The 107,005-nt window shown below is 28.5% G+C and carries 90 protein-coding genes, 1 pseudogene, 1 CRISPR repeat array and 1 riboswitch; of the genes and pseudogenes, 79 read left to right on the top strand and 12 right to left on the bottom strand.

Going from position 1 to position 107,005, the window contains the following annotated elements; translation table 11 throughout:
- The 6 genes from KGF42_RS04780 to KGF42_RS04755 all read left to right on the top strand — a co-directional run.
- A partial coding sequence (locus tag KGF42_RS04780) for an IS3 family transposase (RefSeq protein WP_227825883.1) occupies nt 1–534 on the top strand: 534 nt, incomplete at its 5' end.
- Nucleotides 535–1,083: 549 nt separating this feature from the next.
- The gene (locus KGF42_RS04775) at nt 1,084–1,419 is read left to right on the top strand and encodes a winged helix-turn-helix transcriptional regulator (protein WP_054274924.1); all 336 of its coding nucleotides are present in this window, start codon (nt 1,084–1,086) and stop codon (nt 1,417–1,419) included.
- 136 nt (nt 1,420–1,555) lie between these two features.
- Nucleotides 1,556–2,833 (top strand): cytochrome c biogenesis protein/redoxin, encoded by a 1,278-nt coding sequence (locus KGF42_RS04770; RefSeq protein WP_227825882.1) that lies wholly within the window; start codon nt 1,556–1,558, stop codon nt 2,831–2,833.
- A gap of 124 nt (nt 2,834–2,957) precedes the next feature.
- The gene (locus tag KGF42_RS04765) at nt 2,958–4,346 is read left to right on the top strand and encodes a dihydrolipoyl dehydrogenase family protein (RefSeq protein ID WP_054274922.1); all 1,389 of its coding nucleotides are present in this window, start codon (nt 2,958–2,960) and stop codon (nt 4,344–4,346) included.
- Nucleotides 4,347–4,791: 445 nt separating this feature from the next.
- Complete coding sequence (locus tag KGF42_RS04760) at nt 4,792–5,091, top strand: DUF434 domain-containing protein (protein WP_107595718.1); 300 nt, start codon at nt 4,792–4,794, stop codon at nt 5,089–5,091.
- 115 nt (nt 5,092–5,206) lie between these two features.
- Nucleotides 5,207–6,076 carry a L,D-transpeptidase family protein gene (locus KGF42_RS04755; RefSeq protein WP_200907954.1) on the top strand — a complete coding sequence of 290 codons (870 nt, stop codon included), beginning with the start codon at nt 5,207–5,209 and terminating at the stop codon, nt 6,074–6,076.
- Between the two features lie 161 nt (nt 6,077–6,237).
- Here the strand turns inward: KGF42_RS04755 and KGF42_RS04750 are convergent, their stop codons facing one another.
- Complete coding sequence (locus tag KGF42_RS04750; protein ID WP_054274921.1) at nt 6,238–7,383, bottom strand: iron-containing alcohol dehydrogenase; 1,146 nt, start codon at nt 7,381–7,383, stop codon at nt 6,238–6,240.
- A gap of 332 nt (nt 7,384–7,715) precedes the next feature.
- Nucleotides 7,716–8,492 carry an IclR family transcriptional regulator gene (locus KGF42_RS04745; RefSeq protein ID WP_054274920.1) on the bottom strand — a complete coding sequence of 259 codons (777 nt, stop codon included), beginning with the start codon at nt 8,490–8,492 and terminating at the stop codon, nt 7,716–7,718.
- 593 nt (nt 8,493–9,085) lie between these two features.
- Here KGF42_RS04745 and KGF42_RS04740 point away from each other — a divergent pair.
- The 8 genes from KGF42_RS04740 (at nt 9,086) to KGF42_RS04705 (ending at nt 17,598) form a co-directional block, all read left to right on the top strand.
- Nucleotides 9,086–10,060, top strand: coding sequence for a 2-keto-3-deoxygluconate permease (locus KGF42_RS04740; RefSeq protein WP_227825881.1), 975 nt, complete (start codon nt 9,086–9,088; stop codon nt 10,058–10,060).
- Between the two features lie 97 nt (nt 10,061–10,157).
- The gene (locus KGF42_RS04735) at nt 10,158–10,463 is read left to right on the top strand and encodes a UxaA family hydrolase (RefSeq protein ID WP_227825880.1); all 306 of its coding nucleotides are present in this window, start codon (nt 10,158–10,160) and stop codon (nt 10,461–10,463) included.
- Nucleotides 10,464–10,604: 141 nt separating this feature from the next.
- Nucleotides 10,605–11,765 (top strand): UxaA family hydrolase, encoded by a 1,161-nt coding sequence (locus tag KGF42_RS04730; RefSeq protein ID WP_227825879.1) that lies wholly within the window; start codon nt 10,605–10,607, stop codon nt 11,763–11,765.
- A 50-nt stretch (nt 11,766–11,815) separates the two neighbouring features.
- Complete coding sequence (locus tag KGF42_RS04725) at nt 11,816–12,718, top strand: fumarylacetoacetate hydrolase family protein (RefSeq protein WP_227825878.1); 903 nt, start codon at nt 11,816–11,818, stop codon at nt 12,716–12,718.
- Between the two features lie 81 nt (nt 12,719–12,799).
- The gene (locus KGF42_RS04720; RefSeq protein WP_227825877.1) at nt 12,800–13,693 is read left to right on the top strand and encodes a dihydrodipicolinate synthase family protein; all 894 of its coding nucleotides are present in this window, start codon (nt 12,800–12,802) and stop codon (nt 13,691–13,693) included.
- A 138-nt stretch (nt 13,694–13,831) separates the two neighbouring features.
- Nucleotides 13,832–14,014, top strand: a riboswitch (cobalamin riboswitch).
- A gap of 156 nt (nt 14,015–14,170) precedes the next feature.
- On the top strand, nt 14,171–15,301 hold the full coding sequence (locus KGF42_RS04715) for an ABC transporter substrate-binding protein (RefSeq protein WP_227825876.1): 1,131 nt from the start codon (nt 14,171–14,173) through the stop codon (nt 15,299–15,301).
- A gap of 72 nt (nt 15,302–15,373) precedes the next feature.
- Entirely contained in the window at nt 15,374–16,399 is a 1,026-nt protein-coding gene (locus KGF42_RS04710; RefSeq protein WP_227825875.1) for an iron ABC transporter permease, read from the top strand.
- Nucleotides 16,400–16,401: 2 nt separating this feature from the next.
- Nucleotides 16,402–17,598 (top strand): ABC transporter ATP-binding protein, encoded by a 1,197-nt coding sequence (locus tag KGF42_RS04705; protein ID WP_227822981.1) that lies wholly within the window; start codon nt 16,402–16,404, stop codon nt 17,596–17,598.
- A 202-nt stretch (nt 17,599–17,800) separates the two neighbouring features.
- Here KGF42_RS04705 and KGF42_RS04700 read toward each other — a convergent pair whose 3' ends face one another.
- Nucleotides 17,801–18,526 carry a pentapeptide repeat-containing protein gene (locus KGF42_RS04700; RefSeq protein ID WP_227825874.1) on the bottom strand — a complete coding sequence of 242 codons (726 nt, stop codon included), beginning with the start codon at nt 18,524–18,526 and terminating at the stop codon, nt 17,801–17,803.
- 478 nt (nt 18,527–19,004) lie between these two features.
- On the opposite strand from KGF42_RS04700, the gene nrdE reads away from it, so the two are divergent.
- The 21 genes from nrdE to KGF42_RS04595 all read left to right on the top strand — a co-directional run bounded on the left by nrdE (nt 19,005) and on the right by KGF42_RS04595 (nt 44,263).
- Nucleotides 19,005–21,104, top strand: coding sequence for a class 1b ribonucleoside-diphosphate reductase subunit alpha (gene nrdE, locus KGF42_RS04695; protein ID WP_227825873.1), 2,100 nt, complete (start codon nt 19,005–19,007; stop codon nt 21,102–21,104).
- A gap of 12 nt (nt 21,105–21,116) precedes the next feature.
- Nucleotides 21,117–22,088 (top strand): class 1b ribonucleoside-diphosphate reductase subunit beta, encoded by a 972-nt coding sequence (nrdF, locus tag KGF42_RS04690; RefSeq protein WP_054274906.1) that lies wholly within the window; start codon nt 21,117–21,119, stop codon nt 22,086–22,088.
- 79 nt (nt 22,089–22,167) lie between these two features.
- Complete coding sequence (locus KGF42_RS04685) at nt 22,168–22,794, top strand: GyrI-like domain-containing protein (RefSeq protein ID WP_227823252.1); 627 nt, start codon at nt 22,168–22,170, stop codon at nt 22,792–22,794.
- Between the two features lie 381 nt (nt 22,795–23,175).
- Nucleotides 23,176–23,805 (top strand): hypothetical protein, encoded by a 630-nt coding sequence (locus KGF42_RS04680; RefSeq protein WP_227823251.1) that lies wholly within the window; start codon nt 23,176–23,178, stop codon nt 23,803–23,805.
- The gene (locus KGF42_RS04675; RefSeq protein ID WP_227825872.1) at nt 23,806–24,708 is read left to right on the top strand and encodes an ABC transporter substrate-binding protein; all 903 of its coding nucleotides are present in this window, start codon (nt 23,806–23,808) and stop codon (nt 24,706–24,708) included.
- A 295-nt stretch (nt 24,709–25,003) separates the two neighbouring features.
- Nucleotides 25,004–25,696, top strand: a complete 693-nt coding sequence (locus KGF42_RS04670) for a response regulator transcription factor (RefSeq protein ID WP_054274900.1) — start codon at nt 25,004–25,006, stop codon at nt 25,694–25,696.
- Between the two features lie 9 nt (nt 25,697–25,705).
- On the top strand, nt 25,706–26,710 hold the full coding sequence (locus tag KGF42_RS04665; RefSeq protein ID WP_227825871.1) for a HAMP domain-containing histidine kinase: 1,005 nt from the start codon (nt 25,706–25,708) through the stop codon (nt 26,708–26,710).
- Between the two features lie 236 nt (nt 26,711–26,946).
- Complete coding sequence (locus KGF42_RS04660) at nt 26,947–27,798, top strand: undecaprenyl-diphosphate phosphatase (RefSeq protein WP_227825870.1); 852 nt, start codon at nt 26,947–26,949, stop codon at nt 27,796–27,798.
- A 109-nt stretch (nt 27,799–27,907) separates the two neighbouring features.
- Entirely contained in the window at nt 27,908–28,654 is a 747-nt protein-coding gene (locus KGF42_RS04655) for an ABC transporter ATP-binding protein (RefSeq protein WP_054274897.1), read from the top strand.
- Complete coding sequence (locus KGF42_RS04650) at nt 28,654–30,570, top strand: ABC transporter permease (RefSeq protein ID WP_227825869.1); 1,917 nt, start codon at nt 28,654–28,656, stop codon at nt 30,568–30,570. The genes KGF42_RS04655 and KGF42_RS04650 overlap by 1 nt, the downstream gene beginning before the upstream one ends.
- Before the next feature lie 264 nt (nt 30,571–30,834).
- Nucleotides 30,835–31,752, top strand: coding sequence for a transcriptional regulator (locus KGF42_RS04645; RefSeq protein WP_227825868.1), 918 nt, complete (start codon nt 30,835–30,837; stop codon nt 31,750–31,752).
- Nucleotides 31,753–31,829: 77 nt separating this feature from the next.
- A complete protein-coding gene (gene cas6, locus KGF42_RS04640; RefSeq protein WP_107595687.1) occupies nt 31,830–32,567 on the top strand; it encodes a CRISPR-associated endoribonuclease Cas6 in 738 nt (245 codons plus the stop codon).
- A gap of 5 nt (nt 32,568–32,572) precedes the next feature.
- Nucleotides 32,573–34,450 (top strand): type I-B CRISPR-associated protein Cas8b1/Cst1, encoded by a 1,878-nt coding sequence (gene cas8a1 / locus KGF42_RS04635; RefSeq protein ID WP_227825867.1) that lies wholly within the window; start codon nt 32,573–32,575, stop codon nt 34,448–34,450.
- Nucleotide 34,451: 1 nt separating this feature from the next.
- Entirely contained in the window at nt 34,452–35,366 is a 915-nt protein-coding gene (cas7i, locus tag KGF42_RS04630) for a type I-B CRISPR-associated protein Cas7/Cst2/DevR (RefSeq protein WP_107595685.1), read from the top strand.
- 1 nt (nt 35,367) lies between these two features.
- A complete protein-coding gene (gene cas5b / locus KGF42_RS04625) occupies nt 35,368–36,087 on the top strand; it encodes a type I-B CRISPR-associated protein Cas5b (protein ID WP_227825866.1) in 720 nt (239 codons plus the stop codon).
- Nucleotides 36,084–38,405 (top strand): CRISPR-associated helicase Cas3', encoded by a 2,322-nt coding sequence (gene cas3 / locus KGF42_RS04620; protein ID WP_227825865.1) that lies wholly within the window; start codon nt 36,084–36,086, stop codon nt 38,403–38,405. Before cas5b ends, cas3 begins: the two co-directional genes overlap by 4 nt.
- Before the next feature lie 47 nt (nt 38,406–38,452).
- Nucleotides 38,453–38,971 (top strand): CRISPR-associated protein Cas4, encoded by a 519-nt coding sequence (gene cas4, locus KGF42_RS04615; protein ID WP_413926990.1) that lies wholly within the window; start codon nt 38,453–38,455, stop codon nt 38,969–38,971.
- 2 nt (nt 38,972–38,973) lie between these two features.
- Entirely contained in the window at nt 38,974–39,954 is a 981-nt protein-coding gene (gene cas1b / locus KGF42_RS04610) for a type I-B CRISPR-associated endonuclease Cas1b (RefSeq protein ID WP_227823415.1), read from the top strand.
- A 3-nt stretch (nt 39,955–39,957) separates the two neighbouring features.
- The gene (gene cas2 / locus KGF42_RS04605; protein ID WP_107595680.1) at nt 39,958–40,224 is read left to right on the top strand and encodes a CRISPR-associated endonuclease Cas2; all 267 of its coding nucleotides are present in this window, start codon (nt 39,958–39,960) and stop codon (nt 40,222–40,224) included.
- Between the two features lie 183 nt (nt 40,225–40,407).
- A CRISPR array of direct repeats spans nt 40,408–42,474; the repeat unit is 29 nt; unit sequence GTTTTATATTAACTAAGTGGTATGTAAAG.
- 127 nt (nt 42,475–42,601) lie between these two features.
- Nucleotides 42,602–43,036, top strand: a complete 435-nt coding sequence (locus tag KGF42_RS04600) for an N-acetyltransferase (RefSeq protein WP_227825864.1) — start codon at nt 42,602–42,604, stop codon at nt 43,034–43,036.
- Nucleotides 43,037–43,345: 309 nt separating this feature from the next.
- Complete coding sequence (locus KGF42_RS04595; RefSeq protein WP_227825863.1) at nt 43,346–44,263, top strand: putative RNA methyltransferase; 918 nt, start codon at nt 43,346–43,348, stop codon at nt 44,261–44,263.
- A gap of 185 nt (nt 44,264–44,448) precedes the next feature.
- Here the strand turns inward: KGF42_RS04595 and KGF42_RS04590 are convergent, their stop codons facing one another.
- Nucleotides 44,449–45,228 (bottom strand): hypothetical protein, encoded by a 780-nt coding sequence (locus KGF42_RS04590; RefSeq protein ID WP_227821767.1) that lies wholly within the window; start codon nt 45,226–45,228, stop codon nt 44,449–44,451.
- Between the two features lie 294 nt (nt 45,229–45,522).
- Here KGF42_RS04590 and KGF42_RS04585 point away from each other — a divergent pair, with 294 nt between their 5' ends.
- From KGF42_RS04585 to KGF42_RS04565, 5 genes are all read left to right on the top strand, one after another.
- Nucleotides 45,523–46,068: a biotin transporter BioY gene (locus KGF42_RS04585; RefSeq protein ID WP_107595676.1), complete on the top strand. Its 546-nt coding sequence runs from the start codon at nt 45,523–45,525 to the stop codon at nt 46,066–46,068.
- 19 nt (nt 46,069–46,087) lie between these two features.
- Entirely contained in the window at nt 46,088–47,224 is a 1,137-nt protein-coding gene (locus tag KGF42_RS04580; protein WP_227821768.1) for an acetyl-CoA C-acyltransferase, read from the top strand.
- 3 nt (nt 47,225–47,227) lie between these two features.
- The gene (locus tag KGF42_RS04575) at nt 47,228–48,619 is read left to right on the top strand and encodes an AMP-binding protein (RefSeq protein ID WP_227825862.1); all 1,392 of its coding nucleotides are present in this window, start codon (nt 47,228–47,230) and stop codon (nt 48,617–48,619) included.
- Between the two features lie 75 nt (nt 48,620–48,694).
- Nucleotides 48,695–49,570, top strand: coding sequence for a dipicolinate synthase subunit DpsA (dpsA, locus tag KGF42_RS04570; RefSeq protein WP_054274881.1), 876 nt, complete (start codon nt 48,695–48,697; stop codon nt 49,568–49,570).
- Nucleotides 49,571–49,572: 2 nt separating this feature from the next.
- Complete coding sequence (locus KGF42_RS04565) at nt 49,573–50,163, top strand: dipicolinate synthase subunit B (RefSeq protein WP_227821771.1); 591 nt, start codon at nt 49,573–49,575, stop codon at nt 50,161–50,163.
- Nucleotides 50,164–50,178: 15 nt separating this feature from the next.
- Here the strand turns inward: KGF42_RS04565 and KGF42_RS04560 are convergent, their stop codons facing one another.
- Nucleotides 50,179–50,400: a hypothetical protein gene (locus KGF42_RS04560; protein ID WP_227825861.1), complete on the bottom strand. Its 222-nt coding sequence runs from the start codon at nt 50,398–50,400 to the stop codon at nt 50,179–50,181.
- Between the two features lie 553 nt (nt 50,401–50,953).
- Here KGF42_RS04560 and adhE point away from each other — a divergent pair.
- The 16 genes from adhE (at nt 50,954) to KGF42_RS04480 (ending at nt 71,724) form a co-directional block, all read left to right on the top strand.
- Complete coding sequence (adhE, locus tag KGF42_RS04555) at nt 50,954–53,557, top strand: bifunctional acetaldehyde-CoA/alcohol dehydrogenase (RefSeq protein ID WP_107595717.1); 2,604 nt, start codon at nt 50,954–50,956, stop codon at nt 53,555–53,557.
- 199 nt (nt 53,558–53,756) lie between these two features.
- The gene (locus tag KGF42_RS04550) at nt 53,757–55,982 is read left to right on the top strand and encodes an EAL domain-containing protein (RefSeq protein WP_227825860.1); all 2,226 of its coding nucleotides are present in this window, start codon (nt 53,757–53,759) and stop codon (nt 55,980–55,982) included.
- Nucleotides 55,983–56,618: 636 nt separating this feature from the next.
- Complete coding sequence (locus tag KGF42_RS04545; RefSeq protein ID WP_227825859.1) at nt 56,619–58,028, top strand: L,D-transpeptidase family protein; 1,410 nt, start codon at nt 56,619–56,621, stop codon at nt 58,026–58,028.
- A gap of 85 nt (nt 58,029–58,113) precedes the next feature.
- A complete protein-coding gene (locus KGF42_RS04540; RefSeq protein ID WP_227821775.1) occupies nt 58,114–58,380 on the top strand; it encodes a hypothetical protein in 267 nt (88 codons plus the stop codon).
- Between the two features lie 618 nt (nt 58,381–58,998).
- The gene (locus tag KGF42_RS04535) at nt 58,999–59,310 is read left to right on the top strand and encodes a hypothetical protein (protein ID WP_054274874.1); all 312 of its coding nucleotides are present in this window, start codon (nt 58,999–59,001) and stop codon (nt 59,308–59,310) included.
- Between the two features lies 1 nt (nt 59,311).
- Nucleotides 59,312–61,237: a V-type ATP synthase subunit I gene (locus tag KGF42_RS04530; RefSeq protein WP_227825858.1), complete on the top strand. Its 1,926-nt coding sequence runs from the start codon at nt 59,312–59,314 to the stop codon at nt 61,235–61,237.
- Between the two features lie 2 nt (nt 61,238–61,239).
- Nucleotides 61,240–61,731, top strand: coding sequence for a V-type ATP synthase subunit K (locus tag KGF42_RS04525; RefSeq protein ID WP_003422657.1), 492 nt, complete (start codon nt 61,240–61,242; stop codon nt 61,729–61,731).
- A gap of 51 nt (nt 61,732–61,782) precedes the next feature.
- Complete coding sequence (locus KGF42_RS04520; RefSeq protein ID WP_227821778.1) at nt 61,783–62,346, top strand: V-type ATP synthase subunit E; 564 nt, start codon at nt 61,783–61,785, stop codon at nt 62,344–62,346.
- A 14-nt stretch (nt 62,347–62,360) separates the two neighbouring features.
- Nucleotides 62,361–63,338: a V-type ATP synthase subunit C gene (locus KGF42_RS04515; protein ID WP_227821779.1), complete on the top strand. Its 978-nt coding sequence runs from the start codon at nt 62,361–62,363 to the stop codon at nt 63,336–63,338.
- A complete protein-coding gene (locus KGF42_RS04510) occupies nt 63,331–63,648 on the top strand; it encodes a V-type ATP synthase subunit F (RefSeq protein WP_009893746.1) in 318 nt (105 codons plus the stop codon). Before KGF42_RS04515 ends, KGF42_RS04510 begins: the two co-directional genes overlap by 8 nt.
- A gap of 116 nt (nt 63,649–63,764) precedes the next feature.
- Nucleotides 63,765–65,543 (top strand): V-type ATP synthase subunit A, encoded by a 1,779-nt coding sequence (locus tag KGF42_RS04505; protein WP_107595666.1) that lies wholly within the window; start codon nt 63,765–63,767, stop codon nt 65,541–65,543.
- Nucleotides 65,540–66,913 (top strand): V-type ATP synthase subunit B, encoded by a 1,374-nt coding sequence (locus KGF42_RS04500; protein WP_107595665.1) that lies wholly within the window; start codon nt 65,540–65,542, stop codon nt 66,911–66,913. The genes KGF42_RS04505 and KGF42_RS04500 overlap by 4 nt, the downstream gene beginning before the upstream one ends.
- A 5-nt stretch (nt 66,914–66,918) precedes the next feature.
- Complete coding sequence (locus KGF42_RS04495) at nt 66,919–67,587, top strand: V-type ATP synthase subunit D (RefSeq protein ID WP_009906174.1); 669 nt, start codon at nt 66,919–66,921, stop codon at nt 67,585–67,587.
- Nucleotides 67,588–67,866: 279 nt separating this feature from the next.
- Complete coding sequence (locus KGF42_RS04490) at nt 67,867–68,916, top strand: putative 2-aminoethylphosphonate ABC transporter substrate-binding protein (RefSeq protein WP_227825857.1); 1,050 nt, start codon at nt 67,867–67,869, stop codon at nt 68,914–68,916.
- A gap of 95 nt (nt 68,917–69,011) precedes the next feature.
- Nucleotides 69,012–70,001, top strand: a complete 990-nt coding sequence (locus KGF42_RS04485) for an ATP-binding cassette domain-containing protein (RefSeq protein ID WP_227821782.1) — start codon at nt 69,012–69,014, stop codon at nt 69,999–70,001.
- A gap of 4 nt (nt 70,002–70,005) precedes the next feature.
- Nucleotides 70,006–71,724, top strand: a complete 1,719-nt coding sequence (locus tag KGF42_RS04480) for a putative 2-aminoethylphosphonate ABC transporter permease subunit (RefSeq protein WP_227825856.1) — start codon at nt 70,006–70,008, stop codon at nt 71,722–71,724.
- An 89-nt stretch (nt 71,725–71,813) separates the two neighbouring features.
- Here the strand turns inward: KGF42_RS04480 and KGF42_RS04475 are convergent, their stop codons facing one another.
- A complete protein-coding gene (locus tag KGF42_RS04475) occupies nt 71,814–72,053 on the bottom strand; it encodes a GGDEF domain-containing protein (RefSeq protein WP_311315302.1) in 240 nt (79 codons plus the stop codon).
- Between the two features lie 547 nt (nt 72,054–72,600).
- Between KGF42_RS04475 and KGF42_RS04470 the strand changes: the two are divergent.
- The 7 genes and pseudogenes from KGF42_RS04470 (at nt 72,601) to KGF42_RS04440 (ending at nt 79,079) form a co-directional block, all read left to right on the top strand.
- A pseudogene (locus KGF42_RS04470) lies at nt 72,601–73,962 on the top strand (MATE family efflux transporter).
- Between the two features lie 94 nt (nt 73,963–74,056).
- Nucleotides 74,057–74,761, top strand: a complete 705-nt coding sequence (locus KGF42_RS04465) for a GntR family transcriptional regulator (protein WP_227821784.1) — start codon at nt 74,057–74,059, stop codon at nt 74,759–74,761.
- A gap of 199 nt (nt 74,762–74,960) precedes the next feature.
- Nucleotides 74,961–75,272 (top strand): PTS sugar transporter subunit IIB, encoded by a 312-nt coding sequence (locus KGF42_RS04460; protein WP_003422688.1) that lies wholly within the window; start codon nt 74,961–74,963, stop codon nt 75,270–75,272.
- Between the two features lie 21 nt (nt 75,273–75,293).
- A complete protein-coding gene (locus KGF42_RS04455; protein ID WP_227825855.1) occupies nt 75,294–76,607 on the top strand; it encodes a PTS sugar transporter subunit IIC in 1,314 nt (437 codons plus the stop codon).
- A gap of 77 nt (nt 76,608–76,684) precedes the next feature.
- A complete protein-coding gene (locus KGF42_RS04450) occupies nt 76,685–77,995 on the top strand; it encodes a 6-phospho-beta-glucosidase (RefSeq protein WP_054274862.1) in 1,311 nt (436 codons plus the stop codon).
- A 22-nt stretch (nt 77,996–78,017) separates the two neighbouring features.
- A complete protein-coding gene (chbG, locus tag KGF42_RS04445) occupies nt 78,018–78,749 on the top strand; it encodes a chitin disaccharide deacetylase (protein WP_054274861.1) in 732 nt (243 codons plus the stop codon).
- A 12-nt stretch (nt 78,750–78,761) separates the two neighbouring features.
- The gene (locus KGF42_RS04440) at nt 78,762–79,079 is read left to right on the top strand and encodes a PTS lactose/cellobiose transporter subunit IIA (protein ID WP_003422696.1); all 318 of its coding nucleotides are present in this window, start codon (nt 78,762–78,764) and stop codon (nt 79,077–79,079) included.
- 111 nt (nt 79,080–79,190) lie between these two features.
- On the opposite strand, the gene KGF42_RS04435 is transcribed toward KGF42_RS04440, so the two are convergent.
- Nucleotides 79,191–79,655: a hypothetical protein gene (locus tag KGF42_RS04435; protein WP_107595660.1), complete on the bottom strand. Its 465-nt coding sequence runs from the start codon at nt 79,653–79,655 to the stop codon at nt 79,191–79,193.
- Between the two features lie 271 nt (nt 79,656–79,926).
- Between KGF42_RS04435 and KGF42_RS04430 the strand changes: the two genes are divergently transcribed.
- The 5 genes from KGF42_RS04430 to KGF42_RS04410 all read left to right on the top strand — a co-directional run bounded on the left by KGF42_RS04430 (nt 79,927) and on the right by KGF42_RS04410 (nt 85,184).
- A complete protein-coding gene (locus tag KGF42_RS04430; RefSeq protein ID WP_227821786.1) occupies nt 79,927–80,865 on the top strand; it encodes an iron-hydroxamate ABC transporter substrate-binding protein in 939 nt (312 codons plus the stop codon).
- 128 nt (nt 80,866–80,993) lie between these two features.
- The gene (locus KGF42_RS04425) at nt 80,994–82,007 is read left to right on the top strand and encodes an iron ABC transporter permease (RefSeq protein WP_227825854.1); all 1,014 of its coding nucleotides are present in this window, start codon (nt 80,994–80,996) and stop codon (nt 82,005–82,007) included.
- Between the two features lie 5 nt (nt 82,008–82,012).
- Nucleotides 82,013–83,035: an iron ABC transporter permease gene (locus tag KGF42_RS04420; RefSeq protein ID WP_227825853.1), complete on the top strand. Its 1,023-nt coding sequence runs from the start codon at nt 82,013–82,015 to the stop codon at nt 83,033–83,035.
- Nucleotides 83,036–83,049: 14 nt separating this feature from the next.
- Nucleotides 83,050–83,832 carry an ABC transporter ATP-binding protein gene (locus tag KGF42_RS04415; protein ID WP_227821789.1) on the top strand — a complete coding sequence of 261 codons (783 nt, stop codon included), beginning with the start codon at nt 83,050–83,052 and terminating at the stop codon, nt 83,830–83,832.
- Between the two features lie 11 nt (nt 83,833–83,843).
- Complete coding sequence (locus KGF42_RS04410) at nt 83,844–85,184, top strand: MATE family efflux transporter (RefSeq protein WP_227825852.1); 1,341 nt, start codon at nt 83,844–83,846, stop codon at nt 85,182–85,184.
- A gap of 90 nt (nt 85,185–85,274) precedes the next feature.
- Here KGF42_RS04410 and KGF42_RS04405 read toward each other — a convergent pair whose 3' ends face one another.
- The 5 genes from KGF42_RS04405 to KGF42_RS04385 all read right to left on the bottom strand — a co-directional run bounded on the left by KGF42_RS04405 (nt 85,275) and on the right by KGF42_RS04385 (nt 92,521).
- Complete coding sequence (locus tag KGF42_RS04405) at nt 85,275–87,557, bottom strand: EAL domain-containing protein (protein ID WP_311315301.1); 2,283 nt, start codon at nt 87,555–87,557, stop codon at nt 85,275–85,277.
- Nucleotides 87,558–87,898: 341 nt separating this feature from the next.
- Nucleotides 87,899–89,062, bottom strand: a complete 1,164-nt coding sequence (locus KGF42_RS04400; RefSeq protein WP_227825850.1) for a UxaA family hydrolase — start codon at nt 89,060–89,062, stop codon at nt 87,899–87,901.
- 12 nt (nt 89,063–89,074) lie between these two features.
- Entirely contained in the window at nt 89,075–89,350 is a 276-nt protein-coding gene (locus KGF42_RS04395; protein WP_054274851.1) for a UxaA family hydrolase, read from the bottom strand.
- A 25-nt stretch (nt 89,351–89,375) separates the two neighbouring features.
- On the bottom strand, nt 89,376–90,338 hold the full coding sequence (locus KGF42_RS04390; RefSeq protein ID WP_227825849.1) for a 2-keto-3-deoxygluconate permease: 963 nt from the start codon (nt 90,336–90,338) through the stop codon (nt 89,376–89,378).
- Between the two features lie 269 nt (nt 90,339–90,607).
- On the bottom strand, nt 90,608–92,521 hold the full coding sequence (locus tag KGF42_RS04385) for a sigma 54-interacting transcriptional regulator (RefSeq protein ID WP_413926991.1): 1,914 nt from the start codon (nt 92,519–92,521) through the stop codon (nt 90,608–90,610).
- A gap of 313 nt (nt 92,522–92,834) precedes the next feature.
- On the opposite strand from KGF42_RS04385, the gene KGF42_RS04380 reads away from it, so the two are divergent.
- The 11 genes from KGF42_RS04380 to KGF42_RS04330 all read left to right on the top strand — a co-directional run.
- Entirely contained in the window at nt 92,835–94,217 is a 1,383-nt protein-coding gene (locus tag KGF42_RS04380) for a TldD/PmbA family protein (RefSeq protein WP_227825847.1), read from the top strand.
- Nucleotides 94,218–94,228: 11 nt separating this feature from the next.
- On the top strand, nt 94,229–95,578 hold the full coding sequence (locus KGF42_RS04375) for a metallopeptidase TldD-related protein (protein ID WP_227825846.1): 1,350 nt from the start codon (nt 94,229–94,231) through the stop codon (nt 95,576–95,578).
- 58 nt (nt 95,579–95,636) lie between these two features.
- Complete coding sequence (locus KGF42_RS04370) at nt 95,637–96,170, top strand: ferritin-like domain-containing protein (RefSeq protein WP_227825845.1); 534 nt, start codon at nt 95,637–95,639, stop codon at nt 96,168–96,170.
- 83 nt (nt 96,171–96,253) lie between these two features.
- Entirely contained in the window at nt 96,254–97,063 is an 810-nt protein-coding gene (locus tag KGF42_RS04365; RefSeq protein ID WP_227821796.1) for an alpha/beta fold hydrolase, read from the top strand.
- Between the two features lie 410 nt (nt 97,064–97,473).
- On the top strand, nt 97,474–99,519 hold the full coding sequence (locus KGF42_RS04360; protein ID WP_227825844.1) for a sigma 54-interacting transcriptional regulator: 2,046 nt from the start codon (nt 97,474–97,476) through the stop codon (nt 99,517–99,519).
- A gap of 261 nt (nt 99,520–99,780) precedes the next feature.
- Nucleotides 99,781–100,980: a membrane dipeptidase gene (locus KGF42_RS04355; protein WP_227821798.1), complete on the top strand. Its 1,200-nt coding sequence runs from the start codon at nt 99,781–99,783 to the stop codon at nt 100,978–100,980.
- Nucleotides 100,981–101,031: 51 nt separating this feature from the next.
- Nucleotides 101,032–101,727 carry a DUF5058 family protein gene (locus KGF42_RS04350; RefSeq protein WP_003426729.1) on the top strand — a complete coding sequence of 232 codons (696 nt, stop codon included), beginning with the start codon at nt 101,032–101,034 and terminating at the stop codon, nt 101,725–101,727.
- Between the two features lie 12 nt (nt 101,728–101,739).
- On the top strand, nt 101,740–102,417 hold the full coding sequence (locus KGF42_RS04345; RefSeq protein WP_227821799.1) for a hypothetical protein: 678 nt from the start codon (nt 101,740–101,742) through the stop codon (nt 102,415–102,417).
- A 104-nt stretch (nt 102,418–102,521) separates the two neighbouring features.
- Nucleotides 102,522–104,123, top strand: a complete 1,602-nt coding sequence (locus KGF42_RS04340; RefSeq protein WP_227821800.1) for an amidohydrolase family protein — start codon at nt 102,522–102,524, stop codon at nt 104,121–104,123.
- 450 nt (nt 104,124–104,573) lie between these two features.
- On the top strand, nt 104,574–105,863 hold the full coding sequence (locus KGF42_RS04335) for a hemolysin family protein (RefSeq protein WP_227825843.1): 1,290 nt from the start codon (nt 104,574–104,576) through the stop codon (nt 105,861–105,863).
- Nucleotides 105,864–106,590: 727 nt separating this feature from the next.
- On the top strand, nt 106,591–107,005 hold a 415-nt coding region (locus KGF42_RS04330), incomplete at its 3' end, for an RNA-guided endonuclease TnpB family protein (RefSeq protein WP_227825842.1).

Genomic DNA, 107,005 nt, shown 5'->3' with positions numbered 1-107,005 from the left:
AAGTTTAAATCATCTGAGGTATATGATAATATATTAAATCGTGAATTTACAGCTAATCAACCATTAGAAAAAATTTGTATGGATATAACATACATACCTATCGGTAAAAAATTCTTATATATGAATGTAGCCAAAGATTTATTTAACGGTGAAATAGTCGCATATGAGATAAGTACAAAAATGGATTCTAAATTAGTTAATAATACAGTAAATCAACTAATAAATATGAATGTAGCTAAAGATTGTATTTTACATACAGATCAAGGTTCACAATATACAAGTAGATCTTACTCTAAAAGGCTTAAGGATAATGGTATTATACAATCTATGTCCCGAAGGGGCAACTGCTGGGATAATGCTCCTATAGAAAGTTTTTTCAGTCATTTTAAATCTGAATTAATATATTTAATTGATACTACAGATCCAAAGGAAATGATTAGTCTAATAAATGATTATATTTATTTTTATAATAATGAAAGAATACAATTAAAAAACGGAATGAGTCCGATTGAATATCGAACTCATTCCGAGTAAAGATAGCCTTTTTTAAGTCTGTCTACTTGACAGGGACATATCCAAAATAGAGGATAAGCCTCTTTTTCATTGTTGAAATGATGAAAATATATTTGATTTCATACAAAAAAGAGTGTCTTATGAACTAAAAAGTTCATTTTGAGACACACCCTTTTTAATTTGTATAAATTTGGGTAAATATTAATGTATAGATTTAATATTTCATATAAAATTTATTGAAGCATAATAAATAGTTTAACAGGATAAGCAGTTTAAATAAAGAATTATTATATTAGAGTGATTTTATCAATAGTTTAAAATCAATGAAATTATAATAAAATAAAGTGAAAATTGTATCTTAATAGAGTTGATGTAGTTACAAAAAAGTGACCAATTGTTATGTATTTATAAAACTGATATATTAATTACATGAAATCTAAAATAGTTTGTTCTAGGAATATATACAATAAAAATTTTAATTAAGTAAAGCTAGGTATATTTGTAAAATCAATAAATACATTGCTATAGAAGCTTATTTAATAAATTAAATAAAGAAAAGAGGAGAATAAAATGTACAACATAGATGATATGATATATGATTGTCCAGTAGAAGCTTTATCAAGTATATTAGGTAAAAAGTGGGTAGCTATAATTATATGGAAAATACAAAAAGATAAAAAAAGATTTGGAGAGTTACAAAGAGCTATACCAGATTGTAGTAAGAAAATGTTAGCTCAACAATTAGATTTTCTAATTGAACAAGGAATTATAGTCAACCAAAAAAAACTGGTTAATAATATTGTAGAGTCAACATATTTTTTAAGTGAATCAGGATTACTATTACTTCCTGTTATGGAAAAAATGATTATGTGGAGCAATAAAAATTTAAATTGTGATAAATACTAGAATTTGCTCTGGGATTAATAAGGATTTAATTAAACTATGAGTAGAAAAAGGTATTAAAATTACATAATTTTTTAATCAGATTCTGCTTTGGAAGTAAGATTGTAATGTTGAAAATAAAACAAGGAGGAATTTTAATTTGCAAAATGTAAATTTATTTTTAGTATTTATAGAAGGTATAGTATCGTTCTTTTCACCATGTATATTGCCGATTTTGCCAATTTATTTGAGTATATTGTCAAATAGCAGTGTAGAGAATCTAAAAGAAGGAAAAACGAGTTTTATAGGAAGTTCTCTATTTAAAAATACTATATTCTTTGCTCTTGGAATATCAACAACATTTTTTATATTGGGTTCATCAGTAAAAGTATTGAGTATGTTTTTTAATGAAAATAAAGATTTAATAATGTTTATTGGTGGGATTATAATTATTATCATGGGCTTGTTTTACATGGGAATAATTAAATCTTCAATATTGAATAGAGAAAAAAGATTTAATATGAAGTTTAAAGAAATGAAAGCAATAACAGCTTTTCTGTTAGGTTTTACATTTAGTTTTGGGTGGACACCTTGCATTGGTCCAATATTGGCATCTGTATTAGTAATGGTTTCAAGTTCAAGTAATCATCTTAGTGCCAATCTTTTAATAGCAGTATATACTATTGGTTTCATTTTGCCATTTATAATTACAGCTATGTTTTATAGTAAACTATTTAAAACTATAGATAAGATAAAGTCCAACATGGAAATTATTAAAAAAATAGGTGGAATTATACTTATAGTGTCAGGAATATTAATGATGGTAAATGGATTTGGAAGTATAAGCAAACATTTTAATATGTCACAAAATAGTAAAATTGAAAGTAAGCAAGAAGAAAATAAACGAGAAAATTCTAATGATAAAGAAGAAAATTCTGGTGGTAATGATAGTCAAAAAGACTCTAATAATGAAAATAGCAATACAGGGTCTAATGATGAAGATAGAATAAAGTCTATTGATTTTACTTTAACAGACCAATATGGTAAAACGCATAAATTAAGTGATTATGAAGGTAAAGTTGTATTCTTAAATTTCTGGGCTACATGGTGTCCTCCATGTAAAGAAGAAATGCCTCACATAGAGCAACTATATAAAGACTATAATAAAAATAATGAAGATGTAGTAATTTTAGGAGTAGCTTCACCTAATTTAGGTAGAGAAGGTTCAAGAGAACATGTGGTTAACTTCTTAAAAGAACAAGGGTATACTTTCCCAGTTGCACTTGATGAAGATGGAGCGTTAGCATATCAATATGGAATTAATGCTTTTCCAACTACATTTATAATTGATAAAGAGGGATATGTAACTCAGTATATTCCAGGGGCTATGGATAAAGAGACTATGGCATCTTTTATTGAAAACCAGAGAAATAAATAAATTAAAATCTTTAAGTATAAGGTTATAAATACATTTAAGGTTACAAAAAAGTACCTAATTGTAGCATTTAGATAATCTTGCTATAGTAAAAGTATAAACAACACAAGAAAGGGTTGAAAATTATATGAAAAAAATATTTGATGCTATAATAATAGGATTTGGAAAAGGTGGAAAAACATTAGCAGGAGATTTGGCAAACAAAGGATTAAAAGTAGCCTTAATAGAAAAGTCAGACCAGATGTATGGAGGAACATGTATAAATGTGGCATGTATACCAACTAAAAGCTTAGAGAATTCAGCAAATAGTATAAAAGCAAAGGATATAAATTCTTGGGATGAAGCTCAAGTTGAATATGAGAAAGCTATAGATAAAAAAGAAACTTTAATTACAAAGCTTAGAGAAGCTAACTATAATAAGTTAAATTCAAATAATAATGTAACTATATTTACAGGAATGGGGACTTTTATTGATGAAAAAACGATCCAAGTTAAAACTGAAAATGAAGTTTATGAGTTAGTAGCAGATAAGATATTTATTAATACTGGTTCAAGACCATTTATACCTAATATTAAAGGTATTGAAAACAAGAATGTAGTATATGATAGTGAGTCTCTTATGAAGCTAAGAACTCTACCTAAAAAAATGACAATTATAGGAGCTGGTTTTATAGGTTTAGAGTTTGCTGGTATTTACAGTTCATTTGGAACAGAAGTTACAATATTAAATTCTAATAATGTTATTTTACCAAATGAAGATATTGAAGACTCGGAAGAAATAATAAAATTGCTTGAAAAGAGAAATGTAAAAATTATAAATAATGTAAAGATAAAAGAGATTAAAGAAGTTTCTAACTTAGCTACAATAGAGTATGAAATAGATGGTAAATTGAAAGAATTAACAAGTAATATGATACTTGTAGCTACAGGAAGAAAGGCAAATACTGAAGGACTAGGATTAGAGAATGCAGGCATAGAATTAAATGAAAGAGGATTTATTAAAGTATCAGATACTCTTAAGACTAATAAAGAACATATATGGGCTATAGGTGATATAAATGGAGGTCCACAATTTACTTATATTTCACTAGATGATTATCGTATAATTATTAATCAAATGTTTGGAAATAAGACTAGAACAACTAGTGATAGAAAAAATATACCAAATTCTATATTTATAAACCCAGCATTCTCAAGAGTTGGTCTTAATGTTAAGCAAGCTAAAGAAAAAGGATATGAAGTCTTAGTAGCAAAGATGCCAGTAGAAGCAATCCCAAGGGCTAAACAGATTGGTAAGGCAGATGGATTTATAAAAATAGTAATAGATAAGAAATCAAATAAGATACTTGGAGCTACTATGATATGTGAAGGTTCAAGTGAGATTATCCACTTAATTCAATTAGCTGTAGATTTAGAGGTAGAGTACACATATTTAAGAGATCGCGTTTATGCACATCCAACTATGACAGAAGCTCTTAATGATGTTCTATCTCCTAATATGATAAAAGAAGTATAACATAAATTTAATATATAAATCTAAAATTATCATTATAAATAGATTTTATAAAGAGGCTATCTCAAAAAATAGAGATAAGTCTCTTTTTTACTGTTTAAATGATAAAAATATATTGGATTTTATAAAAGAAGATTACCTTATGAACTAAAAAGTTTATTTTGAAACACTACCTATTTATGTTATAAACTTATAAATATAATATAGAATCTATTATTCTGTATTATTAAGTGGGGTTAAGCGTTATAATTAATTATAAATATTGAATAATCTAAATGGATAAGATAATGGTATTAAAAATTATCCTAAAAAGTGAAATAATCTGTATTTAATGTAGTACAGTGATATATTTAAAGCAAGGTGGTGAAATGATATAAATAAGATATTTAAAATAGGGTTTGATGATAGTGATAAAAGATAGTTTTCAAGTAAAGAATTAACAAGACTTATAAAGGCTAAAGAAGAAATAGAATGGCTAATCAATAGAGATTACAAAGTAGACCCAGTCGTTACTTTTGTTGGTGATAGATACCAGTTTTCTATAAGACAAAGAGATGCATTAAAAAGGGCAGTCTGTACTGATGAAAAAAATATTATAAGACAATCAAAGAGGCTTTCTCTAGATAAAATCAAAGAAAATACCGTAAATATAGATGGCTTTAATAAGTGTATAAGTTATTTTAATGTGGCTAGAAGTATAATTGAAGAGTATATTAAAGACTGCAATATCGTAAATTTAAATAAGTAGACAAATAGAAATGAAAATATAAGTATATATAGAAATACTATTAGTAATACAAGTAAAGTTTGAAAATAGGAGAACGGATACATATCGAATTTCATAAAATGTTGTAAAAAGACATATGAGAGGATGGATATGTGTGAAATTAACTAAACTAAATATTAAAAAATACAGAGCGCCTATATATAAATATGCTTTAGCAAATGTAAATTTGAGGTCTGGAAAATCTACAAATTCAAGTATCATAACTGTAATACCTCAGGGAGCTAAAATGGAGGTATTAGATGAAGAAGATGACTGGATTAAAGTGATGTACAATTCTCAAGAAGGATATGTATATAAGGATTTGGTATCAGTAAGCGAATATACTTGGAGTAACTTAAACTTAAGAGAAGATAAATCTACAACTTCCAATATAATTACAGTAATTCCTGAAAAATCTAGGGTTGAAGTCTTACAAGTAGATGGAGATTGGAGTAAGGTTGTATATGATGATAAAATAGGGTATGTTTTTAATTATTTTTTATCGACTGATGGGAATAAACCCAATGAATTAGATTATAACTATTTTTATACTGATATGACTAAATTTGTTAATGAAAATAACATTAAAAGTACTAGTGACTATCTAATTGTAACAGACCTTAGAAATAAATATACTTATATTTTTAAGAAAGACAATGGAGGCTGGGGACAACTTTACAAGTGGCAATGTACTATAGGTAAACCTGATACTCCAACTATAACAGGTATATTTTATATAAGTGGAAGAAAGCCTTCTTTTGGAACAGATGAATATTCAGTTAAGTATGCTACCAGAATTAAAGGAGGATATTACTATCATTCTGTACTATATGATTCAACAGGAAGCTATATAATAGATGGCAGACTTGGTGAAGCTCTTAGCCATGGATGTATAAGATTAAGTACAGAAAATGCGAAATGGATATACGATAATATACCAGATACAACAACAGTTATAATCCATTAAGAGAATTATTATAAGCATAGATTTTTAATAAATAAGATTAGATACTAGTATTTAATAAAAAATATTTTAATCATAAGAGAGTACCAGTAATAAAATAAAAAATATTTTGAGGCACTCTCTTATAAATATACATAATTAATCTAGGGGATAGATTGTTATGTTTAAGATATTTTCATAAATAATTCTATAATCTTGTCTTTATCAAAGAAAACAGGATTAGCTCCAGCACAAGCATCTTTCATAGAGTTTTCTGCAAGCAACTCAAAATTAGGGTTATAAACGCCTACATCTTTCAAAGATTTTGGAATTCCTACTTCTTTAGAAAGAGCTTTTATTTTATCTATTACAAAGTCAACACACTCTTTATCTGATTTATTATGTACATTCATTCCAATAACTTCAGCTATTGGGCGGAATTTAGAAGGAGCAGATTTAGCATTTTCTTCTTCCACTATTGGAAGTAGCATAGCATTACATACTCCATGAGGTAAATCATACAAACCTCCCAATTGATGAGCCATAGCATGTACGTTTCCAAGACCTGCGTTACTAAATGCAATTCCATTTAAAAAACAAGCATAACACATTTGTTCTCTAGCTTCTATATCATTACCATTTTTAACAGCTCTTGGAAGGTATTTAAATATCTGCTTTATAGAATATAGGGCAGTTGAATCTGTAACATCATAAGCTCCATTAGCTACTACAGCTTCTATAGCATGAGTTAGTGCATCCATACCAGTTGCTGCTGTTAAATTAGATGGTTTACTAATCATTAATTCTGGGTCATTTACTGTCATTGTAGCTAGAGAATTGGTATCAACCATTATCATTTTTACATGTCTGTCTTCATCAGTTATAACATAGTTTATTGTAACTTCTGCAGATGTACCAGCAGTAGTAGTTATGGCTACGATAGGAAGACATTTTTTTGAAGTTTTATTGATACCTTCATAGTCTCGAATATCTCCTCCATTAGTGGCTAATATAGATATAGCTTTGCCACAGTCTTGTGGAGAACCACCTCCTATAGTAATAACAAAGTCGCAATTTTCTGATTTTAATATTTCAAGTCCTTTATTTACATTAGTTACAGTTGGATTTTGTTTAACTTCATCATAAATAGCAAAGTCTACACCTATCTGTGATAAAATATCTGTTACTTTTTTTACAGTACCATTTGAAACTAGAAATTTATCACTAACAACAAATGCCTTCTTAGTCCCTAATGATTTGATTGAATCTTTAGCTTCATTAAGACATCCTTTCCCAAGTAAATTTATTGGTGGTACATAATAAATGCTCATAACTGAAATCTCCTTTTATTTTAAATTGATTTTTTATGTAGAAATATATATCTAATAATTTTCACTAATTTACCAATAATATATTGTATTTTAGATTAATATAGGTTTGTTGGTTCTTATATAAGAACTTGATTCGTAATTACGATTATGATTAGAATTTAACACAGTATTTTTATTATGTCAATAAAAAGATAAAAAAGATTATAAAAAAACAAAGTTACTGTAATTAAGTCAGCAACTTTGTTTTTTACTGTATAAATCAAATAAATATATTGGTTTAAAATAAAATTTTTAATTATTACAATAATATCTTACACATACAAAATATTAATCTAATTTATTACAATATCTTCATTACGTTCTTCCATCATAGATTGAATATTTTTCTGAGCATTTAAAAGTAATTTTTTTATCAGTTCTATTTTTTCTTCATTAGCTCTAAATAATGGCAGTGTTACACTAACAGCAGCTCTTATACATCCATTTTTTCTTATCGGTACAGCAAGACATTTTAGGTGTTCCATTGATTCCTCACATTCTGAAGCTATTTGTGTTTTTTGAACTTCAAGAAGTTGGTCATATAAAACGTCAAAATCTGTAATTGATTTTTCTGTAAAACCTTTTAGACCATCTGGATATAAACTTATTAGCTTTTCCTTATCAAAATCACATAAAAGAGCTTTTCCAAGACCTGTACAATTAGCAGGTATTTTCTTTCCAACATAAGAAATAAGTCTAATTGGTTCTGGAGAATCTACTTTGCCGATATAAAGAACTTCATTATTGTCAAGTATACCAAGCTGACAAGTCTCAGAACAAGAATTAACTATATTAGTCATTTCATCAATTATATAGTTAAAAATAGTTCTCTTTTCAAAAAATGAAGACCCTAATGTATAAGAACGTATACCTATAGAATATTTAGATGTGTTCTTATCGATAGTAATATATTTTCTAGCATTAAGTGTATGAACTATAGGAAAGATGCTACTTTTTGGAGCATTTATAGCATCTGCTATTTCTGTAAGAGTATATCCGTTTTCGGATTCAGCTAATGCTTCTAAAATATCTAATATCCTAGCTGTTGGGCGATGATTATCTGAAGTCATAAATTTCCCCCTCTTTTTATTAATTTAAAGTATTAGAATATGTTGATTTTAGCACACTATGCGATATTTTACAATGTAGAAAACAAATATGTAGATTTGTATATAAATAAGCTCTTGATTCAAATACATATATACATTTTTTTAGAAGGTTATATATTAAAGGCTAGCTTAATTTCCAAAATATACCTAAAGAAAGTTAGTGATATTTAGTTATATAATTTAAGAGAATCTATTTAATGGTGTTTTTTAGATGAAGATATCAAAATATTGTGAATTTGTATTTTATAATTTGTCTATTATTGAGGTTTTCTAAAAATTTTGTGGTTTTGAGTACTCTATAATTTTAAATACTTTGTATTTTTGCATATAATGAAGCTATTTGATAATACATAATATATATTATCAGACAATTTGAAAAAATTTTGACAAAAATTTATTTTTTTATTGACTCATAAATAGGAAAATGCTATCATTAATTCAAAGATTCGTAAATAAAAACTTAGTTCTTAAATACGAACTGAAACGGCCGTTAGATTTAAAGCTAAAAACTTAATAAGAGTAATTAAATATCATGTTTTAGGAGGAGTAACTTTATGATAATGGATTTTATTAAAAAAATTCCTGCAGGTATGATGATAGTGCCGATGTTTATAGCAGCTTTCATTAATACATTTTGTCCAGATATTGTGCAAATAGGCTCATTTACGACAGCCGTATTTTCAAGTGTTGGGTCTGCAACTATAATTGGAGTCCAGTTGGTATGCTTGGGAACTCAACTCCAATTTAGAGAAATGCCAAAAGTTTTAAAAAGAGGTGGTATACTTCTTGGTTCTAAATTTGCTATAGGAGCTTTAATAGGTATACTTATAGGAAAATTATTTGGAATGGATGGAGTTCTTGGTCTTACAACGTTAGCTGTTATAAGTGCAGTTACAAATAGCAATGGTAGTATATATCTTTCACTAATGACTTCATATGGAGATGAAACAGATTGTGCAACTATGAGTTTACTTACTTTAAATGATGGACCATTTTTTACACTGATAGCTCTTGGAACTTCAGGTCTTGCAAATGTACCTTTGATGTCATTATTGGCTGCAATAGTGCCAATACTTGTTGGGATGATAATAGGTAACTTTGACAAAAAAATGAAAGAGTTTTTAGAGCCAGGATGTAATTTGCTTGTACCTTTTGTAGGATTTGCGCTTGGTAGTAGTATAAATCTTGCAAGTATACTAAAAGGAGGTTTATCAGGAGTACTACTTGGATTAATATCTGTGTTTGTAGGAGGTGTATTTATAGTATTCTGTGATAAATTTATAGGAAAACGTCCAGGATATGCAGGATGGGCTGTAGCTACGACTGCTGGAAATGCAATTGCTGTACCTGCTGCTGTTGCATTAGTTGACCCATCATGGCAACCATATGTTGCAACAGCTACAACACAAGTGGCAGCAGCAGTAGTTGTCACTGCAATATTAGTTCCTCTTATAACTAGTTGGTGGGCTAAGAAGTATGGATGTCCTAAGTTTCCAAGACAAAATGAGGATGGGACAATAACAGCTTAATTCATATTACAATGAGCTGTTGTTGAGATAGTAAACTCTTTAATTAGATTTTAGGATGTTAATAAAATTATATTATTTATAAAGGAGAATAAGAATAATGATAAATGCAGTGATAATTGATGAAAAAGATAATGTTGCAGTAGCTATTGAAGCAATAGCTAAAGATAGTGAAATTAGTTTTAAATTAAAAGATAAAACGATAAAAACCATTACAGCATTAGATGATATAACTATTTATCATAAATTGGCTATAAAAGATATAGCCCAAGGTGATAAAGTTACTAAATATGGTGAGCATATAGGAGAAGCAAATCAGGAAATAAAAATTGGTCAACATGTACATATTCATAATGTTAGAAGTGTTAGAGAGGATTTGGATAAACAAGTTATGGTTAATATATAAAATAATAAAAGTTGGATTCATTGTTTTTAGTATTGAATAATTATCAAATAGAATTTTAGCTGTTTGATTAGTTAGTGTAAAAAAAGTTATAATACATGAAAATTACAGAAAGTATAGAGACTATTTTAGGAGGAAATCAGTATGAAATTTTATGGATATAAAAGACCAGATGGAAGAGTTGGTATAAGAAACCACATATTAATATTGCCTACTAGTGTGTGTGCATCAGATACAACTAGAATAATAGCATCACAAGTTCAAGGTGCAGTTACTTTTAATAATCAAAATGGATGTTCACAAGTACATTCAGACCAACAATTAACTATGGATGTTATGGCTGGTTATGCAGCAAATCCCAATGTATATGGTGTAATAGTTGTATCTTTAGGATGCGAAAATTGTCAAAATGATTTGGTAGTTGATGCAATAAAAGAGAGAACAAATAAACCAATAAAAACTCTTGTAATACAGGAAGAACATGGAACTTTGAAAACTATAGAAAAGGCTGTTCGTTATGCTAGAGAAATGGCACAAGAGGCTTCTTTACTTAGAAAAGAAGAATTTCCAATATCTGAGCTTATACTAGGAACTGAATGTGGTGGGTCTGACCCAACAAGTGGATTAGCAGCAAATCCACTAATAGGTGAATTAAGTGATAGACTTGTTGACTTAGGAGCAACATCAATTTTAAGTGAAACTACTGAATTTATAGGTGCAGAACATATATTAGCTAGAAGAGCAGTAAATGAAGAGGTAAAAGAAAAAATATTACATATAGTACATAGATATGAAAATTCGTTAAAATTGGTTGGAGAAGAAGTTAGAGAAGGTAATCCATCTCCTGGAAATATAGCTGGTGGTTTGACAAGTTTAGAAGAAAAATCGCTTGGCTGTATACATAAAGGAGGACATAGACAAATAAGTGAAGTATATGATTATGCTAAACAGATTGATAAGAAAGGTCTTGTTATAATGGATACACCTGGAAATGATGCTTCATCTGTTGCTGGTATGGTTGCTGGAGGAGCTCAAATAGTAGTGTTTAGTACAGGAAGGGGAACTCCATCAGGAAATCCAATAGCCCCAGTAATAAAAATAACTGGAAATAAAATAACTTTTACAAACATGGAAGATAATATGGATTTTGATGCTAGCCCAGTTATATATGGTCCACAGACAATGGAAGAACTAACAGATGATTTGTTAGATATGGTTATAGATGTAGCAAATGGAAAACAATCAAAAGCAGAGTCTCTTGGATATACTGAAATGGCAATAGCTAGAGTATGTAACTATGTATAAGATTTAAGTAATAGGTTGATTACATAGAATTTTAATATAAGGGTGAGGTTATGAAGTTTATTAGTTTTACTGAAGGAGAAAATGAGTATAAAAAGATTGGAGTTTTTTCTAAAGATGAGTTATTTATTATAGATATTAACTCTTTAAATCTTAGTAATTCTTTTAAGGATTTAAATGATTTGATTCAAAATATATCTCAAGACGATATTATGAAGTTAAAATCTATTATAAATGAAGGGATATTCTATAATTATAACGCTTTTGAGAGAGAAAGATGTACTATACATGCTCCTATAGAAAAACCTATACATGATATTTTATGTGTGGGAGTGAACTATAAAGACCATCTTGAAGAAACTCAAACTTACTTTGATAATAGTTTTGAAGAGCCCCAAAAAACAGTATATTTTACAAAACGTGTGACAAGAGCGATAGGTCCAGAAGATGAGATAGATGGTCATTTTGATATAAATAATCAACTAGACTATGAAGTTGAACTTGGAGTAGTAATAGGTAGGACAGGTGTTAATATTAAAAAAGAAGAGGTCGAAGATTATATCTTTGGGTACACTGTTATAAATGATATTTCTGCTAGAAAGTTGCAAAGAGAGCATGTTCAATGGTTTAGAGGAAAGGGATTAGATACATTTACATCTTTAGGACCATGTATCCTACATAAAAGTGCAATTTCTTTTCCTATAAAACTTAAAGTATGTAGTAGAGTAAATGGTGAAGAAAGACAAAGTTCTAATACAAGGTTATTCATATCAGACATTTCAGATATAGTTTCAGAACTTTCAAAAGGTATGACTTTAGAGGCTGGAGATATTATAGCTACTGGTACACCTTCTGGAGTTGGGATGGGCTTTTCACCTCCACGATATATGAGTAGTGGAGATGTAATTGAATGTGAGATTGAAAGTATTGGAATTTTAAGAAATCACATTAAGTAAATGTTTTAATATAGCTAATATTAAGGCAGAATCTGAATGTATTAAATGAACATATTAAAATAAATTTTAGGAGTTTAAATTATGAAAGCAGAATTTTTGACACCAGTTGTTACAATATTTGATGAAGAAGGAAATTTAGATAAAGAAGGAAATAAAAAAGTATACGACTATCTTATAGATGGGGGTGTAGATGGTCTAGTTATAATGGGAAGTACTGGAGAGTTCTTTAATATGTCTATGGATATGCAAAAAGAACTTATAGATTTAGTAACTAGTCATGTCAATAAGAGAGTAAAAGTGTTTATAGGTACAAGTCGTATGTGTGTAGATGAATCTATAGAGCTTTCAAACTATGCACATAATAGTGGAGCAGATGGAGTTATGATAATAAGCCCTTATTATTTCTCTCTTGATGATGATAGCATTGAGATGTTTTATAGTGAGATAGCTAAAAATACAGAAGCTGAAATATATTTATACAATTATCCAGATAGAACTGGTTATGATTTAAGTCCAGAGCTTACATTAAGACTTGTAAGAAAACATAAAAACATAGTTGGATATAAGGATACAGTAACCTTGATGGGACACACTAGAGATTTAATAAATACTATGAAAGCAGAGTTCCCGGATTTTAAGATATATAGTGGTTATGATGAAAACTTTATACATAATCTAATGTCTGGAGGAGCAGGTTGTATAGGTGGACTATCAAATTTAATTCCAGAAGTTTGTTCTAAATGGGCTGAAGCTTATAACAGTAAAGATATGGATAAGGTTATAGAAATTCAAAAATATATCAATAAAGCAATGGATTTTTACTTAATAACAAATCCATTTATACCAGCAATGAAAAAAGCTATGACTATCAGAGGATTACAAATAAGCGATTATATGACTGCCCCATTTATAAAACCAAATGAAAAGCAAGTATGTGAAATTAAAAAATTGATGAATGAATTAAATATATATTAACTACTTAATTAAATATATTAACAAAAAAAGAGGGTTTTAAACTGATTTTTATAATCATTTTAAACACTCTTTTTTTATATATGTTAAATCAATCTTGCAAAGTAGTCAACAATAAACTACAATTATCTTAATAAAAATTAAATTAAATAATACTAGGGTACTATATTAGTTTAATAGGGAAAGTGATGTAAATTCACTACAGCCCCCGCTACTGTATACGGATACAAAATCAAAATCCACTGAAATTTATAAAAAATTTTGGGAAGGATGATGGAGGAGAAGCCGTGAGTCAGGAGACCTGCCCAGTATTACATAGGTGCAATTTAGGGTGGAGATTGTACTTTATAATAAAATGAAATATCAATTCATTTTTTGTAAAGTTGATATATAAGCTTCTCCTTATTAAATTAGGAGAAGTTTTTTATTTTATTAAAGTTTTTAGCCACTCATAAAAAATAAAATATTGGAGTGAAAGAGATGAAATTTAAATCAAATGTTTTAAAGCAGTTTTTTTTAATTGTTATGGTAATTTTTTTGGTAGGAGGTCTTATAGGATGTAGTAAAGATGATAAAGATAATACACAAGTTAGTAGTGGTAAGAAGTTAGAATTAAAATATGCAAGTGGATTTAGTGTTGAATATTTAGAAGATGGAATTAAAAAAGTAACTGATGGAGATAATCGAGAACTAATTTTAATCCCTAAGAAGATTAAAATTCCTGCAAAGTATAAAAATTCTAATATAGTTAGAACACCTGTGGACAATGTATTAATAGCATCTACAACACAAGCTTGTTCTCTAAGAACAATAGATGAACTAGATAGTATAAAAGCAGTAACAACAGAAGAACAGTATTGGACTATTAAAGAAATTAAAGATTTAATGAAAAATGGAAAGATACATTATGTTGGTTCAAATTTAGCACCAGATTATGAAAAAATAGTAGACTTAAATCCTGATTTAACTATAGTGAGTAGTGGCTTATCAGAAGCTGATACAAAATTTATTGACAAACTAAAAGAATTAGGGCTTAATTATGTTGTGGATAATGAATATAAAGAGCAAAATCCATTTGGAAGGATGGAGTGGACAAGCTTAATAGCTGCATTTTATGATAAAGAAGATATAGCTACTAGTGAACTAGATAAAACAGTACAAAGAATAGAAGAGGTAAGTAACAAAATAAAAAATAAAACTAAGCCTAAAGTTGTATGGGCATCTGTATATGAAGGAAATGCTTATATAGCACCTAAAGACTCATATGTAGACAATATGATAAAAATGGCTGGTGGAATAAATGCATGTGCTTCAATAGATTCAAATGAAGGACGAGTGAGCATTGAGCAATTACATGAAGTTGCAAAGGATGCAGATATATTTGTATACTCATCAAGTTCAGATTATGCACCAAACTTAGATTCTATAAAATCTAGTGCACCTATGTTGGCTGATTTGGATGTTGTAAAAAATGGAAACCTATGGGTGTTTGCTCCAGATTATTATCAATCAGTAGATAAGACAGACGAATTAATAGTAGATTTAGTTGAGATGTTTCATCCAGGAACTACAGGTGAAAAAATCAAACATTATATAAACTATGATAAATAGTATATAAGACGACACTAAAAGATAGGTTTTATAGAGTTTAGTTAATATAGTTTTGATAAGAGGAGTATATAAATGGATTTTATCAATAAAATTAGAATAAGGAATACTACAGTATTTATAGCGATAATTATAGGTATGATACTTACTTTTTTAGTGTGTGTAGCATTTGGTTCTGTAAAAATTGAATTTAAGGAAATAATAGATGTTGTATTAAGAGGTATGGATAATACAGAACATTATAAAATAATCTACAATATAAGAATCCCTAGAGTACTTGCAACTATGGTAGGTGGAGCCTGTCTAGCCGTATCAGGTATCTTACTACAGATATTTTTCAAAAACCCAATAGTTGAACCATATATATTAGGTGTATCTTCAGGTTCTACTTTGTCAGTAGCACTTATGATTTTGGGGGGGTATACATTGGGATTTGAAAGTATAAATTCAATGAGTATATTTGTGGCAGCATTTATAGGAGCTCTGATTGTAATGTCTATAGTCATTCTATTTGCAAATAAGGTAAAGAATATAACAACTCTTTTAATAATAGGAATTATGACTGGATATGTGTGTAGTGGTATAACAAATGTGTTACAATCATTTGCAAATAGTGAAAAATTAAAGGAATTTACTGTGTGGTCTATGGGGAGTTTTTCTGGATTTACATGGGAAAAGGTAGAAATACTTATAATAGTTGGTATGTTAGGTCTTTTGATGACTATCTTCATAATAAAACCTTTAAATGCTTTTTTACTGGGAGAAGAATATGCAAAAAGTATTGGTATAAATATAAAATTTTTTAGGGTTTTGATAGTATTTATATCTAGTATACTAGCTGCAATAGTATCAGCATTTGCAGGTCCTATAGGATTTATTGGACTTGCAGTACCACAAATTTCAAAATTGATATTTAAGACATCAGATAATAGAGTTTTAATACCAGTGGTAATATTTTTAGGAAGTATAGTTACAGCTCTTTGTGATTTGATATCAAGAGTAATTTTATCACCAGTAGAATTACCAATAAGCACTATAACATCTTTATTAGGAGCTCCAATTGTAGTGATGCTATTGATGAAAAGGAAGGATAGGACTTAGATATGTTGAAAACTAATAATTTAAGTGTAGGATACAATAACAAAGTAGTTGTAAGTGATATAAATATAGAAGTAAAAAATGGAGAAATACTATGTCTTTTGGGAAGTAATGGAGCTGGAAAAACTACCCTATTGAGGTCCTTATCTAAACTTATAACACCAATAAAAGGTGAGATATATTTGAATGATATAGATGTAAATCATATATCCAGAAAAGAATTATCAAAAAAAATGGCTTTAGTACTTACAAATAGATTATTAGGTGACTTAATGACTGTACAAGATATAGTCAATATAGGAAGGTATCCGTATACAGGATTTTTTGGGAGTCTATCTAAAAAGGATTTAATAATGGTAGACGAAGCATTGGAGTCTGTAGATGCATTACATTTAAAGAAAAGATATTTTGATGAACTAAGTGATGGAGAAAAACAAAAGGTGTTGGTTGCAAGAGCTCTCGTTCAAGAACCAGAAATAATTATATTGGATGAGCCGACAACTCATTTGGATATAAAACATAGATTGGAGCTCATAAACATACTAAAGAAACTAAGTAAAGAAAAGTTAATATCAGTAATACTTTCACTACATGAAATAGATATAGCATTAAAAAGTTGTGATAAGGTTGCTCTTATAAAAAATAATAAAGTCATAGCTTATGGTCAACCTGAAGATGTAGTAGATGAGGATATTATAAATTCGCTTTATGAGTTGGATGATAAAAATTTTAATAGTCTTTTAGGTGCAGTAGAAATTAGTAATAAATCTAAAAATGAAGTTTTTATAATTGGTGGTGGGGGTAAAGCAACTCCAATTTATAGAGCTTTTACTAAAAAAGGTATAGGTCTATACTCTGGAATAATACATGAAAATGATATTGATTATGAAATTGGTAGAACTATGGGCATAAAGATGTTTACAGAAAAGCCATTTGAGTTGATAAGCGATGAGAGTTTCGATTTGGCCATTAAGAGCCTAAGTAACTCTAAGGTTATAATAGATACTGGATTTAATGTAGGTGAAATAAACAAAAGGAATATAGATATTATAAAAGAGGCTTTGAAGTTAAATAAAAAAGTTTATTCTTTTAGAAATAGAGATGAGAGTCATAAGTATTATAATAATCTGTACAATAATATAGAATATATAGATAAAGTTTCCCAAATGGTAGATAGTATTAATATGAATAATTTACTATAACCTTCAAAATAAAATGTACTTGTGAAATATAAAAAGTGGGTGTCTCAAAATGAACTGTTTAGTTCATGAGGCACTCTTTTTTGTATGAAATCAAATATATTTTCATCATTTCAACAATGAAAAAATGCTTATCTCTATTTTGAGACAGCCCCTTTTTTATTATTTATGTATTTTATATATGTCATTATAAAAAGAAGTTACTTTACAAATAACCTATAGCTTCCTCTCTAGTTAAAAAAAAGTGAATTCCTGTAGTTGATTCTTTCCATCTATTTTCATTAAAATCTTCAGCTACAATCGTTTCTCCTACTCTATATATAAAATTTTCATCAGCATATGCACGAGCACTTTTAAAAGATTCTTTACCATCTATACTTGTAATTGACAGTACTTTTGCTTTATCACATCTACAAGCATTTGATGTAGCAGATACTCTTTTTGCGTCACTAGGTATTAATAATTGTACCATTCTAAAATTAAAACATTTTTTATAGCCTATAAATGCTCCTGTTTCAGGACAGTACAATTTAAAAAAACGAGTACTTTCATCTGATATTATTCCATCCAAAGTAGCATATTCTAAATTGGAGTTTTCTAAATTAGCACCACTTAAGTCTGAGTTAGATAAATCACAAAATCTAAAATTAGCACCACTTAAGTCTGCTTTTTTTAGTATGGAGTTTTTTAGTGAACAATTTGAAAAATAAGAGTTGTTAAAATTAGAATTTTCTAAATCGGCCTCTTCTAAGTTTAAATCAATAAGGTCAGACCATGAAAAATCAATATTACTTAAACAGTATCCTTTTAAATCCATATTTTCTAACTTTACTTCTCTTAAATCTGCTCTTTCTCCATCATTATTGTTCTTAAGCCATTGGTAATGTTTTTTAAGTATTTTTTTAAGTTCTTGTTTGGAGATATCTCTCATAAAAATCACCTTCATGAATTTATTTTTATACCTTTAGTAGCAAAATAGATATATATTTAATTATATAACAATAAATAAAAAACTTCTAAATAATATATAAAATATCATCTTTAAAATACTTTTTTTCAATATATTAGAATATATTTTTAGACTATTTAGAGATAATTTACATTTTTAAACATGTCATAATAAGCTTGTATTGTTTTATATTTGAGCTGATAAAAATTTCTTTAAACAAAAATAATATCAGTTATACAATAATAAAAGTTTAGATATAAAAAAATTTGTGTATATACTATATGTAGTATATAATAGATAAAACACTGACTATATGTAGTGCTTTTGTTTTTTAAAAATACTTATTATATTGATAAGATTATATGTTATTTATAAAATTCAAACTGATAAGGACTAAAAGAAATAATAGGCAAATTAAATGAAATTATAGCACAAGATTATGTTAAAAGGACGGTAAATAATGAATTGGATAGAGCTTAACAATCAAGTGATAATTAAAAATGAACAAGGTAAGTATCAACTGGAAAAGGACAAGGAAGCCTTAAGTAGTTACATAGAAGAGTTTATAAAACCAAAGTTGAGAAGATTTAATGACTTAGAAGAAAGATTAAAGTACTTAATGGATGAAGGTTATTATTCAGAAGAAGTAATAAATAAGTATAGCATGGATTTTATTAAAAAAATGTATAAGTTTATTGAGAAATATCAGTTTGAATTTCAATCATATATGAGTGCAAATAAATTTTATCAAAATTATGCATTAAAAAGTAATGATGGAAAAGAAATATTAGAAACATATAATGAGAAAGTATTAATTGTAGCTTTAACATTAGGAAATGGTGATGAGAGTCTAGCTATGAGTTTGACAGATAAAATAGTAAAACAAGAGTTTCAACCAGCTACACCAACATTTTTAAATGCTGGAAGAAAAAGAGCTGGAGAGATGGTATCATGTTTTTTATTATCTGTAGAAGATAGTACAGAAGGCATATCATATGCTATATCTTCATCAAATCACTTATCAAAGATTGGTGGAGGAGTTGCACTAAATTTATCTAAACTTAGAGCATCAGGTGAATCTATAAAAGATATAGAAGGTGCAGCTGGAGGGGTTGTTGGTGTAGCTAAAATGTTGGAGCAATCCTTTAGTTATTTTAATCAAATGGGAGCTAGACAAGGCTCTGGGGCAGTTTATCTTACTGTATTCCATCCTGACTTTGAATTATTGATGGATACAAAAAAGATAAATGCAGATGAGAAAATAAGACTTGCTACATTATCACTAGGAGCTATAATACCAGATAAATTTATGGAGTTGGCAGAAAAAAATGAAGTAGCATATGCTTTTTATCCTCATACTGTGTACAAGAAATATGGAATTTCTCTTGATGAGATAGAAATGAATGAATGGTATGATAAGTTGGTTAGTGATGATGATATAAGAAAAAAAGAAATAAATCCTAGACAGATGTTGACTAAAATAGCACAGATGCAACAAGAAAGTGGATATCCATATGTAGTATACATAGATACAGCTAATAGAGAACATACGTTAAAAGATGTTGGAATGGTTAAGATGTCTAACTTATGTTGTGAGATATTTCAATATCAGACATCCTCACAAATAGAGGGTTATGGAGGCAAAAATGAATGGGGACAAGATATAAGTTGTAACCTAGGTTCTTTAAATATAGCCAATGTTATGGATAATAAGACTATAGAAAGTACGGTTGAGACAGCAATAAGAGCACTGTCTTTTGTAGCAGATAGTACAGATATAAAGCCAGTACCAACAGTAAGTAACAGTAATAGTAAGTCTCATTCTATAGGATTGGGGGCTATGAATTTACACGGATATTTAGTAAGAGAAAATATTTTGTATACTTCAGAAGATGCTATAGATTTTGCTAATGTATTTTTTGCAATGGTTAGATATTATTCAATTAAAGCATCAATGAAAATAGCTATAGAAAAAAATCAAACCTTTGAAGGATTTGATAAATCAGAATATGCTAAAGGAAGAAAAAGTAAAGTACTATCAAAATATTATAAGAAGTCTTATTTACCTAAGTCAGATAGGGTGAAGTCGTTATTTGAAGGTATACATATACCTACAAAAGAAGATTGGATAAGTTTGTTAGATGAAGTAAAAGAAAAAGGTATATATAATGCGTATTTGATGGCAGTAGCACCAACTCAAAGCATTAGTTATGTTCAAAATGCTACATCAAGTATAATGCCAATTACTGAACAAGTGGAAGTAAGAACGTATGGAGATTCTACTACAATATATCCAATGCCATTTTTAACAAATGATAATATGTTGTATTATCAATCAGCATATAGAATGGATATGAGAAAAGTTATAGATTTAGTAGCAACAGTTCAACAACATGTTGACCAAGGTATATCCACGACACTATTTGTTACAGATGAAAAGACAACTAGGGATATAGCTAGACATTACATATATGCATATAAAAAAGGTCTGAAAAGTTTATATTACACAAGAACAAAGATGACAAGAGACACTCACGAGTGTCTAGTATGTTCAGTATAGGGAGAGAAGTATATGACATTTAATTTACATAAAATACATAATGCAGTTAACTGGAATAGAGAAGAAGATGGATTTACACAGGCTTTTTGGGAACAAAATGTAAAACAATTTTGGCTTCCTGAAGAAATATCTGTTTCTAAAGACATCAAGGTATGGAATGAACTAAGTGATAAAGAAAAAGAGTTATATAAAAAAGTATTGGGTGGATTAACATTATTGGATACAAAACAGGGGAATAATGGAATTCCATCTATGATGAGTTTAACAGAAAACTTACAAAGAAAAGCTGTCTTGTCTTTTATGGGGACTATGGAAGAAATACATGCAAAAAGTTATTCTTCTATATTTATGACTCTACTTTCTAACTCAGAAATAGATGAGTTGTTTGAATGGATAGAAACAGAACCAACGTTACAAAGAAAGGCTGATTTAGTTTTAGCTCAATATGAAAATACTACAAATCAAGAGGGGTTATACTTATCAATGGTTACAAGTGTATTTTTAGAGAGTTTTTTGTTTTATTCAGGATTTTTTTATCCATTGTATCTATCTGGTCAAGGAAAAATGGTAGCTAGTGGAGAAATAATATCGCTTATTCTTAGAGATGAGTCTTTACATGGTAAATACATAGGATTGCTTGCACAAGAAATATACGATTCATTTGATGTAATTGATAAGGAAATATTAGAAGAGAAGATGTATTCTATACTTTATAGTCTTATGGAGAATGAGATAGAGTACACAAATGTTATATACAGAGAAAGTGGGCTTGAAAAAGAGGTCGTAAATTTTTTGAAATACAATGCAAATAGAGCTTTAGAAAATCTAGGATTTGAAAAGCTATATACTGTAGGTGATATAAATTCAATTGTATTAAATGGTCTTAGTACTGAAACTAAAACACATGATTTCTTTTCAACTAAAGGGAATGGATACCAAAAAGGAGTATATGAGGAATTAGAAGATGAAGATTTTATAATATAATTTATAAATTATGACAGACTGTTGTCACCTTTAGAATGATAATATCAATGTATAAAATATATATACGGAGGTATTTTTTATGAAATATGAATGGAGAAAAAGAGATAAAGAGTTGTATTTGCCTAAGAGGAATCCTGTAATAATTGAAGTACCAGAGCAGAAATTTATCATGTTAAAAGGGAATGGAGACCCAAATTCTAAAGCATTTACTGAAGCAATAGGAGTACTTTATTCTTTGGCATATGCAATAAAAACCATGCCTAAAAAGGGAATTGTACCAGAAGGGTATTTTGATTATACTGTTTTTCCTTTAGAAGGTATATGGGATAAGGGAGAAAAAAGCAAATGCTTAGACATGCTTATTAAAGAAGATTTAATTTATACTATAATGATACGTCAACCAGATTTTGTTACACAAGACTTGTTAAATAAAGCTGTTGATATAGTAAAAAAGAAGAAACCACATAATCTTCTTGAAAAAGTTAACTTTGGGTCTATTAATGAAGGTCTGTGTGTTCAAATGCTTCATATAGGCTCATATGATAATGAACCAGAAAGCTTTGATATTATGAATGAATTTTGTAAAAAGAATAAACTTATAAGAAAATCTTATATACATCGTGAAATTTATATAAGTGATGCCAGAAAAGTATCGCCTGAGTCATTGAAGACTGTTTTGCGTTTTGAAGTAGAAAGGGAAGTATAGATATTTTTGATAATTTATTTATAAAAGTTATAAAAAGTGAAGTCTAAATAGACTTCATTTTTTGATGTAGTTTCAAGATTCGAGTTGATATCTCATAAGATTTCTAAATTTATTAGTATTATTATCAAATATTAATACTAATTATATACATATCATTATATAATATTTATATTACATAGGTAGATTACTAGCAATATGTGTATATTATTATTTAAAATAAATTGAATATACTATTTGATATTTTAATTGAAATAGTAAAAAAATATAGATAAATATTATTTTATTAAGAAAAAATTAGCATATTGACAAAATTTAAGTGCTCATTTAAACTGGTAATTGATAATAATATTCAATATTAAATATTAAATAATAGGAGGAGTTATGAATAAATATCTTCTAATAAATCCAGTGGCAGAAAGAATGTATGGGGAAAAGTTTCATATTATCAAAGAGAATTTGATAAAAAAAGGGTACATAATGGCTGAATGTGAACCACAATTGGAATTTGTAAAGAGGCAATACAGAGAATATGTAAAACAGACTGAAAATACAATGTTGGATTGTAGATGTCCAGAAAGTATAAATCTTTTAAAAAGAAATAATTTGATAGATAGTTTTGAAGTACCTATGATAGAGCCAATACTAGTAAGGACTTGTAGAGTTTTATACGATAAATATATAAAAAGTAAAGATGATATGTTGATAGCAACCTGTCCATGTACACAATTAAGGGATTTTGCAAGTGAAAAATTCAAGGATAAGAGTAATGCTATATTTTATACATGGAAAGAGTTTGCTGAACAAGAAGGTATAAAATCACTTGGAAAAATAGATGAATCTCCAATTCCATTAGGATATTTCAAAGACACTTTTGAAAAAGTTCTTGAAGTATCTAGTGAAGATGAAATATTAAGTGAGATACAAAAAATAAGAAATGACTCTGAAACTAAGTATGATATAGTAGAAATGTTTTATTGTAAAGATGGATGTAATAATGGAGATGGTTTATAAATGGTCAATAATTTTAATAATAAGTTTTTAAGTCTAGTAAAAAGTGTTTTGATATTTTTCGTAATTATTGTATTATGGAAAATTACAAATTATCTTGGTATTTGGAGTGACTATATATTACCATCGCCTGAAAAGGTGTATAGTACATTTTTAAATATGATAAGTGATGGTTCAATATTTATACAAGCTTTAGCTGCTGGAGAAATAGATTTTTTACATGCATTAGGTGGTACATCAGCCTTGATAGCTGCGTCTAATGGAGTGGAGTTAAAGATATTAAATACTTATAGTAGGTCACCAAAAGGATTTATGATTTTGACGAATAATGATTCAATAAAATCAGCAGCAGATTTAGCAGGTAAGAAAGTAGCAGGACCAAAAGGGACTATATTACATCAGGTACTAATTGCAGCACTTGATAAAGAAGGATTAAGTATGGATGATGTGGAATTTGTTAATATGGGTATTCCAGAGGCATCAGTAGCTCTTTCTGATGGTAGTGTAGATGCTGCATTGATTGCTGGACCAGCAGCTCTTAAAGCTATGAAGTCAGATAGTAAACTTGTAGCAAATGGTGAAGGTTTAGTAGATGGTATAATAGTAACTGCTGTTAGTACAGATTTTGCTGAGAAACATCCAGAAATAGTTGAAAGATTTATGAAGGTTGAAAAAGAAACTTTAGAATATGTAAATAGTAATTTTGATGAGGCTATGGAAAAAGTAGCCAAAGAAGTTGATTTAAGCCTTGAAGAAACTAAGGAGCTATATACTTGGTATGATTTTAGTTTGGATATAACAGATAAAGACATATCTTCTCTTGAAGATACACAAGACTTCTTAATAAAAAATAAGTTACAAGAGAAAAAATTAAACATAAAAGAATTAATATATAATACTAAGTAGAAATTATGCTAAAATAATACTAAGTAAAAAATATGATAAAAGTTTAAGTTACCTTATTAAGGTAACTTTTTCTATTTTAAGTTAGTAATTTGAATCTATTTTAGAATGATTAGTTGATAATAAAAGAATACCTTTTAAAGAATTTTATTAAGATTTCTAATAATATAGTTGTGCCTGTTAAGTCAGCAATTGTAAAGTTAGTAATATGATTAACTTACATATTAAGTAAGAAGATTAGGATATATTAAAATCAACTGTTGCATGATAAGTAAAAAGGGATATTAGGAGGGATTATATGAGTTATAAAGTATATATTGTGGAAGATGATATATCAATAAGTACATTACTCAAAGATTATATTGAGAAATATGGATTTGAAGTGATTGTCGAAGAAAACTTTGATAATATAATGATTACATTTGAAAGTTTTAAGCCAGACTTAGTGCTATTAGATGTGAATTTACCTAAGTTTGATGGTTTCTACTGGTGTAGATGCATTAGACAAAAGTCGAATTTGCCTATAATTTTTATATCAGCTAGAGATGGTAGTGTAGACCAGATTAGAGCTTTAGAAAGTGGAGCTGATGATTATATAACGAAGCCTTTTTATTATGATGTAGTAATGGCAAAGATAAAGAGTCATATAAGAAGGGTATATGGTGAATATTCACCTAAAATAGATGAAAGAATAGTGGAATTAGATGGATTAAGGTTTTATCCAGAAAGGTTGGAACTAGAACTACATGGTAAGAATCTAATTATAACTAAAAAAGAAGGTATATTGATTGAATGTCTTATCAAAAGATACCCAAAGGTAGTAAGTAGAGATTATCTCTTAGAAAAGATATGGGATGATATTGAATTTGTAGAAGAAAATACTTTAAATGTGAATGTTAGCAGGATAAGAAAAAGATTTGAGGAATTAGGTATAGATAATGCTGTTCAGACTGTACGGGGGTTAGGATATAAATTAAATAAAAATTGGTAAGGAGAAAGTATGAAATTTTTTTTAAAAGATTGTAAAGGTTATATTTTTGTATATTATATAGGGATAATTATGACAATTATTTACTGTAATCTTATGAAATTTATTAGTTTTGGAGAAAGTTTATATATTCTTTTATTTAGTTCTTTTATATTGTTATGTTTTTTAATATATAAATACTATAAAAATAGAGAAGTATATAATCTGTTTGAAAAAGGCATACATTCTTTGGAGGAATCATTTTTATATTTAGGAAATTCTTTCTTGGGGAGAAGTATATCAGTTATTTTAAAACAACAACATAAATTGTATCAATCAATGATACAAGAACATAAAAAGATACATAGTGAACATTTAACTTTCATCAACCAGTGGATTCATCAGATGAAAACACCAATATCAGTTATAAGTCTTCAGCTTCAAGAGTATGATGGAGAAGAAGTGACTGAAAATATAAGAGAAGAGATAGATAGATTAAATAAAGGTCTAGATATGGCCATGCATTTTGCAAGGGCAGATAATTTTCAGAAAGACTTTGTGGTTAAGAAAGCCAAATTGAATGAAATTGTATCTGGTATTGTAAATGAAGAAAAGAGGTTATTTATAAAAAATGGAATGATTCCTAAGATTCAAATAGACAAATTTACTTATGTTTATACAGATATAAAATGGATGAAATTTATAATAAGTCAATTGATTACAAATGGGGTGAAATATTCTAAAGGTTATAGTAACTATCTAACCATAAAATCTGAAGAAAATAATAAATATGTAGTTTTAAGCATAATAGATGAAGGGATTGGGATTGTTTCTAAAGATATAAAAAGAGTATTTGACCCATTTTTTACAGGGGAAAATGGTCGTAAGTTTGGAGAGTCTACAGGTATGGGACTTTATCTAGTAAAAAAAGTATGTGATGATTTAGGTCATAAAGTCAGTATAAAATCAGAAATAGGAAAAGGTACAGAAGTTTCAATAATCTTTAATAAAGACGATGTAAATCATCTGTTACAATAAGTTCTTAATTGATTATACTTTTTTATTAATTTATATATTATTTATTGAATGAGATATTTATAGTTAGATAATCTAATTTTAAGAGAATTTATTTACAAACCTTACATAGATGTAAGGTTTGTGTAATATTTGAAGATAGTTAAATTTTCTAATCTAAATTACAATTAATATAAGAAATAACATAAGAGAAATAACATAAAAAAATAAATTTTGTAAAAAAGAAAGGATGTTTATTGATGAGTTTGGATGTTATTTTTATATTGAAATCAATCATAATAGCTATAGTAGAGGGGCTTACGGAATTTATTCCAGTTTCATCTACTGGTCATATGATTTTGGTTGGAAATTTAATAGATTTTAAGGGGCAATTTGCTGAAATGTTTGAGGTTGTAATACAACTTGGAGCTATATTAGCAGTAGTGGTACTTTATTGGAAAAAGATAAAAGATAGTGTTATAGAATTTTTTAAGTTTATATTTACTGGAGGAAAAGAAGGAAAGACTGGTTTTGGATTTGGAATAAATGTAATTATAGGTTGTATACCATTTGCGATTGTAGGAGTTCTATTTTACGATAATATAAAATCATTGTTTAATTTACAATCTGTAATTATAGGATTTATAGTTGGTGGAATTTTATTACTAGTAGTAGAAACTTTGTTTAGAAAAAAGAATCATTCTACAGATAATATAGATAAAATTACTCCAGTACAAGCCTTGAAGGTTGGTACATTACAAGTTTTATCTGCATGGCCAGGTATGTCAAGAAGTGCATCTACTATTATGGGTGGATGGATAGCAGGACTTAATTCTCCTATAGCAGCTGAGTTTTCTTTCTTTTTAGCTGTACCAGCGATGGTTGCTTCTTCAGGAAAGGATTTATTTGAATTTGATTACTCAATAATGACACCAACATTGTGGATTGCTTTAGTAGTTGGATTTATAGTAGCTTTTATTGTATCAATAATAGTTATGGAAAAATTTGTGGAGTTTTTAAAGAAAAAACCAATGAGAGTATTTGCTATATATAGAATAATTATGGGTATAGTACTTGCTGTATTAGCTTTTACTAACATAATTAGTATATAGATTAAAATGTATTTATTATCTACAAAAACTAGCTAACTAATATAAATAATAATTAACAGTTAGATATATATGTTATTTCAAAAATTAGATTAGGAAGGATAGTTAAATAATGAAAATTTTAACTGTAAATAATTTAAGTAAAGTATATGGTAAGAAAATAATTTTTAACGCATTAAATGATATAAATTTTAGTATAGAGGATGGAGAATTTGTAGGAATTATGGGTCCATCTGGTAGTGGAAAAACTACTCTTTTAAATATGATTTCTACTATTGACAAACCAACTACAGGAACTATGGAACTAAAAGGAAAGAATCCTTTATTGTTAAAAGGTGAAGAACTTGCATTGTTCAGAAGAAGAGAGTTAGGTTTTGTATTTCAGGATTTTAATTTACTGGATACATTAACCATAGGAGAAAATATAGTATTGCCATTGACATTAGATAAGGTCAGTGTAAAAGAGCAAGATGAGAGATTGAATGAAGTATCTAAAATTTTAGGAATAAAAGATTTATTAGAAAAAAGAACTTTTGAAGTTTCAGGTGGTCAAGCTCAGAGGACTGCTATTGCTAGAGCATTAATTAACAAACCATCAATACTTTTAGCAGATGAACCAACAGGTAATTTAGATTCAAAGTCGTCAAAGACTGTAATGGAGCTATTTCAAAAGATAAATAAAGAAAATAAGGTTACTACTATGATGGTAACTCATGACCCATTAGCAGCAAGCTATTGTAGTAGAATTTTATTCATAAAAGATGGAGCTATATATAATGAAATATACAAGGGAAGTAGTAGAGAGCAGTTTTATCAAGAGATAATGGATATACTTACATTATTGGGAGGAGATAATTAATGAATATAAAACAGTTTGCTATTAATAATATTTCAAGGAATATTAAAGCATATTTAGGATATTTAGCAAGTATTATTATATCATCTTCACTACTATTTTCTTTTATCATGTTTACAAGTCATCCAAATTTAGATATATCTCAATTTCCTGATTATTTAAAAGAGGGACTTAAGATGAGTAAGATAATTGCATATTTATTTTTATTTTTCTTTGTATTTTATTCAGTTAGTGTATTTCTTAAAAGCAGATATAAAGAATTTGGAATACTTTATATTACAGGTATATCAAAACGACAAGTAATGAAGTTAATCTTTATAGAAAATATGATAATAAATATAGTATCTTCTGTAATTGGAATAATAATAGGTTTAATCTTTGCAAAGATATTTTTAGTGATTATGTCTACTTTTTTAGAATTATCACCATTAAAATTCTATATACCATTAAATGCAATATTGTCTACTTTAATTTACTTTATGGTTTTAGCTATACTAACATCAATATTTACTTCTTTTATAGTTAAGGAAAATCAGGTGCTGAAGTTACTTAAAGGTACAAAAACTCCAAAACCAGAGCGTAAAACATCACTGATGCTTGCTATATTAAGTATTTGCCTGTTTATAATAGCGTATTATAATGCTGTTACATCAACTGACCAATATACAACATATCTACGCTTAGTTCCAGTTACATCTCTTACTATAGTAGCAACTTATTTATTCTTTTCTCAATTTAGTGTATTTTTTATAAAAAAGTTAAAATTAAATAAGAGATTTTATAGAAAAAATACAAACATGCTTTGGATTTCAAACTTAATTTATAAAGTAAAGGACAATGCTAGAATATTTTTCTTGATAACTATAACTTCTACAGTAGCATTTACTGCTATAGGTACAGTTTATTCTTTTTGGAAAGATGTAAATCGTCAAATTAATTTAATATATCCTAACACAATATATTATTCAACGATGACCTTGCATAATGACCCTAAGAAGCCTGATAGCAAAGAAAAAGATAAGGAAAGAATGAGATTTATAGAAACTAAGCTAAAAAAAGAAAATATAGACTATACAAGAATTAATGGTGAATTTAAAACTGTATTTCCTAAGAAAAGTAATTTTAATGTCAGAATTATGAAAGAATCTAAGTACCTAGAGATAACAGAGGCTATAGGGGTTAAGCCTATAAGTTTTGAAGATAATGAATCTATATCATTATTATCATCAAGTTTACCAGGCAATAAGAAAGTCAAAGAAAATGTTATTGTAGGAAATAGGAGTCTAAAGGTGGCAAAACAAGTAGAAGAATGTGTTATGCCAGCATATTATAAAAATATGTATGTGGTAAAAGATAATTTTTATGATAGTATAGAATCAAAATTTATAGTGGATAGATTTACTGCATTTGAAGTAGAGGATTCAAGTAAAACTATAGAGATATGTAGACAATTTGAGAATAAATTTAATAATGAGTCTGGGATGCAGCCATATTTGTTTTTCTCTAAAGACTTAATGATAGAAACTGGGAAATTAATGTATTCTACATTTATATTTTTAGCAATATTTATAGGTTTAATTTTCTTTGTTACTACAAGTAGCTTCTTATATAATAAGTTTTATATGGATTGTCAAGTTGATAAGAAAAAGTATGAGCAGTTAAATAAATTGGGGATGACATATAATGAGATTAAAAAGGCTTCAACGATTGAGATTGGAATAGTATTTTTGTTACCTTATGTAGTGGCTGTTATACATTCTATATTTGCACTTACTGCACTGAAGAATTCTTTTGATATAGAAGTGGCATCATCAGCTGTTTTGGTAATGGGAAGCTTGTTCTTGGTTCAAATAGTTTATTTTTTAATTGTAAGAAATAATTATTTAAAAGAGATAAAATTAAATTTAGTTAATTATTAGGAAATATTATTGACTAATAAAAAATATTTAAAATTAATCGATATTACTGGAATTATAAATATTTATTTTTTCAGTAATATTTTTTATTGTATTAATTATTAAGATTTTATATTAATATGTCATAATAAGTATCTAAATAGTAAAAAAATTCTATTTATATAAAATATAAAAAGGTTATGAGTATATATTTGTAGAAATAAATAAGATATTAATTAATATTATTAGGAGGTGTTATTCATTAGTAAAGTAGCTAATACAATAAGAATGATGATATTAATTCAAAGTAGAGGAAAAATGAAGTGTAAAGAGCTAGCAGAAGAGTTGGAAGTAAGTGAAAGGCAAATAAAAAGTTATAAGATGCATCTAGAGCAAGCTGGTATATTTATAAATTCAACACCTGGGATTTATGGTGGTTACGAAATCGATAAATGTAATAGTATCTCATTAATTAAATTATTAGATAGTGAAGTTTCAATTTTAGATATGATAAATTCACAGCTAGAGTACAATAATGATATTTACAAAAATGAATTTAATAGTATTGTAGAAAAAATAAAAGCAGTATTAAATACAGGAGAAAAAAGCGATACATATATGGATTATTTCACAGTGCAAGCACAACGTAGTTGTGATTATGCGTCTGAAAAAAATAAGTGTAATGAAATAACTAGAGCATATACAACAAAGCGTAAACTTTGGATAGAATATTATTCATTGAATTCAGGCAATAGTGAAAGAATTGTTCATCCATATGGTTTGTTTAATTATAAGTCAGATACTTATATGGTGGCTTTTTGTGAAAAAAGATTTAAGTTTATAGATTTTAAATTATGTAGAATTAAAAATTATAAGGTTTTAGAAGAAAAGTACAATGTAGATAAAAGTTTTAATTGGGATGAATACAGTAAAAATAGTATAGGAATTTATAAGGGAGAAGAGTTTAATGTTGTTATAAAAATTAGACATCCATTTTCAATAATTATAAAGGAGAAAGTTTGGGTTAATAATCAACAAATTATAGAGTATGATGATAAGTCTATACTTTTTAAAGCTAAAATGAGAGGTTATGAGGAGATAAAAAGTTGGATTTTAAGTATGGGAGCTTATGTTGAGGTTGTAGAACCAAATATACTTAGAAACGATATATTGTCAGAGATTGAAAAAATGAAAAAAATTTACTAATTTTTTCAAATAATTTATACTTGGACCCATATACTTCACGGTCTAGTGTTAATATATTAATTGAGAGAGGTGATATTATGAAAATGAAAATTGAATTTAGCACAGATTGTATACCAATATCTTATAATTCACTCTTTATGAGTATTATAAAAGAAGCAATAAGAAAATCTAATGAAGATTACTATAAAAACATGTACTATTATAATGAAAAACATAATAAAAAAACTAAAAATTTCACATTTTCAGTTTATATAAAAAAATATAGTATTGAAGGTGACAATTTTATTATCAAAGATAAAGTAATACTAAATATAAGTACTCCAGATTTAGAATTAGGTTTTCATATATATAATGGATTAATGACTTCTAAAAAATGTTTATATAAAGACTATGAACTTACAAGGATTAGAATAGATTTATTAAGAGAAAAGAAGATAACAGAAGAGATGGTACTATTCAATGCGTTATCTCCAATCTGTATAAAGTCTAAAGAAGGAAAATTCTTAGATATAAGTGATGATAGATATATAGAAGAGTTAAACTATATAACTAATGAAGTTGTCAAAAACTATAGGGGAAATGGTCTAAAAAGAAAATTAGAGTTTGAAAATATAGCTCTTAAGAAAGTAGTAGTTAAAGAGAGCTTAAGAGAGTTTAAAAAAATAACAGGTAAAGAATATCAATATATTAATGGCTACAAAGGCAGATTTATATTGAAAGGTGATATTGACGATTTAAATCTTATCTACAATTTAGGTTTGGGCTTTAGACGAGCTCAAGGATTTGGGGATGTAGATGTTTTGGAATGGAGGTGAGATAAATGAAATTAAGAGTTTATAGAGGAGACTGGTTCTTTAATATGGGTATGGTTGGATTTTTAAATATAGTAAAGAAAGCAGATATAGAAGAAAAAATATTTATTATGGAAGACTATATCGAATTTGATAGTTCATTTCTTGAAAACTTTCATGAGTATTATTTTAATTACTTCATGGATGAATATGATGTATCAAAAAGGATTAGGAAGAGTGTTGATTACAGTATAAATTTTATTAAATCTAAACCTGATAAAATTAAAGATGGAATTAAGAAAATTAAGGATAATATAAAACAGCAAAATGATAAGGTCAAAAAATTTGATGAAGAAAAATTTAACTTGATAAAAGAAAAGTTAGATAGCATGTCTAAAATAAAAAGTTATGATGAATTTGAGATATTAGAAACTTTAGTAGATGAGATTGTAGACATATTTAAAATAAAATCAATAAATGACAGACTTACAGCCAATCTTTATAAATATGTAGTTCAAGATAATTATTTTGGACAAGTTAGTTTTTTAAATGTTGCTAAGGCTAAGTTAGATTTAGATGGATTAAAAGAAGTAATGTTTAATGATTATTTAAGACAAATTATATATTTTGGAGAGTTAGAAGATTTATTAGAAGAGAATGACTGTGATAAGTTGAAAAACTATTTGAATGATAGATTGGATAGTATATCTAAAGATGTAAGTGAAAAAAAAGTTAGTAAGTCTAGTGTAAATACTATAGAAAAAATTATGAAGGAAATAAATAAAAACTTTATAAAGAAAAATAAAAGTATTGAAGATATAAAAGAGTATATGGATAGTTTAGAAGTATGTGAAATGTGTGGTTTATATAAAGGAATATTAGATGAATACTCAGAAAGTAATTTTGCTCCACTTGGAGTAAGTACCAATAATGCTAGGAATATGTTTTGGAATCAGGAGTATACATCATCAATATGTGATGTTTGTAAGCTTATATTATTCTGTACTCCAGCAGGGGCTACTTATACAAGAAAGAATTATTTATCTAATGAAGAGAATGAGTTTTATTTATTTGTTAACATGGATACTTCTATAAATGAGCTTTTTGAAAGAAACAATAGTTTAAAAGCTCAAAAAAGTGAGTCTTCAGATTCCAAAGATGAAAATCCTTTTAATAAACTTATAAGAGGTATAGTAGAAGAAAATAAATTAAAAAGTGAATGGCAACTTCATAATATACTTTTTGTAGAATTTAAGGCAAGTATAGATTCTAAAAAATGTAAAATAAATTATTTTAATATTCCTACTTATTTAGCAAAAATTTTTACAGACGAGTATGCAAATAAAAAAATACAAAGTATCTATGATTATAAGCTTAAATCAAATGTATTAGATTTACTCTTGAAAAATAGAGACTTGAAGCATTTAACTAATAATACTTTAAGAAATAAAGTTAAGAATGATATGGAAAGCAACAACAAATCAAATATATCAGGAATAGATTGTTTTAGAGTAGTCCAATTAAGAGCATTAATAAATAGCTATAAGAAGGGGGTATATAGAATGGATAGTAAAAATTTGGAAAAGAATGATGAAAATTTGAGAATAATTTATTATTTGGGTTGTGATATACATGACCATTATGTCAATAAAAATTCTAAAAATAAAATAGATGGAGTAAGTTATAAACTTTTAAATTTAGTTAAAGTTGGAAATAAAAGTGATTTTATGGATACACTTATAAGAATTTTTATGTCAGCTGGAAAAAGGCTTCCAGCGGTTTTTTTAGATATAGAGACTGAAAAAGATTTAGACTTTGAATCTATAGGTCATGCTTTTATATCTGGATTAATTTCTGGAAAATATGAAGGAAAAGATAAACTACCAAACGAAGAGGAGGAAAAATAAGATGAAAAGAGGATTAACATTTACAGTAATAGTACAGGCTCAAAGTTTAAACTATGGTGAAGGTATAGGTAATATATCAGAATTAAAAAAACTAAGTAGAGCTGATGGAAACATCTATACATTTGCATCTCGTCAGTGTCTAAGATATGACATAGTACGATTAGCTTCGGAGTTATTTAATTGGAATTTACAAGTTGTTGATAAAGGAAAAGGTACAATTCAGTTTAAAGATAATATAAGCATAAGAGAATCAGAAGAAATGGACTTATTTGGATATATGAAAACAAATAAAAAAGATGAGAAAGATAAAAAAGGGGGTTCATTGACTAGAGAAGCCACTGTAAGATTGAGTAATGCGATTTCTCTTGAGCCATATAGAAGTGACATGGACTTTTTAAATAATAAAGGATTAGCAGATAGAATAGGAGAACACCCTAATCTTGCCAACATAGAGCAACATTTAAGTTACTATACATATACAGCGACTATAGATTTATCTAAAATAGGTAAGGATGGGGATATAGAACTTGATAATAAAGAGAAATGTAGAAGAGTAGTAGAATTTTTAGAAATAATAAAAGTATTAAATAGAAATATTAGAGGTAGACAAGAAAATTTATCTCCTCTATTTGTAGTAGGAGGAGTGTATGAAATAGCAAATCCATTTTTCTTGGGTAGAATTAAATTAAAAGGAGATAAAAATGGATTTAAAGTAAATAAGTCAGCAATAGAAGAAGTAGTTCAAGGTACTTTTTTAGGAAAAGATTTAAAAGAATTTACCTATATTGGAATGGTAGATGGGGCATTTACAAATAAAGAGGAATTTGAGGAGTTATTTGAAGATAATTTTTTAAGCGTAGATAAATTTTTTGGACAACTAGTTAAAGAAGTAAAGGAATATTATGGGGTGAATTAATATGAAGGTTTTGAAATTAGATTTATTTCAAGAAACTGCATGCTATAAAAAGCCATTTGCTATGAAGATTACAGAGACATATCCACTGCCTCCATATTCTACAGTAAATGGATTAATTCACAAAATATTAAATGCTACGGAGTATATACCATTTAATATAAGTGTACAGGGGACATATGAAAGTATATTTAATAATTATCAGACAACATATTTTTATAAAAAGGATAGTATTACATCTATGCCAATGAACAGTCATATGTTATTGAATGTAAATTTGATAATTCATATAGGTGGGGATTTTGATTTATTAAAAAAATTATATGAGAGTTTATTAAATTATAATGAGTATTTATCATTAGGTAGAAAAGAAGATTTAGTAAGAATTAATGATATTAGATTTGTAGAAGTTAATAAGTTTGAAGTAAATGCTGTGAAAGTAGAAGTAGATGATTATGAAAATCACAAATTATCAAAATATAAGATAAAACGACCTATATATATACCAAAGTCAACTTTACAAGATAAAGTAATAAATGGAATAAGCTATAGACTCAACAATTATTATAAAAATAATGCTAATAAAGATAAAAAAAGAATTTGGAACAAAATTGATAGTTATTATATTGAAAAAGGTAATAAAATAAGACGTGGATATATATTGTTAGATGCAGATGGAGATTTATTATACTTTAATAGAAAAGAAGGAGGTGAGTTTTATTGATATATGCAAAATCTAATCCAGTAGAAACATTAAGAGAACATACTGATGAGCTTTTAGAACAAAGAAATATATTAAAGTGTTGTTATGATACAAGTATAAATAAGTTGGATTTTTTAGGCAAAGAAAAATTCTGGGAATGGCTTGATTTTGTTATAGAATTTCATGATGTTGGAAAAGTATTTTCACCATTTCAAAAGCTAATAAGAAGTAGAATGGATATTGAAATAAATGAACCTGAAATAATAACTAATTTAGAGAACAATATAGGGCATAATTTTATTTCTCCTGCATTTATCAATTATGGATACTTGGATATAGAAGATGATTGGGATTTAATGGATATGCTCAATCAAGTTATTGTATATCATCATGAAAGAGATATCTTTATAGATGAAGATTTTAAAGATTTGGTACAAAAAGTATTAGATAAGGATTTAATAAATAAAGTAGATGAAATACAAAATGAATTTAATGTCAGATATCATATAAAAACTAAGAAACTTAGTAATATATATTTACAAGGTATAGAAAAAAGAATAGATAAAAATCACAAATATTATAATTTATATGTCATGTTAAAAGGAATACTACATAGATTAGACCACAGTGCTTCTGCTCATGAGGTTGTGGAGTGTAATAGTAATATGAATATAGGTGAATACACAGAAAAACATTTAATAAAAGAGTTTGGTAGTCTAAGGGAAGTTCAGGCATTTGCTAAATTGAATAGAAGCAAGAATATAATACTGATTGCATCTACAGGAATGGGAAAAACAGAAACTGCTTTAATTTGGATAGATAAAGATAAGGCATTTTTTACATTACCATTAAGAGTAAGTATAAATGCATTATTTGATAGGGCAAAAAATATAGTTGGAGTAGAAGACTCAAATGATACATTCCTAGGATTATTACATTCAACAGCAGTAGATTATCTGGAAGAAAGTAATCAGGAAAATTCAAATGAAATTGTAGATTTAGCAAAGTTGTTATCTTGTAAATTGACATTTTCTACAATAGACCAAATATTTAAATTTCCTTTTTTGTATAAAGGCTATGAAAAAGTATACTCAACATTAGCATATTCAAAGGTAGTAATAGATGAGATACAAGCATATTCGCCAGAAATAGCAGCTGTACTGGTAAAAGGTATAGAAATGATACATAAGATAGGTGGCAGATTTATGATAATGACAGCTACTATGCCAACTATATATATAGATGAACTAAAAAAAAGAGGTGTAATAGATAGTAATATAGCTATATTAACAAAAAATACAACAAAAATACGACACTGTGTAGCCATTGTAAAAAATTCAATAGATAAAAATTTAGAAAAAATAATACAAAGTGGAATGAATAAAAAAGTTTTAGTAATAGTAAATACAGTTAAAAGTGCTGTAGAAAAATATGAGTTAATAGAAGAGATAGTTAAGTCAAAAGGAATAGATATTAATGTAAATCTTCTACATTCTATGTATATACAAGAAGATAGAGCAAAGCTAGAAAAATATATAAAAGAATTTGCCAATAGTGATAGAAATGGAATTTGGATTACAACACAATTAGTAGAGGCATCCCTTGACATTGATTTTGATGAGCTTCATACAGAAAATTCAACACTTGACAGTTTATTTCAAAGATTTGGCAGATGTTATAGAAGTCGTGAGTATAAAGAAAATAGTCCAAATATATTTATATATACAGAAAAAGCTACAGGAATAGGAAGTATTTATGATGAAACAATTGTAAAAAATGGACTTGAGTTATTGAAGGCTTTTATAAATGGCAAAGAATGTGTGAAGATGGAAGAAAAATATAAGGTAGAAATGGTTAAGATACTATACTCTAAAGAAAGCTTAGAAGGTACAGCTTTTAAAAAGAGATTTACTAGTGCTTTAAATATTTTAGATACTATAACACCATATAGTTTGGGCTCTAAAGATGCACAAAATATACTTAGAAATATTGAAGGATATACAGTAATACCAGAGGATATATATAATAAAATTGAAGAAACTTTGGTAAAAGATTATAAAGTTTTGGGGAAAGAACTTACAGAGGCATATAGTAATGAAGATAGACAATTAATAAATGAAATAAAATCTAAGAGAAAAAAAGCTAGAAGAGAAATAATTAAAAAAAGTGTAAATATACCAATATATAAAGCTAAACAAAATATAGTGGATATAAATATAAAGGGTCTAGAAGATTTAAAAATACTTTTATATAAATATGATATACATGAAAATAAGCATACAAAACAGATATTTGGTAAAGGTGTGATTATAGGTAAGGAAATAGACCAATTTATTTGATTTTTATATTAACAATGTGGCTAAAATTTACTAGAGAAGGTGATTTTGTGCCAATAGATTTAGAATTATTGAAAGTTCAAGGAGTAAAGATAAATTATTATTATGTATGTAAAAGAAAGCTATGGTTATTCTCTAAAGGAATAACCATGGAACAAAATAGTAGTAGGGTTTTATCTGGAAAAATAGTACATGAAGATTCTTATAAAAGAATGAAAAATAAAGAAGTATTAATTGATGATATCTTGAAATTAGATATAATAAAGGATGAGTATGTTAAGGAAGTAAAAATAAGTTCAAAGATGAAAGAAGCAGATGAAATGCAGCTATACTATTACTTGTATTATTTAAAAAATAGTATGGGTATAGATAAAAAAGGAACCATAAATTATGTCAAGGAAAAGAAACAAGAAGAACTGATATTAACAGAGGAAAAAGAAAGAATTGTTGAAAACACACTTATAAATATAAATGAAATAAATATGAAGTTATCTCCTCCTAAAATTGAGAAAAAACCTTATTGTACAAAATGTGCTTATTATGAATTTTGCTTTGTGAAGGAGGAGTAACAATGTATAAAGACTATTATATTATAAGTAATGGTAATATAAAAAGAAAAGAAAATACGATTTACTATTATAATTTAGAAGGTGAGAAAAAAATATTACCAGTAGAACAAGTTGATGATATTCATATATATGGAGAAGTAGATTTAAACACAAAACTTATAAACTATATAAGCCAATATGGAGTTATGCTTCACTTCTATAATTATTATGGGTATTATTCAGGTACGTATTATCCAAGAAAGAAAAGTGTGTCAGGATTCAGCATAGTATGTCAATCAGCTCATTATTTAGATAAAAATGAAAGACTATATTTAGCAAAATCATTTGTAGAAAGTGCATCATACCATATTTTAAGAAATATGAGGTATTACAATGTTGATGATAGTTTAATTAATACTATAAAAGATGAACTAAATGATTTGAATGATATCAAAGAAATATCAGAACTTATGGGTAAAGAAGGTAGAATAAGAAAAACATACTATAAATCCTTTAATCAAATATTAAGAAATGATTTTGAATTTTATAAGAGAGAAAAAAGACCTCCTAAAGACCCAGTAAATGCTCTTATGTCTTTTGGAAATAGCATAATGTATACGAATGTTTTAAGTGAGATATATAAGACACAGCTTGACCCTACTATAAGCTTTTTACATGAACCATCTACAAAAAGATTTTCTTTAAGCTTAGATATTGCTGAAATTTTTAAACCTCTTATTATTGATACAATAATTTTTAGTTTAATTAATAATAAGAGAATCAATAAGAATGATTTTTCATATCAAGATAAAATTTGTTATTTAAGTGAAAAAGGAAAGAAGAAATTCTTACAAGAATTTGAAAATAAGATGCAGACAACCATAAAACATAGAAATCTAAATAGAAAAGTTTCGTATAGAATGTTTATAAGGCTAGAGTGTTACAAATTAATTAAACACTTTATAAATGATGAAAAGTATAGAGTTTTAAAGGCTTGGTGGTAAAATATGTTTGTTATTGTTACTTATGATATTGTTGAAGCAAGGTCATTAAATAGAATTAGAAAGATACTTAGAAAATATTTGACTTGGACGCAAAATTCTGTTTTTGAAGGAGATATTACTGATGGAAAGTTACATAAATGTATTTCTGAAATAGAAAACATTATTGATAATAGTGAAGATTCAATCTATGTTTATGAGATAAAAAATCCTAATTCAATTAAAAAGAAATGTTATGGTATTGATAAGTATTCTGATGAAATGTTTATATAGGTTTGCAGTGAGCGATATTTATGCTAAAATAGGTGTTAACAGTTGGAATATAATGGATTGAAGGTATATGATAACTGTTATCAATTGCACTACTGCTCGCTCACTGCAAATTTTGATGTTTTTATTGAATTATAATTGCTTGAGTGCAGTATTTTCAATGTATTCAATTACACCTATTTTGGGGTTTTATATTAACTAAGTGGTATGTAAAGTTGATACGCAATGTGGGAAAAGGAGTTTTGTATGAATGTTTTATATTAACTAAGTGGTATGTAAAGCTGCAAGTATTTCTTCTTCTCTCTCACTCAAAGTATGCGTTTTATATTAACTAAGTGGTATGTAAAGTTTTATAATTTTAGTTTTGATATAGATTTTTCACTTGGTTTTATATTAACTAAGTGGTATGTAAAGTGAGGGGTGCGTAAGCGATTGGATGTTATTTTATAGAGTTTTATATTAACTAAGTGGTATGTAAAGAATTGACTGTCAACACCTAGAGAATAACCACAAGCTTGTTTTATATTAACTAAGTGGTATGTAAAGTGCTTCAAGAGTTCTGTTTATCTTAATATATTCTCTGTTTTATATTAACTAAGTGGTATGTAAAGCTGTAAAAATATATCATATTAAAACCTCCAAACGTTGTTTTATATTAACTAAGTGGTATGTAAAGTTTTTACAGGACCATAAATATTAAATACATAATACTGGTTTTATATTAACTAAGTGGTATGTAAAGCTTTAAAAATGAGTGCTGTAAGCTTAACAAAAACAAGGTTTTATATTAACTAAGTGGTATGTAAAGCTGGAGAACTATTTATTTTATCTGGTTTGGAATCTGGGTTTTATATTAACTAAGTGGTATGTAAAGAAATTATATGACACTGTTAGAGTTAAGGAAATGGGTGTTTTATATTAACTAAGTGGTATGTAAAGGCTGGACGAGTTTGTTTTATTTTCTTATCTTCTGGGTTTTATATTAACTAAGTGGTATGTAAAGAAAACTACGAATTTGAACTAAAATACGAGGAGTATTGTTTTATATTAACTAAGTGGTATGTAAAGTTGAATGTCTACAATGATATATCTGAAAGAACAGTTTGTTTTATATTAACTAAGTGGTATGTAAAGGTATTTTAGTTTCCAAGGGTTTTACTTTCTCAAAACCGTTTTATATTAACTAAGTGGTATGTAAAGATATTAGGTTTGTTTGTAGATGGAGCACCTATTATAAATGTTTTATATTAACTAAGTGGTATGTAAAGTCAGATATAAGATTTTCTTATTCTGAAAGAGAAATATGTTTTATATTAACTAAGTGGTATGTAAAGCTTAAAGGGATAAGTGCATATGATACAGAAGATGGAGGTTTTATATTAACTAAGTGGTATGTAAAGTTTTAAAGTCTAAATGATGTCATTATTATATCATAAGTTTTATATTAACTAAGTGGTATGTAAAGCAAAATTTTCATTGCTTGTTGGTAAATAAACACCACGTTTTATATTAACTAAGTGGTATGTAAAGTTGTTCGCTTTGTTTATACTGTACTTTCAATTTATGAGTTTTATATTAACTAAGTGGTATGTAAAGAACTCTACTACAAAACCATTTTTTTCTTTATTATCTGGTTTTATATTAACTAAGTGGTATGTAAAGTATTCATGTTTATTTTTAGTATTATAAGGTTCTTTCAGTTTTATATTAACTAAGTGGTATGTAAAGATACTCACATAAATTTATTATAGCATCAACACATTTGTTTTATATTAACTAAGTGGTATGTAAAGTGCGATGTTTATCATTCCACATACGAGGATTAAATTGTTTTATATTAACTAAGTGGTATGTAAAGTTTAGAAGGCAACATATAAAAAGTAATATCCAAAAGTGTTTTATATTAACTAAGTGGTATGTAAAGAACAAATACAATAATATTTTCATTAATTGGAAATGTGCTTTATATTAACTAAGTGGTATGTAAAGCTCTTCGAGGAGCAGACTTATTTAAACAACTTTGGGGTTTTATATTAACTAAGTGGTATGTAAAGCTAACAGATTTAATACCATTAATAGAACCTAGTAAAAGTTTTATATTAACTAAGTGGTATGTAAAGACAGTATAAATGGTTTTTTATATGTGTTTGGTATAGAGTTTTATATTAACTAAGTGGTATGTAAAGGCAGTAGCACCAGCAACTATACCGGAATTAGCAGAAGTGTTTTATATTAACTAAGTGGTATGTAAATAATATAACTTCTCTTACATTATCAATATTAACCTTAGGTTTTATATTAACCAAATCATACCTAAAGAAAATACACTTACCTATAAATATGATAAAAATCAACACAAAAATGAGGTGAAACAAAATTTATGATAAGGAAATCAAACAACAAAGACATAAATAAAATCATGGAAATATGGGAAGAAAGCACAATAAAAGCACATGACTTTATAAGTAAAGAATACTGGAAAAATAACTATAATACTGTCAAAAACGAATATATACCTATATCAGATACATTTGTATATGATGATGAAGATGAAATAAAAGGATTTATAAGTATAATAGATAAAAGCTTTATAGGAGCTTTATTTATAAACCCCAAATACCAAAATCTAGGTATAGGAGGTAAACTTTTAGATTATGTAACTAAAAAATATAAAAAGCTAAGCTTAGCAGTGTACAAAGATAATAAAAAAGCAGTTATATTTTACAATAAAAAAGGTTTTAATATATTAAAAGAGCAAGTACAAGTAAATGAAGACTCCGGATTTAAAGAATACATAATGGAATATAGTAAATAACATGAGTATATTCTATTAAAAAGATAATTAAGTATTTGTCATTTGAGTGTGAGTATTTTTATAAAATAATTTTTAAAATTATAAACTCAATGTGCTTAAAATATTGAAAAAGTGTAATGATAGGAGGAAAGAATTATGAATAAAAGAGCATTTATGTACTATATTAGAATAAGAAGATAGCGCACAAATTGTGGCTATTTTACAACAATTTATAACGCATTTTATATATTCTAGAAGAAGTTATCTTATACAAGTAGCCATAATTTCGTGCTATTTAAGTTAAATAGTAAATTTAAGGAGATTATGGAAATGAAACAGAATATAAGTAATGTAAATAAAAAAAATACTGAAAAGTTAAAAAAGATAGAAACAGCTAGACTTCTACTTAGCGAAAATATAGATGTATTTAAATGTCCCCTTTGTAAAGAGAATATGGTTATATTTGATAAAAATAGTGTCAAATGTGTGAATAAACATTGTTTTGACATATCTAAAAAAGGATATATTAATTTAGTAAATAGTAATACAAAAACTATTTACGATAAAGGACTATTTGAGTCAAGACATGAAATATATAATTCTAAAGTGTATGATAATTTAATAGAAGAAATAAAATCTATAATTAAAAATTACACTTTAAATAAGTATAGTAACTATATCTTAGATGCAGGATGTGGTGAAGGATATTTCTTAAATAAATTATATGAAGATAAAGATATTTGTAATAAATGTAAGTTAATTGGAATTGATATAGCTAGAGAAGGAATTTCTATTGCTACAAGAGGGGAAAATAAGATTATATGGTGCATTTCAGATTTAGCAAATTTACCATTTAAAGATAATAGGTTCTATATAATATTAAATATATTTTCTCCTGCGAACTATAAGGAATTTGCAAGAGTTTTAAATAATTATGGAATGGTAATAAAGATTGTTCCAGAGTCAAATTATTTAAAAGAAATAAGGACAAGTATACAGAAAAATATAAAAAATAGTGATTATGATAATAAAAACATTGTAGATGTATTTAAGAAGCATCTTGATTTGATTTATGATAATAGAATTAATTATAAGACCAATATTAGTAAATTAAACTTGAGAAATTTAGTTAAAATGACACCTTTGACATCATCATTGGATGAAGAAGAGTTTCTAAGGTTGTTAGAATTAGATATATCCGATATAACAGTTGATTTAAGAGTGATGGTTGGTATTATAAGAAAATAAAAAATATTTATAAAAGTTTGTTAAAATTTGATAATTATTAGATTATAGAAAATTGCTATGAAATTAGTTTAGTAAGAACTAGTTTCATAGCAATTTTAATTATTATAAGAGTATTTATTTTTACATATTTTAAAAATTTATATAGTATCTGATAACATAATCTTATTATCTGGGCTTATAAATATTTAAATCTTAAAATGTTCTTTTTGAGATGAGTTTATTTCAGAGTCACAATTTCCACAACAGTAAGATGTTGAGACATCTTTAAATTCTTCAGTATTCTCATCAAAGTCCATTTTTTTCTTTGCAATAATTCCTACTTTAGTTAAATTAAAACCACAATTATTACAGTTTTGAATTTTACATAGGTTATATAATTTGTCAGGTGTAATATCTTCTAAAAATTTGTCACAATTGCAACATCTGATAGAAGAAACTTCACTAGATATTTCAATAAGTTCAGCTTTTTGAGAAGAAAATTTATATGTTATATCATTTGATACTTTATAACCTGTATCAAAAATATTAGAATTACAGCTTGGACACAAGTACTTTGGAATATATACCTCTTTTTTTTCAAAAGTATCACCACTAGTATTGCAATTCAAGTTATCTAAAGTCGAGCTTTCATCTAGAGTGTTATCTTTATTTAAGCTTAGAAGATAATTATAAATTTTTTTATCTTCATTCTGTTTTGCTGTATCTAAAAAATGACTCATTATATTAGGGTATTCTTTATTTTTGGATGGCATGTTTAAATCTATACAATTGTTTTCAATAGCAAAGGATAATATATGGAAATAGTTATATTTAACTGCAAAAAATAATAACATTTCATCAAATACTTTATCTATTATTTTGTCAGAAATGCTTATCCAAAAATCTGGTGAATCTAAATAAACTTTCCTACTAAGTTCATCCAACTCTTCATCTATATTATATAAATTATTTTCATTAACTTTCATATCATCACTTCCTTATTGTTTTTTATATGAAATAAAATCTCATATAAAAATATATCATATTATAATTTACAAGTATAGACTAAATAAACTTGTTTTTAAACAAAGTTTTATAAATAACCATTAAAATATAAAGTATTAATATAAAATTTATTTACGAATTAAATGTAAACCTATATATAGAGAGTAGTTGACAAAAAAATTTCTTTATTTTATACTAAAACAAAGCTTTAATAGAAATTTTATATATGTACATATAAATTAAATTGAATAAGACATATGAAGGGAATTATAAAAATGGAAAATACTAAAGTAAATATTCAAGATTTAACTAAAATGTCAATATGTGTAGCATTATTATGTATATCATCTTACATATATATACCATTGCCATTTACTCCAGCAGGAGTAACAGCACAAACAATAATGATAAATTTGATAGCTTTGATTTTAACGCCGAGACAAGCATTTAGTACAGTTGGTGTATATATAATGATAGGTTTAATTGGAATACCCGTATTTGGTGGAGGAACATCTGGTATTGGGAAACTATTAAGCCCAACAGGAGGTTTTTATTTTGGATTTTTGTTTGCAGCACTAATTATTAGTTTATTAAAAGGACGAAATAATGATATTAAAAGATACATACTAATAACAATTTTTGTTGGTATGCCTATTATATATTTTATGGGAACAGTATTTATGTGCTATTTTAATCAAATGACAGTAGAAGCAGCACTTTTCGCAGCAGTAGTACCATTTTTAATTGGAGATACAATAAAATCAGTTATTGCATCTTTTTTAGGTACTAAACTGAATAATGTACTAAGAAGAAATCTATGATAAAGGAATGGTGTAATATATGGATGAGGTTTTTATATTAGGAGGATTGAGAAGTCATATAGGTCTAAAAAATGGGATTTTTCAATTTGTTCAACCCGAATCACTAGGAGCAAGTGTGTTAAAACATCTTATTGAAAAGTATGAAATTGGTAGAATTGATGAGATTATATGTGGAAATGCAGTTGGTACAGGAGGCAATATAGCTAGATTAATGGCTTTAACAGCAGGAGTGTCAAATGAAGTACCTGCTTTTACTGTGGATATGCAGTGTGCTTCTGCTATGATAAGTATAGACATAGCATTTTCAAAGATTAAATCTGGTCAGTGTGATTTAATTATTGCAGGAGGTTTTGAAAGTAGTTCTTTACAACCAATGTGCACATATCATAAAAATGATAAAAGATATGATATAAATAATCCAAATTATACAGTTGCTCAATTTTCACCTGATGATAATAGCAAAAATAGTATGTTAGAAGGAGCGGAAAGAGTAGCAAAGTTATATCAAATTGAGAAAACAGAATTGGATTTTTGGGTAAAAGAAAGTCATAAAAGAGCAAAAGAGGCAAGAGATGAGAAAATACTTGAAGATATTATATATCCTGTAGATAATAGTACTTATGATGAAGGTATACGTGATAAGATGAGTCAAAGGTTATTAGATAGAATACCACCGATTTTAGGAAAAGGAACTATTATAAATGCAGCAAATTCATGTCTTATTAATGATGGAGCTTCATTTATTATACTATGTTCTAAAAAATATCTAGAACGTGTAAAAAAGAACCCTAAAGCAAAAATTATTAATACATGTACAATAGGAACAGATGCCAATTTAAGTCCAACATCAGCGATAAAAGCAATGGATAAAATTTTAGAGATAGAAAAACTTAACTATTTGGATATATCTGCAGTTGAATTTAATGAGGCATTTGCAGTTATAGATGTGCTATTTCAAAGAAAGTATCCAGAATTAATCAATAGATATAATATATTTGGTGGAGCTTTAGCGTATGGTCATCCATATGGTGCTTCAGGTGCAATTATTGCATTACATCTTTTAAAAGCACTAGAAAAGATTAAGGGTAGATATGGAATTTGCTCTATAGCTGCAGCTGGTGGTCTAGGTTCAGCTTTATTGATTGAAAGGGTGTAGATTATGAACTACTATGAACTTCTAAAAATAAAAAAAAATATCCATAAAAATAAAGATTTTTTGATTATAGATGGAGAAAAGTATACTTATGAGAATGTATTAAGTGATAGTGAGGAATTAGGAAAAAAAATTTCGATAGGTGAAAATATCCCTATTTTAATATATTCTAAAAATATAATGTTTCAGTTATTAAGTTTTTTTGCTATTAATTATTCAAAGAATATTCCTATTATTTGTCATTATAATCTTTCTAAAAAAGTATTGAATGATATTTTATTAAAAAACCATATTTCAATCATTATATCTGATGAGTCTATGGACACTATTGATTTATTTGGTAATAATGATGATGAAGGATTAAACGAAGTTAATTTTTCTGTGCTTAATCCTAAATTCAATATACATATGTATCAATATAAGAATCCTATGAACTATTTAGATAAAAGCATTTGTATGGGAGCTTTGTCTTCAGGCTCTACAAGTGTTCCAAAAGTATTGTATAGAATGTATGAGAGTTGGGCTGGATTTTTTCCTATACAAAATGGTATTTTTAATATTTCTGATGAATCAATCTTGTTTATTAATGGAACACTTAGCTTTACAGGAAATCTAAATTCTATAATGTCTGTATTATATGAAGGTGGTAGTGTTGTAATAAGTTCAGGTCTGAATTGTAAGTCATGGATAAAGACAATAAAACAATATAATATAAGCAACATATATCTTATACCTACAAAGCTTCAACTTTTGGTCAAACACTTAAAAGAACCAATACACAAAATTGTAAGTATTTTCACAGGTTCTCAATTATTATTTGAAGATACTGCAAAAAATTTAAAAAAATATATGCCAGAGTCTGAAATTATTTTATACTATGGAGCGAGTGAATTAAATTATATTACATATTTATGCTATGAAGAACTAATTGAAAAACCTCTAAGTGTAGGTAGAGCATTTCCAGGAATAGATGTATATATTAGAGAAGGAAAAATTTTTGTAAATACAGAATATGCAGTATATAATTCAACCAAGCCTTATTCTGTCAATGATGTTGGATATTTTGATGATGATGGATATTTAATATTTGAAGGAAGAAATGATGATATTGTAAATATTGGAGGATTTAAAGTTAGTTCTACTAAGATTGAAAATGAAGTCAAAAAAATTCCTCAAATTGAAGATGCAGTTGTACTTCCATATTCAGACTCTATAAGAGGAAAGCAAATTGTATTATTTGTGACAACTATAGATAAAATTACAAGGAAAGATTTATTGATTAAAATGAGAAATAATCTAATGAAAAATGAAATTCCAAGGAGAATTATTTTTTTAAATTCATTTCCATATACCTCTTCTGAAAAGATAGATAGATTAGCCTTATTAAAAATATTATAAGTATAATATTTAGTAATTTTAGTGAACCAATGTATTGATAAAAACATATTGTATATAGTAAAGGAGGCTTACAATATGTCAAATCAATACGATATAACTGTTATTGGGGGAGACCTGCGACAAGTATACATGGTAAAAAAACTAGTTAATAAAGGGTATTCTGTAATCACTTATGGAATATCAAATGAAATTATAAATGGAATCGTTGGAAAATCAACTTCACTGGCTGAAGCACTATCCAAAAGTTCCATTATTTTATGTCCAATTCCATTTACAAAAAATCAAGTTAACATTGAAAATACTGATGGTTGTCTTGATGCTACTATTGATAACTTGCTAATTAATTTATCTCCTAATCAAATATTATTTGGAGGTAACATACCAACTAAAGTTTGTAAATTTTGTGAGCAACACTCTATTCAGATTTATGATTTTATGAAAATGAATGATGTTGCTATTTTAAATGCAGTTGCTACAGCTGAAGGGGCTATAGCAGAAGCTATTAAAAGAAGTATAATAAATATACATCAAAGTAACTGTTTAGTATTAGGTTATGGAAGATGTGCACAAATACTTGCAAAAAAATTATATGCTTTAGATGCAAATGTATGTGTTGGTGCAAGAAATAATGATGCAAGAAGTACGGCTAATGCATTTGGGTATTCCAGTATTCCTTTGAATCAACTTGATGAAAAGCTTTTACAGTTTGATTATATTTTTAACACTATACCAGAGTGTATTTTAACAAAAGAAAGACTAGAAAAAGTATCACAAGAAGTAACTATTATTGATATAGCTTCTTCTCCTGGAGGAGTAGATTATTCTGTTACGAAAGAAGCAGGTATTAATGCGACTCTTTGCCTTGGGCTTCCTGGTAAATACTCACCAAAAACATCTGGTGAAATTCTTGTTAACGCTATAGAAAATATTATAAATGAAAGAAGGGATTAGAAATGAGACTTGAAGGACTTACAATTGGAGTAGGATTTACTGGTTCGTTTTGTACTTATGATAAAATATTTATAGAGTTAGAGAATTTGGTTAAAGAAGGAGCAAATGTACACACTATATTTTCAGATGTATCACAAAATATCGATTGTAGATTTGGAAATTCTGAAGAGTTTATGAAAAAAGCATATGAAGTTACAGGAAATAAACCTATAGTTACGATTGAAGAGGCAGAGCCATTTGGACCTAAAGGAATTGCTGATATTATAATAATAGCTCCTTGTACTGGAAATACTGCTGCAAAATTAGCAAATGGGATTACAGATTCACCAGTATTAATGGCAGCAAAAGGTCATCTTCGTAATGATAAACCGCTGGTAATATCAATATCAACGAATGATGCTTTAAGTTTTAATTTCAAAAATATTGGTATTCTTCTTAATTCTAAAAATATATATTTTGTACCTTTTGGTCAAGATAATTGTAAGGCAAAACCTAATTCTATGATTGCACACACTGAGCTAATAATTCCAACTATAGAGCTTGCTCTAGAGAATAAACAGTTACAGCCTGTTATAAAAAGTCCGCATCAATAGGTTAGTGCTACAATATTATGTATAACATGTAATATTACAAAGAGGCTGTCTCAAAATAGAGATAAGCCCCTTTGTCATTGTCGTTGATACAAAAGAAGAAGACATAATTAAAATAAATACTGATAGTCCTCTAATAAACAAATTATCTACATAATAAGTTACTACTCCAATACCTCCAATAATTAAAATTACACTTATAATTAAAGAAAAAATGCTAATTATTTTTAATTTTTTCATACTTATCCTCCTTCCTTATAAACTTCAAATTTATCTATATCGTATTAAATATATTTTATTTAGCAGTATGTAAAAATTGTGAATATATTTTTTTAATTATACTACATATTATAACTGTTTGTATATTTAACTATATTTACTTTAACTTAGCAATCAAGTTATTATTTTCATTTTAGAATCTTTTTATTTTTCAACTTGAGATAGTACTACATTAAAAAGCATTCTTATAAAATTTTATTTGTAAAAAATACAAAAATACAAATGTTAAAATAATAACGTTATCCTTAAGTTTTTAGACGATTTTATCAGTAATTTATATAAAAAATAAAGTAATGTATAGTTAAACTAAGTATTTATAAAGCTAGATATTAATACTGTAGATGGTGTTATACTAGATAAAAAATAAAATGTTAAAAAAATAACTTGAAAATAGAAAAAACAGATGCTATAATGTTAATAAATTAACATATAAATAAAAAAACTATCTCAGGAGGTTGTTAAAATGGCTCATAAAGAACAAATAATAATAGAAAATAAAAGAGGAGATGGAGTTATGACAGTTAGTTCAGAAGTGGTAAATAATGTTGAAAGTTTAGTTAAAAAATTAGCAAAAATTAGAGAAGCTCAAAAAATATTTGCCACATATACTCAAGAGCAAGTAGATAAGATTTTTTTAGCAGCATCTTTAGCAGCTAATAAGCAGAGAGTTCCTCTAGCTATAATGGCACAAAAAGAAACTGGTATGGGAATTGCTGAAGATAAGGTTATAAAGAATCATTATGCCTCAGAGTATATATATAATGCATATAAAGAAACTAAAACTTGTGGTGTTATAGAGAGAGACGAAGCATTTGGTATGACTAAAATTGCTGAGCCAATAGGTGTTATTGCAGCAGTTGTACCTACAACTAATCCAACTTCTACTGCTATATTTAAAGCACTTTTAGCTTTAAAAACTAGAAATGGAATAATTTTCTCTCCACATCCAAGAGCAAAAAACTCGACTATAGAGGCTGCAAAAGTGGTTCTTGAGGCTGCTATTTTAGCTGGAGCTCCTGAAGGTATAATAGGATGGATAGATGAGCCATCTTTAGAATTAACTACAACTGTTATGAAAGAAGTGGATTTAACTCTTGCTACAGGAGGTCCTGGGATGGTTAAATCAGCGTATTCATCTGGAAAACCAGCTATTGGAGTTGGTGCAGGTAATACGCCAGCAATAATTGATGATAGTGCAGATATAAAAACTGCTGTAAACTCAATTCTTGTATCTAAGACTTTTGATAATGGTATGATATGTGCCTCTGAACAATCAGTTATAGTATTAGAAAATATATATAATGAAGTTAAAAAAGAATTTAAAGAGCGTGGTGCTTATTTATTAGATAAAGATGAAACAGAAAAAATAAGAAATATAATTTTAGTAAATGGAGGATTGAATTCTAAAATAGTTGGACAAACAGCTTCTAAAATAGCAAAACTTGCAGGTTTTGAAGTTCCAGTTGATACTAAAGTTTTAATAGGTGAAGTAGAGTCAGTTGAAATAGAAGAGGCTTTTGCTCATGAGAAACTTTCACCAGTACTTGCAATGTACAAAGCAAGTGACTTTGATGATGCAGTTAGAAAAGCAGAAAAATTAGTAGAAGATGGAGGATTTGGTCACACATCTTCATTATATATTGATGATGTAAATCAAAGAGAAAAACTTGAAAAGTTTACTTCAGCCATGAAAACTTGTAGAATTTTAATTAATACTCCTTCTTCTCAAGGCGGTATAGGTGATTTATATAATTTTAAACTAGCTCCTTCTCTTACCTTAGGATGTGGGTCTTGGGGTGGCAATTCAGTATCTGAAAATGTAGGAGTTAAGCATTTACTTAATATTAAGACAGTAGCTGAGAGGAGAGAAAATATGCTTTGGTTTAGAGCACCAGAAAAAGTTTATTTCAAAAAGGGTTGTTTAGGAGTGGCATTAAAAGAACTTAAAGATGTAATGAATAAAAAGAGAGCTTTTATTGTGACAGATACATTCCTTTACAATAATGGATATACTAAAGCAGTTACTGACTTATTAGATGAAATGAATATTAAGCATACTACATTCTTTGAAGTAGAACCAGACCCAACTTTGGAATGTGCTAAGATAGGTGCTAAAGCTATGAGAGAATTTAATCCAGATGTAATAATATCTATAGGTGGAGGAAGTGCAATGGATGCAGGAAAAATAATGTGGACATTGTATGAGCATCCAGATGTAGATTTCCAAGACCTAGCTATGAGATTTATGGATATAAGAAAAAGAGTATATACATTCCCTAAAATGGGTGAAAAAGCTAATTTCGTAGCAATACCAACATCAGCAGGTACTGGTTCAGAAGTAACACCATTTGCTGTTATAACTGACCAAGATACAGGTGTAAAATATCCATTAGCTGATTATGAACTAATGCCAAATATGGCTATAATTGATTCTGACATGATGATGAATATGCCAAAAAGCTTAACTTCTGCTTCTGGTATAGATGCTTTAACTCATGCATTAGAAGCGTATGTATCTATGCTTGCAACTGATTATACAAATGGTCTAGCTTTACAAGCTATTAAGAGTATATTTGAATATCTTCCACGTGCATATGACAATGGAGCAAAAGACCCAGAAGCTAGAGAAAAAATGGCAAATGCTTCTACAATGGCAGGGATGGCTTTTGCAAATGCGTTTTTAGGTGTTTGTCACTCTATGGCTCATAAGTTAGGTGCCTTCCATCATGTACCACATGGTGTTGCAAATGCTCTTTTAATAACAGAAGTTATGAAATTTAATTCTTCAGATGCACCAAAGAAAATGGGAGCATTCTCTCAATATAAATATCCAGAAGCATTAAAGAGATATGCTGAAATAGCTTCATTCTTAGGGTTAAAAGGAGATTCTGATAAAGAGAAATTCCAAAGCTTGCTGGTAGCTATTGAAGATTTAAAACATAAAGTTGGTATTCCTAAAACTATAAAAGAATTTGGTGTTGAAGAATCTAAGTTTATAGATTCAATAGATGAAATGGTAATTCAAGCATTTGATGACCAGTGTACAGGAGCAAATCCAAGGTACCCTCTTATGAATGAAATAAAAGATATGTATTTAAATTCATATTATGGAAAATAAAGTTACTATAAAATAGATAAAATAAAATCTCTTATACATAAAATAAAATTTTATTGTGTAAGAGATTTTTTTATTTGGAAAAATGAACAGTTTTTATTCTTTAATTTAAAATTCAATTAAATAGTGTTATTATAATAACTAAAGAATATTTTTATGATGATTAGATTGGATTTATGTGTAATATTGGGGGAGGGGTCGAATGACAAAAAGAAATAAAGGTTTTACATTAATTATAATTATTTTTTTAACATCATTATTTTTAACAATGGGGTATATTTATATAGAAGATACAAGAAATCTTCTTATATCAGAGGCAAAAGTACATATAAAAGAAGTTGCAGTACAAGGTTCTCAATTAGCACAAAGACAAATTGAAAAAGATTTAGATGTTTTAAATATTTTTTCTAGATACTATACTTCAAATCCAAATATATCTAACGAAGAAAAAATAAAAAATCTTTTGGATGAGATTGGAAATCAAAAATTTTATACTATGGCAATAGTTGACATAAATGGTAATGCAGAAAATACTAAAGGTGATAGGTTTTCAGTGAAGGATAAAGAATTTTTCAAAAATTCAATTAAAGGTAAAAAATATGTTTCAAGCCCATATGTTGATGAGGTAAATAAATCTATAAAAAAGATTACTATTTCAGTACCAATATCAAATAACGATAAAGTAGTTGGAGTTTTATATTGTACTTATAATATCAATACTATAATGAAACTTATAAATGTATCTTTTTATGAAAATAATAGCATATCTTATGTTATAAAAAATAATGGTACAGTTATACTTCATCCTCAAGAGGATAGATTATCAAAAAATATTTATGGACTGTTAAAACAGGATAATGATATCCAAGAAGTAAATAAATTAAAAAAAGAATTACAAGAAAATAAAACAGGTGCAACCATATTAAATATGTCGGGTGAAAGAAGATATCTAGGGTATGCTACTATGGATAATGGGAAGAGTGAAAATAATTATATAAAGGATTGGAATTTGATTTTTTCAATTCCAGAAGATGTTATATTTAGTAATTCAGAACAAATTATCAAGAGAGCTATATATGCAGTGTTATTGATTATATTGATATTTATTGCAATTATTTTCTATATAATGTACATAAAAAAATCCAATGAAAAAGAAATATTAAGTTTGGCTTATGAAGATAAGGTTACCCATATAGGAAATCAAAATAAATTTTATAGAGAGTGTAGTAAATATCTTTTAAATAGAGCATCTTTAAATTACATTATAGTATATTTTGATATTGATAATTTTAAGATGATTAATGATACCTTTGGATATGAATTTGGTGACAATTTATTAATTACAATAGCAAAAGCTTTAAAAAAAGAATTAACAGAGGGTGAAGTATATGCACGACTTTCAAGTGATTATTTTGCAATCTTCTGTGATTATGAAAATGGAAGAAATAAAATTATAAGAAAACTTGATAGTATACGAGATAATATTGAAAGTAATTTGAATATAGTCTTTGAAATTTCTTTGTGTGTGGGTATTTACTTTGTTGAAGAAGGTGAAGTAGATATTCAAAAGGCTGTAAATAAAGCAAATATGGCTAGGTCTGTTGCTAAAGGTAAAAATATAAATTATGCTATTTATAATGAGGATGTTAGGAATAAGCTTAGTGAAGAGTCGATGATTTTAGATGATATAAAAACAGCACTGGTAAAAAATCAGTTTGAAGTGTACTATCAACCTAAATTTTCGCTTGTAAATGGTGAAATGGTAGGCAGTGAGGCACTAATAAGATGGAATCATCCAACACATAAATTTATAAGCCCAGCAGTATTTATCCCAATAGCGGAGAAAAGTCAGTTGATTTTAAAAATTGGAAGATTTGTATTTGAAAGAGTCTGTATTGATTTATCTGAGTGGAAAAAGCAAGGTAAAAAGATAGTTCCAGTTTCAGTAAATTTATCTAGAGTTGAGTTGTACCAACCAGATATTGTAAAGTTTATCAATAACACTATAAAAATGTATAATATAAATTCAGATTTAATTGAGCTAGAGATAACAGAAACTGTGGCTATGAATGAGCTAAATATTTTAAAGAATGTTTTAAATGAGTTAAGAAAGTATGGTTTTTCTATTTCTATGGATGATTTTGGTACAGGATATTCTTCTATTAGTTGTTTGAGAGATATGCCAATTGACATATTGAAACTAGATAAGTCATTTCTTGATGGTATTGAAAATGATGAGAGAAGCCGTAATATAGCAAAATCAATAGTATCTCTAGCAAAATCATTAGATTTAATTGTAATTATAGAAGGTGTTGAGAATAAAGAGCAAGCTGAGTTAATGAAGCAATTTGGATGTGATTTAGTTCAAGGATTTTATTTTGCAAGACCAATGCCAGCTAAAAATTTTGTAAATTTACTTCAAAAATAAAATTTAACTTTTATATAAAACACTATTATGGAGGCTTTAGTTTAATAAATTACTGCTAGATAATTAGTGTTTTTAAATTTTGGTTATATATTGTCTATGTATAAAGTAAAAATAATTGTATTTTATAAAAATTATATTAAAAATAAATTATTTTGCCGATAAACATGTTATTAATAAAAAATAGTACTATAATGTATAGATGATAAAAACTTTAATAAAAATTTAGTGTATGGGAGTTGTTTAAGTATGATAGATAGATGAAGAATGTATATAACAACGTTATGTTAAGCTGAAATTCAATGTTAAAAAAATAAGTTAAGATAAAGAAATTAACAAAGGATAAGTTTCTTTTTTAAAAAAAATAATTTAATATTACAAAAATATATAGATACCCCCATGAGTATTAAAAGTATGGTAATATATTAATATAGCAGAGATTGGGTTTAAGGGATTTTAAAAGGAGTGATTTATAATAATCATTTTGTCTGAAAGATAAAATGGTATCATGGAAATAACTCTATATTTAAAAATATAAATAATAATACAATAATTTGGGTATATAAAATAAGACAACTATGGTTTTGTTTAAAACCAAACAAGTACATAGGTAATTACAATGTAAGGAAGGATTTAATTATGATTGATGAAAAAGAGGTAAAACAAGAAAATGCACAAAAAAATCTAAAAGTTAAGATAGCTATAGTAGTAGGTGTTTTGGTTGTAGCTTATGTAGGAATGGCAATCTTTTTTAGAAGTCATTTTTACCTTGGAACGACTATTAATGGAGTAAAAGTCTCAGGAAAAACAGTTGAACAAGTAAATGATTTGTTAACATCTAGTACCAATTCTTATACTTTAAATTTAGAGGAAAGAAACAATAAGAAAGAACAAATAAAAGCAAAAGATATAAATTTAAAGTTTACGCCAGATGGTAAAGTTCAAAAGATAAAAGATACCCAGAGTGCTTTTGGATGGATTGGTGGGATATTTAAATCTAAAGAGTATAACAATATGGTAACTCTTTCATATGATAAAGATTTACTAGAAAAAAGATTTAATGCTCTATCTTGCTTTGACAGTAAAAATGTTGTAGAACCTAAGAGTGCTTATCCTAAGTATGATAATGCTAAGAACGCTTATGTCATAGTACCAGAGGTACTTGGAAGCAAAGTGAAAAAAGATGATTTTTATAAGTTAGTACAAAAATCAATTAACTCTGGTAACACTTCCATTTCTTTAGATGAAAGTAAAATATATGAAGCACCAAACAATACAAAGGACTCAGAAAAGTTAAAAAAAGCTATTAAGACACTGGATAAGTATGTCGGTGTAGTTGTTACATATGATTTTAGTGACCGTAAGGAAACTTTAGATGGTTCTGAGATTAATAAATGGTTAAAAGTAGACTCAGAAAAGAATTATGACATAACTTTCGATAATGATGCTATGGTAGAATATACGAGAGGCTTAAGTAAAAAATATAGTACTTTTGGAGATTCAAGACCATTTAAAACTGCAACTGGTAGAGAGATTACTATTTCAGGTGGTATTTATGGATGGTTGATAGATAAAAAGAAAGAAGCTGAAGCATTAGTTGATGTTGTAAAAGCTGGAAAAAATGTTACAAGAGAACCTATCTATATACAAAAAGCTGTGTCTCGTAATAAAGATGATATTGGTAATACATATGTAGAGATTAGTCTTTCTGACCAACATATGTGGTTCTTTAAAAATGGAGAAATGCTTGTATCAACAGACGTTGTAACAGGTGATTTAGCTAGAGGATTTGCTACACCATCAGGTGTATACCCTCTTAATTATAAAGCTAGAAATGTTTCATTAACTGGTCAAGGTTACAGCTCACCTGTAAGTTATTGGCTTCCGTTTAATGGAAATATAGGAATTCATGATGCTACTTGGAGAAATTCTTTTGGTGGAGGTATATATAGGTCTTCAGGTTCACATGGATGTGTAAATACACCTTTCTCTAAAGCAAAGAAGATATATGAAAATATAGAACCAGGGGCACCAGTTATTTTATATTAGTAAATGTACTGTTAAGTGAAGTCATCTTAGTTTATTTAAGATGACTTCCTTTTTATATATAGATTATTTAAAAGGAGAAATTATAATGAATGAAAAGCTGATTAAGATTTTAGAGGAAGCTAAGAAAGATGATAAATTTAGAAACGAACTTATAAAAACAAGAGAACAACGTGATGTTATGGATTCATTTTGTAAGGTTGTTACCTCTAGAAGTTATGATATAACAGTAGGGGAGCTTTTTTCTATAGGGGAAGAATATACCTCAAATCTATTGAAAAGTGTAAACGGAGGAGCAGCATATCCTATTGAAGATTGGAGTGATTGGTACGAGGATTTTTTTATAATGTTGTAGAATGTATTAGAGTAACTGATGATATTATCTATTTAAGATTAATGAATTGATATTAAAATAAAAATATTAGAGATAAGTGTAAATTTTATCAATCTTAGAAAATATTAATTTATTTCTAACTAAATATAAAAAATTAGGTTAAAAATAAGATGACAAAAATCGATATAGAGTAATGATTTATAAAAGTTGGATGAAATAGTGTGAGATATTTCTAAAAATTCAAAAAAGACAATAAATTTCAATGATTTGAGTGTTGAAAAATAATAATTAAAATTATAACTAGAAAAAAATTTAAATAAAAATTTTAAATGTCGATAAGACGTTAATTTTAAGACAAAATAACGCTATTGACAAACCCTATCGCTTTAAATTATAATTATTGAAAATAATGGTATTTAAAAATCATACTCATGTCATAGTCTAAAAGTAAGTCAAAAAAGGATGTAAATCTAAGTAAGTACTATTCTAAAATATGTTTTATTAAAAAATAAACGTTGAAAAATATTAATTATTATATAAAAATGCTGTTTATACTTTAACAATGGGGTAGTAATCTAATTAGAATAAAAAAATCTAATTGGTTATATACATAGTAAAAAGGTAAGAGAGGTGATTTGGATGGCTTTTGAAATAATAAAAAGCATTGTTGAGGCAGAGCAGACAGCAGACAGTATCAAAGTAAAAGCTGTTACTGATGCAGAGTCTATCAGAGCTGATGCTGTAAACAAATGTGAAAGCATATTTGCTGATGTAAAAAAACAAGCAAAGCTTATGGAAGAAACTCTTATTGAGAAGGCAGTCACCGACAGTAAAGCAGAGGTTGATAAAATCTTAGCTGATGCTAAAAGTGAATGTCTGAAAATTGAAAAAACTGCTAAAGAAAGAAAGAGTAAGGCGATTGAAGCGGTTATTGGAAAGGTAGTGAGATAATATGGCAATAGTTAATATGAACAAAATATCTATTGTTGGCTTAGAAGTTCAAAAAAGCCAGATTTTAAAGCTACTTATGAACCGTGGGTTTGTTCAGATTGATGATAGTGCCTTTCTTACTGAGGAGGAAGAATTAAAAAATTATCTTGTAAAAGATAGTGAAGAATCAGAAGTTATAATGCTAGAGCAGAAGAGGTCTCATGTAAATCAAGCGATTAATATCGTTTCTTCACTAGTGAAACAAAAGAAATCCATGTTTGCACCAAAAAGAGAGTTTAACAAAATTGATAATGAAAAAGAAGAACAAATTTATGCTGAAGCTTTAGAGTTAAACAATCTACATAAGGAGATAGGTACAATAAGGTCTAATATAAACTTACTTAACAACAATAAAAGTATGTTAGAGCCATGGATTAACTTTGACATTCCTCTTGAAAATATGGAAACTAAGTATACAAAAACTATACTTGGAACTGTACCTATAAGCGCAAATATTGATGCTTTAAGAGTAAAATTAGAGGATGAAGTACCAGAAAGTGTTCTTGGGATTATAAATTCCGATAAGTTAATGAACTATGTTTATTTAATTACTTTGAAAGAAACTTTTGATAATGTTTTAGAGGTTTTAAAAGAATTTAATTTTTCAGTAGTTTCATTACCAAATGAAGAAGGTACACCATCACAAGCTATCAAGAAATATAATGAAATGATAATTAGACAGGAAAACGTTTCTAAAACCAAGACAGAAGAAATTAAAAGTCATGGAGATAATATACACCTGCTTGAGAATCTATATGATTTTTACACTATAGAAAGAGACCAGAAAAAGATTATAGAGAGACTTGTCAAAACAAAAACAACATTCTGTCTTAACGGTTGGTTACCAAGCAAAAGGGCAGATGAGTTAATTAAAGAAATTACAGAAAAGTTTGATTGTTGTGTTCAGACAGAGGCAGGAAGTAAAGAAGAAGGCTTCCCAATTTTACTTGAAAACAATAAGCTTGTAACACCTTTTGAAAGTGTAACGAACATGTATAGTTGTCCTAGTACAAAGGATATTGACCCAAATACAATTATGACTTTCTTTTATATTGTATTCTTTGGAATGATGCTAAGTGACGCTGCATATGGGCTAATAATTGCACTAGTATGTGGATTTGTTGTATATAAAGCCAAGATGCAAAAAGGTGAAGGAAATTTAATTAAACTTATTGGCATGTGTGGAGTTTCAACTACTATATGGGGTCTTATATTCGGGGGTATTTTGGGGGATTTAATTCCTATAAAAGCATTAATCAATCCTTTAGAGGATGTTATGATACTTATGGGAATGTCGTTACTGTTCGGTATTATCCATATATATGTAGGTTTGGGAATAAAAGCATATACATTAATAAGGGATGGAAAGGTAATAGATGCAGTTTTTGACATAGGTTTTTGGTATTTATGTATAACAGGTGTATGTCTACTTATAATACCTTTTGTTGCAGGTGATATAGGTGTATTTTCTGAAGTAGGAAAATATTTAGCAATTATAGGTGCTATAGGTCTTGTACTTACTCAAGGAAGAAGTTTTAAAGGTGTTCCTGTTAAGCTTTTTAAAGGGTTTTCAAGTCTTTATGGTATAACAAGCTATTTTGCTGATATATTATCTTATACAAGAATTATGGCACTTTGTTTAACAACAGGAGTTATAGGGCAGGTTATCAATCTTTTAGGGGCTATAGCTGGTCCAATATTTGCAGTTGTAATTGGTGTTGTGGGACACACAATAAACCTTCTTATAAATGCACTAGGTGCATATGTTCATACAAGTAGATTACAGTATGTAGAATTTTTCAACAAGTTTTATGAAGGCGGAGGAGTTCCTTTTGTTCCGTTTAAGTATAAAACAAAATATACAAGCATTAATAAAAAGGAGATGTAAATATGGAATTTTTAAACGCATTAGGAAATGGTCAATTTTTGGCAATATCAGGAGCTGCTATAGCAGCATTATTTGCAGGTATGGGTTCTGCTAAAGGTACTTCAATCGCAGGTCAAGCAGCAGCAGGTGTTGTAACAGAAGACCCTAGTAAATTCGGTCAACTTCTAGTTTTACAACTTCTTCCTGGTACACAAGGTCTGTATGGATTTATCATAGCTTTCCTTATTTTATCAAAAGCAGGAATTATTGGTGGAGATGCAATACCAACATCAGCTCAAGGTTTACAACTTCTTATGGCAGGACTTCCAATTGGTTTAGTTGGTTTAGTATCAGGTATAGCACAAGGTAAAGCAGCAGCAGCAGGGGTTGGAATAGTTGCAAAAAGACCTGAAGAACTTGGTAAAGCTATAACATTTGCAGCAATAGTTGAAACATATGCTCTTTTAGGACTACTTGTTTCTTTCTTAGCTTACAATGGAATTGCAATTGGTTAATTATAGATTATAATTCATAAGTAAAAAAAATGAAAAGGAGGAAGCACTCCTATGGGTAATGAACAAAAAATGATTGACAGAATTATAGCTGATGCCAAACAAGAAGCACAAGAAATATTGGATAAAGCTAAAAGTGAGGCAGATTCAAAAATAAATTCAGCTAATGAAAAAGCTGAAAAGGAAATGGCTTCCTATACAAAGCTTGCAGAGGCAGAAGCAGAAAAAGCAGCTTCTAAGGAAATATCAGGAGCTTATATGGAGGCTAAAAAACAAATATTATCAAAAAAGCAAGAGCTTTTAGAAGAAGTAATTTTAGAAGCTAAAAATAAACTTCTAAATCTTAAAGATAATGAATATGAAGAGATTATACTAAATATGATTGAAAAATCAAATTGCACAGATGATTCAGAGATAGTCTTATCTAAAAAAGACAAGAAAACATTAAAAGATGTATTATTAAAAAAAGGTATTAAAGTGTCTAATGAGACTAGAGATATTACTGGAGGTTTCATAGTTAAAAAAGGTGACATTGAGTACAATTATTCATTTGAAGCCATAATTGCAGTAGAACATGAATATATTGAGCAAATTGCAGCAGAAATTTTGTTTAATTAAGGAGGGGTTAAAAAATGGCAGAAGAAAAAACTTATCCCTATGCCGTGGCACGAATAAGAGTGCTTGAAAAACAGCTTCTTAACAGACAAATGTTTATTCAAATGGCAGAAGCCAAAAGCCCTGAAGACTCTTTAAGAATTATAGCTGAGGCAGGTTATGTTGATACATCAAATAATAATATACATAATTTTGAGAATATTTTGACTCAAGAATTGTCAAAGACATATGAAATTCTTAAAGGTCTAGCTCCTGAAGAAAAATTTGTTGATGTATTTCTTTATAAAAATGACTATCATAACTTAAAAGTGCTGATTAAAGAAGAAATTTCTGGTGTAGATGGTGAAAAATATTTAATTGATGGAGGTACAATTCCTCTTATTAAGCTTAGGGAATCTTTAGCAAATCGTAGCTTTAGTGATTTACCTAAGATAATGGCATCAGCTATATTAGAGGCATTTGATGTTTATAGCAAGACACAAAATGGTCAGATGGTTGATATTGTTTTAGATAGAGCAACTTTTTCTAGTATGAAAGAAACTGCTAAAGAAAGTCAAAACAAATTTGTAATGGATTATGTTATGAAAGTTTGTGATTTAACAAATCTAAAGAGTTTTATAAGAGTCAAAAATATGAAGAAAGATTTTGATATATTTATGAACGTGTTTGTTTCAGGTGGCTCACTTGATAAGGAAAAATTCTTAGAAGCTTTTTCTTCAGACACTCCAGCATCATGTTTTAAATCTACTTCTTACTCTGATGTCTGTAAAAATGGCATGGATAGTGGTTTTACTGTCTTTGAAAAACTTTGTGATGACTATCTGATGGAATATGTTAGGGAAGCAAAATTTAAACCTCTTACATTAGAGCCACTAATTGCATATTTATATGCTAAAGAATCAGAAATAAAAACAATTAGAATTATTTTGACTAGTAAGCTTAATAATATAGACGCAGATACTATAAAAGAAAGGCTAAGGGATGCTTATGTATAAGGTAGGAGTAGTTGGAGATAAAGATAGCATTATGGGATTTTTAGCTCTCGGAATAGATATCTTCCCAGCCTATGATAGTGACGAAATCAAAAAAAGTATACATAAGTTGGTTGAAGATGAATATGCGATAATTTATATTACAGAACAGGCATCATTGCTTGCAAAAGAATCAATAGCAAAATACAAAGACTACCAACTTCCTGCTATTATAGTTATTCCAGGTATTGGAGGAAGTATGGGATTGGGTATGAATGAAGTAAGAGAATCTAGTAAACGTGCCATAGGTGCAGATATATTATTTAAAGAATAGATGAAAGTTGAATAAAAGACAATCTCAAATTTTATTAGTGCTAAAGATATGTATTGATAAAATATAGGAGGGAATATTTAAATTTTGATAAAGTATATGATTGCAGGTGAGAGAATATGAAAACAGGCACAATTGTAAAGGTGTCAGGACCGCTTGTTGTAGCGGAGGGCATGAGAGATGCGAATATGTTTGACGTCGTAAGAGTTTCAGATAAACATCTTATAGGCGAGATTATAGAAATGCATGGAGATAAAGCTTCTATACAGGTTTATGAGGAAACTTCTGGTCTAGGTCCAGGGGAGGAAGTAGTTTCTCTTGGAATGCCTATGAGTGTTGAACTTGGACCAGGTCTTATTTCAACTATTTATGATGGTATTCAACGTCCACTTGAAAAAATGTATGAGATTTCAGGTACTAATATAACTAAAGGTGTTGAAGTATCTTCACTTGATAGAACAATTAAGTGGGAATTTAAACCTAAAAAATCTGTTGGTGATAAAGTTGTAGCAGGAGATATAATTGGTGGAGTTCAAGAAACAGCTGTAGTGGAATGTAAAATTATGGTTCCTTATGGAGTTAAAGGTACTATAAAAGAAATCTATTCTGGTGAATTTACTGTCGAAGATACAGTTTGTGTTATTACAGATGAAAAAGGTAATGATATACCTGTGACTATGATGCAAAAATGGCCAGTTAGAAAAGAAAGACCATATAAAGAAAAGAAAACACCAGATTCACTTCTTGTTACAGGTCAAAGAGTTATAGATACATTTTTCCCAATTACAAAAGGTGGGGTAGCAGCTATACCGGGACCTTTTGGAAGTGGAAAAACTGTTACACAGCATCAGCTTGCTAAATGGGCAGATGCAGATATAGTTGTGTATATAGGGTGTGGCGAGCGTGGAAATGAAATGACGGATGTTCTTCTTGAATTCCCAGAATTAAAAGACCCAAGAACAGGCGAGTCACTTATGCAAAGAACTGTGCTTATAGCAAATACATCAGATATGCCAGTTGCTGCACGTGAAGCTTCTATATACACTGGTATTACAATAGCTGAATATTTTAGAGATATGGGATATAGTGTTGCACTTATGGCAGATTCTACATCAAGATGGGCTGAGGCTCTTAGAGAGATGAGTGGTCGTCTAGAGGAGATGCCTGGTGAAGAAGGTTATCCTGCATACTTAGGTTCACGTCTTGCTCAATTCTATGAAAGAGCAGGGAAGGTAAATTGTCTAGGTATGGATGGAAGAGAAGGGACACTTACAGCAATTGGTGCAGTTTCTCCTCCTGGTGGTGATACATCAGAACCTGTCAGCCAAGCAACGCTTCGTATAGTAAAAGTATTCTGGGGTCTTGATGCATCTTTAGCATATAAGCGTCATTTCCCAGCAATTAACTGGTTGACTAGTTATTCGTTATATCAGGAAAAGGTCGATGTATGGGCAGATAAAAATGTAAATGATAATTTCTCAGCTCAAAGAGCTCAAGCTATGAAACTTTTGCAAGTTGAATCTGAACTTCAAGAAATAGTTCAATTGGTTGGTGTTGATTCACTTTCAGATGGAGATAGATTGATATTAGAAGTTACTCGTTCTATAAGAGAAGACTTCCTTCATCAAAACTCTTTCCATGAAGTTGATACTTATACATCACTTCATAAGCAATATAGAATGATGGGACTTATATTAAAATTCTATAAGTCAGCACAAGATGCTATAAAGCAAAATGTTACTATAAACGATATTATCAAGCTTTCAGTTCTTGAAAAAATTGGTCGTGCTAAGTATGTAGAAGAAGACAATATAGATGCTGCTTACGATTCAATTGAAGATGAAATAGACAACGAGCTTGCAGACCTTATTAAAAAGAGGGGGGCTGAAGAACTATGATAAAGGAATATAAGTCAATACAAGAGGTAGCCGGTCCTCTTATGCTAATAAACGGCGTAGAAGGTGTAAAATTTGATGAACTTGGAGAGATTGAGCTTTCAAATGGAGAGATTCGTCGCTGTAAAGTTCTAGAGGTAAATGGAGATACTGCACTTGTTCAGCTTTTTGAAAGTTCAACAGGTATAAACCTTGCTGAAAGTAAAGTTCGTTTTTTAGGAAAGAGTCTTGACTTTGGAGTTTCACCAGATATATTAGGTCGTGTTTTTAGTGGAATGGGTAAACCTATTGATGGCGGTCCAGAAATTATACCAGATAAAAGACTTGATATAAATGGAGCTCCAATAAATCCAGCAGCACGTGACTATCCAGCCGAATTTATACAGACTGGTGTCTCTGCTATAGATGGGCTTAATACACTAGTTAGAGGGCAAAAACTTCCTATATTCTCAGGGTCTGGTTTACCACATGCCAATCTTGCAGTTCAGATTGCAAGACAAGCAAAAGTACGTGGAACTGATTCTAAATTTGCCGTTGTATTTGCTGCAGTTGGTATAACTTTTGAGGATGCTGAATTCTTTATAAGTGATTTTAAAGCAACTGGTGCAATCGACCGTTCTGTAGTATTTGTAAACCTTGCAAATGACCCAGCTGTAGAGCGTGTATCTACACCTAGAATGGCACTTACAGCAGCAGAATACCTTGCCTTTGAGCAAGATATGCATGTACTTGTTATCATAACAGATATTACAAACTATGCAGAGGCATTGCGTGAAGTTTCAGCAGCTAAAAAAGAAGTTCCAGGACGTCGTGGATATCCAGGATATCTTTATACTGACCTTGCTACGATGTATGAAAGAGCAGGAAAAATGAAAGGGCATGAAGGTTCTATAACTATGATTCCAATACTTACAATGCCTGAGGATGATAAGACACATCCAATTCCTGACCTTACAGGATACATTACAGAGGGACAAATTATACTTAGCCGTGAACTTTATAAAAAAGATATACAGCCTCCTATAGATGTTTTACCATCACTTTCTCGTCTAAAAGATAAGGGGATTGGTAAAGGGAAGACTCGTGAGGACCATGCAGACACAATGAACCAGCTTTTCGCAGCCTATTCAAGAGGTAAGGATGCAAAAGAGCTTATGGCTATACTTGGTGAATCTGCACTTTCTGAGATTGACTTAATGTATGCTAAGTTTGCAGATGAGTTTGAAAAAGAATATGTTTCACAGGGATTTAGAACTGATAGAACTATTGAGCAGACATTAGAAATTGGATGGAAGCTTCTTAGTATGTTACCAAAAAGTGAACTTAAACGTATTCGTGATGAATATTTTGAAAAATATATGCCTAAGGAGTGATATCTGTGGCTAGATTAAATATAAATCCAACACGTATGGAAATGACTAGACTTAAGAAACTCCTTAAAACTGCTACAAGAGGTCATAAGCTTCTTAAAGATAAACTTGATGAACTTATGAAACAATTCCTTGAGATTGTAAGGGAAAATAAGCGATTACGTGAAGAAGCAGAAAATGCTCTTGATGCTGCTTATAAAAATTTTATAATCGCAAGAGCAGTTATGAGTCAGGAGTATCTGGGGTCAGCACTTATGATGCCAAAGCAATCTGTTTCAGTAGATGTTTCTACGAGAAATATAATGAGTGTTGATGTTCCCGTGTTTGACTTTAAAACTGAAAACAATCAAAGTGATATTTATCCTTATGGTCTTGCTTTTACATCAGGAGAATTAGATTCTGCTATGGAAGCTTTCTCAGCTGCTATGCAACCACTTTTAAGACTTGCAGAAAGTGAAAAAAGTGCACAGCTTCTTGCTCAAGAGATAGAAAAGACACGTAGACGTGTTAATGCTCTTGAAAATGTAATGATACCAAATTACATTGAGACTATTAAGTATATAGCTATGAAGCTTGAAGAAAATGAAAGAGCAAGTACTACTAGACTTATGAAGGTTAAGGATATGGTGCTTAAAAAAGCACTTGAAGAAAAGAAAAAAAATGATTTGGTTGTATAATTAAATACTATAAAAAATAAGTCTAACATTCTAATTTATAGAGGCTAGACTTATTTTTTATGTTCAAATTAGAAATATAGATACTATAAAAATTAATATATTGTTTAAAAACACACTGTATTTAATTAAAAATAATATATTTAACAAAAACTTCTAAAAATTAACGAACTGTTAATTTACACTTAACTTTATATTAACAAATTAGGTGTATTATATAAACATAAGAAAAAACAACAAAAAACAAATGAAAAAAGATAAAAACACAATAAGGGGGAAGATATGAAAGAATTTATATTTACTTGTCTGTGTATTGTAGTGATTACATTTATGACAAGTTGCATATCAACAACACCACAAACTACTCAAGGAAAAGGAAATAATAAACTTACAATATATGCAGCACTAGAGGAAGAGCAAATAGCTTACTATATGGAAGGCTTTAGAGAAGAGCATCCAAATATAGATGTAGAAATAGTTATGGATTCTCATGGTGTAATAGCTTCAAAATTATTAGCAGAAAAATATAATCCACAAGCAGATGTTATATGGGGATTATCAGCAATGAACATGATAGAACTAAAAGAAGATGGAGCGCTTGAAGCATATAAGCCTAAAAATTATGATAAGGTAGATAAAAAATTCAAAGATATTGACAAAGATGTATCTTGGGTGGGTATGAGTATACCAGAAACAGCTATAGTAGTTAATTATAAGGAGCTTGAGAAATTGGGTATAGATATTCCAAAAAGTTATGAAGATTTAATAAAACCAGAATATAAAGGACTTATAACAATGCCAAATCCAGCATCATCTGGAACAGGATACCTTACAGTATCAGGACTTATTCAAATGATGGGTGAAAAAGATGCTTACAATTATATGGATAAATTACATAAAAATATAGCTACATATACACATTCAGGTTCAAAATCTGCGAAACTATCTGGTTCTGGAGAGTATCCAATAGGTATTACACTTGGGTATAGAGCTACACAACAATTGTCCAGTGGAGAACCTATAGAAGTTGTATTTCCAAAAGAAGGTTCAGGTTGGGACTTAGAGGCAAATGCCCTAGTTAAAAAAGATAATATAAAAAAAGAAGCAAAGTTATTTTTAGACTGGGCAATAAGCGATTCAGCTATAGATAGATATGCACACGAAGTAGCAGTTACTTCTATAAAGACAGATAATCCAGTTCCGAAAGGTTATTCTAAACAACCATTTGAACAGCTAATAAAAGAAGTTGATTTAAGCTCTGCTGCCAAAAACAGAAGTACAGTACTTAAAACTTGGGAATCAAAGTATGGTTCAAAATCTGAAAGTAAGTAAAGTTTAACTTAATAATTTAGATGAAATAATTTTAGAAGAAAGGGTAAAGTGTAGAATTTAAAATAAAAATATAACTATATAAGGGGAGATAAGATATGAGTTACTTAAAAATAAATAATGTGTTTAAAAATTATGACCAAAAAAGGGTTTTAAATAATATTAGTTTGGATATTGAAGAAGGGGAATTTCTATGTTTACTTGGGCCTAGTGGATGTGGTAAAACTACATTACTTAGGATAATAGCAGGTCTTGAAGATGTAAATAGTGGAGCTATAATTCTTCAGGATAAAGATATTACAAATTTAGAACCATCAAAGAGAGGTTTTGGAATAGTATTTCAATCATACGCATTATTTCCAAATATGACTGCATATAATAACATAGCTTTTCCACTTAAAGAGAGAAAAATTTCAAAAGAAAAAATAGATAGCAAAGTTAAGGAAGTGCTTGAAATAGTCGGCTTGACTAATGAAGCTCATAAATATCCCAAAGCATTATCGGGTGGACAACAACAGAGAGTTGCAATAGCAAGAGCATTAGCACTTGAACCAAAGTTTTTACTTTTAGATGAACCAATGTCTGCACTAGATGCAAAGGTTAGACACAAGCTTAGAATGGACATTAAAAAGTTACAAAAAGAACTTAATATAACAACAATAATGGTAACACATGACCAAGAAGAAGCTATAACTATGGCAGATAAAATTGCAATTTTAAATGGAGGAGATATAATGCAAATAGGAACTCCAGAAGAAATATACCAAAATCCTCAAAACTTATTTACAGCCCAATTTATAGGAGATACAAACTGTTTTGATAATGGAGATTCTATACTAACTGTAAGACCGGAATATGTTCAAATAGAGAAATCAACAAAAGAAAATTACCAAGGGATAATATCAAATATAGAGTTTAGAGGGAATTTATTAAGAGTTGAAATAAAGGATAAATTAAATGAAAATTTCATAATAAGTGATGTTTCTATAAAAGAGTGGGTTAATTTAAATTTAGTAGAAGGTGACCTTGTAAAGATAAGTATAGACGAAAAATACTATTTAAAGTACCCAAAAGTTAAAGGAGCATAAGTGTATGAATAATAATGCTATAAGTTCTAAAAGTATAAGTTTTAAATCAAAAATGAATTTGGACATAAAAAAATGTATGCTTACAGTATTAGTTATGTCTTTAGTAATGTTTTTATTGGTACCTATAATATATCTATTTGTACAGGCATTTTTAGATAAAGATGGAGTTTTTGTAGGATTACAGAACTTTCAAGAGTATTTGGCTTCTGAAGCTCTATTGAATTCTCTAAAAAATACAATATTTGTATCTATTATATCAACTGTAATATCGTTAACACTTGCATTAGTATATGCGTATGCATTAACTAGAACAAAGATTAAATTTAAAGGATTTTTTAAGTCATTAGCAATGTTTCCTATGTTTGCTCCAACAATGATGCATGCAATAGGTCTAGTATATTTATTTGGGAATCAAGGATTGGTGACTAATTTACTTGGAATACATGTTCCAATTTACGGAGAAGTGGGAATAATACTGGCACAAATTATATATGTATTCCCTCAATCATTTCAAATACTTTATATATCATTAAACTCAACTGATTATAGATTATATGAAGCTAGTAACACTATGGGAATAAGTAAGATAAGGGAATTTATAAGTATAACAATCCCAAGTATAAAATATTCTTTAATAAGTTCTGCATTCGTATCATTTACATTATGCTTTACAGATTTTGGAGCTCCAAAGGTAATTGGAGGAGAGTTTAATGTATTATCAATAGATGTATATAAACAAATTATAGGACAACAAAATATGCCAATGGGAGCAACTGTATCAATATTACTTTTAATACCTGCAATAATATCATTTATAGTAACTAAAAAAATTGAAAAAAATCAAAATTCGTACATAACTTCAAAGTCAATTCCATATAAAGTTAAATCTAATAAGTTAAGAGATGGGATTTTAGGAGGGATTGTAGGAGTTATTGCATTTGGTATAATAGCTGTAATGTTAACTGTAATCTTATCATCATTAATCTCAGTTTGGCCATATGATTTAAGACTTACACTTGAACACTTTTCTATGAAAAATAGTATTGATGGAATTAAACCATTTGTAAATTCAATAAAAATGTCACTATTGACAGCTATTCTAGGAACAAGCTTTGTTTTCTTATTTGCATATCTAAATGAAAAAACAGAAAAAGCTCCATATTTAAAATCATTTGGATATTTTCTAAGTACGTTACCTATGGCATTGCCAGGTTTAGTGTTAGGTATAGCTTATGTACTATTTTTTAATAAATTAGAGTTTAATTTTATGGATACAATATATATTAAGAATTTATTTAATGGATTATATGGAACATTACTTATAATGGTTATATGTAATATAGTTCACTTCTTTTCAGTAGCATTTATAACAGCTACTACTGCTATTAAGAAAGTAGATAAAGAGTTGGATATGGTAGCTAAATCAATGGGAATAAATAGTGTATCAATTCTTAAGAATGTAACTATACCACTTTGTTTGCCAGCAGTTTTAGAGAACTTTATGTACTTTTTCTTAAACTCTATGGTGACAATATCAGCACTAGTTTTTATATATACTGCAAGTTCAAAAGTAGCTGCAATATCAATTGTACAACTAGATGATAAGGGGAGTACTGCACAGGCAGCAGCATTAGCTGTATTAATACTACTTACAAATATATTGGTTAAAATAATACATGAATTTATAAAGAATCGTTTAGAAAAAAGAACAAACATTAATTAAAAAAATTATCCTAAAAAATTACAAGTTTAAAAAGTCTATTCTTATAATTTATTATTTACAGAATAGACTTTTTAAATTTATTATTAATATTAATAGCTTTTATTAATTTTCCTTTTAATATTATCTATAATACTGTTTATTTCTTTGTGAGATGAATTTTTCAGAATAATTATATATTCATCACCTCCAATACGATAAACTATATATTTTTTGTTTATTACAGATTGTATAATTTTACTTGCTTGTTTAATATATAAATCTCCTGTCTGATGACCAAATTTATCATTAATCTTTTTCAAACCATCTAAATCTATTGATATGATAGATATTAGATTCTTTAGATTTGAATTGAATTATTTATTTTCATAGCTTAAATGTTTTGTGAAAAGAGCCTCCCACAATCTCCCCATAATTAATATATATCTATAAATTTCACCATAATATATTTATATATTATCAAATTTATCTATAGATTACAATGTCTAAACACGCCTAAAGTATTCAAATATAGGTTTTTTAAAAATTATAGTATACTATTTATGAATATATAAAATTGTAGATAAATCATTTATATTTGCTATTTCTCAATGGAAGATACAGTATAAAATATTCTGATTAATTGCAATATGTATACTTAATTGAAGTTAAGTTAAGAGTTATAAATAGGTATTGATGAAATAGCTAGATTTATATTCATAAGTATTAATTTTATCAAAGATAGGCGAAATACTTTATCCTAAACGTAAGTATTGTTGAGATGCAATCTTGAGATATGATAATATAAATTGAAAGATAGTGAACTTAATCAAATAAAATGATTAATCTAGCTGTATAAGCAAATAAATTTTAAATTTTATAATATAAAAGAGGTGGAGAATGAAAGATAGACTTGATTTAACAGAAGGAAGAATTACAGAAAAATTACTTAAGCTATCACTTCCAATAATGGGGACTTCATTTATACAAATGGGGTACAACATGATAGATATGATATGGGTTGGTAAAGCTGGAAGTAAAGCAGTAGCTGCAGTTGGAACAGCTGGATTTTTCCCATGGCTTGCAATGGCATTTATTATGATTTCAAAAGTAGGTGGAGAGGTAAAAGTAGCACAAAGTATCGGAGAAAATAATATAAGCACTACTAAATAATATATGAAGTCAGCAATAGAAATAAATATTATGCTAGCAATAATATATACAATATCTTTAATAGTATTTAATAAGCAGTTGATAGGTTTTTTTAAATTAGGAGACTTAGAAGTTATAACCATGTCCAGACAGTATTTGATAATAGTAGCTCTAGGTATGGTATTTTATTTTATTAATCCAGTATTTACTGCAATTTTCAATGGACTTGGAAATAGTAAGACTCCTTTTCGCATTAATACAATAGGATTAGTAACTAATATTATACTTGACCCTATATTAATTTTTGGATGGGGATTTGCTCCAAAACTTGGTGTTGCAGGAGCTGCTATTGCAACTGTATTTGCTCAGATAGTAGTTACTACATGTTTTATATATATAGTACTTAAAAGTAAAGAAGATTATTTTAAATTAAGACTATTTAAAGAAATAGAGACTAAATATTATAAAGTGCTGTATAAATTAGGATTACCTGTAGCAATACAAAGTGGTATGTTTACAGTATTCTCAATGTTACTAGGAGTAATAGTAGCATCATGGGGACCTGTAGCTGTTGCAGTACAAAAAGTAGGCTCACAAATAGAGGCAATTTCCTGGATGACAGCTGAAGGACTATCAGTTGCATTAGGAAGTTTTGTTGGACAAAATTATGGTGCCAAGAAGTATTCTAGAATAAATAAAGGTTGTAAAATAGCTATAATTGTATCTTCTGTACTTGGAATAATAACTACTTTGGTATTAGTATTTGCAGGGGAGAGTATCTTTTCTATTTTTATAGATGAAAGCGAGGCAATAGAAAAGGGAGCAATTTATCTTAAAATATTAGGATATTCTCAATTTTTTATGTGCTTAGAAATAATAACAACAGGAGCTTTCAAAGGATTAGGTAGAACCTATATACCTTCTACTATAGTTACTATACTGACTGGTGCAAGAGTACCATTAGCTTACTTTATATCTAGACCAGAAATATTGGGTCTAAATGGTGTATGGTGGAGTATAACCTTATCAAGTATATTAAAAGGGATATTAATGATAAGTCTATTTATATCTTTATTAAAACTTGGAAAGTTGTATAAGATGTCTGAATAAAATTTAATTTATCTTAAATGTATAGACATTTTCTTTATTTGTATATAAAATTATCTTATTATGTAAAAGATTTGATTAATGAGGAGTGAATTAAATGAAAGAGCCAATTTATAAAGTTATAGAAAATCATGTAAGAGAATTAATAAATTCAGACAGTTTGAAAAAAGGGGATTTAATCCCCTCTGAAAAACAGTTGAGTGAAGAGTTTAATGTGACTAGAATGACTGTAAGGTCTGCATTAAATAACCTAGTTAAAGAAGGATATATAGCCAGACAAAGAGGGGTAGGTAGTATAGTTCTTGCAAATAATATATATGATAATATATCATCTGTAAGTGGGTTTACTAAGGAGATGGAAAGTAAAGGATATAAAGTATCTAATATATTGGTATCTCTTGAAATAGTTCAAGCAGATGAAGAATTATCAAGTAAATTAAATATAAGCTTAGAAGAAAATGTATGGGAAATCAAGAGAGTAAGATTAGCAAATGATGCAAGAGTTTCATATATGATTACTTATATGCCAGTTAAGCTATTTCCAAATTTAAATAAGACACACTGTGAAAATTCTCTTTATAATTTTGTTGAAGAAGTATGTGGATATAAGATAGCCATGTCAGAGAGAGAAGTACAAGCTGTAATATCAAATGAAGAGTGCATGGATAATTTAAATCTAGAAGAGCCAGAGTCACTTTTATATATAAGTCAAATATGTAAGTTACAAAATAGTGAGATTTTTGAATACTCACACACATATCACCATGGATATACATTAACTTTGAATGCTGTTGTCGAATAAAATTTAAATAAAATGAAAAAGTTTTCTTGAAATGTATATACATTTGAGATATAATAATATCAAGAATTAAATGTATATACATTTAAAAATAAGATATATACATTAAGATAATAATTAATAGAAAAGCATACTTTAAATGTATAGTTTAAAGAACTTATGACTTAAAAAATATTTAATGAATCTAATTTGGAGGGAAAAAATGATAAAAATAATGTTAGCTTGTTCAGCAGGAATGTCAACTAGTTTATTGGTTACAAAAATGGAGGATGCAGCAAAGGAAAACGGTATAGAAGCAAAAATATGGGCTATATCAGAGGTGAACTTAAAAAATGAAATAGAAAATTGTGATGTCTTACTTTTAGGACCTCAAGTTAGATATGTATTAGGAAAAGCAACTGAAATGGCAAAACCATATAATATTCCAGTTGAAGTTATAAATATGATGGATTATGGAAGATGTAATGGAAAAGCTGTGTTAGATAGAGCTGTAGAATTAAATAGTTCAAAATAAAGTTGTACTGGAGGATGTAAAATGGAAAAATTCATGTCATTTATGGATAAATATATAGTGCCTGTAGCTGCCAAAATAGGAGCTCAAAGGCATTTAGTAGCAGTAAGAGATGCATTTATAGCAATGATACCTATAACTATGGTAGGTGCATTAGGAACATTGATAAATAACTTACCGTTAGAAGCATACAAAAATTTGATGGCAAATATATTTGGAGAAAACTGGACTATGTTTGGAAGCGACCTTTGGTGGGGAGCAATAGGTACAATGGCAGTATTCTTAGTAATAGGTGTTGCTTATTTCCTAGCAAAATCCTATGAAAGTGATGGGTTACAAGCTGGACTTATAGCATTATCTATCTTTTTTATAATGGCTCCACAAATCGGTAAAATAGTTCCTGAGGGGGGAACTACAGCAGTTGAAGGATGGGGGATGATACAACAAACTTACTTAGGTACAGCAGCCTTATTCTCTTCTATATTAATAGGATTATTATCAACTGAGATATTTGTAAGGTTATCTAAAGTAAAGAAATTAACTATAAAAATGCCAGATGGAGTTCCACCAGCAGTTTCAAGGTCATTTGCAAAGTTAATACCAGGAATGTTAACTATAATGATATTTACTGTAATAGGAATATTTATAAAGATGCTTTCAAATGGAAATTTCTTAACAGATATTTTAAATACTTATTTAGGAGCACCACTATCAAATGTAGCTGATAGCCTAGGTTCTACAATGCTTATTGCATTTATAATTCATATACTTTGGACTGTTGGGCTTCATGGTGCAAATATAGCACTTCCTTTTACAGAAACTATACTTATGAAATTAGGTGGAGAAAATGCTGCGTTGGCTCAAGCAGGAGCAACAGAAGGATACCATGTACTTGCAGGTTCATTCTTTGATGCATTTGTGTATTTAGGTGGTTCTGGAATGGTATTAGGATTAATTGTAGCTTTATTAATAGCTGGAAGAAGACGTAAAGAGATGATAGTATTAGGTGGACCACCAGCAATATTTAATATAGGAGAACCATTGATATTTGGACTTCCAATAGTTTTAAATCCTATATTTATGATTCCATTTGTACTTGCACCAGTAATATGTAGTGCTGTATCATACTTAGCAATAGATTTTGGATTAGTAGCACCAGTAATTTTGCCTAAAATACCTTGGGTAACACCTCCTATATTAGGTGGAGCAATGGCTACAGGTGATTGGACTGGCGGAGCTTTAGCACTATTTAATTTAATATTATCAATATTAATGTATATTCCATTTGTCATAGCATCTGAAAAAATGGAGGCTAATAAATTGAAAATTAACAACTAGGTGGTTTTTATTAAGGTTAATAAATGTATAGGGTTTTGTAGAGTGTATTAAATTATAGGTAAGGATGGTATAATGAGATGAAAAATGGACTAAAAATAGTTACAATCGGAGGAGGTTCAAGTTATACTCCTGAGCTTGTAGAGGGGTTTATAAATAGATATGAAGAGTTACCTGTAAAGGAATTATGGCTTGTAGATATAGAGGATGGAAAAGAAAAACTAGAGATAGTCGGAAATCTAGCTAAAAGAATGGTAAAAAAAGCTGGAATAGATATGAAAATAAATCTTACTTTAGATAGAAGAGAAGCTCTAAAAGATGCAGATTTTGTGACAACACAACTTAGAGTGGGTCTTTTAGATGCAAGAATTAAAGATGAAACTATTCCTTTATCTCATGGAGTTATGGGGCAGGAAACTAATGGTGCTGGAGGATTATTTAAAGCCCTTCGTACAATACCAGTTATATTTGATATAATAAAAGATGTGGAAGAATTATGTCCAAATGCATGGATGGTGAATTTTACAAATCCAACAGGGATAATAACAGAAGCTGTATTCAAATATACTAATTTTAAAAGATATATAGGTCTATGCAATGTGCCAATTCATTTAAAAAATGATGTTGCCAAACTATTTAATGTAGAAAGTGACAGAATAAGTATGGATTTTGCAGGTCTTAATCATATGGTTTATGGTCTAAATGTATCTTTGGATGGAGAAGATGTTACAAAAGAAGCAATTGATAAGTTTGTCAAAGCAGATATAAGTATGCAAAATATAAAGGCAATTGATTTTAATGCGGAATTTATAAAATCTTTAGGTGTAATACCTTGCCCATATCATAGATACTACTATAAAACTAAAGACATGCTTGAAGATGAGTTGAGAGAGTTTAAAGAGGGAAAAGCTAGAGGTCAAGTAGTTAAAGAGTTGGAAGAACAATTATTTGAATTATATAAGGATGAAAAATTAGATATAAAACCACCTCAACTTGAAAAAAGAGGAGGAGCTTACTATAGTGATGCTGCTTGTAACTTAATAAGTTCTATATACAATGATAAAAAAGACATCCAAGTAGTTAATACATTAAATAATGGTTCTATAAGAGATTTTAAAGATGAACAAGCTGTAGAAGTGAGCAGTGTAATAACAAAAAATGGTCCAAAACCATTAAGTATAGGATATTTACCAGATTCTGTACATGGATTGGTAAGTCAAATTAAGTCATTTGAAGTCTTAGCAGCCAAAGCAGCTGTATATGGCGATTATGAATCTGCTCTTTTGGCACTTTGCATAAATCCATTGATTCCATCAGATGATTTAGCAAAAACTATATTAGATGAAATGTTGGAAGCTCATAAAAATTATCTTCCTAGATTTAATAGATAGTCTATAGAAAGTAGGTTATGGTATGACTAAAATTATAATAAATGCAGATGACTTTGGATATTGCGAAGCTGTGAATTATGGTATAATATCAGCTCATAATAATGGAATCGTCAAGTCCACTTCTATGATGGCAAATATGCCTGGGGTAGAACATGGGGTGAAGTTACTTAAAGAAAATAAGACTTTAAACTGTGGAGTTCATATGACTTTAAGTTGTGGTAGACCATTATTATCTAACTTAAAAACTATTGTTGACAAAGACGGTTTTTTTATTAGGAGGATTACAGACGAAATTATTAAAAAAATGGATTGTGATGAGATTTATAGAGAACTTTGTGCTCAAATAGAGAGAGTAGAAGGGCTTGGAATAGATATATCTCATTTAGACAGTCACCATCATATCCATACTTTAGTAAGTTTAAAGCCAGTAATAGAGAAGATTGTGAATAAGTATAATCTTCCAATAAGGGGCGGATTTGAATATAATTTAGAGTATTCTAAAATAGTTCCTTTAATAGATAGTTTTTATAAGGAAAATGTAAGTGAAGAATATTTTATAAAAAATATAGACGAAATAACGAAGTATGATGTAGTGGATATTATGTCTCACCCAGCTTTTTTAGATGATTATATTTTAAATTCTACATCTTATGCTATTGATAGAACGAAAGAGCACAAGATACTTACATCTAAAAAAGTCAAAGAATTTTTAGAAAAGAATGGATTAGTCATATCAAGCTATAGAGATATTTAGGAGGTAGAATAAATGGATGAAAAGATGATAGAGATATCTTTTGGAATAATTGGATTTGCAGGTGATGCGAAAGGGCTAGCATTTGAAGCAATAAAAGAAGCAAAGAGCGGGAATATAGATAAAGCTAGAGAATGTATTGAAAAGTCGAAAGAATCAATTCATAAAGCTCATAAATTTCAAACAGAATTGATACAAAATGAAGCTAATGGTAATAAAACTGAAATAAGTGTTATACTTATTCATGCACAAGACCATTTAATGACAGCTATGAATTTTCAGCAATTAGCAGAAGAATTTATAGATGTATATGAAAGATTAGAAAGTAAGTAATTTAAAATTATTATTAAGAAAGAGTGACCAAAAATAATTTTTATAATTATTAAAGGCACTCTTTTTTTATTTAAGTAGAGTTTATTAATATAGTATTATGATATTGATACTTTAAAATTTAGATTTCTCGTAATTGTAAGGTATACTAGTGCCAACAACTACATCTTCAATTTTTTCAACAATAAGCCAATCATCCATATTTCCTTGATGGTCAAAATCAAGAGGTGTTATTTCTTCAACATTTTCAAACTCAACTAAGCATAAACATTTTTTATGCCAACGAACTTTTTGTTTTTCAGATAAATTCAATTTTGGTTGATTTTCATTCAAAATCTTAGAAATTTCATCTTCTGTTAACTTAATGTAGTTTTCTACTTTTTTAACAGTGGCTTTTGCAGATATCTTTGCAGTTCCTTTTTCCATAAAATAAAGTAACTCATCTTCAAATACTCTACTATGTGGTATTTTTCTACCAGCAGCGCCTCTAATAACCATTGTTTTTGTTCCAGCTAAAATTTTATCTAAGACCTTTTCTCCTTTTTTTCCTGCATTATCACAATATACTAAGTGTACCATGTCTCAAATCCTCCTTGCTAAATTCCTTATCTATAAATTGTATTTTATCATTCTTTAAATGAAAAGTCATTCTATTTATATCCAACTTAAAATAAAAAAATACTACTTAATGCAAGAAAACCTTATCTGAGTTATATATAATTAAGATTAATTAGGAATTTTTATCCTTTTACAAAATAATATTGACTAAAAATAGAAAAATGCTATAATAAATATGTGCTTATGATAATCAATATCATGTAAGTATAATAAACAGGTAGGAGAAGTAATCATGAAAAAAATAAAATCACTTGCAATATTTATATCTATTATAACTACGCTAGTACTTGTTACAGCATGTTCAGATAAGAATACAGAGGATAAAAATAAATCAGAGACAAGAGTTGTACAATCTGTTAAAGGAGAGGTTAAGATACCATCAAATCCTAAAAAAATAGTTGATATATCAGGAAGTAGTGAAGAACTATTATTAGCAGGTCATAAGCCTGTTGCAACAGCAAATGTAGACTCATATGAAACTGATAAATTACCAAGTTACATAAGAGAAGAACTTAAAGATGTAAAGATAGTTGGACACTCAATGATGGATACTATGGATATGGAAGCTATATTAGAAGTAAATCCTGATTTAATAATAATGAGTCAAAGACAAGAGAAAATATATGACCAATTAAAAGAAATAGCTCCTGTAGTTATGATGAAAGATTATGCAAATGACTGGAGAAGTAAGTTAACTGATGTTTCAAAATTATTTGACAAAGAAGAAGAAGCTAAAAGTTGGATACAGAAGTATGATGAAAAAGCTACAAAGTTAGGTAAAGAAGTTATAGAAAAAAATGGAGAAAAAACTTATTTACCAGTGTTGGCAAGTTCAGGTCAATTTATGGTATTTAGCGATGGTGGAATAGGAACTTTAATCAATGATGATATGAAATTAGCTAGACCCAAAAACATGCCAAAGCAAGATGGAATAACATTACCAATGGTAAGTATGGAAGGTTTAACAGATATAGATGCAGACCATATAGTTGTAATTGCTACAGAATCAGATAAAAAAGATTTAGAAAATAGTGCTATCTGGGCTCAAATAAGAGCAGTAAAAGATGGGAATGTAACAATACTTGATGCAGCTCCATTTTTCAGTCAATCATATAATCCAATTGGAAAAGAGTTATTATTAGAATCAGTTAAAAATGAATTAACAAAGTAATTCTTAACTTAGTAGGTGTGAGATAATGATATTCATTTTTCACACCTATTTTTAATAAAACTTAAAATTAAAAATATTTAATAGATTATATTATACTGACGATTAAAAGGGAAAAGGAGGTAGGTTAATTGACTAAGTTGAGTAAAAAAAATCTAACTTACTTGTTGATATTAGTAAGTATAGTTGTACTTGTACTTGGAATTGTATTATCCATAGCTATTGGAGCAAAAGATATGAATCTATCAAATGTTGTAGATAGTTTGATAAAAATGGAAGATGGAATAAATATGAGAATAGTAAAAGATGTTAGACTTCCAAGGGCAATAGCAGCTGCACTTGTTGGAGGGTTTTTAGCAGTTTCTGGGGCAATAATGCAAGGAATAACAAGAAATCCTATAGCTGAACCATCTGTTATAGGAATTACACAAGGTGCTACGTTTGCAATTGCAATATCATTAGTACTTCAAAAAAGACTTCCTCAACTTATACATGGGAGTTTTAGCACAATGATGTTTGCATTTATTGGGGCAAGTATAAGTGGATTATTTATATATTTTATAAGTTCTAAATCAAGAGGAAGAGTTAATAATGTAAAGCTAGCTCTTGCAGGAGTAGCTCTTGGCACATTGTTAATTTCTTTGGCATCAGCAATATCCATGTATTTTAACCTATCTCAACAGTTGAGTTTCTGGATATCAGGAGGTCTTGTAGGGGTGAATTGGGAAGGTATAAAGCTGTTGTTTATAGCTGGAGGTATTGGATTTATTTTAGCTATGGTTATGGCTCCAAGAATAACTATATTAAGTCTTGGAGAAGAAGTGGCAATAGGATTAGGGCAAAAAACTAACACTGTTAGATTTATATGTATAGTACTCATAATATTAATGACTGGAGCATCTGTTTCAGTGTCTGGTAATATTATTTTTATAGGTCTTATAGTTCCTCAAATAGCTAAAGGAATAGTAGGTTCAGATTATAAGTATATAATACCGAGTTCTTTAGTATTAGGAGCTGTATTACTTGTATATACAGATATATTAAGCAGAATGATAAATCCTCCATATGAGACACCAGTAGGTTCTATAACAGCACTTATAGGAGTACCAATATTTATATACCTTGTTAGAAAGGGGGAGAAATAAGTACTATGAAAAATATTATGAAAATAAATTCTAAAACATTGCTTGTTATATTAATTTTAGTGGTACTTATTCTTATCACTTTTCTAGTGAGTTTAAATATGGGCTCATTTTCTATAGAACCAGTAGATGTTATAAAAACTTTTTTAGGTCAGGGTCAGCGTAATCATGAAATTGCGATATTTAAATTGAGATTACCGAGAATAATAATAGCACTTTTGGTTGGTTCTGCATTATCAACAGCAGGTGTAATACTTCAAGGAGTTACAAAGAATGATTTAGCTGATTCTGGGATTTTGGGAATAAATTCAGGTGCAGCATTATTTGTAGTAGTTTATATATACCTTATGAATGGTAATGTCTATGAAGGTATGAGTAATCTAACTGTATTTACAATGCCAATTGTTGCACTTGTAGGAGCTTTATTTGGAGCATTTCTTATATATTCTCTTGCATGGAAAGGTGGTATAAATTCGTCAAGATTACTGCTTATTGGTGTAGGTGTAAACATAGCTTTTACTTCAATTTTGACTATATTTCAATTGAAATTTACAACACAAGAATTTAATAGGGTTATGGCATGGACATCAGGTAGTATCTGGGGAACTAGTTGGAAATATGTAATAGCTGTACTTCCATTTATAGTGATTTTTATGGGGATAACTATTTATAAATCTAAGTATATAGATGTTTTAAACTTGGGTGATGAAGTATCTACGAGTCTTGGTGTAGATGTAGAAAAACAAAGAAGAAGACTTATAATATATGCAGTAATTTTATCTGGTGTATCGACAGCAGTAGCAGGTAGTATTTCATTTTTGGGTTTAATAGCTCCACATATAGGTAGAAAAATAATAGGGCCAAAGCATAAAAGATTAATACCAGTATCAGCATTGATAGGGACATTATTACTTTTAGTAGCAGATACTATCTCAAGAAATCTTCTAGCACCTATAGAAATACCAGTAGGCATAGTGGTTTCTATAATAGGAGTGCCGTATTTTATTTATTTAATGTTGGCAAATGATTAGGAAAGGATGTTGTTATGAACTGTATAAATACTAAGAATCTAAATGTATCATATGGAAATACAGATATTATAAAAAATCTAAATTTAAGTATACCAAAAGGAAAAATAACTACTATAATAGGGGCTAATGGCTGTGGAAAATCGACAATACTTAAAACTATAGGAAGAATTGTTAGTCCTAAGAGTGGAAAAATATATATAAATGGAGAGGACATATATAAGAAGAAATCCAAAGAAATAGCAAAGGATATGGCAGTACTACCACAAAGCCCTCAAGCTCCTAGTGGTCTTACTGTTTCAGAATTAATTTCTTATGGAAGGTTTCCTCATAAAAGTGGATTTGGTAATTCTAGTAAAGAAGATAGAGACATTGTAAATTGGAGTTTAGAAGTTACTGGAATTTCAGAATTTAAAGATAGAAATATGGAAGACTTATCAGGAGGGCAAAGACAAAGGGCATGGATAGCAATGGCTTTAGCACAAGAGACTGATATATTACTATTAGATGAGCCTACAACATATTTAGATTTAGCCCATCAATTAGAAATACTAAAATTATTAGATGAATTAAATAAAAAACAAGGAAGAACTATTGTCATGGTGATACATGAACTTAATAACGCAGCGAGATTTGCTGACCACATGATAGGTATTAAGAAAGGGAAGATAGTTTGTGAGGGCGATGCATACGATGTTATGACGAAAGATAATCTCAAAGAACTATTTAATATTGATGCAGAAATAGCAACAGACCCAAGAACAAATAAACCAATTTGTATAACTTATGACATGGTATAAATGGTGACAACATGGAAAATCAAGAAGCATTAAGACATGAAAAAATATGGATTTTATTATTTAGATATTCTATACCTGCAATAATAGCAATGATGGTAACTTCACTTTATAATGTAGTAGATAGAGCTTTTATTGGTTCTATGGAGGGCATTGGTTCTATAGCTATTGCAGGTCTTGGTGTAACTATGCCAGTATTTACCATAATAATAGCTTTTGGAATGTTGGTATCAGTAGGTGCTAGCACAAGATTGTCTATAAAGTTAGGTGAAAGAAATAAAGAAGAAGCAGAGAAGATATTAGGTAATGCTTTAACGTTATCTATAATTATCTCTTTAATTATAACTATATTAGGATTAGTTTTCTTAGAAGATATACTTTTTATTTTGGGTGCAAGTAAAGATTCAATATTTTATGCAAAAGACTATATGAGTGTCATATTGGTTGGAAGTATATTTAATTTAGTTGCATTTTCTCTTAATAATGCAATTAGGGCAGAAGGTAATCCAAAATTAGCAGCAAGGACAATGATTGTAGGATGTGTATTAAACTTGATATTGGACCCTATATTCATATTTGTGTTTAATTTAGGTATAAAAGGAGCAGCTATAGCAACAGTACTCTGTCAAATAGTAGTATTCTTTTGGGTAACACATTATTTTATAAGAGGGAAGTCCAATTTAAAGCTAAAAAAATGTAACTTAAAATTGGATAAAGATATAGTAAAGAAGGTATTTGCAATAGGCATGACACCTTTTGCTATGGAGCTAGCTATAAGTATAACTCACATGTTTACAAATAATTCTCTAAAGGTTTACGGCGGAGATTTGGCTATTGGAGCTATGACAGCACTTACATCTATTTTATTGATGTTTATGATGCCTGTGTTTGGTTTGAACCAAGGTATGCAAACTATAATATCATATAATTATGGTGCAAAACAATATGAGCGTGCAAAGAAAACTTTAATAATATCTATCATAGTGTCAATTGTTATATTGTCATTTGGATTTTTAGTAGTACAAGTATTCCCAGAAGTATTTGTAGGCATATTTAATAAAGATTCAGATTTAATGGAGATAGCTGTAAGAGGTATAAACATAAATTTAATTACACTGCCTATAATGGGAATTTCTATTGTTGGACCTGTATATTTCCAATGTATAAGTAAAGTTAAACATTCTATGTTTTTAACTCTTTTAAGACAATTTATTTTATTTATACCATTAATCATTGTACTTCCAATTCAATTTAATTTAGATGGAGTTTGGTTGGCACAGCCAATTGCAGATTTCATTGCTATGATAATTGTATTGTTATTCTTAAAAAGGGAATTTAAAACAAGTCAAGTATAAGGAAATTAGAAAATAAAATGAAATTAGAAAATAAAAAAACTTGTCTTCATAAAATGTTTAAACTTATTTTATAGAGACAAGTTTTTTATTTTATTTAACGAAACTATCCATACTGACTTCTTCTAATGTTTTTCCAAAAGTCATTTTCTCAAATATTTCTTGAGGTAGAGGTTTTGAAAAAACATATCCTTGTATCATATCACAATTAATTTTTTTAAGATAATCCATTTGCAAGATTGTTTCAACACCTTCTGAGATACTATTCATATTTAATTTTTTTGTCAAATTAACTATAGACTCTATTACATGATTTTCAGCAATATTATCTGCATTAGGTGAGCTAAAAAAAGCACGGTCAAGTTTTAATGTATCAACTTTTATTTCTTTTAACATATTTAGTGAAGAATATCCACTTCCAAAATCATCTAGTGAACATTGAAAACCTTCTTCATGGATTTGGTCTATTATATTAATTAATTTTTGGAGATTTTCAAATACAAGTGTTTCAGTTAATTCAATTTCTAAGAGTTTAGCAGGAATATCGTATTTATTACGAATCATTCTGTATTTTTCTAAAAAATCTATATTATTTAAGTTTGCACGTGAAAAATTAACTGAAACAGGTATTGGAGTTTCTCCATTATCTATCCATTTTCGTATCATGTTACATACTTTTTCAAAAACATAGTAGTCAAGTTTTGTGATAAAACCATTTTTTTCAAAGAAAGGGATAAACTCATCTGGTGGGATAAGACCTTTATTTGGGTCTTGCCATCTTACTAATGCTTCAGCACCTACAATAGTATTATCTTTAAGACTTATTTTAGGCTGGAGATATACTATAAATTCGTTATTACTCAGGGCTTCTTCCATTCTATTTTCCATTTCTTTTTCTTTAATCATTTTTAAACGTTCTAAGTCGCTATAAAAAACACATGTATAAAGTGGATGATTTCCAATATTTCCTTTATTATTTTTTCTTGCAACATTTGCGCGGTCTTGAATTGAAACTAAAGGTAGATTTGGGTCATCAATTTTATATACACCTATAGATAAAGCTATAAAATATTTACATTCTTCATTTTTATTGAAATTATTAATATCATTTGTAATCTTTTCTATGTACTTAAGAATTTCTTTTTGAGGAATAGTTTTAATAAGTACATTAAACTGGTCATTAGAAACTCGACAAAGTAATTCTTCTGGTTTTAGATAATTACTAATAACATCATGTACGTATTTTAATGTTTTATCTCCTGCTTCACTACCAAAAGAATCATTAATAAGTTTAAATTTCTGAATATTTATAGATATTAATGAATAGGTTTCTGGTGAAGATGACTGTATAATTTTTTTAGCTTCCATATCAAAACGTGCTTTACTATAGCCTTTAGTTACAGAGTCTACATATGCAATTTTTGTAAGTTGTTCTTTATTTTTTTGATTTATAAACATAATCATTATAATAAGCAGTAAAAATAATATAACAATTAAAATATTGATAAAGATTGCTTTTTTTAGAAGTAAATCAAATTGTGCACTTGCTATTTTTGTTGGAACAACTGAAAGGAGGTATAAGTTTTCTTCTTGTAATGGAAGATAGTGTATTGCTTTAGAAATACCATCATTTAATGTAAAATACATAGAACCAGTTTTGTTCTTTTTTAAGTTTGTTTTCATTTCTTCAAGTTTATTTTTATCAACCTGTTTTCCTTGATCTTTAATCATGTCAAAAAAATTTACTATATTCTTTGGTGCATTTTTGTTTGCTGAACTTACAATAAAATTTCCATTTTGGTCGATAATTTGGGAAAAACCTTCACCATTAAAGCTTTCTACACTTAATAAGTTTCTCATAGTATCAATATTATTCCAAGCAGCAACAACTCCAATAATTTTATCACCTTTGTATAGTGGTACAGAATATAAAATTCCATACCTACCAAATGGTGATTTAACATGAGTAATTGTTTCTTTACCTTGAAGGGCTTTTCTATAAAAGTCTTGTTCTTTAACATTACCTGTATCTTGAAGGTTACTTATGAAATTCCCATTAGAATCAATAATACCTAACCAATCAAATTCAAATAATTTTAATTTTTTGGATAAGTATTTATTAACTTCTTTGTCATTATCATTAATCTCAAAATAAGTATCTCCAACAGAATATAGTGTCCTAAATATACTTTTACATTTCACATCAATTGTAGTAGAGATGCTTTGTGAAACTTCTATAAGATACCTTTCTGTTTCATTATGTGTTACTTTATTTAGAGTCATAATAAAAGTGACACATGCTAAGGACACAATTATAAGGAGTGTTAATAGTAAGCTGGCTATTATTTTTTTACTTTTTATGTTTTCAAAGTTCATTCTTTTGTTTCATCCTCCATCCTTTATTTTTACAAACAAGAATTCTCTCAGACATATTATACCAAATATCTTTTCATACAAAGACATTAAATTTTATTTATTTGACTTTATATTTAACTTTATTTAAGCTTTTTAGAGAGTAGATAAGATATGTTTATAGTTTTAAATCGTATTTTATGATGTTTTAAGTAAAAGAGGCTAAAAAAGGAACTGTTCTCAAAATAACTTTGACACAGCTCCTTTTCAGTATTGTAAATTTTTATAAGATTAGAAAGGATTTTTAGTTTATACATCTATATAAGTATTATATTTATAAAAAATGTTTTATTGTCTATTGCAATCTAAAATGTAGATGAAATTCTGTAAATACCAAATTCTCTATGACCAAGACTTTCAGCTTTGGTATGCTTACCATTACAGACTTCTACTATTTCATTAAATATTTCTTGACCTATATCTGCTATTTTAGCACCATCTGTTATGATTCTACCTGCATTTATATCAATATTGTCTGGCATTTTGTTGTATGTATCACTGTTTCCAGTGATTTTAATAACTGGTGAAATTGGGCTTCCTGTTGGAGTACCTCTACCAGTTGAAAAGATTACAATTTGTGCACCACCTGCTACCATACCAGTGATAGAATCTATATCCTGACCTGGAGTATCCATAAAATACAATCCTTTTTTATCAAGAGGTACAATATCAGCATATTCCAAAGCTCCCTTGAATGGCTTGTTACCTGCCTTATACATACATCCAAGTGATTTTTCTTCGATTGTTGAAAGTCCACCGGCTTTATTACCTGGAGTAGGTTGACCACTACGTAAATCTTCTCCCATAGCAATTGCTCTTTTCTCTACATCACTTATAAATTTAAGAAACTTATCTTTCATTTTTTCATCTTCAAAACGAGTAGCCAATAAATGTTCTGCACCAATTACTTCTGTAGTTTCACTTAGTATGCTACTTCCACCTGCATCTACAAGAAGATTTGATGCAACTCCTATTGAAGGGTTTGAAGCTATTCCACTTGTTGGGTCAGAGCCACCACATTCAAGTGCTAATGTAATTTCACTCATATCAAATTCAACCCTTACTTCTTTTGATACCTCACGAGCCATTTTACCTATTATTTCAGCTCCCTTAGAAACTGCTTTTAATGTTCCACCACATTCTTGTATAACAACATAATCTACCTTTTTTCCTGTTGTAGCTATTTCAGATACTAAATCTTTTGCCTGAATACCATCACATCCAAGACCAACTATTAAAACTGCAGCAACATTGGGATTTTTTCCAAAGCCTATTAATGTCTTTGCTGTAAGTTCTATATCAGAACCAATTTGACAACATCCATGTTGATGAGGGATAGCTATTGCTCCAGGTACAAGTGATGCGATTCTTGTAGCTGTTTCACTTGAACATACAGATGTTGGAATAACTAAAACATGATTACGAATACCAAACTGACCATTTTCTCTTAAATAACCCATTAGTTTCATTTTAATTACCTCCTATTTTTTATCTCCACGACCACGTGTACTTTCAATATTATGTACATGAACATAGTCACCAGTTTTTATGTCAACTGTTGCGATTCCTATAACTTCACCATATTTATAGACAACATCACCTTTTTTTACATCTTCTGTAGCCATCTTATGAAAAACAGGAATATCATCGTTTACTATATAAGACTTTCCATCAATTGAAACTGTTTCACCTTTAACTAAAGGTCTAACACATGTAACTAGATTATCTTTTTCATTTGCATGAATAATTGCATTCATTACATTTACCTCCTTAAGTATTAATTTACTTCAATATTTTTATTTGTTTTAAAAATAGCCTTTTTTCTCTTTTATCTAGATAGGATACTAACATTGGACAACATATTGCTGTAACAATGATGGCAGCAGCAACCTGTACTGTTGAAACAGCTGCAATTGTAGCTAGAGTAGGGTCTATAGCTGCTAAAGCTTCAGGAGTACCCGCTGCATTTCCAGCTGTTGTACCTGTAGCTGCACCTACTGCTGGGTGTTCTGCACGTATAAGTTTCATTACAAAGTATCCACCCATACCTGTTATTATAGTAACACCTAAACCAAGTACAACTCCAGGTAATCCAGCAGTTATAATTTGATTAAAGTTTAATGCAGCTCCTAAAGGGAAAGCAAAGAAAGGAATTAATAATGTTGTACCAGGTGCAAGAAACTCTCGTATATCTTCATCGAGATTACCAAGTATAAATCCAAGTAGTATTGGTATGAGTGCTGCAAATAGTGCTACTATAGGTACATTTGCAAGCCCAGTTACTCCAAAAGCAAGCATTGTGAAAAAAGGACCATCGTTTAGAGATAAGATGGATATTGCTCCAACATCTGTAGAGTCTCCATATTCACCTGCAAGAGCAGCAAATAGACCTCCATTTGAATTAGTCATGGTAGCAACTATTGCAAGAGGTGTAATACCAATTATACCTTTAGGTCCTATAAATTTACTAACAATAATACCTAATACTGCACCAATTACAAATTTTGTTGCTGTAAGCACTATTCCTTTAGTCAATGGTTTACCTGCTTGTCTGATGTTAATTTGAGCTCCATTACATAGACAAAATAGAGCAAGTATACTCATTGCGCCAGTTTTAAATAAGGATGTTGTAAATCCTCCAATTTCAAGAGCTTGTGGACATACTGTATTAAATAGTGCTCCCAATAACAGGGGACATACCATAAGTCCTCCAGGTATCTTTTTCACTGATTTTAAGATGTGCATCTAGTATCACTCCTTTTCTTTTTTATATAATTATCTAAAAGCAATTATTATGCCAATACATAGATTTTGTATTTTTAGTTATCATGATTATTTTTGATAATTAATTGAAATGCTGTAGATTACTTAGAATTGAAAGTATGATTGTGGAGAATTTCACATTAAAAAGAATATTTTTATCATATAATTATATTTTTTAGTGAAAATAAATAAACGTTTTATGTTTTAAAATTAAACATAAAACGTTTCGATATATTAAGTATGTATTATTTTTAAACATCATTTTCTATTTCTTTTAACTTACGCCACAGAGTAGAGCGAGTTATTTTTAGAATTTCACAGGTTTTTGTAGTATTTCTATTATTTTCGTTATAAATTTTATATATATATTTTTTTTCTAAAGTCTTTAAATCTAAATTATTACATTCAAAATCACGATTATCTCTATAAACCATATTATTTGTATATTCGTTGTTATATTTTTCTAATAAAATCGAGTCAAATGATTCCACAATAACAGCTCTTTCCATCATACCTTCCAATTCTCTTATATTACCTTCATATTCTCGTTCAAGAAGTGCTTGTTTAATATTTGGAGTGATAATTAAAGGTGTTTTGTTGTATTTTATTGAATATTTCTGTATAAAAAATTCTGATAATTTTATAATATCTTCTTTTCTTTCTTTTAATGAAGGAAGGTATAGTGTTAGTATATTTATTCTAAAATAAAGGTCTTGTCTAAATAAACCATCACGCATCATGTTTTTTAAGTCTTTATTTGAAGCACAGATAATTTTTACATCTATAGGAATAACTTTATCGCCACCAATTCTCATAACTTGTTTTTCCTGTAAGACCCTTAGTAATCGACCTTGAAGTTCAAGAGGGATTTCGCTTATTTCATCTAGAAAGATTGTGCCTTCATGTGCTAACTCAAATACGCCTGCTTTACCTTTTTTTCTCGCACCTGTAAATGAACCTTCTTCATAACCAAAAAACTCACTTTCTATTAAAGATGGAGGTATGGCAGCACAATTTACAGCGACAAAAGGTGCATTTTTACGTTTACTATAGTTGTGTATACTTTGGCAAAACAGTTCTTTACCAACACCTGATTCTCCAGTAATAATCATTGGAGTGTCATAACAGGCATATTTTTTTGCAATTTCTATACAATCTTTTGTCTTTTTACTAGCATGGATTATATCATCAAAAGTGTATTTAGCAGATAGCCCTTTATTTAGTAAACTCCTTCTTATCGTATGCTCAAAAGAACTTATCTCCTTACTATCTTGAAATGTAGAAACAGCTCCTTGAATTTGCCCATCAACAATAATTGGAACTCTGTTTGTAATGATTTTTGTACTACCTATGTTTTGTATCTCACCAATTTGAGGTTCCATAGTTTCAACTACTTGTGGAAGAACTGTGTTTGGAATAACATCTATAACATTATGATAAAGTGCATTTTCTTTTTTTATACCAAATATTTTTTCAGCACTTTTATTAAATAATGTTATTTTAAAATTTTTATCGACTGTTATTATTCCATCATGTACGAAATCTGTCATAGCTTCTATCTGTAATCTTCTTTTTTGTTCATCTTTGGTTGCTTCAAGTATTTGTTCTGCTTGTTGAATAGCTCTAAGTATGTTTTCTTCTCTAGATTCGATTAATATTCCATTACAATTAAGTCTCTTGACAATATGTGCAACAGTAGTATCTCCTATATATGTGTTGATACCCTTTTTTCTGTACTTTTCTATAGCATCATAAATTTCTTCTTCTTTTTCAATTTCAATCATAGTTATTTTCTTATTCAATATCTCTTCTATAATATCGAAGCCATAGATGACATTATTAAATCCAATTATTCCAAATGGTTCATCGGAATTTTTTACTTCTTTATAGCTTTTTATAATATCATAAGCATCTACTTTAATTTCAACTATGGGTATGCTGTAAGTAGCTTTTAACATGTTGTAAGTTCCACCTCGGCTTATGATAATTCTAGTACCATGATTAATACTTTTTTCAGCAAGAGGGATACCTTCTTTTAGATTGCCAAATACAACATCAATATTTGTATATTTGCTTTTTTTAACTATGTGAAGTGATTTTTCATAGGTTCCTTTAGTGGGAGCAATAACGAGTATTTCTTTCATAATAATTCCTCCATATTTCATCAAATAAACTTAAATATTATCTCATGACTAAATTTTATAAGTTATATTTTAATATTTTACTTTATATTTAATTGTAAATAAAGTATTTTTAAAAAGAACATTATATTGTCCAATATAGAAAATGATGTTATATATTTTAATTATATAGATATATGGGTATGTATAAATAAACATGTGATAACATTTTAGTGTAAAACATATGTATAATATATTCATAAGTATCTTATTTTAAGTAATATAGTATATAATGTTTGTTAACAAGTAAAAAGATTGAATAAAAGTTAATTAAAAATTTAAAGTAGGAGGTAAATTTATGCTTTCAAAAGATATAGCTTCAAAGGTATTAGAAAAGTGTCTAATTACTGGAGGAGACTTTGCTGAGATTTTTGAAGAAGACACTATAAATAACTCTATTAGTTTAATAGATAATAAAGTAGAAAATGCAATAGGTGGAAGAAATTATGGTATAGGAATAAGAATATTTAAAGGATTAAAGAGTATATATGCTTATACAAGTGACAATTCATTAAATAGTTTGTTGGATGTAGCATACAAAGCTGCTGTTGCTTTAGGTAAATTGGAAGATGGAAAAAGTGTAATATTAAATTACAGTATTAAAATAAATAACACACATAATATAAAAATTTATCCAAATTCAATAGCTAATAGAGATAAAGTAAATGTTATGAAGGGTGCATATAGGAGTGCAAAAGAATTTAGTAGTGATATATCTCAAGTAAGTGTTAGCTATTTGGATAAAGACCAAAAAATATTAATTGCAAATACTGAAGGGATATATGTTGAAGATAGAAGAATAAGAACTAGACTGGGAATAAGTTCAATTGCATCCAAAGGTAATGAAAATCAAACTGGATTTGAAGGACCTGGAGGCTGTAAAGGCTTTGAAATATTTGAAGATATAGACCCAGAATACTATGCAAAAGAATCAGCTAGAGTAGCACATACTATGCTGCATGCTAAAAATTGTCCAGCAGGTAATATGATGGTGGCAATAGATAATGGTTTTGGTGGAGTAATATTTCATGAAGCTTGTGGACATTCTTTGGAAGCTACATCAGTTGCAAAGGGCAACTCTGTATTTGCAGATAAATTAGGTCAACAGATTGCCTCTACAAAGGTTACAGCTATAGATGATGGTACAATACCAAATTACTGGGGTTCTATGAATATAGATGATGAAGGGAATCCAGCTCAAAAAAATATACTGATTGAAAATGGAATTTTGAAGTCTTATATGATAGATAAGCTTAATGGTAGACGAATGGGAATGAATCCTACAGGAAGTTCTCGTAGACAAAACTACAAATTTGCTCCAACTTCAAGAATGACTAACACTTATATTGCTGCTGGAGAAGATAAACCAGAAGACATTATAAAGTCGATACCAGATGGACTTTATGCTAAAAAAATGGGTGGTGGCTCTGTAAATCCTGTAACAGGAGAGTTTAATTTTGCAGTTTCAGAAGGTTACTTGATAAAAAATGGAGAAATACAAGAGCCAGTTAGAAGTGCTAGTTTAATTGGAAAAGGTAGCGATGTACTTATGAATATAGATATGGTTGGTGATAACTTAGAACAAGCTCAAGGGATGTGTGGTTCCTCATCAGGAAGTATACCAACTAATGTAGGGCAACCTATGATAAGGGTAAAAGAAATTACTGTAGGTGGAAGATAGGAGGGATGAGTGTGGAACTTAAAAGTTTTAAGGATATATTATTTAAAAAAGCTCTAAGTGAAGGTTTTGAAGAGTGTGAAATATATTATTATACAGGAGAAAATTTAAGTATAAATATATATGAAGGAGAAGTTGAGAAATACAATCTTGATAAATCTTTTGGTTTATCTTTTAGAGGGAAGGTAAATGGAAAGATAGGTTATTCTTATACAGAAATTTTAGATGATAAAGCTGTTGATATGTTGATAAAAAATGTAAAAGATGGAGTAGGTACTATTGAAAGTGACGATGCACAATTTATATATGAAGGTGATAAGCACTATAATGATGTAAAGACTTACTCTAAAGAGTTAGAAAATTTAGAAGCAGATAAGTTGATTGATTTAGCTCTAGAAATGGAAAGAGAAACTAAAGCTTATTCAGATAAGGTAGTAAATTTATCTAAGTGTACTATATCTTATTCTGTATCAAGTAATGGTATATACAATACTAAAGGTCTTGATTTAAGTAATAAAACTAATGTGCTTATAGGATTTGTAGTTCCCATAATACAAGACAATGGACAAAAATATGATGGAGTAGGGTACAATATAGGAAATTCTATTGAGGAAATAAAGCCTTGTGAGATAGCAAAACTTGGTGTTGATAATGCTTTGTCTAAAGTAGGAGGTAAGAGTATACCATCAGGTAAATATAAAACTATATTGTTTAATGAAGCTATGGTATCTTTACTTAGCACATTCTCTGGAATATTTAATGCAGATTCAGCTCAAAAAGGATTATCTTTATTAAAAGGCAGAGAAGGAGAGATGATAGCATCTCCTATAGTTACAATAGTTGATGACCCACTTTTAGAAAATGGCATGGCATCTACTCCTTTTGATGATGAGGGAGTAGCTACATTTAGAAAAGAAGTTGTTTCAAATGGAGAGCTTATAACTTTACTTCATAACTTAAAAACGGCTAATAAGGCAAATGTAAAGACTACAGGAAATGGAATAAAATCTTCATATTCATCACCTATAAGCATATATCCAACTAATTTTTATATAGATAAAGGAGAGAAATCTCTAGATGAAATTATGAAGGATATAGGCGAAGGATTGATGGTTACTAGTTTTGCAGGTCTTCATTCAGGTGCAAATTCAGTAACAGGAGACTTTTCTTTAGCAGCTAAAGGCTTTTATATCAAAGAAGGGAAAAAAGAATTTCCAGTAGAGCAAATTACAGTAGCAGGAAACTATTTTGATTTATTGAAAGATATTGAAGTTATAGGGGATGATTTAGAGTTTCCAATGAGTAGCATAGGTTCACCTTCAGTTGCTATTAAGGAGTTATCAGTAGCTGGAAAAGATGAATAATAAAAAGTCGTGATGCATACAATTAATATCATACGTTAAATTTAAAGGAGGGGATATTATGAGTGATGCACATTACGACATGCACAAGAGAAAGGGATACTCAAGTGATGAGCCATACCCAGAAATAAAGGTTTTAGGGCAAAACAAGTATTATGCAGAATTATTGATGGATGACTATGCTGGAGTATCAAGTGAATTTACGAGTGTAAATCAATATCTATACCACAATTTTGATTTAGATGAAAAGCATAGAGAATTAAATGAAATGTGGGTAAATATATCTATAACAGAAATGTTACATATGGAGATATTAGCAAAGACTATAAGATTATTGGGTGGAAATCCTGTATATAGAGGCTCTACAAGTTCTTGTGGTGCATATTGGAATGGTGGTTTTGTATGCTATGGAGATTCTATTTGTAACAGATTAAAACTAGATTTGCATTTGGAACATGTGGCTATTAACAATTATTATAAAGATATAAGTCTTATTGAAGACCCTTATATAAAAGCCATATTAAATAGAATAATCCTAGATGAAAAACTTCATGTAAGTTTATTTGAAAAAGCAATAGAGAAGTATTGCAAATAAGCTCAAAAGTTTAGTTATTCATCATTTTATTCATATATATAAAATAACCATCATACATTTTCTTGAAGGGAGTTGCTATTGATATGTATTATGTATATGTGAATGATATAAATATAGCCGTATATGATTTAAATCCGAGTGCTAAAAAAACAGTACTTTTTATACATGGATGGCCATTAGGACATAAGATATTTGAATATCAAACAAATATATTACCAAAACTCGGATATAGAACAGTTTCAATTGATTTAAGGGGGTTTGGTAAATCTGATGCAACCTCAGGAGGATATACTTATAGCCAGTTAGCAGATGATATTTATAAGGTGGTACATGCTATTGGCTTAAAAGACTTTACCCTTGTTGGTTTTTCAATGGGAGGGGCAATTGTACTTAGGTATATGAGTTTGTTTAATGGATATGGGGTATCAAAATTGGCATTAGCTGCAGCTGCTGCACCATCATTTGTACAAAGACCTCCAGAGTTTCCATATGGTATGACACGTGAAGATGTCAATAAATTGATAGCACAAGCATGTACTGATAGACCAGGAATGGTAACCAATTTTGGAAAAAAAGTGTTTGCATCAAATCCCTCAGAAAGTTTTAGAAGGTGGTTTGATGATATTGGTTTTAGTGCATCAGGTATTGGAACTATTGGAACAGCTATATCTTTAAGAGATGAAGAATTGTTTAATGATTTAAAATGTGTGAGAGTGCCTACTGGTATATTTCATGGGAAATTAGACGAAGTATGCCCATATGAATTTGCAGTTTTTATGAATGAAAAAATAGAAGATTCAACTTTATATACTTTTGAGTATAGTGGTCATGCTATATTCTATGATGAGCTTAAACTATTTAATCAGGAATTTTTACAGTTTTTAGAGGAATAGAGATATTTTATTACCACTTAGAAAAAGAGTAATATTATGTGAAATGATTTAAAATAAATTTTATAATGTCTTGTACACTAAACAAATAGGGTCTTAGAACTTGTCATTAAGTTCTGAGACCCTATTATTATATATTCCTAAATTTTGTTATGATTTATTCTTTATTCTTACTCAAAATTGTTGATATATTAACAATTTTATATTAAATTTTTGTTTCTATTTCAATAATGTTAAAATAATCGTTTTAGAAATTAAATTATAGGTGAAAAAAGATAGCTTACATTATTTTACTTATAGAAAATAATGGTAAATAATACAAAATGTGATTTTTAAGATTTAAAACTTTTTCAAAAAGTGCTACAATAGACCAAATTATTACTTTCTATACTCGTTAAACAGGAGGTGGTGCTATGAAAAAACATAATATTTTATTTGTATCAACTGATGACAAAATAAATATAGACATATCAAAACAATTGGAAAATATGTTTGGAGAATTTTGTAATATAGATAACTTGGTCTATGTAAATAGAATAAGTATTGAACTGTCAAGCTATGAGCTTGTAGTATGTTCAGATAATGATATAAAAGAGCATATACATAATAATATTGATAAAAATATACCTATTGTAATAATACATCGTACTATAAACATTGAAAATATAAATCAGATAATAAGTATAGAAAATGATTCTGACGTTATGGTTATAGATGCTTACAAAGAGTCAGCAGATGAAACTGCCAAGATAATTAGAAAACTAGGATTAATTCACATTAATCTAATACCATATTATTCAGATTGTGATAAGTCTAAATGTGAGATTGGAATTATTACGGGAAGCAGAAACAGCATACCACAAAACATAAAGCAAATAATTGACATAGGTGATAAAGTAATTGATATAAATACAGTTATAGAAATCTTTACAAAACTAAATATATCTATAGATAAGTTACATATTATTAAAGAAAAATATAATGAAGATACAGTAAGTGGATATAGGTATTACACAACTATGAATAAAACCATGAAGAGTTTTTTGGAGATTATAGATGAAGGTATTGCTTCTATTGATAAGTTAGGAAAATTTATATATTGCAATAAAGTATTCTCTAATCTAGTTGGAATAGACCAAAATGAAATTATATCTAATAATTTTATGGACTTATTTAGTGATAAGGTTGTCAAAAAAATATTTTTTCAAGAGGATGAAGTTAATGATGAAGTAGTAAATTTAAATAACAAAAAACTGATAATTAATAAAGTAAATGTTTATGAAAATAATGAACGAATAAAGAGTATTATAAGCCTTAAAGATATAAGTGCAATCCAAGTACTTGAGGACAAGATTCAAAATAAATTTCAAGCAAAAGGTTTTGTATCAAAGTATACGTTTGAAAATGTTGTAGGTGAGAGTAAAATAATAAAAGAAAAGATTAATATTGCAAGAAAAATAGCAGCTACAGATTTTTCTGTGTTGATACTTGGAGAAAATGGAACAGGAAAAGAAATATTTGCCCAGGCAATACATAATGAATCTCTAAGAAAAGACAAGCCATTTGTTGCAGTCAACCTATCTTCTTTGTCAGATACACTTATTGAAAGTGAGCTTTTTGGTTATGAAGAAGGAAGTTTTACAGGAGCAATAAAAGGTGGGAAAATGGGTATATTTGAAAGAGCGCATGCAGGAACAATTTTTTTAGATGAGATAGGTGATATATCGCTAGATGTACAGAAACGATTGTTGAGAGTTTTACAAGAAAAAGAAGTTATGAGAATGGGTGGAAGTAAAATTATACCAATAGATGTTAGAATTATAGCTGCAACGAATAAAGATTTGAAGAAAAAAATCAAAGAAGGTTCTTTTAGAGAAGATTTGTATTATAGGATTAATGTATTACATATAGAGGTACCTAGACTTAGAGAGCGTAAAGAAGATATACCTCTTATAAGTAAGTATTTTTTAGATGAAATAAATAGCAACAAATGTTTTACAGAAGAATCAATGCAAGCTTTAAGGATGTATGAATGGCCAGGGAATGTAAGAGAGCTTAAAAATTTAATTTATTATATTGACACTATAGTGGAAGAAGATAGAGTAGATTACGAGCATTTGCCAGAACAATTTAGGTTTGAAAAAAACAATACTTTAGTTAATGAAAACTTTGATTCAATTATCCTAGATTTCAAACAATCGAACTTTTTTGATGAGAGTATATGTATATTGACTAGTATAGAAAATTGGAATAATAAAAATATGTTTTTAGGAAGAAATAAACTACAAGAAATTTTAAAAGAAAAAGGTATTGTTTTAAGTGTAGACCAAATCAGAAAAAGAATAGATAAATTAAAGAGTCATGGTTTACTTTTATCTGGAGTAAAAAAACAAGGTAGTTTTATAACTGCTGAAGGAAAGAACTTTATATTATATGTAAAATTTAAGGGGGAGATATAGGGGACTAAAAAGGAAAAATCCCCTAAAAAACGACCTATAATAGACAGGAATAAATAAGATTATTTTTAAAATTAAGACAGTTCAAAAGTGTTAAATTAATAATATAAAAAGATTATTTCTAATAAAACAGTAGTAAGTCTCAATTTTACTACCGTTTTTATTTTTTGAAAAGTTTATTATACAATTAAAATTTGTATTTTGGCATATCAATTGCTACATAGAAAAAATATAAAAAATTGTAGAACTTGGAGGATTGTTGTTATGAAGTCAGCTTATAAAGGATATGAAGCCTATAGTTATTTAGAAAAAGGAAAAGATATTTCATCCATTGAGATGTGTAAAGGAGATAAGAGAGTAAAAGAGTATCTTATTGAGTTAGATGATGCTCAAGAAGCTAAGGTTAAAAGTATAGTGGATGAAAAAATATTTATATCATTACATGAACATCCAGTCTTATTTCCAGAACACCTAGAAAGAGATATATTTGAATACAATAGAGAAGGTAAACAAAGATGTGCTTATGAAGCATTATCAAGAGGATATTATGATGCTATATTTGATAATTTAATGGATGGTGTATGTACGATAACATCAAATTCAGGCTGGAAATGGGATGATATATTAATAGACTTAGGCATGAGATTGTGTGATTTAGCCCATCAAGATTTTGTTATAAAGTGTGAAAAAGTAGAAGATATATACAGGGCTAAAAGTGAAGGGAAAGTGGCATTGATACCAACGCTAGAAGGGGCAGCACCAATAGAAAATGAACTTGATAGAATAGATATACTATATGGATTTGGTATAAGATTAATGGGTATCACATACAGCGAATCCAATGCATTAGGCTCAGGATTAAAAGAAGAAAAAGATGGGGGTCTTACAAATTTTGGGAAAAAAGCTGTTGAAAGAATGAATAAGATTGGAATGGCAATTGATTGTTCACATGTTGGAGTGCAAACTACACTTGATGTTATAGAATATAGTAAGGACCCAATAATATTAAGCCATGTTGGCGCAAGAAGTTTATGGAATACAAAAAGACTAACTCCAGATGAAGTGTTAATAGCATGTGCTAAAAAAGGAGGGGTTATAGGTGTAGAAGCAGCACCTCATACCACAATAACGGAGAAGAACAAAGAACATTCAATAGAGTCATTTATGGAACATTTTGAGTATATTAAAAATTTAGTAGGAATAGACCATGTAGCTTTTGGACCAGATACAGTATATGGCGACCATGTAAAATTACACTCAGTACTAGCTGCTAAATTTGATATAAAAAAAATAACAGGTACAAAAGAACATCCTAAAGTAGAATATGTAAAAGGTCTTGAGAATCCAACCGAAACTTCAAAAAATATTGTTAGATATTTAGTAAAACATGGATATAGTGATGAGGAAATAGAAAAGGTACTAGGTGGAAATATACTTAGAGTATTAAAGCAGGTTTGGAAATAGATATATTAGAAATATTAATAAAATTTGAGGATTTATAGGGAGGTTTTATAAATGGATTATTTAAAATTAGCTAATCATCCACTTTTGTGGATAGCAAGTACAGTAGCAGTATCAATAGTAGTGGTACAATCCCTTATATTTGCTATAAAATCTTGTAAAGTCGGTAAAACAATGGGAATAACAGATAAACAAATAAAATCAGCTGTTAAGAGTAGTGCTATTTCAGCTATAGGACCTTCAATGACTATATTTGCTGGAATGGTATCGCTTATAGTAACTATGGGTGGACCTATAGCATGGATGAGATTATCATTTATAGGTTCTGTAATTTTTGAATCAATGTCAGCTGGGTTTGGGACAGATGCGTTAGGCATAACTTTAGGTTCTCCAGAAATGACAAAACTTGCATTTACAAATGCAGTTTGGACTATGATACTGGGTTCTTTAGGATGGATAATATTTACACTACTATTTGGACATAAACTAGATAAGATAACTAATGTTATATCTAGTGGTAAGAAATCATTTATACCAATAATATCTCTAGGAGCAATGTTAGGCTCATTTGCATATCTAAATGCTGATAGGGTGTTACGTTTTGATAATGGAACAATTGCATGTATAAGTGGAATGGCTATAATGGTAATATTGTGTATGCTTGAAAAGAAGAAGAACATAAAATGGCTAAGAGAGTGGGGGCTTACAATATCAATGTTTAGTGGAATGATAATAGCTTCAGTAATATAAGGGGGTAGTTTTATGAGTAAAGTAAAATCTGTATACAATGAAGAATATTTACCTTTTATGATAAAGTATGGAAGATTGACATTATCTTTAGGTATTATAGCAGCATTAGTTCCTGGAATAATTTTGAGCTTTGGATTTGGTATTATGCCTCCAATATCAGCATTATTAGCAAGTACGATGGCGATTGTTAGTATGAGTGCTCCAAACTACATAATAGAACCAGTTTCTTATTCGCCAATCTTAGGTATACCAGGAACTTATATGAGTTTTCTTTCTGGTAATATATCTAATATGAGGCTACCATGTTCAATAGCAGCTCAAAAGGCAGCAGAAGTTGAATCAGGTACAGAAGAAGGTTCAATAATATCTACAATAGGAATAGCTGTATCTATTTTAGTGAATATAAGTATACTAACTATAGGAGTAATTTTAGGAGGAAGTGTATTATCTAAAATTCCAGCTGAAGTGGTAGAAAAATTAAATTTAATTTTACCAGCTCTATTTGGGTCAGTTTTTGGACAAGTATTTTTACAGGATAAAAAATTAGGTCTAGTAGCAATTGTAATATCTGTATTGACTATTATACTGTCAAAGCAGGGTATAATACCTCAGTCTTTAGTAGTTCTTATATGTGTATTTGGCACTATATTAATTGCAAGAGCTATGTATAAAGATAAGCTTAGTGACTAATTACAATGAAATAATAATGAGTTTTAAAATATAAAAATTGGTTTTTAAAGTATAAAAAATTGTATTAAAACTACTTAAAAATTGGGTTTTAAGGAGGGAATATTTTGATATATGATTTAATCTTAAAAAATGGATTTATAGTAGATGGCACAGGTAATACTGGTTTTTATGGAGATATAGCAATTAAAGACAATTTAATAGCAAAAATAGATTCTAAGGTAAATGGTAATACAAATAAAGAAATTGATTGTTGTGGAAAAGTTATAACACCTGGATTTATTGACCCTCATGTTCATGAAGAGATAGTAGCAATACTAGATGGCAAATTTGAAAAGTTCTTAAAACAAGGAGTCACAACAACTATAAATGGTAATTGTGGACATTCTATAACACCATATTCTTCTGAAAATGTATATGAATATATGTATAAAAATGGTCTATTACTTGAAGAAGAAAAAAAATATCTTATAGATAAAAATAAATGTTGGAATAATTTTACAGAATATTGTGACCTTATATCTAAAAGTGGTATTTCTATCAATATGGGATTTTTGTTGGGGCATGGTACTATAAGATGGAGTGTTATGGGAGGGTCTAAGGATAGACCTCCTACAGAAGAGGAAAAAAATGAAATTACAGATATAATAAGTGATGGCATGAAAAGTGGTGCTTTTGGAATATCTACTGGATTGGCATATATACCAAGTAAGTATGCTGATATTGATGAACTTGTTGATATTGCAAAGCTGATAAAAGAACATGATGGTATATATACATCTCATATTAGAGATTACATAGGAAGATATAATGCGGTGAAAGAAGCTATAGAGGTTGGACAAAAAAGTGGCGCTAGGGTTCAAGTATCTCACTTAAGTCCAGTTGAAATAGAGGCATTTGATGAAATATTAAAGGCTAGGTATAATGGTGTTGATATAATGGTGGATACAGTACCAAGAAGTTCTGGACATTGTATGAAGAAAAAAAGAGTGATTCAATTTATTATGGCAATATCATCTAGTCTATTTGAATTAGGTATAGATGGAGTAATGGATGCTCTCAGAAATGAAGAAGGAAGAGCACTTATACTAAAAGAAGCATTTATACTTGGAGATAGAGGAAGTATAATACTTCTAAACACTAATGATATTGATATGGAAAAGAAATCAATATGTGAAATAGCCATACAAAAAGGTATAGATGAGGACAAGTTATTACTCGATTTACTTTTAGATGGAGATGAAGAACTTATCTTTTGTTTAGGAGGAATGTATAGAGCAGATTTTCCGGATAAACTACACGATAATAAAATAATTGATAATCCATTTGTTATGGTTGGTTCAGATTGTTTGTTTAGTGTGGGTGGGGATATGTCATGGTTTGAACTACAAAGAAGAGGTGCTTTTCCAATTTTCTTCAATATGTACAGAAAGTCAGGTGTCAGACTAGAAGAGATTGTAAGAAGAGTAACTTCATTACCAGCTAGACAGTTTAAAATAAAAAATAGAGGTGTTCTTAAAGAAGGGTTTATAGCTGATATAGCTGTTATTGATATGGAAAACTATAGTTATCCTAGGTCAGAAGATATTGATTTTTCAAAGCCACAATTACTAGCCAATGGTGTTGAATATGTAATTGTAAATGGAAAAATTGCGTTAGAAAATGGAGAGATTACTGAGAATAAATGTGGTGAAGTATTAAAAAGATAAGGTTTTAAAAATAATAGGATTTAGAAAGCAAATAAATATCTAAGTAAGTAAAGACGAAGTTTGAGATTTATTTAAATAAAAATCATGCTTCGTTTTTATTTATAGTATTAATATTTATTTTAATAATCAGATAATATTTATACTTTATAGTGAAAAAATTAATATTTTTAATCACTAAATTATGTAAAAGATTGGATAAATAGATAACTAAATCATTTGAGAAAAGATTTTTTAGAAATAAAAAATGATAACTAAATAACCCCTTTAATATTTATCAAATAGCCAGTCATAAATATTAAAAGGGGTTATTTAGTTTATAAAAATTATTTGTAATAAAGTAAGATATATTAATAAATATGATAGAATATATATTATAAATTAAATCTTAAAAATATAAGGGGGGAACTTTGAGTTCTTATAGATTTCGTACATTATAAGAACCGATACTTTATGCGGGAGTTATTAAATGTAACACTTATAGTAATACTTGTTTTGATAAATGCTTTTTTTGTAGCTTGTGAATTTGCTATGGTAAAACTTCGTAGCTCTAGGATAGATACTATGATAGCTGAAGGTAATAATAATGCAAAAAGGTGTAAAATAATAAAAGACAATTTAAATTCCTATCTTTCTGCATGTCAACTTGGTATAACACTTTGCTCTCTTGCATTAGGGTGGATGGGAGAATCTACAGTTAAAGAGTTGATTTTACCAGTAGTAAGTATATTTAATCTTAGTGAAAGTATTATATATACTATATCAATTTCCATTTCTTTTTTAATTATAACAATGATGGAGGTTATAATAGGTGAATTGGTTCCTAAAGCTTTAGCACTTTATAATACAGAAAAAATAATGTTGAGTACATCTTTTCTATTAATAGGATTTTACAAGTTAACATATCCAGTAATATATTTTTTCAACCTGAGTACTGAGTTATTTCTTAAACCATTTGGATACTCACAAGCTGATGAGGTTGATGAAGCCCATACAGGTGATGAAATAAGGTTATTAGTGGAAGAAAGTTATAAAAGTGGGCTTATAGATGAATCAGAGCAAAGATTAGTTGATAATATTTTTGAATTTGAGGAAAAGAAAATTAGAGAGATAATGGTTCCTAGAACTGATATGGTATGTATATATGAAAGCGACTCTGAAGAAAAGGTATTAGCTATTTTAAAAGAAGAAGGTGTTACAAGATATCCAGTATGCAGAAAAAATAAAGATGATATACTAGGTTTTGTACATATAAGGGATTTATATAATCAAAAGATAAATGAAAATAAAATTGAACTAGAAGAGATATTGAGAGATATTATATATATATCTGAAAATTTAACTATAGATAAGGCTCTTGAGAGAATAAGGAAAGAAAAGCTTCAACTTGCTATAGTTGTAGATGAATATGGTGGTACATCTGGTGTAGTAACAATAGAAGATATACTAGAAGAGATAGTTGGAGAAATTCAAGATGAATTTGACAAAGAAGAGACTCATATTAAGAAAATAGGAGCAGGTTCTTATTTAGTTGATGGTACTGAATCGATTAACTATATTAATAAGTACTTTGGGCTTGATATAGAGCATGATGGATTTGACAGTATAGGTGGGTGGATATCCTATATGCTGGGTTCAAATATTAAAGTAAATCAAAGTGTAACTTTTGAAAATTACAATTTCACGATATTAGAATTGGATAAATTGAGGGTTGTAAAATTAATCATAAAAAGTGTAATATAATTATATCAAAAAATATTGGAGGAATTGTATGCAAAAAGTAGAAGGAATTATTTTTGATATGGATGGAGTTTTATTTGATTAAAAAATAGCTACACACACTCGTGACTTTAGTCATGAGTTAGTAGCTAAAATAGTCAGCATATAGGGAAACCTATATGTAGAGATAGGATAGAACCTATCCAATACTACTTGAATTGCTAAAAACCCCTAAAGCTAACCAAACTAAAACATAAGGATGAAATAAACCTAAGTGTGAAAGTTACGAAAGTAGAAAAAATTGGTTAGATGGTATAAGGTTAAACCCTAAGTACTTTAAAATGGGCAATCAGCAGGTAAGCTCCGAATAGGAGAAACTTCAACGACTATTCCTCTTGAGGGAAGTACACTACAAGTTATTGGTAGTGGAAGTGGGTAGACCTTAACGGATAATGCCGAAGGATAAGATATAGTCTGTGCTTACGTGAAAGTGTAAGAAGTTCATAAGAGAACTGCATAGGTAGTAGCGAACTTATGTGAACGACAACCTCAAAAATGATAAAAGTTAGGACTTACGGTTCTTAAATATGTTATTTAAAATTAAATATAAAACCTTCTAAATAATTGTTTTAAATAATTACATTTGTTAATATTATGATAGGTGATTAATAAATTGTTCACCACAGCATTATATAATATATTAAATATGATAAAATCATTAAAAAGTGTATCAAAAAACAATTAAAGTGAGGTGATAGCAGTGGAAAAAGCTTATAAGTTTAGAATGTATCCAAATAAAAAACAACAAGAGTTAATTAACAAAACTTTTGGATGTTGTAGATTTGTATATAATAAATATCTTGCTAAAAGAATAGAAGTTTATGAAAGCGATAAAGAAACTTTTACTTATAAACAGTGTAGTTCTGATTTGACCAATTTAAAAAAAGAATTAAAGTGGCTTAAAGAACCTGACAAATTTTCACTACAAAACGCCTTAAAAGATTTAGATAATGCGTATGAAAAATTCTTTAAAAAAAAGGCAGGATTTCCTAAATTTAAATCAAAGAAAACTAATAGATTTTCATATAAAACTAACTTTACAAATGGAAATATCGTGTATTGTGGTCAACATATAAAATTACCTAAACTTGGTATGGTTAAGATAA

The sequence above is a fragment of the Clostridioides sp. ZZV15-6383 genome (assembly GCF_020657735.1).
Taxonomy (GTDB): Bacteria; Bacillota; Clostridia; order Peptostreptococcales; family Peptostreptococcaceae; genus Clostridioides; species Clostridioides difficile_D.
Note: the sequence above shows the minus strand (reverse complement) of the source record. Positions and strands in the feature narration are given on the sequence as shown.

Bases quoted from the DNA above. Each gene is read 5' to 3' on its own strand.
- KGF42_RS04500 (WP_107595665.1), top strand. From the start codon at position 65,540: ATGATAAAGGAATATAAGTCAATACAAGAGGTAGCCGGTCCTCTTATG.
- KGF42_RS04440 (WP_003422696.1), top strand. From the start codon at position 78,762: ATGGATGAAAAGATGATAGAGATATCTTTTGGAATAATTGGATTTGCA.
- KGF42_RS04720 (WP_227825877.1), top strand. From the start codon at position 12,800: ATGAAAGCAGAATTTTTGACACCAGTTGTTACAATATTTGATGAAGAA.
- KGF42_RS04675 (WP_227825872.1), top strand. From the start codon at position 23,806: ATGGTCAATAATTTTAATAATAAGTTTTTAAGTCTAGTAAAAAGTGTT.
- KGF42_RS04505 (WP_107595666.1), top strand. From the start codon at position 63,765: ATGAAAACAGGCACAATTGTAAAGGTGTCAGGACCGCTTGTTGTAGCG.
- KGF42_RS04480 (WP_227825856.1), top strand. From the start codon at position 70,006: ATGAATAATAATGCTATAAGTTCTAAAAGTATAAGTTTTAAATCAAAA.
- KGF42_RS04415 (WP_227821789.1), top strand. From the start codon at position 83,050: ATGAACTGTATAAATACTAAGAATCTAAATGTATCATATGGAAATACA.
- KGF42_RS04730 (WP_227825879.1), top strand. From the start codon at position 10,605: ATGAAATTTTATGGATATAAAAGACCAGATGGAAGAGTTGGTATAAGA.
- KGF42_RS04335 (WP_227825843.1), top strand. From the start codon at position 104,574: ATGCGGGAGTTATTAAATGTAACACTTATAGTAATACTTGTTTTGATA.
- KGF42_RS04345 (WP_227821799.1), top strand. From the start codon at position 101,740: ATGAGTAAAGTAAAATCTGTATACAATGAAGAATATTTACCTTTTATG.
- KGF42_RS04735 (WP_227825880.1), top strand. From the start codon at position 10,158: ATGATAAATGCAGTGATAATTGATGAAAAAGATAATGTTGCAGTAGCT.
- KGF42_RS04485 (WP_227821782.1), top strand. From the start codon at position 69,012: ATGAGTTACTTAAAAATAAATAATGTGTTTAAAAATTATGACCAAAAA.
- KGF42_RS04400 (WP_227825850.1), bottom strand. From the start codon at position 89,062: ATGAAACTAATGGGTTATTTAAGAGAAAATGGTCAGTTTGGTATTCGT.
- KGF42_RS04705 (WP_227822981.1), top strand. From the start codon at position 16,402: ATGTTGAAAACTAATAATTTAAGTGTAGGATACAATAACAAAGTAGTT.
- cas8a1 (WP_227825867.1), top strand. From the start codon at position 32,573: ATGAAATTAAGAGTTTATAGAGGAGACTGGTTCTTTAATATGGGTATG.
- KGF42_RS04420 (WP_227825853.1), top strand. From the start codon at position 82,013: ATGAAAAATATTATGAAAATAAATTCTAAAACATTGCTTGTTATATTA.
- KGF42_RS04435 (WP_107595660.1), bottom strand. From the start codon at position 79,655: ATGGTACACTTAGTATATTGTGATAATGCAGGAAAAAAAGGAGAAAAG.
- KGF42_RS04455 (WP_227825855.1), top strand. From the start codon at position 75,294: ATGGAAAAATTCATGTCATTTATGGATAAATATATAGTGCCTGTAGCT.
- KGF42_RS04525 (WP_003422657.1), top strand. From the start codon at position 61,240: ATGGAATTTTTAAACGCATTAGGAAATGGTCAATTTTTGGCAATATCA.
- KGF42_RS04360 (WP_227825844.1), top strand. From the start codon at position 97,474: ATGAAAAAACATAATATTTTATTTGTATCAACTGATGACAAAATAAAT.
- KGF42_RS04385 (WP_413926991.1), bottom strand. From the start codon at position 92,521: ATGAAATATGGAGGAATTATTATGAAAGAAATACTCGTTATTGCTCCC.
- KGF42_RS04755 (WP_200907954.1), top strand. From the start codon at position 5,207: ATGAGAGGATGGATATGTGTGAAATTAACTAAACTAAATATTAAAAAA.
- KGF42_RS04600 (WP_227825864.1), top strand. From the start codon at position 42,602: ATGATAAGGAAATCAAACAACAAAGACATAAATAAAATCATGGAAATA.
- KGF42_RS04740 (WP_227825881.1), top strand. From the start codon at position 9,086: ATGATAATGGATTTTATTAAAAAAATTCCTGCAGGTATGATGATAGTG.
- KGF42_RS04365 (WP_227821796.1), top strand. From the start codon at position 96,254: ATGTATTATGTATATGTGAATGATATAAATATAGCCGTATATGATTTA.
- KGF42_RS04725 (WP_227825878.1), top strand. From the start codon at position 11,816: ATGAAGTTTATTAGTTTTACTGAAGGAGAAAATGAGTATAAAAAGATT.
- dpsA (WP_054274881.1), top strand. From the start codon at position 48,695: ATGTCAAATCAATACGATATAACTGTTATTGGGGGAGACCTGCGACAA.
- KGF42_RS04520 (WP_227821778.1), top strand. From the start codon at position 61,783: ATGGGTAATGAACAAAAAATGATTGACAGAATTATAGCTGATGCCAAA.
- KGF42_RS04355 (WP_227821798.1), top strand. From the start codon at position 99,781: ATGAAGTCAGCTTATAAAGGATATGAAGCCTATAGTTATTTAGAAAAA.
- nrdF (WP_054274906.1), top strand. From the start codon at position 21,117: ATGACATTTAATTTACATAAAATACATAATGCAGTTAACTGGAATAGA.
- adhE (WP_107595717.1), top strand. From the start codon at position 50,954: ATGACAGTTAGTTCAGAAGTGGTAAATAATGTTGAAAGTTTAGTTAAA.
- KGF42_RS04535 (WP_054274874.1), top strand. From the start codon at position 58,999: ATGGCTTTTGAAATAATAAAAAGCATTGTTGAGGCAGAGCAGACAGCA.
- KGF42_RS04775 (WP_054274924.1), top strand. From the start codon at position 1,084: ATGTACAACATAGATGATATGATATATGATTGTCCAGTAGAAGCTTTA.
- KGF42_RS04465 (WP_227821784.1), top strand. From the start codon at position 74,057: ATGAAAGAGCCAATTTATAAAGTTATAGAAAATCATGTAAGAGAATTA.
- KGF42_RS04540 (WP_227821775.1), top strand. From the start codon at position 58,114: ATGAATGAAAAGCTGATTAAGATTTTAGAGGAAGCTAAGAAAGATGAT.
- KGF42_RS04595 (WP_227825863.1), top strand. From the start codon at position 43,346: ATGAAACAGAATATAAGTAATGTAAATAAAAAAAATACTGAAAAGTTA.
- KGF42_RS04580 (WP_227821768.1), top strand. From the start codon at position 46,088: ATGGATGAGGTTTTTATATTAGGAGGATTGAGAAGTCATATAGGTCTA.
- KGF42_RS04460 (WP_003422688.1), top strand. From the start codon at position 74,961: ATGATAAAAATAATGTTAGCTTGTTCAGCAGGAATGTCAACTAGTTTA.
- KGF42_RS04765 (WP_054274922.1), top strand. From the start codon at position 2,958: ATGAAAAAAATATTTGATGCTATAATAATAGGATTTGGAAAAGGTGGA.
- KGF42_RS04565 (WP_227821771.1), top strand. From the start codon at position 49,573: ATGAGACTTGAAGGACTTACAATTGGAGTAGGATTTACTGGTTCGTTT.
- nrdE (WP_227825873.1), top strand. From the start codon at position 19,005: ATGAATTGGATAGAGCTTAACAATCAAGTGATAATTAAAAATGAACAA.
- KGF42_RS04490 (WP_227825857.1), top strand. From the start codon at position 67,867: ATGAAAGAATTTATATTTACTTGTCTGTGTATTGTAGTGATTACATTT.
- cas6 (WP_107595687.1), top strand. From the start codon at position 31,830: ATGAAAATGAAAATTGAATTTAGCACAGATTGTATACCAATATCTTAT.
- KGF42_RS04660 (WP_227825870.1), top strand. From the start codon at position 26,947: ATGAGTTTGGATGTTATTTTTATATTGAAATCAATCATAATAGCTATA.
- KGF42_RS04370 (WP_227825845.1), top strand. From the start codon at position 95,637: ATGAGTGATGCACATTACGACATGCACAAGAGAAAGGGATACTCAAGT.
- KGF42_RS04430 (WP_227821786.1), top strand. From the start codon at position 79,927: ATGAAAAAAATAAAATCACTTGCAATATTTATATCTATTATAACTACG.
- KGF42_RS04645 (WP_227825868.1), top strand. From the start codon at position 30,835: ATGATGATATTAATTCAAAGTAGAGGAAAAATGAAGTGTAAAGAGCTA.
- KGF42_RS04680 (WP_227823251.1), top strand. From the start codon at position 23,176: ATGAATAAATATCTTCTAATAAATCCAGTGGCAGAAAGAATGTATGGG.
- KGF42_RS04515 (WP_227821779.1), top strand. From the start codon at position 62,361: ATGGCAGAAGAAAAAACTTATCCCTATGCCGTGGCACGAATAAGAGTG.
- KGF42_RS04350 (WP_003426729.1), top strand. From the start codon at position 101,032: ATGGATTATTTAAAATTAGCTAATCATCCACTTTTGTGGATAGCAAGT.
- KGF42_RS04390 (WP_227825849.1), bottom strand. From the start codon at position 90,338: ATGCACATCTTAAAATCAGTGAAAAAGATACCTGGAGGACTTATGGTA.
- KGF42_RS04550 (WP_227825860.1), top strand. From the start codon at position 53,757: ATGACAAAAAGAAATAAAGGTTTTACATTAATTATAATTATTTTTTTA.
- KGF42_RS04670 (WP_054274900.1), top strand. From the start codon at position 25,004: ATGAGTTATAAAGTATATATTGTGGAAGATGATATATCAATAAGTACA.
- chbG (WP_054274861.1), top strand. From the start codon at position 78,018: ATGACTAAAATTATAATAAATGCAGATGACTTTGGATATTGCGAAGCT.
- KGF42_RS04685 (WP_227823252.1), top strand. From the start codon at position 22,168: ATGAAATATGAATGGAGAAAAAGAGATAAAGAGTTGTATTTGCCTAAG.
- KGF42_RS04585 (WP_107595676.1), top strand. From the start codon at position 45,523: ATGGAAAATACTAAAGTAAATATTCAAGATTTAACTAAAATGTCAATA.
- KGF42_RS04665 (WP_227825871.1), top strand. From the start codon at position 25,706: ATGAAATTTTTTTTAAAAGATTGTAAAGGTTATATTTTTGTATATTAT.
- KGF42_RS04650 (WP_227825869.1), top strand. From the start codon at position 28,654: ATGAATATAAAACAGTTTGCTATTAATAATATTTCAAGGAATATTAAA.
- KGF42_RS04405 (WP_311315301.1), bottom strand. From the start codon at position 87,557: ATGAACTTTGAAAACATAAAAAGTAAAAAAATAATAGCCAGCTTACTA.
- KGF42_RS04450 (WP_054274862.1), top strand. From the start codon at position 76,685: ATGAAAAATGGACTAAAAATAGTTACAATCGGAGGAGGTTCAAGTTAT.
- KGF42_RS04530 (WP_227825858.1), top strand. From the start codon at position 59,312: ATGGCAATAGTTAATATGAACAAAATATCTATTGTTGGCTTAGAAGTT.
- KGF42_RS04710 (WP_227825875.1), top strand. From the start codon at position 15,374: ATGGATTTTATCAATAAAATTAGAATAAGGAATACTACAGTATTTATA.
- KGF42_RS04700 (WP_227825874.1), bottom strand. From the start codon at position 18,526: ATGAGAGATATCTCCAAACAAGAACTTAAAAAAATACTTAAAAAACAT.
- KGF42_RS04410 (WP_227825852.1), top strand. From the start codon at position 83,844: ATGGAAAATCAAGAAGCATTAAGACATGAAAAAATATGGATTTTATTA.
- cas7i (WP_107595685.1), top strand. From the start codon at position 34,452: ATGAAAAGAGGATTAACATTTACAGTAATAGTACAGGCTCAAAGTTTA.
- KGF42_RS04545 (WP_227825859.1), top strand. From the start codon at position 56,619: ATGATTGATGAAAAAGAGGTAAAACAAGAAAATGCACAAAAAAATCTA.
- KGF42_RS04715 (WP_227825876.1), top strand. From the start codon at position 14,171: ATGAAATTTAAATCAAATGTTTTAAAGCAGTTTTTTTTAATTGTTATG.
- cas5b (WP_227825866.1), top strand. From the start codon at position 35,368: ATGAAGGTTTTGAAATTAGATTTATTTCAAGAAACTGCATGCTATAAA.
- KGF42_RS04590 (WP_227821767.1), bottom strand. From the start codon at position 45,228: ATGAAAGTTAATGAAAATAATTTATATAATATAGATGAAGAGTTGGAT.
- cas2 (WP_107595680.1), top strand. From the start codon at position 39,958: ATGTTTGTTATTGTTACTTATGATATTGTTGAAGCAAGGTCATTAAAT.
- KGF42_RS04745 (WP_054274920.1), bottom strand. From the start codon at position 8,492: ATGACTTCAGATAATCATCGCCCAACAGCTAGGATATTAGATATTTTA.
- KGF42_RS04510 (WP_009893746.1), top strand. From the start codon at position 63,331: ATGTATAAGGTAGGAGTAGTTGGAGATAAAGATAGCATTATGGGATTT.
- KGF42_RS04380 (WP_227825847.1), top strand. From the start codon at position 92,835: ATGCTTTCAAAAGATATAGCTTCAAAGGTATTAGAAAAGTGTCTAATT.
- KGF42_RS04655 (WP_054274897.1), top strand. From the start codon at position 27,908: ATGAAAATTTTAACTGTAAATAATTTAAGTAAAGTATATGGTAAGAAA.
- cas1b (WP_227823415.1), top strand. From the start codon at position 38,974: ATGTATAAAGACTATTATATTATAAGTAATGGTAATATAAAAAGAAAA.
- KGF42_RS04560 (WP_227825861.1), bottom strand. From the start codon at position 50,400: ATGAAAAAATTAAAAATAATTAGCATTTTTTCTTTAATTATAAGTGTA.
- KGF42_RS04575 (WP_227825862.1), top strand. From the start codon at position 47,228: ATGAACTACTATGAACTTCTAAAAATAAAAAAAAATATCCATAAAAAT.
- KGF42_RS04395 (WP_054274851.1), bottom strand. From the start codon at position 89,350: ATGAATGCAATTATTCATGCAAATGAAAAAGATAATCTAGTTACATGT.
- KGF42_RS04750 (WP_054274921.1), bottom strand. From the start codon at position 7,383: ATGAGCATTTATTATGTACCACCAATAAATTTACTTGGGAAAGGATGT.